This window comes from Sinomonas terricola (assembly GCF_034931225.1).
Classification (GTDB): domain Bacteria; phylum Actinomycetota; class Actinomycetes; order Actinomycetales; family Micrococcaceae; genus Sinomonas; species Sinomonas terricola.
The window spans coordinates 1-113,512 of the sequence record NZ_JAYGGQ010000013.1 but is presented as its reverse complement, the minus strand read 5'-3'; the positions used below and the strand labels follow the sequence as shown (position 1 = coordinate 113,512).

The following is a 113,512-nucleotide window of genomic DNA, read 5'->3' as shown; positions in this document are numbered from 1 at the left end:
ACTTCGGGCCCGCCGCGCCCGTCGCGTGGTGCGGGGACCTCGAGGCAATGCGCATTGTGCGGGCGCTCGACGCCGACGCGAGCGTGTGGCTTCCCTGGAACCGCCGCGACGTGCCGCCGGCGGAGCTCCTCGCCGAGTTGCAGCCCGACGTCGTCAACTCCGACTACCCCATGCTGAGCCGCGGGCTCGTCGACGCGGCCCACGCGGCCGGGCTCCGGGTCGCGTGCTGGACGGTCGACGACGAGGACGCGATGCGCTGGGTCCTCGCCCTCGGCGCCGACGCTGTGACGACGAACCGCCTGAGTGCCCTGCGCGCCGTGGTCGCGGAGGGGCCCGACGCGTGGGCCGCGGCACCCCGGCCCGCCCAGCTCGCGGGCGACGAGATTGCGGCGGCCATCGTCGTCGCCCACGAACTCGCCCACTGGGCCGTCGAGTACACGCGCGGCGCCGAGATCGGAACGGTCGGCGCGAAGGCGCATGCGGCGGACCACGTGACGGCGGTCGACCTCGCCGTCGAGCGGCACGTGCGCGACGTCATCGCGGAGCGCTTCCCCGGCCACCTCGTGGTGGGCGAGGAGCTCGGCGGCTCGGCCCAGCCCGGCGTCCCGACGTGGTACGTCGACCCCGTGGACGGCACCGCGAACCTCGCGAACGGCGTTCCGTGGACGGCGTTCTCGCTCGCCCTCGCGGTGGACCGCGAGCCGCTCGTCGCCGTCGTCGGCGACGTATGGCGCGGCCAGGTGTTCGCGGCCGTCTCGGGCTTCGGGGCCGAAGTCGACGGGCGTCGCCTCGACCTGCGGGCCGGCGCCGGGGACGTGCCCGAGGGCATCACCGGTACGGTCGTCGGCACCGAGCTCCTGGCCTACGAGCCGTGGCTCGGCCTCGACGAGTTCCTCGCCGGGCTTGGGGACCGCTTCTGCACGATGCGGATCATGGGGTCGAGCACGCTCACCCTCGCGGGCGTCGCGGCCGGCCGCGGCGCGGGGAGCGTCATCGAGCGGTTCAGCCCGATCGACCACCTCGCGGCCGTCCTCATCGTGCGCGAGGCAGGCGGCGTCCTGCTCGACGACGCGGGGCGCGAGACGCTCTGGCCGGACGGCGCGATCCTCGCCGCGCGGCCCGAGGCGGCGGCGGAGCTGTACGAGGTGTGGTCGGCGGCGCGAGGCGCCGCACAGGGCGCGGGGCAGGACACGCCGCGTGTGGGCTGAGCCCCCGCGGGACGGGAGCCTCTCGGCCGAGGTCGCGGCCTGGACGCGCCGCACGCGCTTCGAACTCGTCCGCCGCCTCCCGCTCCGCTTCCCGACGCACCACCCGCAGGGCATGGTGATCTGCGGCGGGAGGATCTTCCTCTCGACCGTCGAGCTCTTCGAGCGGCCCGCGCCGCTGCGGGGGCTCGATCCCGCACGCACCGGCGACCCGGCCGCGCGCACGCCGGGCCGCGGCCGCGGCCATGTGCTCGTCATCGAGCCGGACGGCACGCTCGTCGCGGACGTCCCCGTGGGCGAGGGCGACGCCTACCACCCCGGCGGGATCGACGCCGCCGGGGGAGCCGTGTGGGTTCCCGTCGCGGAGTACCGCGCCGAGAGCCGCAGCATCGTGTACACGCTCGATCCGACCACGCTCGCCGTCGAAGAACGCTTCGCCGTCCCCGACCACGTCTCGTGGCTCGCGGCCGATCCCGCCCACCGCGAGCTTCACGGCGCGAGCTGGGGCTCGCGGCAGTTCTTCCGTTGGGACCTGGGCCGCGGCGGGTCGGGCGACGGCGGTGAGGCGGGCGACGGCGGGCGCGAACCCGAGGCGTGGCGCAACCCGGGCGCGTTCGTTGACTTGCAGGACGCGCAGTACGACGGCGGAGGCCGCCTCATCGCGACGGGCATCGCCGAGCTGCCCGACGCGAGAGGCGAGGTTTTCGAGCTCGGCGGCATCGCCGTCGTCCGCCCGTCCGAACGCCGCATCGTGACCGAGGTGCCGGTCGCCGCATACAGCACTGCAGGACACACGATCACGCGCAACCCATTCGTGCTCACGCGCAGCGGCGGCGAGACGCTTCTGCACGTCGCCCCCGACGACGGCGACGATCCCGCCGGGACCGAGCTGCTCACGTATCGGGTCAGCTGACCCGCCCCGGCACCTGTCCCATCCCCGGCACCCGTCCTTCCCCGGCGCTCTGCGCGGGCGTCGGGGAAGGACGGGCTGCGTCAGCGGCTGAACACCCCCGAGAAGGTGTCGGTATTGCCGAACCTCGACCCGGCACCGCACGCGGTCGGCGGGAACGGCCGCTGCGGGGTCGTGTCCGTGCTCGCCGCCTCGGCGCTGTCCTCGCCCCAGTCGACGCCGCTCGATGTGTTGGCCGCCGTGCCGGACGGGGTCCGCAGGGCCGTGCGGTAGGCGTCCACGGCCTGGCAGTCGTCGCCGTTGCGCACGTCATTCCAGATGGGGTAGACGGCGCTGTTGCTCGCGACGGCGTAGTTGTAGTCGCCGATGAACTCGCTCACGAGGCTGTTCGCGCTCGACGCGCGGGCGTCCCCGCTCGCGCCGCGGTGCAGCACGGTGACCGGGCCGCTGAGGTCGCCGTTGAGGCCGACGACGACGCCCTCCATGGGCCGAGGCGCCTTCAGGTCGGTGTAGACGGCGTGGAACGCGTCGTATACCGCGTAGGCGTTCCGGCCGTCGGGGCTGATGGCCACGGCCGTAAAGTCGGGCCTGTCGCCCCGGGCCTGCACCGCCACCGGAGTCGACCAGCTGACGCCGCCGTTGCTCGACGTCTGCAGCAGCGACTCCTCATGGCCGAGGCCGTTCCGCGCGTCGCTCCAGCCGAGCAGGATCCGGTCGGTCGCCCCCTGGCCGGACGGCGCGCCGTTGGCGATGTCCACGCTCGGGAAGCTGTTGGTCCGCGCCCCGGCGAAGCCGTCGAACGTGAACCGGCCCGCGAGGGGGTCGAACACGCCCACGTCGGCCACGGCAGCGACCGGCCGCGGTGTGCTGTAGTGGCGGCCGCCGTCAGTGGAGACCGCCAGCATCTGCGCGCTCTGCGTCCCCATGGTGCCCTCGAAGAACAGGAAGACGTTGCCCTTGGAGTCGGTGCGGATCGTGGAGCCCTGGCGGCCGTTGTTGTGGGCGTTGTTATGTGAGGAACTCACCTGGACCGGCGCTGACCAGGTCGTGCCGCCGTCGTCCGAGAACGCGGCCATGATCGGCTCGGGCTCGGCGGGCGTGTGCGTGTTGTTGGCGGCCCGGAACGCGGTCCACGAGGCGTAGACGCGCCCGAAGTGGGGGCTTGAGGCGGCGTTGTCGACCCACAGGCTGCTCTTGTCGTCGAACAGCACGGGGTTGAGGCGGCCGCTGGCGATCGACGGCGAGCTCCAGGCGGCGTTGTCGCCGGCGATGGCTCCAACGACGTCGTCGGTGTGGGAGACGGCGACGGCCACGAAGTTCGTCGCGAGCGTGCCCGTCCCGGGGAAGTTCTCGGTCAGGTTCGCGTAGTAGTAGCGGCTTCCGTTGCTCCACGAGAAGCGGCCCTGGGCGTCTGGGCGCGGCCCGACGGCCAGAATCGGGTCGCCGTTGGAGACGAGGCCGGCCTCGAAGTAGTTGGGGAGCGTCCCGATCTTGCCTCCCGAGACGGCGGTGCCGCTTCGCGCGGAGAATCCCGTGTAGGTGGGTTGAGTCCACGAGGCGCCGTTGTCAGTCGAGAAGTAGACGCCGCTCAGGCCCACCCCGGGGGTGAAGGGGCAAGACCCTGAGCCGTTGGCGAGCTTCACGCAGGGCGCGAGGTCGAGTTCGTCGTTGACGCCGGCGATGAGCGTCCCCGAGATGGGGTCGCGGGCGATCGATGGCTCGTTCTGCTTGTTCTGCGGGAAGGGGATGGCGGGGCTGCCCGACGTGACGATGGCGTCGCCGGTGCCGATCGTGGGGGCCGAGCTGACGGCGGGTGCCGCGGTGAGCGCGATGGCCGACGCCGCGGCCAGCGCCAGAATGCCTCTGAACGCCGGGGAACGCCGGGAGTGGGGACGAATGGACATCGGGGGCTGCTCCTCAGGGGAACCGTGGCCGTGTCCTCGCGAGCGGACGACGGCGGGATGCCGCCAATGCCGGGCACGGCGGCTGGGTGCGGCCTCAAGCCAGCATCCCCAGCTGCACTGACGTCCGCCGCTTCGGCGTTGCGAGGCGCCGAACTGAGGCACTCCATGGCCCGCCGAGGGGTCAAGGACGGATCAAGGGTAGGCCGGTGCCTGTCCGAGCGACAACGACTCACGGTCCCGAATCGGCGGGCTCCACGACGGCAGATCCGTCACGAACCTCGCCACGGCCCGCGAACCGGTAAGTTAAGGACGTTGACATAGCAGCACGCATGCATGCTGCGGCGAACGCTGACGCACATCGTCGTCGCGGTCTGCTGACCTCCAGGGAGGCGCCACCCATGGCCACGATCATCTATACCCACACAGACGAGGCGCCCATGCTGGCGACTCACTCGTTCCTCCCGATCATCCAGGCCTACGCCTCGACGGCGGGCGTCGACGTGCAGACGCGCGACATCTCCCTCTCGGGCCGCATCATCGCCACGTTCGGCGACTACCTCACCGAGGAGCAGCGCACGTCGGACGCACTCGCCGAGCTCGGCGAGCTCGCGAAGCGTCCCGAGGCGAACATCATCAAGCTCCCGAACATCTCGGCGTCGATCCCGCAGCTCAAGGCCGCGATCGCCGAGCTCCAGTCGCAGGGCTACGACCTGCCCGACTACCCGGACAACCCGGCCTCCGACGAGGAGACGGACATCCGGTCGCGCTACGACAAGATCAAGGGCTCCGCCGTCAACCCCGTGCTGCGCGAAGGCAACTCGGACCGACGCGCGCCGCTCTCGGTCAAGAACTACGCGCGCAAGAACCCGCACTCGATGGGTGCGTGGTCCGCGGAGTCGAAGACCAACGTCGCGACCATGGCGGCCGGTGATTTCCGCCACAACGAGAAGTCCGTCGTGATCCCGAAGGACGATACCCTCGCGATCCAGCTCGTCCTCGAGGACGGCACGGTCAAGGACCTCAAGAAGGGCCTCAAGGTCCTCGCGGGCGAGGTCATCGACGGCACGTACCTGAGCGCGGCCGCGCTCGACGAGTTCCTCGCCGAGCAGGTGCGCCGCGCGAAGGAGGAGGGCGTCCTCTTCTCGGCCCACCTCAAGGCGACCATGATGAAGGTCTCGGACCCGATCATCTTCGGCCACGTCGTCAAGGCCTACTTCTCCGAGCTGTTCGCGACGTACGGCAAGCAGCTCGCCGCCGCGGGCCTCAGCCCGAACAACGGCCTCGCGTCGATCCTCAACGGCCTCGACGAGCTGCCCGAGGACGTCCGCGAGGGCGTGAAGGCGCTCGTCGCGAAGGGCCTCGCCGATGGCCCCGAGCTCGCGATGGTCAACTCGGACAAGGGCATCACGAACCTCCACGTCCCTTCGGACGTGATCGTCGACGCGTCGATGCCCGCGATGATCCGCCTCGGCGGCCACATGTGGGGCCCCGACGGCCAGGAGCATGACACGCTCGCGGTCCTCCCGGACTCCTCCTACTCGGGTGTCTACCAGGTCACCATCGACGACTGCCGCGCCAACGGCGCGTTCGACCCGACGACGATGGGCACCGTCCCGAACGTGGGTCTCATGGCCCAGGCAGCCGAGGAGTACGGCAGCCACGACAAGACGTTCGAGATCCCCGCTGCGGGCCGTGTCCAGGTTGTCGACGGCGCGGGCACCGTGCTTATCGAGCACGCCGTCGAGCAGGGCGACATCTGGCGCGCGTGCCAGACCAAGGATGTGCCGATCCGCGACTGGGTCAAGCTCGCCGTCACGCGCGCCCGTGCGTCGAAGACCCCCGCCGTCTTCTGGCTCGACGAGACCCGCGCGCACGACCGCAACCTCATCGAGAAGGTCCGCGAGTACCTCCAGGACCACGACACCGAGGGCCTCCAGATCGAGATCATGTCCCCCGAGGAGGCGACCGCGTTCTCGCTCGAGCGCATCCGCCGCGGCGAGGACACGATCTCCGTGACGGGCAACGTGCTCCGCGACTACCTCACGGACCTCTTCCCGATCCTCGAGCTCGGCACGAGCGCCAAGATGCTCTCGGTCGTCCCGCTCATCAACGGCGGCGGCCTCTTCGAGACGGGAGCGGGCGGCTCGGCGCCCAAGCACGTGCAGCAGCTCCTCGAGGAGGACTACCTCCGCTGGGACAGCCTCGGCGAATTCCTTGCGCTCGCGGTGAGCTTCGAGCACCTCGCAACGACGACGGGCAACGCCCGCGCCCAGGTCCTCGCCGACACGCTCGACCGTGCGACCGGCACGTTCCTCATCGAGAACAAGTCCCCGGGCCGCAGGCTCGGCACGATCGACAACCGAGGCAGCCACTACTACCTCGCGCGGTATTGGGCGAAGGAGCTCGCCGAGCAGACGGACGACGCCGGCCTGGCCGCCGCGTTCGCGCCCGTCGCCGAGGCGCTGGCCGCCCAGGAGGAGGCCATCGTGGGCGAGCTCGTCGGAGTCCAGGGCCACCCGGCCGACATCGGCGGGTACTACCGTCCCGACGAGGCGAAGACGTACGCCGTCATGCGCCCGTCGGCGACGCTCAACGGCATCGTCGACGGCCTGCGGGGCTAACTCCCGGCCTCCAAGCCGGCTTCACCCACCCAGCGGCGCCCCGCACCCCCCAAGAGGTGCGGGGCGCCGTCGTCTGTCACGCGCGTTTGACACGCCGTGACAAGTGCTGTCACGATTGAATTGAAGCTTCAAGTGTGCGTAGTGCACCGCTGCCGGCCGCAGCCGTCCCTGACCCCGACAGCAAGGTTCCCTCATGTCGTCCAGCATCCGACCGTTCCAGATCGACCTCGCCCGTTTCCTCCTCCGCGTCATCGTGGGCATCGTGTTCTTCGCCCACGGCTGGCAGAAGTTCTTCGCCTTCACGATCCCGGGAACGCAGGGGGCGTTCGCGAAGATGCACGTTCCGGCCGCTGAGCTGGCCGCCCCCGCGATGGCGAGCCTCGAGCTCGTGGGCGGCGCGCTCCTCGTCGTCGGGCTCCTCGCCCGCATCGCCGCAGGCCTCCTCGCGCTCGAGATGCTCGGCGCCGTCGTCCTCGTCCACGCCCGCTCGGGCCTGTTCGTGGACCAGGGCGGCATGGAGCTCGCGCTCCTCCTCGCCGCGGCCGCCGCGGCGATCGCCCTCATGGGCGCCGGGCGCTTCTCACTTGATCACGCGGTGTTCGGACGTCGTGGGGGGCGTCTCGCGGTGCTTGCCTAGGCTCCTCCTTCCTCGTCCGGCCTCGCCCGGCCGTCGTCCCCAACGTCATGCGTCGCGTCGCGGCGTGTCGCCGCGAAGCCTCGGCGTGTCGCGCCGTCGCGCGCGGCAAAGCTGGGGAGGACGGCGGGAGCGTTCGTCCAGCCCTCGGCACCCTCGGCACGCGCCGGGGGTGCCGGGCTTGGTGCGGCCCCCAGCGGCCGCACCAAGTCGCGTCGCAGCCCCTGGTTCAGGCTGCGCCCCCGGTGGGGTCACATGGGGTCGGGCCAGTCGCCGATGTTTCTCATGTCAGAGTCACCGCCTTTGCGGGCAGCCGCAGCGCGGCGATGCCGCCCTGGGCGAGCCCGATACCGATTCCGAGAAGGAGCGCGAGCGCCGCGAGGAGCAGCGCGAGCGCGAGTGGGGCTGTTGCGGCATCCGTGATGGACGCGCTCGGGCCTAGGCACGGCTGTCCGATGCCGGTTCCCTGCCCTGCTCCCGTTCCGCCGCCGGTCGAGCCGCCGGACCCAGCGCCGCCAGTCCCAGCGCCGTTGGGCGCAGTGCCGCCGGTCCCGGCGCCATTGAGTTCAGCGCCGCTGGAAAGCGTCCCGTTAGAGACCGAGCCCGTCGCGGGGTTTTCGCCGCTGCCTGAGCTGGCACCGGCAGCGCCGGATGCGGTCTCGGACGAGCCGGCACCGCCCGAGGACTCGTTGCTGGCGGGTGAACCGGCTTCGGTTCCGCCGCCGGCCTCAGCGGTTCCGACGTCGACCCCGGCTCCGGGGAGCGCACCGGCACCGGCCTCTGCCTCGGGACCCGGTGCCGCCGAGTTGAGCAGGACCGCCAGGTTCCCGTCAGGGGCGAGCCCCGAGCCCGGCAGGCCAAGGGTCAGCGCGCCCGAGGCTGGTACCGGCGCCATGACCTCGGCTGTGCCGACGGGAGCTGGAGCCGAGAGCCCAGACAGGTCCGGGAGCGCAGGCAGGCCTGGGAGCGCAGACAGGTCCGCGAGCCCTGGCAGGCCCGAGAGCCCAGACAGGTCCGGAAGCGAGACGGCCGCCAGGGCCGAGTCGCCGTTGTCCGTCGATCCCTGCACCGTGAGGATCGGCGTGGTGGGCACGGGCACCGACACGTCTGCCGATGCGGAACCGCCGTCGCTCGTCACCGCTTGTCCGGACACGAGCGGGCCGGAGCCCGTCGATGTCGGAGCCTGCAGCGAGGAGAGGTCGGGCAGGGTGACCACGGGGGCGGTGACTACGGGTACAGTCACCGCGGGCGCGGTGACCGGTGGGACCGTCACGGCCGGCGCGGGGAGCGCCGGAACCGCAGGAACAGGGAGCGACGGCGCAGTGGCGCCGCTTCCGATGCTCACCGGAACGACGAGCGTGAGGCTCGGCGCGGTGGCCGCAGATCCTGCGGAGGTCGTGGCGGATGTGGGGGCGGTGACGGTCACGATCGGGGCCGTGGTCACCGGCGGGCTATCGGCCTGTGCGGCCGCTTCGCCGAGGCCCAGAAGGCCGCCGGCGATGAGGGCGCCGAGGAGCACTCGGCGTATAAGGGTGTTCACAGTTTCGACTCCTGATGAGACGTGGTGGCGCCGTGACGGCGCGGGGACGAAGGCGTCTGCCGCTGAGGGCAGACTCGTCCCCTCTCAGTCGGGAGTGGATCCGGGATCGAACGCCGGAGAGGGCGGCACGAGGCCGCGGAGCCGCCGCGCTCGGCCGCTCACGAGCAACGGGAGGGCCACGAGCCATCCGGCCGCGAGCGTCGCGGCGCTAGGGCCGATTGAGCCCGCTCCGAAGCCTCCGGACCCGGAGGCAGGTACTTGTGGCACCACGAAGGGTTCGTCCGGGAGCTGCACCGGTGCGCCCGTCTCTGCGGCCAGCTGCGCCTCGGCGGCAACCGTGGTGGCCGCGAGCACGAACCATTGCGGTGCGACGCCGAACGCGGTGTCGGCAACCGGGATGTCAGGCGCCAACACAGGCAGGTCTACGGCCGGAGCGCTGTTGTCGGGCGCGGGTGCGGCGGGCGCCGGAGGCGTGGGGGCGGGCGGGGGGCCCAACGGGCTTGGAAGGGGCACAGGTGTCGAGACCGTTTGGCCCAGGGCTGTGCCGACCGTCGTCACGGCGCCGCCCAGGCTCGACGCCGCGTGATCGACCACGGGCGCGACCGGCGCGAGCGGACCCGTCAGGAGGGGAGCGACGGCGGGAGGAACGGATGCGACTCCCGAGGCGAGCGCCGTCGTCGTCGTCCCCACGGCGGAGGCCGCAGCCTTCTGGACGTCGGTCACCACGGCGGCTGCGGTGTCGACGGGCGCTGTGACCGTCTGGAGAACGGGCGACGGCGGTGTCCCCGGCCCAAGGCTCGAAGCCTCCGCGGCGGCGCCGCCCAGAAGCAGCCATGCGAGGCCGAGCCCTCCCGCGAGGCCGAGAAGGCGCAGGAACGTGAGGGCTCGAGCCCAAGTCGCTGGCGTCAACCGCACGTCCCACCTCCCAACTCAGGGCTGGGCTGTCACGCACGCAACGCGGCCATGGTAAGGCCGTCACATTTGCATACGCCAGATGCGGATTAGCGAAAGTTTCTGAGAGAGCCCTATCGGGACGCGCGCTCGTCGTTGGGATACCGCACGCCGAGCTGGCGCCGCACGCCGTCGAAGAGCCGCATCGTGCTGAGCGTGTGGGACCAGGGCATCGTCGGGCTCTCCAGGACGCCCTGCTGGACGCAGCGTGTCGCCTCGCGCAGCTCGTAGACGTAGCCGCGGCCCACGACGTCGAACTTCTCCGTGCGCGGCGGATCCCAGCCGCGCCGCACCACGAGGTCTCTCGGATTGTTGATGCTCCCGACCGTGGTCAGGACTCCCTCGGAGCCGGCCACGGTCGCGGCGCGGGGGCCGTGCGCGACGAGCGAGGACGTGAGCGTCGCGAGCTGGCCGCCGCCGTAGCCGAGGGCGAGGACGTTCTGCTCGTCCACTCCATCGGCATTGAGGCTGCCGAGGGCCGTGAGGGAATCGGGGAAGCCGAGCGTCCCGACGGCCCACAGGAGCGGGTACACCGTGAGGTCGAGGAGCGCCCCGCCACCCGATTCGACGGCCCAGATGCGGTTCGAGGGGTCTTTCGGCGCGGGGAAGCCGAGGTCCGCCGAGACCCACTGGACCTCGCCGATCTCTCCGGACTCGGCGATCTCGAACGCGCGCTGCATCGAGGGCAGGAACCTCGACCACACGGCCTCCATGAGGAAGACCCCACGCGCCTTCGCGAGCTCCACGAGCTCGTGCGCCTCGTGCGCGTTGACCGTGAACGCCTTCTCGACGAGGACGTGCTTCCCGGCCTCGATCACGGCCTTCGCAACCTCGTAGTGCTGGGCGTGCGGTGTCGCGACGTACACGATGTCCACGTCCGGATCCTGCGCGAGGGCCACGTAGCCGGGCACTCCGCCGTCGTCCGCGTAGTGCCGCCGGAAGCCGAACTCGCGCGCGAAGTCCGCCGCGCGCTCGACATCGCGCGAGCTCACCCCCTGGAGCGTCACGTCCTGGAGCATCGCGAGGTCCCGCACGACGGTGCGCGCGATCCCGCCGGTCGCCGCGACGCCCCACCGCACGGTCTTGCCGGTGGCCGCGAGCGGGTCCGTGTTGTCCTGGAGCGAGAGCCACGGGTGCTGGATGTGACGCGTCATACGGCCCATCCTTTCACGCGTCCGGTCCGGATTCCGGGCTTCTGGGGCTGAGCGCGCGCTCCCGTCCGCTCACGACGAACGACGGCGGCCGCCCCCTCGAGTGGGGACGGCCGCCGTGCTGCGGGTCGGGTCTGCCGACGCGACTAGGACGTGAGCTTGCTCAGCGTCGGATCGTTCGCGTAGGCGTCCTTGGCGTTCGCCTTCGTGACGATGACCGGCGGGAGGAGGAACGCGGGAACCACCTTGTTGCCGTTGTTGTAGGACTTGTCATCGTTCACGTCCGGCTTCTGGCCGGCCTGGAGCTTCTTGACCATGTCGATCGCCTTGGCCACGAGGTTGCGCGTGTCCTTGTTGATCGTCGAGTACTGCTCGCCCGCCATGATCGACTTGACCGACTCGACCTCGGAGTCCTGGCCCGTGACGACCGGGATCGGCTTGCCGGCGCTCTTGACGGACGTGAGGATGGCGCGGGCGAGGGTGTCGTTCGGCGAGAGCACGCCGTCGAGCGTCGTGCTGTTGTAGTTCGCGGCGAGGAGCGTGTCCATGCGCTTCTGGGCGTTCTCGGCCTTCCAGCCCTGCGTGACGACCTGGTCGAACGCCTTCTGGCCCGAGACGACCTTGAGCGTGCCGTCGTCGATCTTCGGCTGGAGGACGCTCATCGCGCCGTCGAAGAAGACCTTCGCGTTCGCGTCATCCGGGGAGCCCGCGAAGAGCTCGACGTTGTACGGGCCGTTCGGCTTCTTGGCCTGCATGCCCTGCAGGAGCGCCTGGCCCTGCAGGACGCCGACCTTGAAGTTGTCGTACGCGACGTAGTAGTCGACGGCGTCGGTGTTCTTGACGAGGCGGTCGTACGCGATGACGGTCGCGCCCGCGGCCTTGGCCTGGGCGAGCTGGGTGCCGAGCTGGGAGCCGTCGATCGCGCCGACGATGATGACCTTGGCGCCCTTCGTGACCATGGCGGAGATCTGGTTCTGCTGCTCGGTGACGCCGCCGTTGGCGAACTGGACGTCCGCGTTGAAGCCCGCGCTCTTGAGCCCGTCGTTGAACAGGCCCTCGGCGAGGACCCAGTTCTCGGAGGTCTTCTGGGGGAGGGCGACGCCGATGACGGAGTTCTGCGCGAACCCGGCCGCTGCGCCGCTCGACGCGCTGGACGAGCTTTCCGAGCGACCGCAGGCGGTCAGCGCCAATGCTGCGATGGCAGCGACTGCTGCTGCCTTTCCTGCCTTGCCAAACATTCGCATGGTGTTTCGCTTTCTGTGGTTTCCGGTGGGGAAATCTAATGGTGTGGGCGGGAAGGAAGAACGGCGGTCAGGCCTCCTTGGCCACGACCTCGCTCGTCTTCGTCGTCTCGTCGGGCTGGGCGGGGACGCCGCGGCCGCCGTTGCGCATGAGGAGGCCGATGATCGACTTCCGGCCCTGGGACTTGTTGTAGACGTCGAAGGCGACGGCGGCGAGGAGCACGAGGCCCTTGATGATCGCGGTGCGGTCGGCGCCGATGCCGAGGAGCTGGAGGCCGTTGTTGAGGACGGCCATGACGAGGCCACCGACGATCGAGCCGATGACGGTTCCCACGCCGCCGGTTACGGCGGCGCCGCCGATGAACACGGCCGCGATCGCGTCGAGCTCCCAGCCGGTGCCGTCGAACGGGCCCGACGCCGTCGAGCGGCCCACGAAGACCATGCCTGCGAGGGCGGCGAGGATGGCCATGTTCATCATGACGAGGAAGTTGATCTTCTTCGACTGGACGCCGGAGAGCTCGGCCGCGTGGCGATTGCCGCCCACGGCGTAGACGTGGCGGCCGATGATCGTCTTCGACGAGACGAAGCCGTACAGGAGCACAAGGACGCCGAGGATGAGGCCGGGGATCGGGAAGGACGTGCCGGGGCGGCCCGTCGCGAAGAGGTACGTCGCGTAGAGGATCGCCGCGCTGATGAGCACGAGCTTGGTCACGGTGACCCACATCTCGGGGACGTCGGCGCCGAGTGCCTTGGCCGAGGCGCGGCTGCGGAGCTCGAAGTAGACGACGGCGGCGGCGCCGATGAGCCCGATGAGGAGCGTGAGGTTGTTGTAGCCGGTGTCGGGGCCGATCTCGGGGAGGTAGCCCGCGCCGATGTACTGGAAGTCCGAGGGGACCGGCACGGTGTTGGACTGGCCGATGAACTGGTTGAGCCCGCGGAAGATGAGCATGCCGGCGAGGGTGACGATGAAGGCGGGGATGCCGATGTAGGCAACCCAGAAGCCCTGCCACACGCCGATGACCGCACCGATGACGAGGCCGAAGAGGATCCCGATCCACGTGGGCAGATGCCAGTCGCGCATCGTGATGGCGACGATGATGCCGACCGACGCGGCGATCGAGCCGACGGAGAGGTCGATGTGGCCCGCGATGATCACGAGGACCATGCCGATCGCGAGGATGAGGATGTAGGAGTTGCCGTTGAACAGGTTGATGACGTTGTCCGGCGTGAGGGTCAGCCCGCCGGTGAGGATCTGGAACAGGATGATCAGCGCGACGAGCGCGAAGATCATGCCGAACTGGCGGGTGTTCCCGCCGAAGAGCTTTTTGAGCGCGTCCATGGTCTTTCCTTGGCTCTCTTCCTGCTTCAGGCTGCGTTCTTGCGGGCTTGGGTCATGAGCTTCATAAGGCTTTCCTGCGTGGCCTCCTCCTTGTCGAGGACGCCCGTGATCGCTCCCTCGAAAATCGTGTAGATGCGGTCCGAGAGGCCGAGCAGCTCGGGCAGCTCCGAGGAGATGACGATGACTCCCTTGCCCTGGTTGGCGAGGCGCTGGATGATTCCGTAGATCTCGTACTTGGCGCCGACGTCGATGCCGCGCGTGGGCTCGTCGAGGATGAGGAGCTCGGGGTCGGTGAACATCCACTTCGCGAGGACGACCTTCTGCTGGTTGCCACCCGAGAGCTTCGCCACCCCCTCGTCGACGCTCGGGGTCTTGGTGCGGAGCGACTTCCGGTACTCCTCGGCCACCTGGTATTCGCGGTTCTCGTCGACGACGAGGCCTCGCGTGATCTTCTTGAGCGCGGCGGCGACGGTCGTCGACTTGATGTCGTCGAGCAGGTTCAGGCCCAGGGTCTTGCGGTCTTCGGTCACGTAGCCGAGGCCTGCGTCGATGGCCTGGGTGACGTTGTGCATCTTGACCTCCTTGCCGTGCATGAAGGTCCGGCCGCCGAGGAACTTCCCGTAGGAGTGGCCGAAGATCGAGCGTGCGAGTTCGGTGCGCCCGGCTCCCATGAGCCCCGCGAAGCCGACGATCTCGCCCTTGCGGACGAAGAAGTTCGACCCCTTGCACACGAGGCGGTCGGCGACCGTCGGGTGCTGCACCGTCCAGTCCTTGACCTCGAAGAGCACCTCGCCGATCGAAGGCGTGTGGTCGGGGAAGCGGGACTCGAGCGTGCGGCCCACCATGCCCTTGATGATGCGGTCCTCGTCCACGCCGTCAGCCTTGACGTCAAGCGTCTCGATCGACTTGCCGTCGCGGATGATCGTGATGGAGTCCGCGATCTGCTCGATCTCGTTGAGCTTGTGGGAAATGATGATCGACGTGATGCCGCGGCCCTTGAGCCCCAGGATGAGGTCGAGGAGGTGCTGCGAGTCGGTTTCGTTGAGCGCGGCGGTGGGCTCGTCGAGGATGAGGAGCTTGACCGACTTGTTGAGGGCCTTCGCGATCTCGACGAGCTGCTGCTTGCCGACGCCGATCTCCTTGATCGGGGTGTCCGGGTCCTCCGAGAGCCCGACGCGCGCCATGAGGTCCAGCGAACGACGCCGCGCCTCCTTCCAGTCGATGATCCCGCGCTTCGCGGGCTCGTTGCCGAGGAAGATGTTCTCCATGATCGAGAGCTCGGGGATGAGCGCGAGCTCCTGGTGGATGATCACGATGCCCGCGTGCTCGCTCGCGCGGATGTCCTTGAACTCCTGGACCTCGCTCTGGTAGACGATGTCGCCCGAGTAGGTTCCGTACGGGTAGACACCCGAGAGCACCTTCATGAGCGTGGACTTGCCCGCTCCGTTCTCGCCGCAGATCGCGTGGATCTCGCCGGCCTTGACGGTGAGATTGACGTCTGAGAGTGCTTTGACCCCCGGGAACTCTTTGGTGATGGATCGCATCTGCAGGATTGCAGGTTGGTCAGACATATGCCTTCGCCTCCTGGTCGAACCACGTTGTCCGGCCGTTCGCTGGGCGAGGCCGTCTGACAAATGAGTAAACAGTCTCGCCTAGCTTGTCGTCAAGGCTTTAACGCAATCGATACAATCGCGTCTACGCGTGATGCGAGATGTCCGCGTGCTGGAAGACGAGTGCGACGCCGCCGAGCACCTCCGCGCGGGCCCCGAGCGCGGACATCGCGACCGTCGTCGTCTGCCCGATGAGCGGCACGGCGTGCCGTCGGAGACCGCGCCGCACGGGGTCTAGCAGCAGGTCGCCGAGCTCCGCGAGCGGGCCGCCCACGACGATGACCTCGGGGTTGATGAGGTTCGCGACATTGCCGAGCGCACGGCCGACGGCGAGCCCGGCGTCATCGATCACGCGGAGCGTCGCGGGGTCGTGCGCGAGGGCTTGGTGCACGATGTCGTCGGGCGTGATCGGCTCCTGCCGCCCGCGGCTCAGGAGCTCGACCATCGTCGTCGTCGACGCGACCGTCTCGAGACATCCGCGGTTGCCGCAGCGGCACACGAGGCCGTGCTCGGCGATCGTCGCGTGCCCGATCTCGCCGGTCACGCCGACGTGCCCGTAGAACGGCTGGCCGTTGAGGATGAGGCCGGCGCCGATGCCCGAGCCGATCTTGACGAAGATGAGGTTCTCGACCGAGCCGTGCGGCCCCCACGTGACCTCGCTCAACGCGCCCAGATTGGCGTCGTTGTCGACGAACACGGGGAGGCCGAGCGTCTCCTCGAGATGGGTCAGGAGGTTGAAGCCCACCCACTCGGGCAGGATGGCCCCCTGGGCCACGGTGCCCGTCCTGTGGTCGATCGGGCCGGGGATGCCCGTGCCGACGCCGAGGATGTCCCGCCGGTCGATCCCGGCGTCCTCGAGCAGGCTGTCGAGGACGTCGACGGCGGCGGCGATCCCGACGTCCGCGCGGTGGCCGAGGGGGAGCGAGACGGTTTCCTCGGCGAGGATGTCGTAGGCGAGATTGGCGACGACGACGCGCAGGTGGCGTCGGCCGAAGTCGATGCCCACGGCCACGGCGCTGTTGCTGTTGAGCCGGACGCTGAGCGCCCTCCGGCCCGAGCTCGTCGTCGGCTCGGTGGCGACGATCGAGGCCTCTTGGAGTACCTTGACGATGTTCGAGACCGTGGCGGTCGAGAGACCGGTGGCGCGCGAGAGCTCGGCCTGGGTGGAGGGGCCGGCCATGAGCGCCTCCACGATGCGCTGCTCGTTGAGCCGCCTGAGCGCGGACTGCGAGCCCGGGTTGGTGGAGGCGCTCGCCGTCGAGCGCAGGGTGGACACCATGGGTCACAGCATGGTCCCGACCGTGCTTGCCGTCAAGAAGTGAACGCAAAAGTCCAAATTGTGGCGGAAAGACGTGGCTCGTCAGAGGCCCATTGGTCTTGGTTAGTCTTGGGCCATGGCACCAGTCATCGACTTCGGGGGCAAGCGCCCCGACATCCATCCGAGCGCCTTCGTCGCCCCGACCGCGAGCATCATCGGCGATGCGCATCTCGCCGAGCGGTCGAGCGCCTTCTACGGCGTGTCCGTGCGCGCGGACACGGCCACCATCGTCGTCGGCGCGGGCACCAACCTTCAGGACAACGTGGTGCTGCACGCCGATCCCGGCTTCCCCTGCACAGTGGGCGCGGGTGTCTCGATCGGGCACAACGCCGTCGTCCACGGGTGCACCGTCGAGGACAACGTGCTCGTCGGCATGAGCGCGACCATCATGAACGGGGCCGTCATCGGCGAGGGGTCGCTCGTGGCGGCGGGCGCCGTCGTCCTCGAAGGCACGGTCGTGCCGCCGCGCTCCCTCGTGGCCGGCGTGCCCGCGAAGGTGCGCCGCGAGCTCAGCGACGACGAGGTCCAGGGCGTGCACCGCAACGCCGCCCACTACGTGGACCTCGCGCGGGCCCACCGCAAGGCGATCGCCGCCCTCTGACGTCGGTTGCACCCGCGGCAGGTGCCCCTGACCGGGATCAGTCGAAGACGACCGTGCGGGCCCCATCGAGCAGCACCCGGTGCTCGGCGTGCCACTGGACGGCGCGGCACAGCGTCCGGCCCTCGACGTCGCGCCCCAGCCGGACGAACTGCTCCGGAGTCCGCGAATGGTCCACGCGGATGACTTCCTGCTCGATGATCGGCCCCTCGTCGAGCGCCGCCGTGACGTAGTGGGCCGTCGCGCCGATGATCTTGACGCCGCGCGCATGCGCCTGGTGGTACGGCTTCGCGCCCTTGAACGAGGGCAGGAACGAGTGGTGGATGTTGATCGCGCGGCCCTCGAGGGCGCGGCAGAGATCGTCGGAGAGGATCTGCATGTACCTCGCGAGCACGACGAGCTCGATCCCGTGCTCCTCGACAAGCGCGAGGAGCTTCGCCTCCGCCTCGGCCTTGGTCGCGGACGTGACAGGAAGGTGCACGAAGGGCACGCCGTAGAACTCGGCCATCGGCGCGAGGTCGGTGTGGTTCGAGACGATCACGGGGACCTCGATGGGGAGGGTGCCCGTGCGCTGCTGGAAGAGGAGGTCGTTGAGGGTGCGGCCGTCCTTCGAGCACATGATGAGCGTGCGGACCGGCTCGCCGTTCGTGTAGAGGCCGAGCTTCATGCCGAACGCGAGGGCCACGGGCGCGAGGGACGTCTCGAGTTCCGCCCGCGAGGCGTCCGTCTCGACCGTGACCCGCATGAAGAACGTCCCCGTCTCGGGGCTCTCGTACTGGCGAGACTCGGCGATGTTGCACCCCGCCTCGAGGAGCGCGCCCGAGACGGCGTGCACGATTCCCGGTCGGTCGGGGCAGGAGAGCGTCACGATGAAGGAGTTGCGTACCACGCCTTATAGGCTATGCGGTTTCGCGGACCTGTTCTGCCCTCTCCGGCGCGAGCGCCCGCAGCGCTGCGATCGCCGCGGCCCTCCCCGCCCTGGTCGCCCCGATGGTCGAGGCTGACGCGCCGTACCCGACGAGGAAGAGGCGCGGCTCGCGCACGACGGTCACGCCGTCGTCGGCCATGAGAACCCCGCCGCCCGGCTCGCGAAGGCGAAGCGGCGCGAGGTGGCCGAGCGACGCGCGGAAGCCGGTTGCCCACAGGATGGCGTCGAGCCGGAGCTCGGTGCCGTCGGCGAGGATCGCGCCGTCGGCCGTGATTCGCTCGAGGGGCCCCCGGGAGACGAGCACCCCGGCGTCGATTCCCGCGCGGTACTGCTCCGTGAGCGGCAGTCCCGTGGCGGCGACGACGCTGAGCGGCGGCAGGCCCGCGCGCGTGCGTTCGCCGACGCGCCGTTCGACGTCGATACCCCAATTCGCGTCGAACGGCGCCGTGCGGAACTCGGGCGGGCGGCGCGTGGACCAGAACGTTGTTGCGCCGGCGGCGTCGAGCTGGAGGAGGAACTGGAGGGCCGATGTCCCGCCGCCCACCACGAGCACGCGCTGCCCGCGGAACTTCTCGGCGCTCACGAAGTCGTGGGTGTGGAGCTGGCGCCCGCGGAAGAGCTCCTGCCCCCGGTAGTGCGGCCAGTGGGGCCGGTCCCACGTGCCGGTCGCGTTGATGACTGTTTCGGCGAGCCAAGACTGCCCATCGTCCGCGCGCACGAGGAGGGCGGCGCCGTCGTCCGCTTCGTTGTCTGCCCTGCTCACCGACGCAACCCGCGTGGGCCGCACGATGGGCAGCGCGAAGGTGCGCTCGTACTCGCCGTAGTAGCGGCCGACGACGGCGGAGCTCGGTTCGGCGGGGTCGGGTGCCTCGAGCGGGAGGCCGGGGAGGGGGTGGAGGCCGTGGGCGGCATCGAACGTGAGGGCGGCCCACCGATGGCGCCAGGCACCGCCGGGGCCGTCGTTGGCGTCGAGGACCACGAAGTCGTCCCACGGGCGCAGGCCTCTGCGCTGGAGCCAGTAGGCTGCGCTGAGCCCCGCCTGGCCGGCCCCGATCACTACCGCCTTGAGCGACTCCACGCTGCCTCCATTCCTTGACACGTCAACCACCTCGGTAACCATGAGCAACGCAAGAGTGTTCCCGCCCGCCCCGCGCTAGACTGAGTCCCGTCGCGACTGGCGTTGGGTGGGTCACCACCGGGAAGCGGCGCGTCTCTGCCGCGGTGGAAGTTACGGCTTTCGCCGGGCGTGGGGCACTGGGACACCGCGGGTCGTACGCCTGGGCCGGGGGTCGAGCATCACCGCGTCGTCATGCCCCGAAAGCAAGTTCCAGCCGGGGTGCGACGGCCGGTAGCCTGACCAGTAGCAGCCGAGCCCAACCCAGGAGATTCCCGTGACCACCACGAATCCCACCGTGTCCTCCGTCAGCAACCTCCCCCTCGCCGACGTCGATCCCGAGATCGCGGCAGTCCTCGAGCAGGAGCTGGGCCGCCAGCGCGGCACGCTCGAGATGATCGCGTCCGAGAACTTCGCGCCCCGCGCCGTCATGGAGGCGCAGGGTTCGGTCCTGACCAACAAGTACGCCGAGGGCTACCCCGGAAAGCGCTACTACGGCGGCTGCGAGTACGTGGACGTCGCCGAGAACCTCGCGATCGCCCGCGTCAAGGAGCTCTTCGGCGCCGAGTTTGCCAACGTCCAGCCGCACTCGGGCGCCCAGGCCAACGCCGCCGCCCTCTCCGCCCTCATCAACCCGGGGGACAAGATCCTGGGCCTCTCCCTCGCCCACGGCGGCCACCTCACGCACGGCATGAAGCTCAACTTCTCGGGCAAGCTGTACCAGGTCGCCGCGTACCAGGTCGAGCAGGACACGTTCCGCGTCGACATGGACAAGCTCCGCGAGCAGGCCCTTGCCGAGCGGCCCAACGTCATCATCGCGGGCTGGTCCGCGTACCCGCGCCACCTCGACTTCGCCGCGTTCCGCTCGATCGCGGACGAGGTCGGCGCGTTCCTCTGGACGGACATGGCGCACTTCGCGGGCCTCGTCGCCGCGGGCCTGCACCCGAGCCCGGTGCCGCACTCGCACGTCGTGACCTCGACCGTGCACAAGACCCTCGCGGGCCCCCGTTCGGGCGTGATCCTCGCGAAGGAGGAGTTCGGCAAGAAGCTCAACTCGAACGTCTTCCCGGGCCAGCAGGGCGGCCCGCTCATGCACGTCATCGCGGCGAAGGCCGTGGCGTTCAAGATCGCGGGCTCGGCGGAGTTCAAGGAGCGCCAGGAGCGCGTGCTCGAGGGTGCCCGCATCATCGCGGACCGCCTCAACCAAACGGACGTCGCGGATGCCGGCGTCTCGGTCCTCACGGGCGGCACCGACGTGCACCTCGTCCTCGTGGACCTCCGCAATTCGCAGCTCGACGGCCAGCAGGCCGAGGACCTCCTCCACGAGGTCGGCATCACGGTCAACCGCAACGCCGTGCCGTTCGACCCCCGCCCGCCCATGGTCACGTCCGGCCTCCGCATCGGCACGCCGGCGCTCGCGACGCGCGGCTTCGGCGCGAACGAGTTCACCGAGGTCGCGGACATCATCGCAACCGCGCTCAAGGGCGGGGCTGATCTCGAGTCGCTCCGCGCCCGCGTCGACAAGCTCGCCGCGGACTTCCCGCTCTACCCGGGCCACGAGGAGTGGTGAGCGCCCCGATGACCTCAACTGATTCCGGCCGCGCCACCATCCTCGACGGGCGCGCAGCCTCGGCCGCGATCAAGGCCGAGCTCACGGAGCGGGTCGCTGCCCTCAAGGCCAAGGGCGTCACGCCCGGCATCGCGACCGTGCTCGTGGGCGCCGACCCCGCCTCGCAGCTCTACGTCGGCATGAAGCACAAGCAGTCCGTCGCGATCGGGATGAACTCGATCCAGAAGGAGCTGCCCGCGGACGCGACGCAGGAGCAGGTCGAGGCCCTCATCGACGAGCTCAACGCGGACCCCACCTGTCACGGGTACATCGTGCAGCTCCCGCTGCCGAAGCACCTCGACACGGACGCGATCCTCGAGCGCATCGACCCGGCCAAGGACGCCGACGGCCTCCACCCGACGAACCTCGGCCGGCTTGTGCTCAACGTGAGCGGCACGATCGAGACGCCGCTTCCGTGCACTCCGCGGGGTGTCATCGAGCTCCTCGTGCGCAACGGCTACGACCTCAACGGCAAGCACGTCGTCGTCGTCGGGCGCGGCGTGACGATCGGCCGCCCGATGCCGCTCCTGCTCACGCGGCGTGAGATCAACGCGACGGTGACGATCACGCACACGGGCACGCAAGACCTCTCGGAGCACCTGCGCCGGGCAGACGTGATCGTCGCTGCGGCGGGCGTCAAGCACATCGTCAAGCCCGAGGATGTCAAGCCGGGTGCGGCGGTGCTCGACGTCGGCGTGACCCGCGAGGACGATCCGAACGGCGGCAGGTCGAAGGTCTACGGCGACGTCGATCCTCGCGTGGCTGACGTCGCGGGCTACATCTCGCCGAACCCCGGCGGCGTGGGCCCCATGACGGTGGCCCTCCTCATGACCAACGTGGTCGAGGCCGCCGAACGCGAGGCCGCGCGCGCCTGATCCCCATCGACTGTCCCCATCGGCTCACGAGGGACGAGCCTGGGGAGCCGATGGGGACATTCGTTTACTTGAGCTGCCCCCGGATCTCGCCTCCCGGCCACATGTGCGTGTGGACGTTCACGTAGTAGGCGTCCGGGTCGGCGGAGATGGCCGACAGCAAGTCGGCGCTCGCCGTGGTGCACGCGCTGACGGACCAGCTGGTTCCGGACCCGGGCGTGAGCGGGATGACGATCGGCCCGGGCACGTTGCGGGGCGCGACGTGGACGTGGGCGCCGATCGCGGGCTCGGTCAGGTCGCGAACCTGGAGCGTGTAGCAGAACTCGGTTCCGTTGATCGTGTAGGTGAAGAAGCCGGATGCCGGGCTCGTCGAGCCGGTGGTCTCCTGCTCGGAGTTGAGCGGGATCGCCGGGACACCTCCGGGGTTGGCGAGCGCGGCGGGAATGCTCGTCAACGTCAGCGCAGCGACTGCCGCCGCGACGGCCTTCCACCGGGAAATGCGCCTGCTCATGGGATCCTCCTTGCTGGGGTGTGACACAAATCACGCTACGCTCGGCGCTATCGGGCAACAATGCGCGGCGAAGCCCTCTGAGGCGCGCGGAATGCTCCCTGCGGAGTAGCCCTGGCTGCGCCGAGCGGGCGACGCCGCAGCCCGCCCAGGCGCGTAGGCTCGCCTCATGCGGGCATCGGGCGAGGATCACGCGGGACACCGCGCGACGTGGCCCGCGCCCGGACCCTGGTCCGGCGGATGGCGGCCGCGCCGCGCGCCATGGTCGCTGCGGGTAGCGGCCGCCGTCGTCCTCGCTCTCATCCAGATCGTCGGAACCCATGTCGCGGCCCTCCGCCAGCCCGAGGCGCGGCCCCTTGACGCCCTCGCCGTCATCCTCCTCGCCGCGGGCCCCGGGCTCTTGCTCCTCCTCCGCCTCTGGCCCGGCCCGGCGGCGACGGCGATCGTCGCCGTCACCCTCGGATACTTCGCGCTCGGGTACCCGTGGGGCCCGATCCTCGTCTCGCCAGTGCTCGCGCTCGTCTGGGCGACGGCGGCGCGCGCGCGCCGGTGGACGTGGACCGTGGGCGGTGCGCTCGTCGTGGCCGCCGGAGCGGTCGCGATCGCGAGCGGGGAGTGGATCCGTGCTGCAGCGGTCGCGGCGTGGACCGTCGTCGTCCTCCTCGTCGGCGAGGGCCTCCGCGTCCGGCGGGAGCGCGTGGCCGAGCGGCGCCGAGAGTGGGAGGCGCGGCGGCGCGAGGCGCGCGACCAGGAGCGGCTCGAGCTTGCGCGTGACATCCACGACGTCGTCGCGCATTCGCTCTCCCTCATCAACGTGCGGGCGAGCGTGGCGCTGCATCTCGCGGACCGCCGGCCCGAGGAGCTCCGCCCCGCGCTCGAGGCGATCAAGGAGGCGAGCCACGAGGCGCTCGGCGAGGTCCGCGAGCTGCTCGGCGTCCTCCGCCAGGACGTCCCCGTGACCCCCGGCGAGCCGCTCGAACGCATTCCGTCCCTCGTCGAGGACGCCCGCGGCTTGGGCCTCGAGGCGACGCTCGACGTACGGCTCGACCCGCCGCCGTCGCCCGCCCTCCAGCGGGTCGCCTACCGCGTGGTGCAGGAGGCGCTCACGAACGCCGTGCGGCACGCGGGCGCGCACCGCGTCTCGGTGCGGCTCGCGCGCGAGGGCGGCAGCGTCGTCGTCGACATCCACGACGACGGCGCGGGGCTGCGCGGGGCCGCGCCGGGTTCTGGGCTCCGCGGCATGCGTGAGCGAGTCGAGGCCGCCGGCGGCAGGCTCGAGCTAGCGGACGACGGCGGGCTGCACGTCCGCGCGGAGCTCCCCGAGGCACGCCAGGCCGGGGGAGGGGTCGCGTGATCCGGATCCTCATCGCCGACGATCAGGCCCTCCTCCGTGCGGGCTTCCGGGCCCTCCTCGACGCCGAGCCGGACATGGAGGTTGTGGGGGAGGCCGGAACGGGTGCCGAGGCCGTCGCGGAGGCGGCGCGGCTTGTGCCGGATGTCGTCCTCATGGACATTCGTATGCCCGGGGGAGACGGCCTCGAGGCCACGCGGACGATCCTCGCCTCGCGCCCCGAGGGCGTGCGCGTCATCATCCTGACGACGTTCGAGCTCGACGAGTACGTCACGGGCGCCATCCGGGCGGGCGCGAGCGGCTTCCTCGTGAAGGACACCGAGCCGGACGAGCTCGTCCGCGCGGTCCGATCGGTGCATGAGGGCGATGCGATGCTGTCGCCGTCGGTCACGCGGCGCCTCCTTGAGCGCCTCGCGGCCGAGCAGCGGCCATCGCACGCATCGCAGCCCACCGACGTCGGCCTCCTCACCGAGCGGGAGCGCGAGGTAGTCGCGCTCGTCGGGCATGGGCTCAACAATGCGGAGATCGCCGAGCGGCTCTTCATCACGCCGCTGACGGCCAAGACGCACGTCTCGCGGGCCATGACGAAGCTCGGCCTGCGCGACCGTGCCCAGCTCGTCGTCCTCGCGTACGAATCCGGCCTCGTCCGCCCGGGCTGGCTCGGCTGAACTCGCCTGTCCCGGTGCGCGGGGTGCTCGGCCGGGCGCGCAGGGAGTGCGCCGGGGTGTTCCCGGCAGAGTAGACGGGCTGGGTCAAGTCACTCCGGCCGGCGGACGCGCGGGCGGGCTCCGCCGCGAAGACTGGAATCACGGCTGAAGGCCAGCCGAAGAGACCCAAGGGGGCATCCCATGACTGCACTCTCCGTCGCGGCGGACACCGTCGCGTGGCCCGGAATCTGGTTCGGGCCGTGGTTCCTGCTCATCCCGCTGTTCTGGCTCCTCGTCGTCGTCCTCTTCTTCGTGTTCGCGCGCCGCCTCTGGTGGCGTCGGCCGTGGGGCGAATTCAGGGGCGCCGGCGCGGAGGGAGTGCTCCGCGAGCGGTACGCGCGGGGCGAGATCGACGAGTCCGAGTACCTTCAGCGCCTCGAGGTGCTGCGCGCCGAGCAGCGCCGCTGACCGGGCCGTCCGAGGGCCACGTCCGCGCGGACCGCGGGGCGTGGTCCTCGGTCGTGTCCAGAGCCCGGCTGCGAAACCTTCGCGACGGGATCGTTATGAAAGAGGCGTTGCAGAAAGGCGCCCACATCCCTTCCGTGCGACTGTGCTCTCGACTAGTGTGCGATGAGTGTCACATCAAGCACCAGACAGCTCTGGGGGGATCGCGGTGGCCGGGGTGCGAGCGATGCGCCGACGGGTGATCAGCGCACGCGACCTCGTCAAGACGTACGGGGACTTCAACGCCGTCGACGGCATCAGCTTCGACGTTCCGGCCGGCGAGTCATTCGGGCTGCTCGGCCCCAACGGCGCCGGGAAATCCACGACGATGCGGATGATCGGCGGCGTCACCCAGCGCACGTCGGGGCACCTCGACATCATGGGCCTCGACCCCGAGCACCAGGGCCCGGAAGTCCGCGCCCACCTCGGGGTCGTGCCCCAGCAGGACAACCTCGACGAAGAGCTCCGGGTCCGGGACAACCTCCTCGTGTACGGCCGCTACTTCGGACTTCCCCGCGCCTACCTCGAGCAGCGCGCCGACGAGCTCCTCGAGTTCGCCCAGCTCGAAGACAAGGCCAAGGCCCGCGTCGATTCGCTCTCGGGCGGCATGAAGCGGCGCCTCACGATCGCGCGCTCCCTCATCAACGAGCCCAAGATCCTCCTCCTCGACGAGCCGACCACGGGCCTCGACCCCCAGGCCCGCCACGTCCTGTGGGACCGGCTGTTCCGGCTCAAGGAACAGGGCGTCACTCTCGTCCTCACGACGCACTACATGGACGAGGCCGAACAGCTGTGCGACCGGCTCATCGTCGTGGACAAGGGCAAGATCATGGCGGAGGGCTCCCCGGCCGCGCTCATCCGCGAGCACTCGAGCCGCGAGGTGCTCGAGGTGCGCTTCGGCACGGACCGCAATGCCGCCGTCGTGCCCCGCCTGGAAGGGGTGGGGGAGCGGGTCGAGGCGCTCCCCGACCGGATTCTGGTCTACGCGGACGACGGCGAAGCGGCCCTTGAGCAGATCCGGAACCGTGGGCTGCACCCCCTGACCTCCCTCGTCCGGCGTGCGTCGCTCGAGGACGTCTTCCTCCGGCTGACGGGACGGTCGCTCATTGACTGAGGTCCGGCCCGAGCGGCTGCAGGCCCACGCCCCGGAGGTCTCGGCGGCCAAGGCGCGGCGTTGGGGCTCGTTCTACTTCATGGAGCACATGCTCCGGGGCATGCGCGCGTATCTCGTCACGATCGTGGTCACGAGCGTCGGCAACCCGCTCCTGTACCTGTTCTCGATGGGCGTCGGGCTCGCGACGATCGTGGACCGCAGCCAATCGGCGCATTTTGGGGGCATCGGGTATCTCGCCTTCGCGGCCCCGGCGCTCCTCGTCTCGAGCGCGGTCATGACGTGCGCGAACGAGATGATGTTCCCCGTCATGGACGGCTTCAAGTGGCGCCGCATCTACTACGGGCCGCACGTCACGCCCCTCGTCCCGGGCCAGCTTGCGACCGGGCACGTCATGGCCGTCAGCGTGCGCCTCCTCGTGCAGTGCACGGTGTTCTTCCTCATCATGCTCGCGTTCCGCGCCACGACGAGCCCCACGGCCTGGCTGCTCATCCCCGTGGGCGTCCTTGCGGGCATGGCGTTCGGAGCGCCCCTCATGGCCTATGCCGCGAGCATCCAGAAGGAGAATTTCCAGTTCTCCATGATCCAGCGGTTCGTCATCATGCCGCTCTTCCTGTTCTCGGGGACGTTCTATCCGCTCGAGGCCATGCCGTCTGCGATGCAGTGGATCGGATGGATCTCGCCGCTGTGGCACGGCAACCAGCTCGGGCGGCTAGTCTCGATCGGGGTGAGCGAGCCGGCGTGGCTCGTGGCCATCCACGTCGCGTACCTCGCGATTCTCGTGGTGCTGGGGATCGTCCTGGCCCGCCGCAGCTACACGAGGCGGATGGACGCATGAAGGCCCTGACCGACGACGACTACGTCCTCTCGGCGGACGAGCGCCCGCTCGGCGCGCTCTATTCGCGCAACGCGCGCTCCGTGATCGAGCGCGGCTTCCGCGTGATCCGGAGCCAGAACTGGGTCATCCTCGTCTCGGGCTTCTTCGAGCCCGTCTTCTACCTGCTGTCGATGGGCGTGGGGCTCGGGAGCCTCGTGGGCGCCGTGGACGGGCCCGGCGGGGCGCAGATCAGCTATGCGGCCTACATCGCGCCGGCGCTGCTCGCAGTTTCGGCGATGAACGGGGCGATCTATGACTCCACGTGGAACATCTTCTTCAAGATGCACTTCGGAAAGCTCTACCAGAGCATGCTCTACACGTCTCTCGGGCCCTTCGACATCGCGGTCGGCGAGATCTCGATGGCGCTCTTCCGAGGCTTCCTCTACGCGTTGGGATTCACGGGAGTCATGGGACTCATGGGCCTCATCACGACGCCGTGGGCCCTCCTGCTCATCCCGACGTCCGTCATGGTGGCCTTCGGCTTCGCGAGCTTCGGCATGGCGATCACGAGCTATATGAAGACGTTCCAGCAGATGGACATCATCACGTTCGTCATGCTGCCGATGTTCCTGTTCTCCGCCACGTTCTACCCGCTCAGCGTCTACCCCGCACCCGTCCAGTGGATCGTCGAGGCCTTCCCCCTCTGGCACGGCGTCGAGCTCATGCGCCAGATCAGCATCGGCGCGTTCAGCCCGGCCACGCTCGTGCATCTCGCGTACTACCTCGTGATGATCGCCGTCGGCCTCGCGTTCACGACGCGTCGCCTCCGCGCGCTCTTCCTCCGCTGACGGGGCCGGGGCCGCGCTGAGGCACCCGACGCGTCTGGGAGAATGGGAGCCATGCAGTCCCTCGGCTCCCAGAACCCCACCCCGGCGCGCTCGGGGATCCGCGTCGGCGCGCTTGGCCTGTCCGTGCTCGTCCTCGCGTTCCTCGTCGCCGTGATCTTCGCCGCGAACCGGAACGAGGTCATCGGCTGGATCGTGGCGGTGATCTCGCTCGGCTGGCTGCTGTTCGCCGTCTTCGTCTTCACGACGGTGCGCGGCGCGGGCCGCAAGGCGCGAGAGCGCTTCGAGGAAGCCGCGAGGCAGTTCGGCGGGCGGGCGCCGTCGATGTCCTCGGGCGGCGCGAGCGAGGCCCGCACGGTCGACGAGGCGCGTGATCTCAAGCTCGACCACTCGTTCAAGATCATCCAGGTGCAGGAGCGCGTGGTCCGCGAGAATCTCGGGAAGGATCCCGACCAGGTGGCCCGCGCCCTCGAGACGATCCAGATCACCGCAGCCAATGCGCGGGACATGCTCCGCCCCGACGGCGGGGAGCCGGTCTCGGGGACGGTCGTCGACGAAGGGTAGAGTGTCAAAGTGACCCTCGAAGCTGCCACCACAGCCGCCGCCACAGCTGGGGCGTACGCCCCCAAGAACGGGGCGCTGCGCATCGCGACCGTCAACGTCAACGGGCTGCGCGCCGCATGGCGCAAAGGGATGCCGGAATGGCTCGAGCCTCGCGACCTCGACATCCTCTGCCTCCAGGAGGTCCGTGCGCCCGACGACGTGGTGAACGAGGCCTTCGACGGCTGGTTCGTGCTCCATGCCGAGGCCGAGGCGAAGGGACGCGCAGGCGTCGCGATCGTGTCCCGCAAGGAGCCGACGGCAACCCGGATCGGCATCGGCGACGACTACTTCGCAACCGCGGGCCGCTGGGTCGAGGCGGATTTCGCGCTCGACGGCGGCAAGCAGCTCACGGTCGTGAGCGCCTACGTGCATTCGGGCGAGGTCGATACGCCCAAGCAGGTCGACAAGTACCGCTTCCTCGACGTCATGATCAAGCGCCTCCCGGAGCTCTCGCAGGAGAGCGACTACGCGCTCGTCGTGGGGGACCTCAACGTGGGCCACACGCCGTTCGACATCCGCAACTGGAAGGCGAACCAGAAGCGCGCGGGGTTCCTCCCCGAGGAGCGTGCCTACTTCGACCGCTTCTTCGGCGAGGAGATCGGGTGGAAAGACGTCCACCGCGATCTCTCCGGCCCCATGGACGGCCCGTATACCTGGTGGTCGCAGCGCGGCCGCGCGTTCGACAACGACACCGGGTGGCGCATCGACTACCAGATGGCGACGCCGTCGCTCGCCGCGGTGGCGAAGAACGCCGTCGTGGACCGGGCCACCGCGTGGGACACCCGGTTCTCGGACCACGCGCCGCTTGTGATCGACTACCAGCTTTAGACCTCGGGAAGACCCCTCGACATGACTGACTCCACTCCGGCGTCGAACGCCCCCGCGGGACGCCAGCGCCTCCTTTCGGGCATGCAGCCCTCCGGCGATTCGCTCCACCTCGGGAACTATCTGGGCGCCCTCGTCAACTGGGTCAAGCTCCAGGACCAGTACGACTGCTACTACTTCATCCCGGACCTCCACGCCATCACGGTCCCGCACGACCCCGCTGAGCTGCGGCACCGCACGCGGCTCACGGCCGCGCAGTACCTCGCGGGCGGGATCGACCTCGAGAGGTCGACGCTCTTCGTGCAGTCGCACGTCCCCGAGCACGCGCAGCTCGCGTGGGTGCTCATGTGCCTCACGGGCTTTGGCGAGGCATCCCGCATGACGCAGTTCAAGGACAAGACGGCCCGCCACGGGCAGGACGCCGCGAGCGCGGGGCTGTTCACCTACCCGATGCTCATGGCCTCGGACATCCTCCTGTACAAGCCCTACGGCGTGCCCGTGGGAGAGGACCAGCGGCAGCATCTCGAGCTCGCGCGCACGCTCGCCCACCGCTTCAACACGAGGTTCGGGGAGACGTTCGTGGTTCCCGAGCCGCTTATCCCGCCGACGTCGGCCAAGATCTACGATCTGCAGAACCCGATGTCCAAGATGTCGAAGTCCGCGGAGTCGCCGAACGGCCTCATCAACCTCCTCGACGATCCGAAGGTCACGGCCAAGCGGATCAAGTCGGCCGTGACCGACACCGAGACGGTCATCCGCTTCGACCGCGAGTCGAAGCCGGGCGTCTCGAACCTCCTCACGATCCTTTCAACGATCACGGGCCGGAGCATCGACGACCTCGTCGCGTCCTACGAAGGCAAGATGTACGGCCATCTCAAGGTCGACGTCGCCGAGACCGTGGTCGACGCGCTCGCGCCGGTCAAGGCCCGCACCGAAGAGCTCCTCGAGGATCCCGCCGAGCTCGACCGGCTCCTCGCGGTCGGCGCCGCGAAGGCGCGAGAGATCGCGTCCGAGACGCTCGCGGACGTGTACCGGAAGGTGGGCTTCCTGCCCGCCATGGCCCCGGCCGCGGCGTCCGTCTGAGGCCATGACGGAGACCAGGTCTGAGGAGCTCGGGGCTCAGGACGGTCACTCGCCCCTCGTCGGCGTCATCCTCGGCTTCCCGGATGACGTCGCCGAGGAACTGCGCGGCTGGCGGGCTTCGTTCGGCGATCCCAAGGCGCAGATGATCCCCGCCCACATCACGCTCGTGACGACCACGGCGACCGACGATTGGGATGCGGCCATCGACCACGTGCGCGGCATCGCGTCCCGCCAGGTCCCCTTCCGCGTGACGATCGCGGGGACTGGCTCGTTCCGCCCGGTCTCCGACGTCGTGTTCCTCAACGTGGCCGAGGGCTTCGACGAGTGCGTGCGCCTCCACGGCGAGCTACAGCAGGGACCGCTCGAGCGGGAGCTTCCCTTCCCGTACCACCCGCACGTGACGGTGGCCCACGACGTCGAGTCGGAACGGCTCGACGCGGCCGAGGAAGCCCTCAAGAACTACAGCACCACTTTCACCGTGGCTAGCATGGGCCTATACGAGCACGATGCCGATGGCCTCTGGCAACTACGGGAAGAGCTGGGTTTTGGCGGAATCGCGACGACGCAGGACGGATCAGGGGAACACGGCGCCTGAGCAGCCGCGGCCCACGGAGCTCGTCAAGCTCAAGGTCAGCGTGCTCCGCGAGCGGCAGGCCTGGGGCCGTGCGCGCAGGTCCGGGGGTGGCCAGCTCAAGAGCCTTCTGGCCCTGGTGAAGTGGCAGCTCGCGCGCCTCAACGCGTTCCGGCCCATGCGGGTGTGGCAGTACTACAACCTCCAGCACGGCCCGCTCATGAGCGCGGGCATCGGCTTCAACATGTTCTTCTCGATCTTGGGCCTCCTCGCGACGGGCTTCTCCATCGCCGGCCTCGTCCTCGCGGGCCAGCCCGTGCTCGTGGACCGGATCGTCCAGAGCGTCGCCCAGTCCGCACCGGGGCTCCTCAAGGTGGACGGGCAGGATGGCCTCGCCGATCCCAAGGCGCTCCTCAACCCCGAGGGCCTCGGCGTCACGGCGATCATCGCCGCTGTCGTCACGGTCTTCACATCGCTCGGCTGGATCACGAGCCTCCGGGATGGTCTGCGCGGAATCCTCGCGCTCCCTCCGCTCAGGGTCAACGCGATCGTCCAGCGCCTCCGCGACGCCGGCACGCTCGTCCTGCTCGGCATCGCGCTTGTGCTGACGTCGGCCGTGAGCATCCTCTTCACTGCCGCCCTCGGCTTCATCGCCGATCTCCTGCACCTCGACAAGGGGACGGTCGCCCCGGTCGGCTGGCTCATCGGCGTCGTCGTGCCGCTCCTGCTCAACTGGCTCACGGCGTTCATCATGTTCCGCCTCGCAGGCGGCCTGAGGCTCGCCCGGCGCGCCATGGTCGAGGGCACGTTCATCGCGGGGCTCGGCACGTCGATCCTGCAGATCTTCAGCAGTCAGCTCCTCGCGAAGGCGGGTGCCAACCCCCTTCTCGCGCCGTTCGCGATCATCATCGGGCTCCTTATCTGGTTCAACCTCATGAGCCAGGTCTATCTCGCGTCCGCGGCCTGGTCCGCGATCCGCGAGGCGGATGCCGGGGTGCAGGCCAGGCGGCGCGCCGCTTCGTTCAGGCGTGCCCGGGCCGCTCGGCGGCCTTCTCGCGCGCTGGCCGCCGCGCGGCCCCGCGCGGGTGAGTCTGCCGTGAGCCTGCGCCCCGTTTCCGTCGCGCCAACGGACGACGGCGCCCGCGCGCCCCATGCGGCCGATTCGACTGCCGTCGTGCCACCCCCGGAAGCCGGTTCCGCCGTCGACCGTGCAGGAGATGCGGGCGGCGGGGAACTCAGGCGCCCGCGAGGACGCGCACGCCGTCGCCCCTGGCCTCTTGAGCTGATCCGGGCGATCGGCCTCGGCGCCCGGGGATAGCCCGAGAGAACCTCGTCGCGGCGCGCATGGACCTTGCGCATCAGCGCGAAGGGGGCGCCGCTTTGAGCGGCGCCCCCTTCGTGGGTTTCTTGAGAGTCCGTGCAGGTCAGACTCTGCAGATCAGAACTGGCGGGCGAGGATCGCCTGCTTGACCTCCGCGATGGCCTTCGTCACCTGGATGCCGCGCGGGCACGCCTCCGAGCAGTTGAAGGTCGTGCGGCAGCGCCAAACGCCCTCCTTGTCGTTGAGGATCTCAAGGCGGAGATCCCCGGCGTCGTCGCGCGAGTCGAAGATGAAGCGGTGCGCGTTCACGATCGCCGCCGGGCCGAAGTACTGGCCGTCCGTCCAGAACACCGGGCAGGAAGACGTGCACGCGGCGCACAGGATGCACTTCGTCGTGTCGTCGAACCGCTCGCGGTCCTCGGCGGACTGGAGGCGTTCCTTCGTGGGCTCGTGCCCCTTCGTGATGAGGAAGGGCATGATCTCGCGGTAGGACTGGAAGAACGGCTCCATGTCCACGATGAGGTCCTTCTCCACCGGGAGGCCCTTGATGGGCTCGACCGTGATGGGCTTGGACGTGTCGAGGTCCTTGAGGAGCGTCTTGCACGCGAGGCGGTTGCGCCCGTTGATTCGCATGGCGTCCGAGCCGCACACGCCGTGCGCGCACGAGCGGCGGAACGAGAGCGAGCCGTCGATGTCCCACTTGGCCTTGTGGAGGGCGTCGAGGACGCGGTCCGTGCCGTACATCGTGAGCTTGAACTCGTCCCAGTGCGACTCGTCCGAGACCTCGGGGTTGTAGCGGCGAACCTTGAGGGTGATGTCGAACGTGGGGATCGTGCCCCCGCCGCCCATGCTCGCAGGCAGCTCGACCTTCGATGCGGGCTCTGCTGTTGACGCGCTCATCAGTACTTACGCTCCATCGGCTCGTAACGGGTGAAGACGACCGGCTTCGTGCCGAAGCGGATGCCCTTGATGCCCTCGGTCTCCGCGTCGGGATCGCGGTAGAGCATCGAGTGCTTCATGAAATTGACGTCGTCACGGTCCGGGAAGTCCTCGCGGTAGTGGCCTCCGCGGGACTCCTTGCGGTGGAGGGCCGCGACGGTCATGACCTCGGCGAGATCCAGGAGGAACCCTAGCTCGACGGCCTCGAGGAGATCGAGGTTGAAGCGCTTGCCCTTGTCCTGGATGCTGATGTTCTTGTACCGCTCGCGCAGCTTCTCGATGTCCGCGAGGGCCGCGGCGATCGAGTCTGCGGTGCGGAACACCTGCATGTTCGCGTCCATGGTCTCCTGGAGATCCGCGCGGATCGACGCGATCCGCTCGGTGCCCGAGGAGTTGCGGACGGCGTCGAGCAGCGCGACCGTGCCCGCGGCCGGGTCTTCGGGGAGCTCCACGAATTCGGCGGTCTTGGCGTATTCCGCTGCGGCGATGCCGGAGCGCTTGCCGAAGACGTTGATGTCGAGGAGCGAGTTCGTGCCGAGGCGGTTCGAGCCGTGCACGGAGACGCACGCGACCTCGCCCGCGGCGTAGAGCCCGGGAACGATCGTCTCGTTGTCCTGGAGGACCTCGCCCTTGATGTTCGTCGGCACCCCGCCCATCGCGTAGTGCGCGGTCGGGTAGACCGGGACAGGCTCGGTGTACGGCTCGACGCCGAGGTACGTGCGGGCGAACTCGGTGATGTCCGGGAGCTTCGCGTCGATGTGCGCGGGCTCGAGGTGGGTCAGATCGAGCAGCACGTAGTCCTTGTTCGGACCGGCGCCGCGGCCCTCGCGGACTTCGTTGGCCATCGAGCGGGCCACAATGTCACGCGGTGCCAGGTCCTTGATCGTCGGTGCGTAGCGCTCCATGAAGCGCTCGCCCTCCGAGTTGCGCAGGATCGCGCCCTCGCCACGGGCGGCCTCCGAGAGGAGGATGCCGAGGCCGGCCAGGCCGGTCGGGTGGAACTGGAAGAACTCCATGTCCTCGAGCGGGAGGCCGCGGCGGAACGCGATCCCCATGCCGTCGCCCGTGAGGGTGTGGGCGTTCGACGTCGTCTTGAAGACCTTGCCCGCGCCGCCCGTGGCGAACACGACGGCCTTCGCCTGGAAGACGTGCAGCTCGCCCGAGGCGAGGTCGTAGCTCACGACGCCGGCGACGCGCTTCTGCTGGTACGGCGTCCCGTCCTCGCGGACGGCGTCCTCCTCGACGATGAGGAGGTCGAGGACGTAGTACTCGTTGTAGAACTCGACGTTGTGCTTGACGCAGTTCTGGTAGAGCGTCTGGAGGATCATGTGGCCCGTGCGGTCCGCGGCGTAGCACGCGCGGCGGACGGGCGCCTTGCCATGGTCACGCGTGTGGCCGCCGAAACGGCGCTGGTCGATGCGCCCCTCGGGTGTGCGGTTGAACGGGAGGCCCATCTTCTCGAGGTCGAGGACCGCGTCGATGGCTTCCTTGGCCATGACCTCCGCGGCGTCCTGGTCGACGAGGTAGTCGCCGCCCTTGACGGTGTCGAAGGTGTGCCACTCCCAGTTGTCCTCCTCGACGTTCGCGAGGGCGGCGCACATTCCGCCCTGGGCCGCGCCGGTGTGGGAACGGGTGGGGTACAGCTTGGTCAGCACCGCGGTGCGCGCGCGCTGGCCGGACTCGATGGCCGCGCGCATGCCGGCGCCGCCGGCACCCACAATCACCACGTCATACTTGTGGACCTGCATACTCGATGCTTCTCTCTCTCGCGAGGCTGCGACGTCGTTCTCATGAGGGGACGGCGCCGCGCGAACTGTCGGCTACGGCTTGGGGCAGAAGTCGGCGACGGTGGGGACGCCGTTGATGACGGGGCACGGGTCGAACGTGAAGATCACGAGCGTGCCGAGGATGACGATCGCAGCCGCTGCCGCATAGAGGACGACGAGGAGCCAGAAGCGCACGCCGCTGCGCTCGGCGTAGTCGTTGACGATCGTCCGGACGCCGTTCGTGCCGTGGAGCATCGCGAGCCACAGCATCGCGAGGTCCCACCACTGCCAGAATGGGCTCGCCCACTTGCCGGCCACGAAGCCGAAGTCGATCGCGTGCACGCCGTCGCCGAGCATGAGGTTGACGAACAGGTGCCCGAAGATCAGCACGACAAGGACGATGCCCGAAAGGCGCATGAAGAGCCATGCCGCCATCTCGAACCCGCCCCTGGCGCCGCTGCCGTGGCGGGTGTACTTCGGGGCAACCCGTCCGGTGTCGGAGGTGCTGCGCGGGAAACGGAGGTCAGAAGAGGTGCTCATCGCGGTCAGCCTCCGAACACGATCGAGAGATGGCGGATGGCGAAGGCCGCGAAGACGACCGCCCAGACTCCGAGGACCGTCCAGAGCATCTGGCGCTGGTACTTCGGGCCGTTCTTCCAGAAGTCGACGGCGATGATGCGGAGGCCGTTGAAGGCGTGGAAGAGAATTGCCGCGACGAGGGCTGTCTCGCCGAGCCCCATGAGCGGGTTCTTGTATTCGCCGATCACGGCGTTGTAGGCGTCAGGGGACACACGCACCAATGAGGTGTCCAGCACATGCACCAACAAGAAGAAGAAGATCACGACACCGGTAATACGGTGCCCGACCCAGGACCACATGCCTTCACGGCCGCGGTACAGGGTGCCAGCTGGTTTCGTCGGCACTGATAAACCTCCCTGCGAGCATCGATGCGGGCGCTCACCGGGCGATGGCGAAGGCACCGATGCAGAAGGCGCCCGTCCCTGCTGGCGGGCGCTTACTCTGTCGAGCTCCAGCCTAAATCTAGGCTTCGCTCACAGCTTATTCAATTTGCCTGCCGTTCCCGCGCAGGCGAAGTGGCGATTATCACAGTCGCCACGGAGACATTGCATCTGGTCTCGGTCCGTGGTCGGCCCGCTCCATTACAGTAGGGGCGATGAGCATTGATTCCCTGCCTGTTCCCGAGGCGCGCCGCGACGACGCACTCGACCGCTTTGTCGCGGTCATTCCCGCGGGAGGGGTCGGCACGAGGCTGTGGCCGCTCTCGCGCGCGGCCGCGCCCAAGTTCCTTCACGATCTGACGGGCTCGGGGAGCACGCTCATCCGTGCGACGTATGACCGTCTCTCTCCCCTCGCGAAGGGTCGCTTCCTCGTCGTCACCGGGCAGGCGCACCGCGCGGCCGTGTGCCGCCAGATCCCGGAACTCGATTCTGCCGATCTCGTGCTTGAGAGCGAGCCCAAGGACTCCGCCGCGGCGATCGGCCTTGCGGCGGCCATCCTCCACCGCCGCAATCCCGCAACGATCATGGGCTCGTTCGCGGCGGACCAGGTCATCAGCCCCGACGACGTCTTCCAGGCGGCCGTCCTCGAGGCGATCCACACGGCCGCATCCGGCGATCGCGGCAAGATTGTGACGATCGGCATCCAGCCCACGCACCCCTCGACGGGCTTCGGCTACATCCGCGGCGGGCAAGAGCTCGACGTCGACGGCGCGCCGAGCGCGCGCGAGGTCGTCGAGTTCGTGGAGAAGCCGAGCCTCGAGGTCGCGGAAAAGTACCTTGCCTCGGGCGAGTACCTCTGGAACGCGGGCATGTTCGTCGCGCCCGTCGCGCTCATGCTCGATCATCTCGCGGCGAACCAGCCCGCGCTCCACGCAGGGCTGACCGAGATCGCCGCGGCGTGGGACACCCCGCAGCGGGACGAGGTCGCCGCGCGCGTGTGGCCGGGCCTTCCCAAGATCGCGATCGACTACGCCGTCGCCGAGCCTGCCGCGGCCGCGGGGGATGTCGCCGTCGTGCCGGGCGCCTTCCGATGGGACGACGTCGGCGACTTCGCCGCCATCGGCCGGCTCAACAGCGCGCGCGAAGGCGACGCCGTCACGGTCATGGGCGAGGGCGCCCGCGTGTTCACCGAGGATGCGAGCGGCATCGTCGTCTCGGACACGAAGCGCGTCATCGCCCTCATCGGCATCGAGGACGTCGTGATCGTCGATACCCCCGACGCCCTCCTCGTGACGACGAAGGAACACGCGCAGCGGGTCAAGGGAGCGGTTGACGCCCTCAAGGCCAGCGGCGAGACCGACGTGCTCTGAGCCCCTCGCTGCATCTTCCCGGCGCGCCGGTCCGTAACGCGACGGAACGGTGAACGTCTGGGGAAATCGCGTGGCGCTAGAGTGATCTGGTGCGCAATTACACCACCGAGGCGGATCCGACGCCGCTTGTCGGCCCCCGACTCGACACGCTTCTTCCGGAGCTCATCGCCTTCCGCCGGGACCTTCACGCGCACCCCGAATTGAGCTTCCAGGAATTCCGCACCACGGACAAGATCGTCGAGCGGCTCGAAGCCGCCGGGCTCGCGCCGAAGCGCCTTGAGGGCACCGGCGTCGTCGTGGACATCGGCGAGGGCCCCATTGCGACGGCGCTGCGCGGCGACATCGACGCGCTGCCGATCATCGAGGAGACGGGGCTCCCGTTCGCGTCCCTCAACCACGGCGTGACCCATGCGTGCGGCCACGACGTCCACACCGCATGCGCCCTCGGCGCCGCGCTCGTGCTCGCGGAGCAGCACCGCGAGGCGCCGCTCGGCGCGACCGTGCGCATCATCTTCCAGCCGGCCGAGGAGACGATGCCGGGCGGCGCCCTCTCGTGCATCGACCAGGGCGTGCTCTCGGGCGTGCCGCGCATCATGGCCCTCCACTGCGATCCCCGGATCGAGGTCGGCCGGATCGGCACGCGCATCGGCTCGATCACCTCGGCGTCGGACACCATCCGGATCGAGCTGCAGGGACGCGGCGGGCATACGTCGCGGCCGCACCTCACCGAAGACCTCGTCTTCGCCCTTTCGCAGATCGCGATCAACGTCCCGGCGGTCCTCTCGCGCCGCGTCGACGTGCGCAGTGGCGTCTCGATGGTGTGGGGGCACATCTCGGCGGGCGCGGCACCCAACGCGATTCCCGCCGTCGGCCATCTTTCGGGGACCATGCGCTGCCTCGACCGGGACGCGTGGCACAGCGCGGGCGAGCTGCTCGACGAGGTGGTCGAGCAGGTGGCCGCGCCGTATGGCGTCGACGTGCGGCTCGAGCACACGCGCGGCGTGCCGCCCGTGGTCAACTCGGAGCACGAGACGGCGCTCATCGAGGCGGCCGCCCGCGCCGAGCTCGGCGAGGACGCCGTGGTGCTCACGCCGCAGTCCATGGGAGGCGAGGACTTCGCGTGGTTCCTCGCGGAGGTCCCCGGCTCGATGTTCCGCCTCGGAACCCACGTGCCCGGGGGAGAGGAGTACGATCTCCACCGCGGCGATCTCGTCGTGGACGAGGCCGCGGTTTCCTGCGGCGTCCGCGTGCTGGCAGCAGCGGCGTTGAGGAGCATTCGGCACTGAGCGACGTGCGCGGAAACCGTACCGGCGGGTAACGAATAGCGAACAATGCCCTCACGTTCGGGCCGTGCCCTGTCTGAAAGTGATGTTTCCAACTATCGTTCTCGTGTACCGTGCGGCCTGCGGTACCGCCCGCGCCCTGTGACTGGCCGGGCGTCGCTCGCGCTTCTGTGGAGGAACACGTGACCTCACTTCGTGACCGGCTTGCTACACGCAGCCTTGCCGGCGTCGCCGCGCTCGGTGCTTCGGCACTCATCCTGAGCGCGTGCGGTGCCCCGCCCCCCTCGAGCGGATCCTCCGGCGGAACGTCGGGAGCCAACTCGAGCTATCTCGGCTGCATGGTCTCCGACTCGGGAGGCTTCGATGACAAGTCCTTCAACCAGTCGGGCTACGAGGGCCTCCAGGCAGCCGTCAAGGATCTCGGCATCCAGGAAAAGCACGTCCAGTCGAAGGCGGACACGGACTACGATCCGAACCTTCGCTCGATGGTCCAGGCGGGCTGCAAGCTCACCGTGACGGTCGGCTTCCTGCTCGGCGATGCGACGAAGAACATCGCGACGGCAAACCCCAACAGCCACTTCGCGATCATCGACTACAACGACCCGAGCTTCCCGAAGAACGTCAAGCCCATCGTGTATGACACGGCGCAGGCGGCGTTCCTCGCGGGCTACCTCGCGGCGGGCGTGTCGAAGACGGGCAAGGTCGCGACTTTCGGCGGCCTCAAGCTCCCGACCGTGACGATCTTCATGGACGGCTTCGCAGACGGCGTGAAGTATTACAACCAGAAGAAGGGCAAGAACGTCCAGGTCCTCGGCTGGGACAAGGAGAAGCAGGACGGCGTGTTCGTCGGCGACTTCAAGTCGATCGACAAGGGCAAGGTCCTCTCGCAGGGCTTCCTCCAGCAGGGCGCGGACATCATCCTGCCCGTCGCGGGCCCCGTCGGCTCGGGCGCCGGCTCGGCGATCCTCGACGCCAAGAAAGCCGGGACGGACGCGAAGCTCATCTGGGTCGACTCGGACGGGTACCTCACGGCGCCTGACTACAAGTCGGTCCTCCTGACCTCGGTCCAGAAGACCATGACCAAGGCCGTCGAGACCGTCCTTCAGGACGACTCGCAGGGCAAGTTCGATCCGAAGCCGTACATCGGCACCCTCGCGAACGGCGGTGTGGCCCTCGCGCCGTACCACGATCTCGATTCGGCCGTGCCCTCGGATCTCAAGGGCGAAGTGGACCAGCTCAAGCAGGACATCATCTCGGGCGCGGTCAAGGTCACCTCGACCTCAAGCCCGGTTTCGCAGTAGCCTCGCGGCCGGAACCCGCCTCGGGGGAACCCGAGCGTCCGCGGAGTACTCTGGCCTCTAGGCACGCAGGTGCGCGCCGTCCGTCCCTTCCGGGCGGGCGGCGTCGCCTTGTCCCGCCGTCCCTGCCCAGCAAAGGGGTTCAGCCTCACATGGAATTCGAACGATGAAACTCGAGCTGCGAGGCATCACCAAGCGCTTCGGCTCTCTCGTCGCCAACGACCACATTGACCTCATGGTCGAGGACTCCCAGGTCCATTGCCTCCTGGGGGAGAACGGCGCGGGGAAGTCGACTCTTATGAACGTTCTGTACGGGCTCTATGAGCCGAGCGAGGGCGAGATTCTTGTCGATGGCAAGCCCGTCGTCTTCCGCGGGCCGTCGGACGCGATGGCGGCGGGGATCGGCATGGTGCATCAGCACTTCATGCTCGTGCCCGTCTTCACGGTGGCGGAGAACGTCGCGCTCGGAGCCGAGTCGACGAGGGCCGCAGGATTCCTCGACCTGGACGCGACGCGCGCGAGGATCCGGGAGATCTCCGCGCGCTACGGCTTCGACGTCGATCCGGACGCACTCGTCGAGGATCTTCCCGTCGGCGTGCAGCAGCGCGTCGAGATCATCAAGGCGCTCGTCCGCAACGCGAAGATCCTCATCCTCGATGAGCCGACCGCCGTCCTCACCCCTCAGGAGACGGACGAACTCCTCGACATCATCGCCGAGCTCAAGGCCGCGGGGACGTCGATCATCTTCATCTCCCACAAGCTCCGCGAGGTCAAGGCCGTCGCGGACGTCATCACGGTCATCCGGCGCGGCAAGGTCGTGGGCGACGCCCCGCCATCGGCCGCTCCCGCGGAGCTCGCCTCGATGATGGTGGGCCGCCCCGTGAGCCTGACCCTGAACAAGGCGGCCGCCGAGCCCCAGGAGACGACGTTCTCCGTGCGCGATCTCACGGTTGCGGCGGTCAACGGGCAGAAGGTCGTGGACGGCGTGAGCTTCGACATCGCCCAGGGCGAGATCCTCGCCGTCGCGGGCGTGCAGGGCAACGGCCAGACCGAGCTCACCGAGGCGATCCTGGGCCTCCGCAGGCATACGACCACGGGCTCGGTCTCCCTCGACGGAAACGAACTGCTCGGCCGCCCGGTCAAGGACGTCCTGGGCGCGGGCGTTGGCTTCGTGCCGGAGGACCGGACGCATGACGGCCTCGTCGGGACGTTCACGGTCGCCGAGAACCTCGTGCTCGACCTGTACGACCGCGCGCCCTTCGCCCGCGGCCTCGGCATGCGCCCTTCCCGGATCGCCGCGCAGGCCGAAGAGAAGATCGCGGAGTTCGACATCCGCACACCGTCCGCTGACGCCGCGGCGGCGACGCTCTCGGGCGGCAACCAGCAGAAGGTCGTCATGGCGCGCGAGCTCTCGCGGCCGCTCCGGCTCTTCATCGCGTCCCAGCCGACGCGCGGCGTCGACGTGGGCTCGATCGAGTTCCTGCACCGCCGCATCATCGCGGAGCGCGACCACGGCACTCCCGTCATGATCGTCTCCACCGAACTCGACGAGATCATGGAGCTCGCCGACCGCATCGCGGTGCTGTACCGCGGGCGGCTCATGGGCATCGTCCCGGGCGGCACCTCGCGGGACATGCTGGGCCTCATGATGGCGGGCATGACCGCCGAAGAGGCCGCTGACCACGGGAACCCGGCTTCGGAAAGCAGCGCGGCGGACGACGACGGCGCCCCCTCCGCGGGAGCCCCCGCCGAGGCGAGTCCCCGGCACCGCGCGGTCGGAGAGCCGGCCGCCTCCGACGGCGGAACGGACGACGGCAGGCCCAGCGACGACGGCGCCGCACGCGACGGCAGGCTCAGCGACGACGGCGCCGCACGCGACGGCAGGACAGGAGAGGTCCATGGCTGAGGCCCAGCAGGTACCCGAAACCGCCCAGGCCCCGCTGCCGACCGGGCCGGCGCAGCCCCTCGAGGGGCCGCCCGCGGGCGTGAGCCTCCTGCGCCGCATCGCGACTGGGACACCGATGGTCTCGTTCCTCTCGGTCGTCCTCGCGATCGTCATCGGCGGCATCCTCATGGCGGTCACCAACCCCAAGGTCGCTGCCGCGTCCAGCTACTTCTTCGCTCGGCCCTCGGACACGATCGCCGAGATCTTCCGCCCCTACGCGGCGCTCGTCCAGGGCTCGATCTACAACTGGCAGGGCGCCGACCTTGCTGCGCAGCTCTACCCGCTCGCGGAGACGCTCACGGTCTCGACCCCGCTCATCTTCGCGGGCCTCGGCGTCGCGCTCGCGTTCCGCGCGGGGCTCTTCAACATCGGAGCCCAGGGCCAGCTCATCTTCGGGGCGCTCTTCGGCGCGTACGTGGGCTTCACGTGGCACCTGCCGATCGGCCTCCACCTGCTCCTCGTCATCGTCGCGGGCATCGTCGGCGGTGGCATCTGGGGCGGGATCGTGGGCTTCCTCAAGGCCCGCACCGGTGCCCACGAGGTCATCGTGACGATCATGTTCAACTACGTCGCGAGCTTCCTCCTCCTGTTCCTCCTCACGGTCCCCGCGTTCCAGCGCAAGGGCTCTACCAACCCGATCTCGCCGTTCCTCGATGAATCCGCGCTCTTCCCGCTTCTCCTCGGGCCGCAGTTCCGGCTCCACGCGGGCTTCATCCTCGCGGTCCTCGTGACGTGGGGAGTGTGGTGGATCCTCAACCGCTCGACGATCGGCTTCGAGTTCCGCGCGGTCGGCGCGAACCCGAATGCGGCCCGTACCGCGGGCGTCAACGTGGCCCGCGCAACCGTGCTCGTCATGGCGTTCGCGGGTGCTCTCGCCGGGCTCTCGGGCATCGCGCAGGTCTCGGGAACCGAGAAGTACCTTTCCGCGGGGGTCGCGGCGTCGATCGGCTTCGATGCCATCACCGTGGCGCTCCTCGGCCGCTCGACACCGTGGGGCACGTTCTTCGCGGGCCTGCTGTTCGGTGCATTCCGCGCGGGCGGCGTGTCGATGCAGGCCGTGACACAGACGCCGATCGACATCGTCCTCGTCATCCAGTCGCTCATCGTCCTGTTCATCGCGGCGCCGCCGCTCGTCCGGGCGGTGTTCGGCCTCAATCCCCGCAAGCCGCCGAAGCGCACGGCCGGGGCGGCGGTCAAGAGCGGAGCGTCGCTATGAGTACGACCACAGCAGTATCGGCATCCGACGAGGTCCAGGTGACCCCGGTCATCGTGAGCTGGAAGGCGCCGATCGGCCTCGGGATCCTCGCGGTGCTCGGGACCATCATGTTCGGCGTGCTCGCCGGCTCGAAGAGTGCGTCGTTCGGGCTCGTCGACACGGGCCGCGAGGCCTCGGGCGTCGCGGCGTGGCTCGCGTTCGCCGTGGCGCTCCTGGCCGCCGCGTGGTTCGCCTACGTCTGGGTGAGGGAACGCCGCTCGGGGGGCTCGCCGTCGTCGTGGGTCGTGCCCGCGCTCGTGGCGGCCGTCGTCGTCCTCGTGCTCGCGGTCCTCGGGGTGGCTGGGATCACCGTCATCACGGTGAGCGCGGTGGTCGTCGGGTGGATGGCGTCGCTCGTCCTGCTCGGCGTCGCGGCGTGGTCGGCGTGGCTCGCTCCGCGCGGACGCAAGCTCCCGACGTGGGGCGTTGCGGCGTTCGCAGTCGCGTTCGTGGTGGGCTTCCTCGTATGGATCGTGGCCGGCGGGCGTGATGCGACGCCTTATATTTCGCTCGCGGGGCTCCTCGCCGGGGCCGTCACGCTCGCGGTTCCCCTCGTGTTCGGGTCGCTCTCCGGGGTGCTGTGCGAGCGGTCCGGCATCGTGAACATCGCGATCGAGGGGCAGCTCCTCATGGGCGCGTTCAGCGCCGCCGTCGCCGCGACGATGACCGGGAGCGTCTACGCGGGCCTCATCGCGGCAGCCGTCGCCGGCGCGCTCGTCTCGCTCGTGCTCGCCGTCGTGAGCATCAAGTACCTCGTGAACCAGATCATCGTCGGCGTCGTCCTCAACGTCCTCGTGGTGGGTCTCACCAACTTCCTGTTCTCGACGCTGCTCACCGCCAACCCCGACGGGCTCAACAAGCCCCCGCACCTCGGGAGCATCGAGATCCCCGTGCTTGCGGACGTCCCGGTCATCGGGCCGATCCTGTTCCGCCAGTCGCTCGTGGGCTACCTCATGTACATCGCCGTGATCGTCGTCTATGTGGGGCTGTTCCACACGCGCTGGGGCCTCCGCGTCCGGGCGGTGGGGGAGCACCCCCAGGCCGCGGACACGCTCGGCGTCAACGTCAACCGCACGCGGTTCTGGAACACAATCCTCGGCGGCGCCGTCGCGGGCGTCGGCGGCTCGTTCTTCACGCTCGTCGCGGTGGACGCGTTCAGCAAGGAGATGTCCGCGGGCCGCGGCTACATCGCCCTTGCCGCGCTCATCTTCGGCCGCTGGAACCCGATCGGCGCGTTCCTCGCCTCGCTCCTCTTCGGCTTCGCGGACAACCTCCAGAGCGTCATCACGATCATCGGCTCGCCGGTCCCGAGCCAGTTCATGGCCATGCTCCCGTACGTCGTGACCGTGTTCGCCGTCGCCGGCCTGGTGGGCCGCTCGCGTCCGCCCGCCATGGAAGGCATCCCGTATGTCAAGGGCTGACGCCGTGCGAGGCGGAGCCGCGGACGACGTCGACTGGGAGTCGCTCGCGCGGCTCGCCGCCCAGGCGATGGGCAAGGCGTACGCGCCGTATTCTCGCTTCCCCGTCGGCGCGGCGGCGCTCCTCGACGACGGGCGCATTGTCACGGGCTGCAACGTCGAGAACGCGTCCTACGGCCTCACGCTGTGCGCCGAATGCACGCTCGTCGGCCAGATCCAGCTCACGGGAGGCGGCCGCATCCGGGCGTTTGCGTGCGTCGACGGCAACGGCGATCCGCTCATGCCGTGCGGCCGATGCCGCCAGCTGCTCTACGAATTCCGCGCGCCGGACATGCAGCTCATGACGACGCGCGGAGTCCGGAGCATGGACGAGGTGCTGCCCGACGCGTTCGGGCCGGAGAACCTCGAAACCGCCTGAAGGCGCCGCACCGACCGAAGGGACCATCATGACCGCCGCTGAATCCTTCGACGCCGTGGACGTGATCCGCGCGAAGCGCGATCGCCGCGATCTGAGCGACGCCCAGATCGACTGGGTCGTGGACGCGTACACGCGAGGCGTCGTCGCCGACGAGCAGATGGCCGCGCTGGCCATGGCGATCCTCCTCAACGGCATGACGCATCGCGAGACCGCGCGCTGGACGTCCGCCATGATCGCGTCGGGGGAGCGGCTCGACTTCTCCGGGCTCCGCCGTTCCGACGGGCGCGGGCTGCCGACGGCGGACAAGCATTCGACGGGCGGGGTCGGAGACAAGATCACGCTGCCGCTCGCGCCGCTTGTCGCCGTGTACGGGGTCGCGGTGCCGCAGCTCTCGGGGCGCGGCCTCGGCCACACGGGCGGCACGCTCGACAAGCTCGAGTCGATTCCCGGCTGGCGGGCTTCCCTCACGAACGAGGAGATGATGGCCCAGCTCGGGGACGTGGGCGCCGTCATCTGCGCCGCGGGGAGCGGCCTCGCGCCCGCGGACAAGAAGCTGTACGCGCTGCGGGACGTGACCGGAACGGTCGAGGCCATCCCGCTCATCGCGTCGTCGATCATGTCCAAGAAGATCGCCGAGGGCACCGGTTCGCTCGTCCTCGATGTCAAGGTCGGCTCGGGCGCGTTCATGAAGGACGCCGCGCAGGCCCGCGAGCTTGCCGAGACCATGGTCGCGCTGGGCAAGGACGCGGGCGTCAACACCGTTGCGCTCCTGACGAACATGGCGACCCCGCTCGGCCTCACCGCGGGCAACGCGATCGAGGTCGAGGAGTCGGTCGAGGTCCTCGCGGGCGGCGGCCCCGAGGACGTCGTGGAGCTCACGGTCCGCCTCGCCGAGGAGATGCTCGAGTGCGCGGGAGTGCACGACGCCGATCCGCGCCAAGCGCTGCGGGACGGCCGGGCGATGGACGTCTGGAGGCGCATGATCGCGGCCCAGGGCGGGGACCCCGATGCCGCGCTTCCGGTCGCGAAGGAGTCTGAGACGGTGTACGCCCCTGCGGACGGCGTGCTCGTCGAGCTCGACGCGCTCAAGGTCGGCGTCGCGGCGTGGCGCCTCGGCGCGGGGCGGGCCCGCAAGGAGGACCCCGTCCAGGCCGCGGCGGGCGTGCGCCTCCACGCCAAGCCGGGCGCGCTCGTGCGGGCCGGCGAACCGCTCATGACGCTCCTGACCGACACCCCCGAGCGCTTCGAGCGGGCCAAGGAGACCCTAGAGGGTGCCGCGGTCATCGCCCCGGCGGGGTCCCGCCCCGCGCAGCAGCTCGTGATCGATCGGATCGCGTAGGCCGCGGGGCTGGGGACTCCCAAGGGTTCGCTACCGAGGACCGGCCGGGCCCGCGCCACGTAGTTCCGTGGGCTGACGCCTGGCAGCCGATGTGCGTCTTACGGCGGATGACCGTTTGCCTAGCGGCGTGCGACACTGGATAAGGCCTACTTTTCCAAGGAGCCCGTCTTTCAAGGAGCACCGCCCGCATGCTGGAAGTCATCGACCACTGGATCCTGCATGCCGCAGGGCAATGGTGGATCTACCCGATTCTGCTCGGGTTCTTCTTCGTCGACGGCTTCGCGATGCTCGTCCCGAGCGAGACGCTCATCGTCGCGCTCGCGGCCTACTGGCGCCACAGCGGCGAACCGAATCTCTGGATCCTCGGGCTCACCGCGCTCGTGGGCGCCATGGCCGGGGACAACATGGCCTACCTCCTGGGCCGCCGCATCGGCACGGACCGCTGGAAGTGGATGCGCCGGTCCAGGGTGCAGAAGGTCTTCGGGTGGGCCCGCCACGAGCTCGACAAACGCGGCGCCGTCCTCATCTTCACGGCGCGCTACATCCCGTGGGGCCGCGTCGCGGTGAACTATGTGGCCGGTTCCACCCGGTTCCGCCACCGCACGTTCTTCTGGCTCGACGCCTTCGCGTGCCTCGCGTGGGTCGGGTACTCCGTGGGAGTCGGGCTGCTCGCAAGCTCCTTCCCGTGGCTGCACAAGAATCCGCTTCTGAGCGTCGTCGTCGCGGTCGTCTTCGCGCTCGTCCTCGGCGTCATCCTCGACCACACGATCACGGTGTTCCACCGCTGGCGTGACGCCAAGGACGCCGAACGTGCCGCCGCCCGCGCGGCCGTGGCCCACAGGTCCCACCTCAGCCAGCATCCAGAGGAAGCCGAGGCGGACGACTACGCCCCGCATCCGCGCCACGAAGGGAGCTCGGCTGGTGCGCACCGTGGCCCTTCTCTAGAGTTGGACCGTGACTGAGCCGATCGTCGACAACGCCCCCGATCTGACCTTCGACCTGCGGGCCCTGCCCAAGGTCTCCCTCCACGACCACCTCGACGGCGGGCTGCGCCCCGCCACGATCATCGAGCTCGCGGCCGAAATCGGTCATGAGCTTCCTTCGACCGACCCTGTGGCGCTCGGCGAGTGGTTCCGCGAGTCCGCGGACTCCGGATCGCTTCCGCGCTACCTCGAGACCTTCGACCACACCATCGCGGTCATGCAGACCGAGTCCGCGCTGCGCCGCATCGCCCGGGAATTCGTCGAAGACCTTGCAGACGACGGCGTCGTCTACGGCGAGGTGCGCTGGGCGCCCGAGCAGCACCTCACGAAGGGGCTGACGCTCGACCAGGCTGTCGAGGCGGTCCAGGCCGGCCTCGAAGAAGGCGTCGCGAGCGTCGAGAAGTCGGGCCGCGTCATCGCTGTCGGGCAGCTCATCACGGCCATGCGGCATGCAGACCGTGCGCAGGAGGTCGCCGAACTCGCCGTGCGCCACCGCGGCCGCGGCGCGGTCGGCTTCGACATCGCGGGCGCCGAGGACGGCTTCCCGGCGTCGCGCTTCGCGGACGCCTTCACGTACCTGGCCCGCAACAACTTCCCGGCGACCGTCCACGCCGGCGAGGCCGCGGGGCTCGAGAGCATCCAGTCGGCGCTAGTCGACGGCCGCGCGCTCCGGCTCGGCCATGGCGTCCGGATCGCCGAGGACATCACGGTCGAGGAGTCGGGCGAGACGGATGAGGACGGCGTGCCGATCCTCGACGTGACGCTCGGCGAGCTCGCGGCCTGGGTCCGCGACCGCGGCATCGCCCTCGAGATCTGCCCGTCGTCGAACCTCCAGACCGGCGCGATCTCCCAGTGGGGCGAGGACATCCTCGACCACCCGATCGACATGCTCAACGAGCTCGGCTTCAACGTCACGGTCAACACCGACAACCGGCTCATGAGCGGCGTCACGCTCACGGACGAGTTCGAGCTGCTCGTCGAGGCCTTCGACTATGACCTCGACGACCTCCTGGAGCTGACGCTCAACGCAGCGGAGGCGGCGTTCCTGCCGCTCGAGGACCGCGAGGATCTCGTCGAGTACATCAACGAGGCCTACGCGAACCTCGACGGCTAAGCCAAGCAAGGCTCGGGGAGACCAAGGGTGAGCGCCGCCGTCGACCGCCTCGTCGAGGTCGTCCGCCTTCTGCGGGAGCATTGCCTGTGGACGGCGGCGCTCACCCATGCCTCGCTCGTCGAGTACCTCGTCGAGGAGTCCTACGAGCTCGTCGAGGCCATCGAGGACGAGCACCCGGAGAGCGAGCTGAAGGGCGAGCTCGCGGACGTGCTCCTCCAAGTGGTGCTGCACTCGGAGATCGCGCGCGAGCGAGAGGCCTTCGATCTCGACGCGGTCGCCGAGGCGCTGACCGCGAAGATGGTGCGCCGCAACCGGCACGTCTTCACGGCCGACGGCGCCCTTCAGCGGAGCTTCCCCGCGACGGTCGAGGAGATCATCGCGTCGTGGGACGCCGCGAAGCGCGAGGAGAAGGCCCAGCTCGCTGCGACTGCGGAGCAGGACGACGTGCTCCCGCCGCGCGCGGGGGAGCTGGGGGACGCCGTCGAGGGCCTCCCGCGACACCTTCCCGCCCTCGCCCTCGCGGACAAGGCACTCGGGCGGGCCGAACGCCGTCGTGCGCTCGACGGCGTCCCCGTCCCCGCGGCGTCGGCGGAACCCGAATCCGCCGACGGGACCTTCGGCGGGTTCGAGACGGAGGACGACCTCGGGGAGCTCCTCCTCGGCGTCGTCCGGGCCGCGCGCGCACGGGGGCTCGACGCAGAGCGCGCCCTCCGCTCGGCCGTGAGGCGCCTCCCCGCTTAGCCGCGCGCCGGGAAGTACCGGGGCAGTCACAGTGTCGCGCCGCCTCCGCGCGCCCACTAGGCTGTGGGTGACAACGAGGTCATCCACGAGCAACATACCGTGGGCTTTCGTTCATCATGCACATAGGAGTTCATCCATGGCCCTTATCGATGCCATCCACGCCCGTGAGATCCTCGACTCGCGCGGCAACCCCACGGTCGAAGTCGAGGTCCTCCTGAGCGACGGTTCCCTCGGCCGCGCCGCTGTCCCTTCCGGCGCCTCGACTGGCGAGTTCGAGGCCGTGGAGCGCCGCGACGGCGACAAGGGCCGCTACCTCGGCAAGGGCGTCCTGCAGGCCGTCGAAGCGGTCATCGACCAGATCGCTCCGGCCCTCCAGGGCTTCGACGCCACCGACCAGCGCGCGATCGACCAGGCGATGATCGATCTCGACGGCACGCCGAACAAGGGCAACCTCGGCGCCAACGCGATCCTCGGCGTCTCGCTCGCCGTCGCCAACGCCGCGGCCGACTCGGCCAACCTCCCGCTCTACAAGTACCTCGGCGGGCCGAACGCGCACGTCCTCCCGGTGCCGCTCATGAACATCCTCAACGGTGGCTCGCATGCCGACTCCGACGTCGACATCCAGGAGTTCATGGTCGTGCCGCTCGGCGCGGACACGTTCTCCGAGGGCCTCCGCTGGGGCGTCGAGGTGTACCACTCGCTCAAGAAGGTCCTCAACGAGCGTGGCCTCGCGACCGGCCTCGGCGACGAGGGCGGCTTCGCCCCGAACCTCCCCTCGAACCGCGCCGCGCTCGAGCTCATCACGGAGGCCATCACGAAGGCCGGCTACGAGCCCGGCAAGGACGTCGCGTTGGCGCTTGATGTCGCCTCCTCGGAGTTCTACAAGGACGGCGCCTACCAGTTCGAGGGCCAGGCCCGCAGCGCCGCCGAGATGAGCGCGTACTACGGCGAGCTCGTGCGCGACTTCCCGCTCGTCTCGATCGAGGACCCGCTCGACGAGAACGACTGGGAGGGCTGGAAGATCCTCACCGACGAGCTCGGCGAGTCGGTCCAGCTCGTGGGCGACGACCTGTTCGTCACCAACCCGGCGCGCCTCCAGCAGGGCATCGACGCCAAGACGGCGAACTCGCTCCTCGTCAAGGTCAACCAGATCGGCTCGCTCACCGAGACGCTCGACGCCGTGTCCCTCGCGCAGCGCGCGGGCTACACGACGATCACGTCCCACCGCTCGGGCGAGACCGAGGACACCACGATCGCGGATATCGCCGTCGCGACCAACGCCGGCCAGATCAAGACGGGTGCCCCGGCCCGCTCGGAGCGCGTCGCGAAGTACAACCAGCTCCTCCGCATCGAGGAAGAGCTCGACGACGCCGCCCGCTACGCTGGCCGAGGCGCCTTCCCGCGCTTCAAGGGCTGACCCCTTCGGGGGGTGTCTCGCGGAGATTCACCTCGGTGGCGGCTATGGTTGAACGAGACCATAGCCGCCACTGTTGTTCGCAGCTTTACCGCAAAGGATCCCCTATGGCCACGCGACGCCCCCAGGTTCCCCGGGCTTCCCGGGGCACCGCCACGGGCATGCCCGCGCGGCCGCATGCGGTGCCCGAGCCGACGGCCCTTGCGGCGTCCTCGAAGCCGGCTCCCGCGGCGAAGCCCGCCGGCAGGGCGTCCCTCGGCGGCGCGGCCAAGGCCTCGGCGCGCCCCTCGACTACTGCGCGCCCCTCGACCGCGGCGGCGAGGGCGGCGGCACGCGATCAGGCAGACGCCGCTCCCGTCCCGGCACGGGCGTTCTCGGGGCGCATCGTCGCGCTCGTCCTCGTCCTCGTCGCCGTGACCGTCATGCTCGCGCCGACGGTGCGCGTGTTCCTGGGCCAGCGCGCCGAGATCCAGACGATCCAGGCCGATATCGCGGCGAAACAGGGCGATCAGGCGAATCTCAAGTCGCTCATCTCCCGGTGGCAGGATCCGGCGTACATCCAGCAGCAGGCGAGGGACCGCATTAACATGGTGATGCCGGGAGAGACCTCGTATTGGGTCTTCGGCGACGCCGCGTCGTCGTCCGCGTCGAATCAAGGAAGCGCGACCGGCGCCTCGCCGGGCACGGCGCCGTCGAACGTCCCGTGGACGCAGTCCCTGTGGGATTCGGTGCGCCGCGCCGCGACGGACTAGGCGACCCTGCGTCGCGTGAGAAAGGACATCGTGACCGACCACAGCCCCGAGCCGAGCCCCGCCGCGAGCGAGGCCGACAAGAGCGGCTCCCCGGCCGATCCGACCGCCTACGACCTCGAGGTCATCAGCCGGCAGCTCGGCCGGCCGGTGCGCGACGTCGTCGAGATCTCGGCGCGCTGTGTCTGCGGCAATCCGCTCGTCGCCGCGACAGCGCCGCGGCTCTCGAATGGCACGCCGTTCCCGACGACCTTCTACCTCACACACCCCGTCATCACGTCTGCGGTCTCGCGGCTCGAGGCGGGCGGCACGATGAACGAGATGAACGGGCGCCTGGCCGAAGATCCCGGGCTCGCCCAGGCCTACCGGGCCGCGCACGAGGCCTATCTCGCCGAGCGGGCCCGCATCGGCCAGCGCGCCGGGACAGGGCCGGTTCCGGAGATCGACGGCGTCTCGGCCGGCGGCATGCCTGAGCGGGTCAAATGCCTCCACGTGCTGGTCGGGCAGGCGCTCGCGATGGGGCGCGGGGTCAATCCGCTCGGCGACGAGGCGATCGAGCTGATCTCCGAGTGGTGGACCTCGGACCGGTGCTATTGCGTGGGCGCGTGGGACACGGAGACGCCCGCGCCGAGCCGCGACCTGAGCCGGCACGGCCCGCAGGGCCTTCCGTCGATGACGGGCCGGGCCGCGCCGGTGCGGAGGCGGGATCGCGCGGACGGGGCTGATGAGGAGAACAACACGGGGGAGGGCGCATGAGGGTCGCCGGGATTGACTGCGGCACGAATTCGATCAGGCTGCTTGTCGCGGACGAGGCCGGCCCGGACGCCGCGGGCGCCGAGGATTTCGGCCAGCCGCGGCTGGCCGACGTGCACCGCGAGATGCGCATCGTGCGCCTGGGGCAGGGGGTCGACGCGACCGGGATGCTGGCTCCCGAGGCGCTCGAGCGGACCTTTGCCGCCGTCGAGGACTATGCGGGGACCATCCGCGAGCTCGGCGCCGAACGCGTCCGCTTCGTCGCGACGAGCGCGACGCGGGACGCGAAGAACCGCGACGAGTTCGTCGAGGGGATCCGGGCGCGCCTCGGCGTCGAGCCCGAGGTCGTCGCTGGCGTCGAGGAAGCCGCCCTGAGCTTCGCGGGGGCGGCCAGCGTGCTCCCACTCGAGGCGGGCCGGCCGGTCGTCGTCGTCGACCTCGGGGGAGGAAGCACAGAATTCGTGCTCGGCGACGCGGACGGCGTCATCGCCGCGCGCTCGATCGACATGGGTGCCGTGAGGCTCACCGAGCGGCACCTGCGCTCGGATCCGCCGACGGCGCGGGAAATCGCCGCGGCGCAGGACGACGTCGACCGCGGCTTCGAGGAAGCCCTCGCCGAGGTGCCGCTCGACCGTGCGACGGCGGTCATCGGCGTCGCCGGCTCGATCACGACGATCACGGCGCACGCCCTCGCCCTGCCCGCGTACGAGCCCGAGCGGATCCACGGCGCCGAGCTCTCGCTCGCGAAGATCGAAGCCGCATGCTGGTCGCTCTTGGGACTGAGCCACGACGAGCGGGCTGCGCTCCCGTATATGCATCCCGGCCGGGCCGACGTCATCGGGGCAGGCGCGCTCGTGTGGCGGCGCATCCTCGAGCGGCTCGCCGAGATCACCGATGGCCGGATCGCCGCGGCGATCACGAGCGAGCACGACATCCTCGACGGCATCGCGTTGAGCACGCTCGACGTCGCCGCGGGCTGAGGCATGCCGGTCAGCGAACGCATGCTCCGCCGTGCCGCGAGGCTTCTCGCCGCCGTCGTCGCCGCGTGCGCGAGCGTGGCCCTCGCGGGCATCACGCTCCTCGCGCCAGCGGTGCCGGCGCATGCGGACAGCATCCGCGACGGCGAGTACTGGCTCTCGGAGTACGGGATCCAGAAGGCGTGGGACGTCTCGAAGGGGGCCGGGGTCACGGTCGCCGTGATCGACAGCGGGGTGAACGGGGGCATTCCGGATCTCAAGGGCGCGGTGGCGGGCGGGACGGACGCCTCGGGTGCGGGGCAGGCGGATGGCCAGGGCCCCATCGGGTCCGAGCCCGTCCATGGGACGCTCGTCGCGACGGTCCTCGCGGGGCGGGGCCACAATCCGGACGGGTCCCCGGCCGCGAGCGGGTCGGTCGGCTCGGATGGGATCGTGGGCGTCGCGCCGCAGGCGCAGCTCCTGACGGTCTCGACGTGGCTCGGCTCGCCGAATCCGGCCGGCCGCACCGACGCGGACCAGATTCCCGCCGCGGTGCGCTGGGCCGTGGACCACGGCGCCAAGGTCATCAACATGTCGCTCGGCAGTTCGTCCCCGGACTGGCCCTCGAGCTGGGACGACGCCTTCCTCTACGCCGAGCAGAAGGACGTGGTCGTCGTCGCGGCAGCAGGCAACCGCGCCGCGGGGAACATCCAGGTCGGCGCCCCCGCGACGATTCCCGGCGTGCTCACGGTGGCGGGGCTCGACCGGCAGGAGCACGCGAGCGTGGACGCCTCGTCGCAGGGTGTGAGCATTGGAGTCTCGGCCCCGGCGGAGCAGCTCCTCGGGGGGCTTCCGGACGGGAACTACGCCCAGTGGGAGGGATCGTCGGGGGCGACGCCGATCGTCGCGGGCGTCGCGGCGCTCATCCGCGCGAAGTGGCCGCAGATGAGCGCGAAGCAGGTCATCAACCGGATCGTCTCGACGGCCAAGGACGCCGGGGCGCCCGGGCACGATCCGATCTACGGCTACGGGGTCCTCGACGCCGGGGCCGCCCTCACCGCGAACGTTCCCGAGACGACGGCCAACCCCTTGGGCTCGATCGCCGACTGGATCCGGGTGCACCGCCGATCCGCCCCGGCGACCCCGGGCCCGAGCCCGACGGGTCCCGCGAAGGCACCCGCGGAGGATACGCCGCTGCCCGAGGCGAGTGTTCCCGTGCCCGCCGCGTCGGCGGACGCGAACCCGTGGCCCGCCGTCGTCGTGCTCGGGTTCGGAGGCCTCATCGCCGTGATCCTCGGGGGAGGCACGTGGCACGTCCTCAGGCTCCGTCGGGCGGCGGATGCGGGGGCGGACGGCGGCGGTGAGACGGGCGACGGCGCCGAGGGCGAACCGAGTGCCGAAAAGAGCTAGTGAAAGTTTTCACAAGTTGCTACAGTAGGAACATGCCTTCCTCCATTGAGCTTGTCGACCGCCCGCGCGTCCTGATCGCCGGCGGTGGTTACGTTGGTCTCTACGTGGCCCTCGGGCTGCAGAAGAAGATCGCCCAGGCCGGCGGTATCGTCACGGTCGTCGACCCCATGCCGTACATGACCTACCAGCCGTTCCTCCCCGAGGTCGCGGGCGGCAACATTGAGGCCCGCCACGTCGTCGTGCCGCTGCGCCGCACGCTCCCGCAGGCCGAGGTCATCCAGGGCTCGATCGTCGCCGTCGACCACGCCAAGCGCACGGCCACGGTCCAGCTTCCGGGCAACGAGGGCACCGCCGAGATCCCGTACGTCGACATCGTCGTGGCCGCCGGGGCCATCACGCGCACGTTCCCGATCCCCGGCCTCGCCGAGAAGGGCATCGGCAACAAGACGATCGAGGAGGCCATCGCCCTCCGCAACCAGGTGCTCGAGCGCATCGAGTTCGCGTCCACGGCGGCCGACCCCGCCGAGCGCGCAGCTGCGCTCACGTTCGTCGTCGTCGGCGGCGGCTTCGCCGGCATCGAGACCATCACGGAGCTCGAGGACCTCGCGCGCTCGACGGTCGCGAAGAACGGCCGCGTCAAGCAGGAAGAGGTCCGCTTCGTCCTCGTCGAGGCCATGGGCCGCATCATGCCCGAGGTCACGCCCGAGCAGGCCGAGTGGGTCGTCGAGCACCTCCGCAGCCGCGGCATCGAGGTGCTCCTCAACACGTCGCTCGCGAACGCCGAGGGCGCCCTCCAGCTCATCAACATGCCGGACAAGTCCCCGGCCCAGGAGTTCGCCGCGGACACGCTCATCTGGTGCGCCGGCGTCCAGGCCAACCCGCTCGTCCGCTCGACTGACTTCCCGCTCGAGCCGCGCGGCCGCATCCGCACGCTCCCTGACCTCCGCATCGCGGGCGACGAGGGCATCGTCGAGAACGCGTGGGCTGCTGGCGACGTCGCCGCCGTCCCGGACCTCACGGGCAAGGGGCTTCCCGACGGCACGTGCGTCCCGAACGCGCAGCACGCCCTCCGCCAGGCCAAGGTGCTCGCGAAGAACCTCTGGGCCTCCCGCTGGGACCGCCCGCTCGAGGACTACAAGCACAAGAACCTCGGCGCCGTCGCGGGCTTCGGCCCGTGGAAGGGTGTCGCGAACATCAACATCGTGGGCCACATCGGCCTGCGCGGCCCGCTCGCGTGGGTTGCGCACCGCGGCTACCACGGTCTCGCGATCCCGACCCTCGAGCGCAAGTTCCGCGTGGGCCTCGACTGGCTCTCGGCCCTCTTCGCGGGTCGCGACAACACGCCGCTCGAGAACCTCGACAACCCGCGTGCCGCTTTCGTCGCCGCGGCGAGCCCCAAGCCGCAGACCCCGGCCCCGCCGGCCGAGCCTGCCAAGGTTCCGGCTCAGTAGTCTTCCTGGACCACAGTGCCACGGCGGCCGTCTCCTCACGGAGGCGGCCGCCGTCGTCGTTTGTCGGCCTAAGGGGCCGAGCCCTCCGACGGCGGTAGGCTGGACGGGCGCCCCAGTAGCCCAATCGGCAGAGGCAGCGGACTTAAAATCCGCTCAGTCCGGGTTCGAGTCCCGGCTGGGGCACAACGCGCCTTCGGATCTTCTTGATTACTCTGATTCAAATTCGGCGAGCGATGATTGCCGCGTGCGGGCGCCGCCCGTAGTCGGTTCTCCTCTGGGTTCTGAGGACTTCAAAACCCGCGCGGGCAAGCCTTGTGGCCATTCCGTCCGTTGACCAGTAGTAGGCGGTAGTGACTGCGTGGGGGAACGCCTCGCCGTCGGGGCCGTCGAAGAAACCCAGAAGGAGAGCTCCCCCACGGGTGATGCAGCGCCCAAACTCGTCAAGGACAGCATCAAGCTCATCTGGAGGAATGTGGATGAGCGAGTACCACGAGAGGATCCCTCCAAACTCTCCGTCGGGGCTTCCTAGGTCGGCGAAGGAAGCCACCCGGAACCGTACGTCAGGGAATTGCCTTCGGGCGTGTTCGATGAACGAGGGCACGAGATCGAGGCCTTCGACCTCCATGCCTTGATCGTGGAGGAAAGCTGCCCAGTGCCCAGGACCGCAGCCCGCATCGATGATTGGCCCACGCGCGGACTTCGCCCAAACGGCGACAAGCTCCTTATCCTGCTGAGGATTCTTATCCACCGCCCCGAACAGATCGACGTATTCCGCCGCACGCCTGCCATACGCGTCCCGAACCTCTGTCTCAGTCATCGGCTCCGAGCCCATGCCAAGGCAGCGATGGCGTAGCCCTGCAGGGCGAACGCAGACCAACACATGAGCATGCGCGGTTGCAGCAGCATGGAAACCTCCTCCTTCTCCGCCACGATCAGCGGCTTGGATCGATAATCGTCATTCCCGCGACACCGGCGGTGTCGAATTGCGGCAGGAGGCGCGCTGCCTCGTGGAGCCCGATGACCCGCTCGATGAGCTTCTGCGGGGCGAGGTCCCCTGACTCGATGAGCCCGAGCATGCCTGGGTAGTCGGCGGCGGCCATGCCATGGCTACCGAGCACGTCGAGCTCCCACGCGATGACTCGATCCATCGGCACGCGGGGGCGGCCCTCGACGGGGGGCAGGAGCCCGATCTGGACGTGGCGCCCTCGGCGCCGCAGGCTCAGGATCGAGTCTGCGCTCGTCTCCTCGCTCCCGACCGCGTCGACGGCCACGTGGCTGCCGCCGCCCGTGAGCTCGTGCACTCGCGCGGGGATATCGGAGCCGTCGGCCACGAGAACGTGGTCGGCGCCGAGCGAGGACGCCACCTCGAGGGCGGCAGCGTTCCGGTCGACGGCGATGACCTTGCCGTCGAGGGCCTTCGCGATCATGACGGCGCTCAGGCCCACGCCGCCCGCGCCGACGATCGTGACCCACTCTCCGGCACGCAGGCGGGCTCGTCCGGTGATCGCGCGATACGCCGTCGCGAAGCGGCAGCCAAGGCTTGCCGCCGCCTCGAAGCTCACGCCCTCAGGGATGGCCACGAGGTTCGTGTCCGCCGCATGGATCACGACAAGCTCCGCGAAGGACCCCCAGTGCGTGAAGCCGGGCTGCTGCTGCTCGGGGCAAACCTGCGCGTTGCCCGAGGCGCACCACTCGCACGCTCCGCAGCCCTCGACGAAGGGTGCGGTCACGCGGTCGCCGACCGACCACTTCGTGACGCCCCGACCGACCTCGGCCACAATGCCTGCGAACTCGTGCCCGGGAACGTGCGGGAGCGCGATGTCGTCGTGACCCGCCCACGCGTGCCAGTCGCTGCGGCACAGCCCGGTGGCGACGACGGTGATCACGACGCCGCCGTCCGGCACCTTGGGCTCGTCGACGTTGCGGACCTCGACGGGGCCCGCGATCCTGTCCATGACTAGTGCGCGCACTGGCGCCCTTCAGCAACTCCGCGGGGCGCCCGCGCGTCGTCCGTGCTCACGGCGCTCAGAACCGCGGCAGCGCGAGCAGGTTGTCCGACCAGTCGCCGTGCGTGCGCAGGAAGGATGGGCCTCCGCCGGCCGGACCACATGGACGATTGCGGCCGTCTGGCCGTCGCTCACATACGCGGTATTGCCCTGCGAGATCCACTCGACCAATTCTGCTTTCGTTGCGGCCCCGGTTTTTCCCGTGCCGTCTTCCACCCAGTACAGGCCCGTGATGTATTCGTGGGCCGGAACGGGCCCTTCCAAGCAGATATGGGTGATTCGCACGGGCACGGGAGGGCCTTCCTTCGCTGTTGAGGGCTCCGGTCCATCCGAGCCTAGGACGGGCCTACGGGGAAGGAAAGGCGGCACAACGTGTCACAAAGCCGTTACAAGGCTGTGACCTCCACCACTTCTGTGTCATTAAACGTTCGATTAGCCTGACATTGTGATCAGGATCACCTGATCCATCGCATCTGGGGCGCTCCGCCCTTCGATGGAGGAGAAATCGAATGATTCGACGTCATGCAATTCCCCGAGCCGCCAAGCTCACCGTCCTTGGCGTCGGGGTGGCCTTGCTCGCAACAGCGTGTGGGGGCACGTCGGGGACACCGTCGGGCAGCAGTTCCAGTGCAGCGCCGGGTGCCATCGCGTGCCCGTCGCCGAGTGCCGGGGCCGGTGGGGGAGCGACCGCTGGTGCCACGAGCGTTGCTCCGGGATCCGTCCCGAAGGCCACGACCGTTTCGCCAACGCCGCTCAAGATCGGCTCCATTCTGCCGCAGACCGGCGCTCTGGCCTTCCTCGGCCCGCCCGAAATCGCCGGTGTCAACCTGGCCGTCAAGCAGATCAACGACGCCGGCGGAGTCTTGGGCCATCCCATTGAGGTGATCCACCGCGACTCCGGTGACACGACCACGGATATCGCGACCCAGTCCGTCACGAACCTCCTCGGGCAGGGCGTGAGCGCGATTGTCGGCGCGGCCTCCTCTGGCGTGTCCAAGACCGTCATCAACCAGATCACGGGTGCGGGAGTGGTCCAGTTCTCGCCGGCCAACACCTCGCCCGACTTCAGCACGTGGCCTGCCCACGGGCTGTACTGGCGCACGGCACCGTCCGACGTCCTGCAGGGCCGGGTCCTCGGCAACTACATGGCTTCGTGTGGCGCCCAGACGCTCGGGATGATCGTGCTCAATGACGCCTACGGCACGGGCCTTCGCGACAACGTCAAGAAGGCCTTCGAATCGGCTGGCGGCAAGGTCGTCGACGAGGAGCTCTTCAACGAGGGCGACTCGCAGTTCAGCAGCCAGGTGGACAAGGTCGTGGCTGCCAAGCCGGACGCCATCGCCGTGATCTCGTTCGACCAGGCGAAGCAGATCATCCCGCTGCTCACGGCAAAGGGAGTCAAGCCGCCGCAGATGTTCTTCGTGGACGGCAACACGTCCGACTACAGCAAGGACCTCAACCCCGGGACGCTCTCGGGCGCCCGCGGCACGATCCCCGGCACGTTTGCCAAGGATGACTTCAAGGCCCAGCTGAAGACGATCGATCCGAGCCTCAAGGACTACAGCTACGCCGGCGAGTCCTGGGACGCGGTCAACCTCATCGCGCTCGCGGCCGAAGCCTCCAAGAGCACGAAGGGGACCGACATCGCAGGGCAGTTCGTGGCGATCACGCACGGCAGCAACCAGTGCAGTGACTTCGCGACCTGCGTGACGTTGGTCCGCCAGGGCAAGGACATCCACTACATGGGCAAGTCCGGGCCGGTCTCGTTCGCCAAGAACGGCGACCCCCAGGAGGCCTACATCGGCATCTACAAGTTCGATGACAAGAATGTGCCGCAGCCTGTGAGCGAGGAATACGGCAAGCTCTCCTGAGCCCGCCGCCGCTCGACGGCAAAGAGAAGCCCCGGCCCCCTCACGAGGGGACCGGGGCTTTTTGCGAGGGTCAGCGCCCCGCGCTGTCGTTGCTTTCCGCGAGCGTACCGAGGTAGAGCTGGATCACCTTGGGGTCGTGAAGCAGCTCGCGGCCCGTGCCGTGGTAGGCATCACGCCCCTGGTCGAGGACGTAGCCGCGGTCGCAGATCTGGAGGCAGCGGCGCGCGTTCTGCTCGACCATGATGACCGAGACGCCGGCTCGGTTGATCTCGTGCACCCGCAGGAATGTCTCGTCCTGCTTGACGGGGGAGAGGCCAGCCGAGGGCTCGTCGAGGAGGAGGACGGCGGGGTCCATCATGAGCGCCCGCCCCATCGCGACCATCTGCCGCTCGCCGCCCGAGAGGGAACCGGCGCGCTGCGCACGGCGCTTCCCCAGCTCGGGGAAGAGGTCGGTCACGAACTCCCATCGCTCCTTGAACGCCTTGGGCCGCTGGAAGAGGCCCATCTGCATGTTCTCCTCGATCGTGAGGGCCGTGAACACGTTGTTGGTCTGCGGGACGAAGCCGATGCCGCGGCTCACGAGCTTGTTCGCCTTGAGGCCCGTGAGGTCTTGGCCGTGGACGACGACGGAGCCCGAGTGAACCTTGACGAGCCCGAACATGGCCTTGAGGAGCGTCGACTTGCCGGCGCCGTTGGGGCCGATGATGCCGATGAGCTCCCCCTTGCGGGCCTCGATGCTGCATCCGTTGAGGATGTTCACGCCGGGCAGGTAGCCCGCGACGATCTTGGTGACGGTCACGACGGCCTCGCCGTCCGCCGTCGTCGTGCTCGCGGCGCTGGGGGGCGCGGTCTGCTCGCTCATGTCTCAGTCCTCCTTCGCATCGCGGCTCACGCCGGGCACGGCGTCGGGCGGCGAATCGGTGGCCCGGCGGCCCGAGCGCCGCTCGCGCCCGCCTCCCTCGCCGTCGTCGTCCGGCGGCTCCACCGTGAGCACCTCGCTGTCTTCCGAGAGCACGGATTGCTCGGAGAGGATGCCCGCGTCCTCGGTGCCAACCACGGATTCGACGTCCGCCGCAAGCACCTCCTCGAGCTCCTGCACGCCACCGGCTGCGCCGAGATCGACGTCGTGGTGCGCGCCCAGGTACGCGTCGATGACGGCTTGGTCCTTCATGACCTCGGCGGGCGGCCCCTCGGCGACGACCCGGCCCTCGGCCATGACCACGACCCAGTCGGCGATGTGCCGCACCATCTGCATGTCGTGCTCGACGAACAGCACGGTCATTCCTTCGGCCTTGAGGTTCTTGATGTGGTCGAGGAGGCTCTGGGTGAGGGCGGGGTTGACGCCGGCCATGGGCTCGTCGAGCATGACGAGCTTGGGGCTGACCATGAGGGCACGGGCCATCTCGAGCAGCTTGCGCTGGCCTCCCGAGAGCGACGCCGCGTAGTCGTCACGCTTCGTGTCGAGCTTGAACTTCGCGAGCAGCACCTCGGCCTGGGACGTGATGTCCTTCTCCCGCTTGCCCCAGATCCCGCGGAACAGCGCGTTCCGGAGCTTCTCGCCGGGCTGCTCGGACGCGCCGAGCCGCATGTTCTCAAGGACCGTGAGCTTGCCCATGACCTTCGTGAGCTGGAACGTGCGGACCATCCCGAGGCGCGCCACCTTGTAGGAGGACATGCCCTCGAGGTTGGTCCCCTCGAACTGCCACGTTCCCGAGTTCGGGGTGTCGAAGCCCGTGAGGAGGTTGAAGAGGGTCGTCTTGCCGGCGCCGTTGGGGCCGATGAGGGCGGTGATCTTGTGCCGGGGGATCTCGAGGTGTTCGACGTCGACGGCGTTGATGCCGCCGAAGCGGCGGCTCACGTTGTCCGCGACGACGATCGGGTCGCGCTTCGCGCAGCCCGGGCCCGCGGACCCCTCGGCGATGGGCCTCGCGTCGGTCATGTAGTCGACGGCGTCGGCCGTCAGCTGGGGTTCGCTCATGAGAACGCGAGCTCCTTCTTGTTGCCGAACACGCCTTGCGGCCGGAAGATCATGAGCAGCATGAGCGCGACGCCCACGAGGATGTAGCGCAGCTGCCCGGCCTGCGACGGGTTGAGCCACGGGAGTGCGCCGATCCCGATGAGCCCGAAGAGGAGGTTCTGGGTGAGCGAGAGGACGACCCAGAACAGCATCGCGCCGATCACGGGGCCGAGAACGGTGGACATGCCTCCGAGGAGCAGGCACGTCCACAGGAAGAACGTGAGCTCCGTGCCGTAGTTCGCGGGCTGCACGACGTCGCGCGGCAGCGTGAAGACGAGTCCCGAGAGGGCGCCGAATGCCCCGCCGATCACGAGCGCCTGCATCTTGTACGCGTAGACGTTCTTGCCGAGCGAGCGGACTGCGAGCTCGTCCTCGCGGATTCCCTTGAGCACGCGGCCCCACGGGCTGCGCATGAGGAGCCACACGGCGATGCCGAAGATGAGGACGAGCCCCCAGCCGAACACCCGGTAGAAGAAGTCGGGGCTGCTGTACCCGAGATAGGTCCCGGCAGGGAACGGATTGAGCTTGAGGAAGTCCTGGCGGAAGCCCGCGAGGCCGTTGGCGGAGCCCGTGACGTCCGTGAGGCTGTTTGTGGTGACGACGTAGCGGATGATCTCCGCCGCCGCGATCGTGACGATGGCGAGGTAGTCGGCGCGCAGCCTCAACGTCGGGATCCCGAGCAGGAGCGCGAACGCGGACGCCGCGACGATGGCGATGAGCAGCCCGACCCACCACGGCACCCCGAAGTGGATCGTGGACATCGCGAATGCGTACGAGCCGACGGCCATGAAGCCTGCCTGGCCGAAGTTGAGGAGGCCCGAGTAGCCGAAGTGCACGGCGAGGCCGAGCGCGGCAAGCGCGTAGGCCGCCGTCGTCGGGCTCACCATCTCGCCGATGGCCTCGCTGAAGATCTCTCCGAAATCCATGGTTCCTCCTAGCCCACTCGCTCGCGGCGGCCCAGGATGCCCTGCGGCCGGAAGAGGAGCACGAGGATCATGATGACCAGCGCCCCGACGTACTTGAGATCGGAGGTCAGACCGAACACGGTTGTGAGCTCCACGAAAATCCCGACGACGATGGATCCGACGAGCGCGCCGAACACCGTGCCGAGGCCGCCGAGCGTGACGCCGGCGAAGATCATGAGCAGGATCTGCTGGCCCATGTTGAACGTCACCCCGGGCCGGTAGTAGGCCCACAGGATGCCGCCGAGGGCTGCGAGCAGGCCGCCCGTGACCCACACGATCCGGATGACGCGGTCGACGTCGATGCCGCTCGCCGCCGCGAGGGCCGGATTGTCCGCGACCGCGCGCGTCGCCTTCCCGAGCCGTGTCCTGAGGAGCACGATCCCGATGAGGGCGATGACGACGGCCGAGATGAGCAGCGACATGAGGTTGTTCGGCGAGACGGACACGATGCCGAGGTCGATGTCCTCGGTCTGCGCGCCCGGGAGCTGCTGTGTCGCGCCGCCGAAGAAGAACAGGATGACGTACCGCGCGGCGAGCGCGAGGCCGATGCTCACGATCATCATTGGCACAAGGCCGGTCCCTCGGCGTCGCAGAGGCTTCCACAGGAACGCGTCCTGGACGTACCCGAACACGGCGCCCGAGAGGAGCCCCGCGATGAGCGCGAGCCAGTACGGTACGCCGTTCGCGCTCAGGGAGAAGGCGATGACGGCGCCGAGCGTCACCATCTCCCCGTGGGCGAAGTTCGTGAGGCCCGTCGTGCCGAAGATGAGCGAGAGGCCGACCGCGGAGAGCGCGAGCAGGAGCCCGAAGCTGAGCCCCGCGACAAGCCGGTTCGCGAGCGTCGCGAAGAAGCTCACCTGGTGGACAGTGATGCCGGCACCGAACGCGAAGATCGTGCTGAGGTTGGAGGTCTGGTTGAACGTGACGGTGCGGGGATTCTCCTGGCCGTCCGCGAGCTTGACGCCCGAGGGGAGTGTCGACTCGTCGAGCGTGACCTGATAGCTGCCTTGGGTCGGCACCGAGATGCTCCACGCGCCGCTCGACGACGATGTGGTGCTTCCCTCGAAACCGTTGCCCTTCGCGGTGATCTTCACGCCAGAGAGCGGCTGTCCCGAGTTGCGCAGGAAGCCCGAGATGGTATTCGGGAACTGCTGCTGCGAGCTGCTGCTCGGGGAGGGCGACGGCGACGTCGTCGCCTCTGCCGCGGGGGCGAGCGCGAGGAACAGCGCCACGATGACGCCGATGAAGGCTCCCGTGGCGGAGAGTGCCCTCACGAGCCGCGGGGGGTAGGCGGCTGGAGCTGGACTATTCACGATGTGGACCTCCGTGGATCCGGGGTCTTGCTGGCCGAGGCCAGCAGTGCGGTCGGGACCTCAGGCAGGACGCTTGGTGCGAATGTGACGCATCTCACCTGCTGAAACGCCATGTTACTCGGCGGAAGCCCGTCACAAGATGGATAGCGCCACTGTCGAGGTTGTGATCGTGTAACGACTCGCTCACGGACCCCCGGGAGCACCCATTCCAGGCGGCCTCCGAACGCCGGGGCCTCTACGGGCTCGGCTAGAGGTAGAGGCCGAGCTCGCTCTCGGGGCTCTCGGGCTCGGCGACGGCGTGGACGTCGCGCTCGCGGAGCAGGATGTAATCCTTCGAGGAGACCTCGACCTCGGCACGATCCTCGGGGTCGAACAGCACGCGGTCGCCCACCGCGACCTGGCGCACGTTGGGGCCCGCTGCGACGACGTGTGCCCACGAGAGACGCCGGCCCAGGGTGGCCGTCGCAGGAATCACGATTCCCGACGCCGAGCGGCGCTCGGCCGAGTCCTTGTCGAGCTCGACGAGGATCCGGTCGTGGAGCATCCGCAGGGGAAGGCGCGCGCCGGCAGCGCCTGCCGATGGCATGGACGCGGCCTGGTCGGGGGAGTCGGGGAGGGGCACGAGCCCAGTCTAGTGGCCGGGGAGGAGGCGACGCCGGGAACTCCCGGCCCGGCGCCGTCGTGCTCTTGGTAGCGTTTCTCATGGGAAGCGCTGCCTGCATCGCACGCTTCCTGCACCGCACCGCACCCGATGAGTACCGCGCAGCTGCACCTGGCAACTACAGCGCAGCAGCGCCCGATGAATACAGGAGTCATCCACATGGCTTTCGGTGGCAACCCCGTCTTCCGGGGCAAGACTTTCAAGAGCGCCGTCGCGACGGTGCCGCCCGTCCCGCAGGCGCCGTATGGCACAGCGCCGTATGGCACACCGCCGTATGGCACAGCGCCGCATGGCACAGCGCCGCATGGCACAGCGCCGCATGGCACGGGGCCTTACGGTCATCAGGCCGTAACGCCCGAGCAGCTCGACGAGCTGTACCGCTCCCCGGCAGCTGGGCCAGCCCAGACGGGGCGCGTGACGTACGACGACGTCATCGTCAAGACGCTCGCGTGCCTCGGCGCCGTCATCGTCGGCGCGGCGGTGACGCTCGCCGTTCCCGTGCCAGCCGCCGTCGTCCTCATGATGGTCGGCGCGCTCGGCGGGTTCGTGCTCGCGCTCGTCAACACGTTCAAGCGCGAGCCTGTCCCCGCGCTCATCCTCGCGTATGCAGCGCTCGAGGGCCTGTTCCTCGGCGGGCTCACGCGCCTCCTCGACGCGTTCTCGCCGGGCATCGGGCTCCAGGCCGTGCTCGGCACGTTCGCTGTCGCGGGCGTGACGCTGCTCCTCTACAAGAGCGGCCGCGTGCGCGCGACGCCCGGGCTCATGAAGTTCTTCCTCGTCGCCGTCCTCGGGTACCTCGCGTTCAGCGTGGTCAATCTCTTCGTCATGATCTTCAACCCGGGGCTCGGCGCGTGGGGCCTGCGCAGCAGCGTGCACGTGTTCGGGATCCCGCTCGGCGTCATCGTGGGCCTCGTCGCCGTCGTGCTCGCGGCGATCTCGCTCGTCTTCGACTTCGACAGCGTCGAGAAGGCCGTCCGCGCCGGGGCTCCGCGCCGTGTCGCGTGGACCGCGGCCTTCGGCCTCACGGTCACCCTAGTCTGGCTCTACACCGAGATCCTGCGGATCCTCGCGATCTTCAACAGCAACGACTGAGCGATGAACCCGAGTGGCCCGGGCAGGGAATCCTGCCCGGGCCACTCGCGTCTGGCGGGTTCCCTACACGAGACGCCGCGCGCCGTCGGCCGGGGACACCGTGAACAGGCGGGGCGAGCGGAAGCCGCGCTCGGCGAATGCGGCCATGACGGCGCTGCGAGCCCGGGCCTCGTCGTCGGCCGGGACGAGCGCGATGGCGGAGCCGCCGAAGCCGCCTCCCGTCATGCGCGCCCCGATGGCGCCCGCGGCCCGCGCCGCCTCGACGGCTGTATCGAGCTCGGGGCACGAGATCTCGAAGTCGTCGCGCATCGACGCGTGGCTTGCGTCGAGGAGCGGGCCGATGGCGGCGGGGCCCGACGCGCGGAGGGCCGCCACGGTGTCGAGGACCCGCTCGTCCTCCGTGACGACGTGCCGCACGCGGCGGAACGTGACATCGTCCATGAGCCCGCGGGCCTCGTCGAGGTCCCCGGTCGAGACGTCCCGCAGGGCCTTGACCCCGAGGACCTCCGCGCCGAGCTCGCACGCCGCGCGGCGGCTCGCGTAGCCGCCGTCGGCGTGGGAATGCGCCACGCGGGTGTCGACGACGAGCGTGACGAGCCCGGCCGCCGGTGCGTCGAACGGCACGAGTTCGGCGCTCTGGTCGCGGCAGTCGAGGAAGATCGCGTGGCCCGCCCTGCCGCGCAAGGACGCAGACTGGTCGAGGATGCCGGTCGGGGCCCCGACGAACGCGTTCTCTGCCCGCTGGGTCGCGAGGACGAGGTCCGACGTCGGGAGGCCCGCGCCCGTGAGCTCGTTGAGGGCCGTCGCGACCGCGCATTCGATTGCGTGGGAGGACGAGAGGCCTGAGCCGAGCGGCACGGTCGAGTCGAGGGCGAGGTCGAAGCCCGGAACGTCGATCCCCCGCTCCTGGAGGGCCCACACGACTCCCGCCGGGTACACGCTCCAGCCAGCGGCGCTCTCGCGGTCGAGCCCCGCGATGTCGAGCTCCGTCACGCCGGCGGTCCCGGCGGTCGAGAAGAGCCGGATGACTCCGTCCGCGCGGACCCTCAGCGCGACGCGCGCGGCGAGGTCGATGGCGAACGGCAGGACGAAGCCCTCGTTGTAGTCGGTGTGCTCGCCGATGAGGTTGACACGTCCCGGTCCCGCCCACACGCCGTCGGGCTCGCCCCCGAACGTCTCGCGGAAGGCTCCGATCGCGCGCTCGGCCGGCCCCGCGCTCATCGCGCGACCCCAGACACCGAGGCGACGGCCTCGCGCAGGCGCGCGGCGACGTCCTCCGCGCGCGTGTCGTTGATGAACGCCCCCATCGCGGCCTCGGAGCCGGCCAGGAACTTGAGCTTGTCCTCGGCACGGCGCGGCGACGTGAGCTGGAGATGGAACCGGGAGGCGGGCCTCAGCGCGGGGTCGAGCGGGGCCTGGTTCCACGCGGCGATGTAGGGCGTCGGGGTGTCGTAGAGCGCGTCGACGCCCGCGAGGAGCCGCAGGTAGACGTCCGCGAGCTCGTCCTTCTCTTCGCCGGTCAGCCCCGCGAAGTCCGCGACGTCACGATGGGGCACGAGGTGGGCCTCGATGGGCCAGCGGGCCGCGAACGGCACGAAGGCGCTGAAGTGCTGCCCCTCGAGGACCATGCGGCTCCCGTCGGAGCGCTCGCTGTCGAGGAGGGAGCCCAGAAGCGTCTGCGTGCCGTCGGTCGCCTCGAAATGACGCTGCGCGGCGGCCGCGAGCTGGGCGCCGCGAGGCGTGAGGTAGGGGTAGGCGTAGATCTGCCCGTGCGGGTGATGCAGCGTCACACCGATCTGGGCGCCACGGTTCTCGAACGGGAACACCTGGCGGATCCCTTCGAGCGCGCTGAGCTCGGCCGTGCGGTGGGCCCACGCCTCGACGACCGTGCGGGCGCGCGTGTACGGCAGTTCCCCGAAGGAACCGGTGTGCTCGGACGTGAACGAGACGACCTCGCAGCGGCCCGCCGCCGGGACGCTCTCGCCCCACGCGAGCGAGCTCGGAAGGTCCGCCAGGACGGGACCGAGCGAGGGGAAGCGGTTCTCGAACACGACGACGTCGTAGTCGGCGTCCGGGATTTCGGAGGAGTTCGACGGCGTCGTGGGGCAGAGGGGGCACGCGTCCGCGGGCGGGAGGTGGGTGCGGGCCTGGCGGTGCGCGGCGACCGCGACCCAGTCGCCGCTCAGGGCGTCGAAGCGGAGCTCGCCGGGCTCGGCGCGCGGCGGGAGGTCGCGGCCGTCCGGGGCCGGCACGCGCGGGCCCGCCCCCGGATCGTCGAAGTAGATGAGGTCTCGGCCGTCCGCGAGCGTGCTGCGCGTGATGGTCGGGGAGAAATCGGCGAGGGCGGTCATTCGTGGCTCCCGGTCGTGGAGGTGTCGGCAAGGATGACGTGCGGGATCCGGTCGTCGAGCTCTCGCCGCGCGGAGGACGAGAGGCCCGAATCGGAGATCAGGGTGTCGGCGCGCTCGATCGGGGCGATCTGCGCGAGGCTCAGGAGTCCGTATTTCGAGCTGTCGGCGAGGACCACGAGACGCGCTGCGGCCTCGGCGGCCGCACGGTTGGTCTCGGCCTCGAGCAGGTTCGGCGTCGTGTAGCCGCCGCGGGGATGCAGCCCGTGGACGCCCATGAAGCACAGCTCGACGTGGAGCTGGGCGAGCGAGGCCGTCGCAAGCGGCCCCACGAGCGCTTCGGAGGGCGTTCGCTCGCCGCCCGTGAGGATCGTCCGGACGGAGTGACCGAGGGCCTCGGCGACCTTGATCGAGTTCGTGGCCACTGTGAGGTCCGGGACCGTCGGCAGGAGCTTCGCGAAGGCGAACGTCGTCGTGCCGGCGGTGACGAAGAGCGTGGACCCCGGGCGAACGAGCTTGACGGCCTCGCGGGCGATCGCCGACTTCGCGTCCGTGTAGTGGCCGAACTTGACGTCGAATCCGGGCTCGGAGAACGCGAAATCCACGACGCGGGCCGCGCCGCCGTGGACGCGGCGCGCGAGGCCTTGGCTTTCGAGCTGTTCGATGTCCCGGCGGATCGTCATCTCGGAGACCGCAAGCGATGTCGCGAGCTCGGCGACGCGCACGGCCTCCCTCTTGTCGAGCTCCGCCAGGATGCGCGCATGGCGCTCGGCAGCAAGCACGGCCCTTCCCCCTGTTCTCGAGAAACAACTCACATCAACAAAACTTTTCTAACAAAACATAACATTCCGGATGCGTGGGGGGAAGGGGTCCAGTGGAGCTTTTGCGAGGGGCCTGTGCGGCGCTAACGTGGGGCTCCATGAGCGCCCCGAGCACCGCCCTCACGAACCGTTCCGCCGCAACCGGCCGCCAGTTCCGCATCGCGCGGGGCGGCAGCGGCGCCGTCGTCGCCGAGCTCGCGGCCACGCTCCGCTCGTTCGAGATGGGCGCCGTGCTGCTCACCGAGACCTTCGGCGACGGCGACATCCCGCCCGGCGCGACCGGCATTACGCTCGCGCCGTGGGCCAACCGCATCGAGGCCGGGCGCTGGACCCTCGACGGCAAGGTCCAGCAGCTCGACATCACGGAGCCTTCGCGCGGCAACGCGAGCCACGGCCTCCTGCGGAACACGGGCTACACCGTGCTCGACGCAGCCGACGATCGCGTCTCCCTCGAGGCGGTCGTCTTCCCGCAGCACGGCTACCCGTTCCTCGTGCGGCACCGCGTCGACTATGCGATCGACGACGACGGCGGACTCCGCGTGCGCCAGACCCTCGCCAACGACTCCTCCCGCCCCGCGCCGTTCGTCCTGGGCGCACACCCCTATCTCCGCCTCGGCGACGTCCCGACAGGCGATCTGACCCTCACGGTGCACGCCTCGACGCGGCTCGTGGCCGACGAGCGGCTCATCCCGCGCGAGACGGCGCCCGCAGAGGGGGAATGGGACCTCTCCGCCGGCCGCACGGTCGCGGACCTCGCTATCGACGCCGCGTACACGGACCTCGCGTTCGGGCCCGCTTTTCCATCCGACGCTGGCTCGTCCGGTGAGCGTGCGCGTGCCCGCGCGACGCTCACGGCGCCGGACGGGCGGTCCGTGTGGCTCTGGCAGGACGAACGCTGCCGCTACACCCATGTCTTTGTCACCCGGACGTTCCCCGGCCGCGAGGTGGCCGTCGCGCTCGAACCCCAGACCGGGCCCGCCGATGCGTTCAACAGCGGGATCGACCTCGGCTGGATCGATCCGGGCAAGGAAGCATCGATGGAATGGGGCATCGGCGCGTCGCTCTGACCCCGCCTGGGGGCCCGCCGCTTCGCGTGTCGGAGGCATCTGACAGGATGGGTCCATGGACGCCTCCGACGCACCACGGACCGCCGCCGATCCACTCACCCGCCCCGAGCTCACCCACTCCGCCCCCGACCGCCCAGCCCCCGACCGCCCAGCCCCCGACCGCCACGTCGAACCTCGTGGGCCCCGCGCGCATCGGCGGGTCACCGACGCCGACCTGCCCTTTGCCCTGCGCATCGCGTCGGCGTGGGCGTGGCGCCTCGCGATCGTCCTCGTCGTCGCGACCGCCCTCGTGTGGGGTCTCGCGCGGCTGAGCTTCCTCGTTGTGCCAGTGCTCGTCGCGGCCCTCCTCGCGGGCCTCCTGCGGCCCGTCGTCGCCGCGCTTGTACGCGCCCGTGTTCCGCGCGGGCTCGCCGTCGCGATCACCGAGCTCGGCTTCATCGCGCTCGTCGCAGGCCTGCTCACGCTCGTCGGGCGGCAGATCTCCGAGGGCTTCGCCCAGCTCTGGGACGAGGCCATCGCGGGGCTCGGAGAGGTGCAGAGGTGGCTCGCCGAGGGGCCCCTCCAGCTCACCGCGAGCCAGCTCGACACCTACGTCCGCGACGCCCAGAACGTCCTGCAGAACAACCAGGGCAGCCTCGTCAACGGTGTCCTGAGCGTCGGGAGCTCGGCGGGCCACATCGTCACCGGCGCCCTGATCACGCTCTTCGTGCTCGTCTTCTTCCTGCTCGAGGGCGAAAGGATCTGGAAGTTCCTCGTGGGTCTCCTCCCACGCTCGGCGCGGCGCGCCGCGGACGGGGCCGGTCGCGCGGGCTGGACGTCGCTCGTGAGCTACGTGCGCGTCCAGGTGCTCGTGGCGGCCGTCGACGCCGTCGGCATCGGAGTGGGCGCGGCCGTCCTCGGAGTGCCCCTCGCCCTCCCGCTAGGGATCCTTGTCTTCGTCTCCTCGTTCATCCCGGTCGTCGGCGCCCTCGTGAGCGGCGCCGTCGCCGTCCTGCTCGCCCTCGTGGCGAACGGCCTCGTCAACGCCGTCATCATGCTCATCGTCGTGGTGGCCGTCCAACAGCTCGAGAGCCACGTCCTGCAGCCGCTCGTCATGGGCCGCGCCGTCTCGCTCCACCCCGTCGCCGTCATCCTCGCCGTGGCCGCCGGATCCTTCCTTGCCGGAATCCCGGGCGCACTCTTCGCGGTGCCCACGCTCGCCGTCGCAAATTCGGCCGTGCGCTACATCTCCGCGCGGGCGTGGGAGACTGATAGTGCGCCCGTGGTTTCCGCCGAGACTCTTCCAGCGGACCCGGGCGCAGCAGATTCCTCCGAGACCCCCTAGGAGCGCGACCCGTGAATGCCCTCTCGACCCTCGCTGTAACGCTGGACGATGTCCTTGCCGCACAGGAGCTGCTCGAGGGCATTATTGCGAAGACGCCGATCGAGACCTCGAGAGCGCTCGGCCAGCTGGTTGGCGGAGAGGTCTTCTTCAAGTGCGAGAACCTGCAGCGCGCCGGATCGTTCAAGGTGCGCGGCGCGTACGTGCGGATGGCGCGCCTGAGCCGCGAGGAGCAGGCCCTCGGAGTCGTGGCCGCATCGGCCGGCAACCACGCGCAGGGCGTCGCGGTGGCCGCGAAGCGCCTCGGCATCCGCGCGCGCATCTACATGCCCCTCGGCGTCGCGCTCCCCAAGCTCCAGGCCACACGCAGCCACGGCGCCGAGGTGATCCTGCACGGCCACAACGTCGATGAGGCGCTTGCCGAGGCGAAGCGCTACGCCGAGGAAACGGGCGCGGTCTTCGTGCACCCGTTCGACAACGTCGACGTCGTCGCGGGGCAGGGCACGATCGGCCTCGAGATCCTCGAGCAGATCCCCGACGTCGACACGATCCTCATGGGCGTGGGCGGCGGAGGGCTCCTCGCGGGCGTCGCGGTCGCGGTCAAGGCGAAGGCGGCGGAGCTCGGCCGCGAGATCCGGGTCATCGGCGTGCAGGCGGAGAACGCCGCCGCGTACCCGCCGTCGCTCGCTGCGGACGCGCTCGTGCCCCTCAAGAAGGTGTCCACGATGGCGGACGGCATCGCCGTCGGTCTCCCGGGGCAGCTTCCGTTCAGCATCATCCGCGAGCTCGTCGACGACGTCGTGACGGTGAGCGAGGATTCGCTCGCGCGGGCCCTCGTCTTCCTTCTCGAGCGTGCGAAGCTCGTCGTCGAACCGGCCGGTGCGGTCGGCGTGGCCGCCCTCATGGACGGCAAGCTCGCCGAGCTCGGCATCGATGCGAAGAAGACGGCCGTGATCCTCTCGGGCGGCAACATCGACCCCATGCTCATGCTCAAGGTCATCCAGCGGGGCCTCGCGGCCGCCGGGCGCTTCTTCACGGTCCGGATGATGCTCGACGACCGCCCCGGCTCGCTCGCGACCATCTCCCGCATCATCGCCGAGAATGACGCGAACGTCACGGGCGTCGACCACACGCGCGTCGGCGGCTCGATCGCAATGGGGGATGTCGCGATCACGATCGACATGGAGACCAAGGGCCACGAGCACTGCGAGCAGGTGCTCCGGGCCCTGCGCGCCGAGGGCTTCCAGCCGATCGTCATCCACGTCTAAGGCGCATGGGCTTCCGTGAGCAGCTCGCGGGGCGGGCACGTGCCGGTCTCGCGATCATGGCGGTCGTCACGGCGATCCTGTATGCGATCGAAGCCGTCAACATCGCGACCGCGGGGCTGCTCACGCTCGAGTTCGGGATCCGGCCCCGCGATCCGTCGAGCCTCCCGGACATCCTCACGGCGCCCCTCGTGCATGACGCGTCTAGCTGGAGCCACCTCGCCGCGAACACGCTGCCGCTCGTCGTGTTCGGCTACCTCTCGTTCCTCGCGGGGGTGCGCCAGTTCGTGACGGCCGTCGCGTTCTCGTGGATCGCCTCGGGGGCCGGCGTGTGGCTGTTCGGGGGCGCCCTGTACGGGCCGCCCACGGTCACAGTCGGCGCCTCGGGCGTGATCTTCGGCCTCTTCGGATTCCTGCTCGTGCGCGGCTTCTTCAACCGGAGCTGGGGCCAGGTGATCCTCGCCGTCGTGCTGTTCCTCGCGTACGGCTCGGTGCTGCTCGGGGCACTCCCCTCGGTGGGACGGGGGATCTCGTGGCAAGCGCACCTGTTCGGACTCGTCGGAGGGGTGCTGGCCGCCGTCGTCCTCCGCGCCCGAGCCCGTTCGGCGCGCTGACCCAAGGTCGGGCGGTATCTGGCCACGCGTTGGGTCTTCAGGACGCGTGGCCACCTCTGCAGCACGCGTGGCCACCTCTGCAGCACGCGTGGCCACCTCTGCAGCACGCGTGGCCCCAGACGCCGACGGCGCCGCCCCCCGAGCGGGGAGTGGCGCCGTCGTCAGGGGCTAGGGCCCGTCAGCCTGCGTAGGGGGTCGCCGAGATGATCTCGACCTGGATCTCCTTGCCGTTCGGCGCGGTGTAGGAAAGCTTGTCCCCCTGCTTGTGCCCGATGATCGCGGCCCCGAGCGGCGACTTCTCGCTGAACACGTCGAGGTCCGAATCGCCCGCAATCTCGCGCGATCCGAGAAGGAAGTGTTCCTCGTCGCCGGCGATCTTGGCCACGACGAGCATGCCGGGTTCGACGACGCCGTCATCGGCAGGCTTCTCGCCCACGTGGGCGTTGCGCAGGAGCTCGGTGAGCTGGCGGATGCGGGCCTCGATCTTGCCCTGCTCCTCCTTGGCCGCGTGGTAGCCGCCGTTCTCCTTGAGGTCGCCTTCCTGCCGGGCGGCCTCGATCTTCTCGACGATCTCGTGACGGCCGGCACCTGAAAGGTGGTCCAGCTCTGCCTTCAGGCGGTCGTACGCCTCTTGCGTGAGCCAGGCGCCGCCATGGTGGGTGGTGGTCATCTCGTCTCCTCAGTCATTCCGTGCCGGATGAGGCACGGCCTTCAAGCAAAGACCCCGCCGGGGTGCTGCGTTCCGGGCGCCGACCCGGTCCGCCTGCTGCCACCGACGGGGCATTGGGTATTAGTCCATTGTAGTGAGCATGACAGGCGAACCCAAGTTGCGTGAGGCGCGTGTCACAACCGCCGCCTCGCGAGTGATTGCCGGCGGCCGTCAGGTCCCGGCGATCCAGCACGTTTCGACACTCACGGAAACCGCCTGGCTCTCGGTCCGCAGGGCGACGTGAACGTTCGTCGTCGTCATGCCCGAGCCGCTCGTGGGTCCGAACTCTAGCTGCTTCCAGCCGACCACGGCGTAGGCGTCGTTGAGGGCGTGGACTGCGCAATACGCCGTCTGGTCCGCCTCCTTCGTGACCTGGAACTCCTCGGTTGCGTGCCACGCGTCCGGGGTCGTGAAGCTGACGTCCTTGAACGTCACGGTCTGGGCGTTTCCGCTCCACGCGAACAGCGCGACCCCCGCGATGACCACGGCGAGCACCCCGGCGACGAGGATCGCCGCAGCGCGGCGGCCCAGACGGCGGCGCCGGGCGCCGTAGCGCTCTGCATAGTGCGCGGCGTGATGCGCATCGGCTGCTCCGGGGTTGTGGGTCACCCGTCTATTCTAGGAGTCGTGTCCGAGAACGCACTTCGCCTCCTGGCGGTCCACGCCCACCCCGACGACGAGTCGAGCAAGGGGGCGCCCATGATGGCCAAATACCTTGCCGAGGGGCATGAGGTCATGGTCGTGAGCTGCACGGACGGCTCGCGCGGCGACATCCAGAACCCGGCCCTCCTGGGCCAGCCTCACGCCTCGCGCGATATGGCGGGCGCGCGGCGGCTCGAGATGGCCGAGGCCCAGCAGATCATCGGCGTGCAGCACCGCTGGCTCGGCTTCACCGATTCGGGCCTGCCCGAGGGCGATCCGCTCCCGCCCCTCCCATGGGGCGCCTTCGCGACACTTCCGCTGCATCAGGCCGCGGCCCCGCTCGTGCGGCTCGTCCGCGAATTCCGGCCGCACGTCATCGTCTCCTACGACGAGAACGGCGGGTACCCGCACCCGGACCACATCATGGCCCATCGCGTCGCAGTCGAGGCCTTCCGCGCCGCGGGGCTCCCCGACGAATACCCCGATGCGGGCGAGCCCTGGGCCCCCGCGAAGCTCTACTACGATGTCCCGTTCAACGTCAGCAAGTACGAGGCGTTCCACCGTGCGCTCCTCGAGGCCGGGCTCGAATCGCCGTATGCGAGCTGGGTCGCCTCGGCGACCGAGGACGACGGCGAAGGCCACCACCCGTGGGCGGCGCGCCACCCAGTCACGAGCCAGGTGGAGTGCGCCGAGTACTTCGACGTGCGCGACCGCGCCCTCGCGGCGCACGCCTCCCAGGTCGATCCGAACGGCTGGTTCTTCGTCGTGTCACTCGCGATGCGCCAGCGGCTGTGGCCGTGGGAGGACTATTCGCTCATCTCCTCGAGCGTCGGCTTCCCGCCGCAGGGGGAGATCGAGATGGACCTGTTCGCCGGGCTGCGGTAGCCCGTCCGCGTTCGCCCGCGGTCGGGGTCCCTCGCGGTCGGCCCGCCGACGGTCCGGGACCGTCTGCGGGCTAGGATAGATGGGTGCATTCCCTCCTCCTTGCCTTCATGGCGTCCGGCGCCATGACCCCCGATCCGACTCCTGCCGGGACTCTCAAGCCCGGCCTCACGGAGGATCAGGTTTCCCCGGGCCTGTGGGGCTTCCTGGCGACGGCCTTCGTCGTTGTCCTGAGCGTCTTCATCATCGTCGACATGGTGCGGCGCCTTCGCCGCGTCCGCTACCGCTCCCAGGTCGAGGAGGAGCGCGAGCGGCGCGAGGCCGAAGCGCACGGTGCGGGGGAGCCCGCGGCCGGCGACGTCGAGCACGACGGCGGGGAGCAGGACGGCGGTGACACGCCGTCGTCCGACGGCCACGAGGGCCGCGCCGCGAACGGCGCGGGCAACGGCGCCGCGGGCTGACGCCCCACTTCAGGTCTGGGGTGCTGGGGGCACGCGGAGGCTCCCATACCGCTCCATGCGGTGCCAGCGCAGGTGGACGCCCGCGAAGGCCGTCACGACCGACTGGATCACCACGAGGTACATGAGCTGCCGGTAGACGAACTGCTGGAGCGGAAGCGTCCAGAGCGGCCGCAGCGACTCCCGGTCGAGCCGGAACGCGTAGGCGGCCATGAGCAGCTGCACGGCCAGGAACACGAGCCACAGGGCGGCGATCCGGAGGGGATCGAGGAAGATGAGGCCGTAGACCGCGAAGACGTCGACGACCGGTGCGAACAGCGGGAGCAGTACCTGGAGGACGAGGAGATAGCCGAGCCCGCGGCGGCCGAGCTTGCCGGCCTGCCCCCCTTGGACGACGGCGCCGCGATGCTTCCACATGGCCTGGAGCGTCCCGTAGCACCACCGGTACCGCTGCTTCCAGAGCGCGCCGAGCGTCGCGGGCGCCTCGGTCCAGGCCCGCGCGTCGTCCTTGTAGACCACGCGCCAGCCGTCGCGGCACAGCGCCATCGTGAGGTCGGTGTCCTCGGCGAGCGTGTCGTCGCTCACGCCGCCGATCCGCACGAGCGCGTCGCGGCGGAACGCCCCGATGGCGCCGGGGACGGTCGGCATGCATTCGGCGACGTCGAACAGGCGACGGTCCAGGTTGAAGCCCACGACGTACTCGATGTGCTGCCACGCGCCGAGGATCCCGCTGCGGTTCGCGACCTTCGTGTTGCCTGACACGGCCCCGACTCGGGGATCCGCGAACGGCTCGATGAGCGCCCGCACGGTGTCCGGCTCGAAGACCGTGTCCCCGTCGACCATCACCACGATGTCGTGCGAGGCCGCCTGAAGGCCCGCGTTGAGCGCCGATGGCTTGCCGCCGTTCTCCTTGCGGATCAGCCGGACGCTCGGGAGGCCGAGGGACTCGACGATCTCCGAGGTCGCGTCCGTCGAGCCATCGTCGACGACGATGACCTCGACGGGGTGGGTCGACGCCGCGATCGACCGGACCGCCGCCTCGATGCCTGCCGCCTCGTTGTAGGCGGGCACGATGACGGTCACGGGCTCGATGATGCCGTGGCGCAGGGGTGCGTTGATCCGCCGTCGTCCGCGCGCCGCGCCCATCGCGCGCTGGGCCGCACGCCGGTGCCGGGCCGCGAAGCCCACGACGAGCACCGCGCGGACGACCGTGACGACGCCGCTCGCGACGAGCGCCCACGAGATCGCCGCGATCACGGCGTCGCTCAGCTGGACGCCCCACACGAATGCCGTTCCGCTCACGCGCTCGGCTGGGTTCGCCGCGCGCATGCTCGAGATGCCCACGGCATCGCCGACCGTCGTCACGCGGTAGCCCTGGTCTGAGAGCTTGCCGAGGAGCGAATCGAGGGCGGCGACGGTCTGCGAGCGGTCGCCGCCGCCGTCGTGCAGGAGGAGGACCTGCCCCTGGCCGTTCGACGGCGTGAGGTTGCGTTCGATGGCCGAGGTGCCCGGGCGCTGCCAGTCCTCGCCGTCCAGGGTAGTCAGGACGGTGAGGTAGCCCTGGTCTGCCGCCGCCTGGATGGCCGCCCAGGTCCCGTCGGTGACGGCGTCGTTCTCGGAGCTGTACGGCGGGCGGAGCAGCGTGGCAGCGTGGCCCGTGATGCCCGTGATGACATCCTGGGCCCCCGCGATCTCAAGCTGGCGGCGCCACGGGGGCGCCGTGCCGAGATCGACGTGGGTGAGCGTGTGCACGCCGAGCTCGTGGCCCTCGGCTGCCATGCGCTGCACGAGTCCGGAGTTCTCGATGGCCGCCGAGCCCACGACAAAGAAGGTTGCGTGGACGTGGTGCTTGGCGAGCACGTCGAGGATCTGGGGGGTCCACTCGGGATCGGGGCCGTCGTCGAACGTGAGCGCGAGCGTCCTGTCGGGTGGCCGCACTGCGCGGACGGCGTCGCCGCGCGCGTCGACGATCGGGCCGCCTTGGGATACACCGGGCGGGACGCTTCCGGCCTGGCCCCCAGTCGGTGCGGCATCGTCCCCGATGCCCGCGAGGTGGTGCAGGTAGCCCTGGATGGTGAGCGCCATGGCGAGGCCCAGCAGGAGGACCGCGAGGACGACCCAATGTGCTCGGACCCGGGGCGGTCGGGCCTTGCTCACGGGTGCGCGGGCGGAGTCGGCTTGGTGGACTGGCCCGGTGCCGTGCCGCTCTTGCCGGGCGCCGTCGTCGTTGCGGGAGCCGGAGCCACGGGCTGGGCGGGCGCGACGGGCTGCGCGGGGATGCCGGCGGGCGTCGCGGGGGCCGTGTGGGCGGCAAGGATCGGCGAGATCTCGCCGACCGCGCCTTGGCTTGCGGCCGGTTCCGGGGCGGGACCGGTCCACGGCGGTGCTGCAGCACTTTGGCGGGCGGCCGCCGTTGCGGGCTGGGGCAGGTACGGCGCAGCGATGTTCGGGCCGCCGAGAAGGGCAATGGCGAGGAGCCCCACGTAACCGACTACGAGCCCGAGGAAGATCCCTCCCGCGATACGGACTCGGCGGAGCCTGCGCCCCGAGGAGTCAACGAAGACCGGCCCTTGCTCTGGTGCCGGAGAGGACTGCTGGGGTGCGCCGAGGAGATCTGCCATCGGGCACACAGTGTAACGGAAAGATCTCGGTAGAAGCTGGGGGTGCAGACTCGGTACATGACCAATCGCCTCGCCGGCCAAGCCTCGGCCTACCTCCGCCAGCACGCGGACAACCCTGTCCACTGGCAGCCGTACGGCGACGACGCGTTCGCCGAGGCCGCGCGGCGGGACGTCCCGGTCTTCATCTCCATCGGCTACGCCGCGTGCCACTGGTGCCACGTCATGGCGCACGAGTCGTTCGAGGACCCGATCACGGCGGAGCTCCTCAACGCGCGCTTCGTGAGTGTCAAGGTGGACCGCGAGGAGCGGCCGGACGTCGATTCCGTCTACATGGCTGCGTGCCAGGCCATGACCGGCCAGGGCGGCTGGCCGCTCAGCATCTTCGCGCTCCCCGACGGCCGCGCGTTCTACGCGGGGACGTACTTTCCGCCAGACCCGCAGCCCGGGAGGCCGAGCTTCCGGCAGATCCTCGAGGCCGTGTGGGAAGCGTGGACCGAGCGCCGCGACGGTGTTGAGCGGCAGGCTGCTGCGCTCGCCGAGGGGCTCGGCGGGGTGTTCTCGTCGCAGCTCCTCGATGTCGCGGCGCCTGCAGAGTCAGTCGACGCGGGCTTCCTCGCCGGTGCCGTCACCGAGCTCGTCCGCGCCGAGGACCCCGAACACGGCGGCTTCGGGCGCGCGCCCAAGTTCCCGCCGTCGCCCGTTCTCGAGTTCCTCGTGCGGCACTCGGCGGCGGCAGAGCATGGGAGCGCCGCCGTCGCCCGTGGCCTCGCAGGCCGCACGCTCGCGGCCATGTGCCGTTCGGCCCTGTTCGACACGCTCGGCGGGGGCTTCGCCCGCTACTCGGTGACCGCCGACTGGTCGCTCCCGCACTACGAGAAGATGCTGTACGACAACGCCCAACTCCTCCGGGTCCTCGCCCATTGGGTGCGCCTCGGCGGCTCGCCCGAGTTCCCGGCCGAGGAGGCCCGGGCGGCCGCTGGCCTCACGGCCGATTGGCTCGTTCGCGAGCTGGGGCTCCCCGAGGGCGGCTTCGCGTCCTCGCTCGACGCCGACTCCGTGCGGGACGGAGTCAGCGTCGAGGGCGGGTTCTACGTGTGGACGCGCACCGAGTTCCTCGCTGCGGCCGGAGACCGCACTGAGGGCGCACGCCTCGCCGGGATCTTCGGGCTGCCGGGCGTGCGCGACGGGTCCGAGGCCGTGCCGCTGCACGCGGGCCGCGCTCTCGATCCGGACGAGCGGGCCGCGTGGGAGGGGCTCCGGCCAGGCCTGCTCGCCGAGCGGTCCCGGCGCACGCCGCCGGCCCGCGACGACAAGGTGGTCGCCGGCTGGAACGGGCTCGCCGTGGCGGCCCTCGCGGACGCGGCCTGGGCTCTCGGCCGGCCCGAACTGCTCGACGATGCGCGCCGAACGGCCGAGCTCCTCCAAGCCGTCCACTGGGACGGCGAGCTGCTGAGGCGCGTCTCGCACGCGGGCTCCGCGGCCGGGATCGAGGGACTCCTTGCCGACTACGCGGCCTGCGCCGAGGGCGCCTTCGCCCTCTATGCGGCCACGGGCGAGGAGCGCTGGTATGCGTGGGCCGAGGGCCTTCTCGCCGCGGCGACACGGCGCTTCATCGATGACGGCCTCCTCTCGGACGCGCCCTTGGAAGGCGGCGCGGGCGGGCCCGGGGTGCGCTCTGCGCTCGCGGGGGCGCGCTCCCTCGAACCGCACGATGCCGAGGCGCCGAGCGGGGCGTCGCTCCTCGCGGGCGCCCTGCTCACCCACGCGGCCTACAGCGGCTCGGGCGAGCATCGCGTCCTCGCGGGCTCGATGCTCGCGGGGCTCCCGCGTCTCGCCGCCCAGGGCCCGCGCGCCGTCGGCTGGCTCCTTGCCGTCGCGGAGGCCTCGCTCGCTGGGCCGATCGAGGTCGCCGTCGTGGGCTCGCCGGGGGAGGGCCGCCGTCGTCTCCATGGCGAGGCGCTCGCTTCGACGAGCCCCGGCGTCGTCGTTGCGGTCGGCGAGGCCGCGCAGGGGGAGGCCCGGGTGCCGCTGCTTGCCGATCGCCCGGCGGCAGACGACGGCGCGCCTCTCGCCTACGTGTGCCGGGACTTTGCGTGCAGGCTCCCCGTCACGACTCCGGAGGCGCTCCGAGGGCAGCTCGCGTCGCTGAATTCCTAGGTGCGGGATTCGGAACGCCACAATTCGCGAGCGAATGCGACGTCCTGAGGGCGGGAAGCGTGGCGAGTTGTGGCGTTGGGCACCGGATTGGCCGACTGACGGTCACACGGGCGTGCCGAGGACCGCGAGCATGATGGCGGTAAAGTGCGCCGTGAAGCCCGCGACCGTGAACGCGTGGAAGAACTCGTGGAAGCCGAAATGGCGCCAGCTGAAGTTGGGGCGGCGGATCCCGTAGAACACCGCTCCCGCGATATAGAACGCGCCGCCCAAACAGATGAGGATGGCGGCGGGGACGCTCGCGGCGAAGAAATCCGGAAGGAAGAGGAACGCCGCGCAGCCGAGGGCAACGTAGATGGGGACGTAGAGCCAGCGCGGGGCTCGCACCCACAGGGCGCGGAACAGGACACCGAGCAGTGATCCGCCCCAGACGAGCGCGAGCAGGAGGATTCCCTTCTCGCGCGGGAGGAGCACCCACGAGAGGGGGGTGTAGGTTCCCGCGATGACAAGCATGATGTTCGCGTGGTCGATGCGCTTGAGCACGGCCTTCACGCGCGGCGACCAATTGCCCCGGTGGTAGACGGCGGAAACCGAGAAGAGCGTGAGTCCCGTGAGTGCGTAGACGGCGCACGCGATTTTGCGGTCCGCGCTCGGCGCGAGCGCAATGAGGACGACGCCCGCGGCGAGTGCGATCGGCGTCGAGGCAGCGTGGATCCAGCCCCGCCACGAAGGTTTGAGGGCCAGGAGCTCGGTGCGCGAGGGCACGGTCTGCTGCATGACCCGAGTCTAACTTACGGTGCGGTAAGTTACTATCCGGTAGCATCTGGGCTCCTGCGGTAGCCTTAGTGCGGCACAGGTGAGGGCCCACACGGGCCCCGACAGCAAGCGCGGGAGGAGTCCATGGAACTGCCTGGTTTCCTCTACGGGTACTACGAGCGCCGCCTGCAGCGGGAGCTCAAGCCGGACAGCATTCCGCGGCATATCGGGGTCATGGTCGACGGCAACCGCCGCTGGGCCCGCCAGTTCAACGCCCCGTCGAGCCAGGGGCACCGGGCTGGTGCCGACAAGATCCACGAGTTCCTCGGCTGGTGCCGCGAGCTCGGCATCCGCGTCGTGACGCTCTACATGCTCTCGACGGACAACATGAACCGCTCGAGCGATGAGCTCGCCGAGCTCACCGACATCATCGCCGAGACACTCGACCGGCTCGACGACGACCCCACGGTTTCGGTCCACGCGATGGGCGCCCCCGAGCTGCTGCCCGCGCATCTCGCGGACCGCCTCGCGCGCCTCACGGCAAAGCCGAGTCCCTCCGAGCCCCTCCACGTCAACGTTGCCGTGGGCTATGGGGGGCGGCGCGAGATCGTCGACGCGGTGCGAGAGTTGTTGCGGGACGCCCTCTCGCGTGGGGAAGACATCGGCGAGCTCGCGGAGCGGCTCGACGTCGACGACATCTCGCGGTTCCTCTACACGGCCGGGCAGCCGGATCCCGACCTCGTGATCCGCACGTCGGGGGAGCAGCGGCTCTCGGGCTTCCTCATGTGGCAGAGCGCGTACAGCGAGTTCTACTTCTGCGAGGCCCTGTGGCCGGCGTTCCGCCGCGTCGACTTCCTCCGGGCCCTGCGCGACTACGCGGGGCGGCAGCGGCGCTTCGGCTCGTGACCTCAGTCACGAATTACATTCCTGTGATTTACCCGACACTCCCTTAGACGTAACCTGCTCGCAATCGACCGCGGCGTAGATTGACGCCATCGGGAGGCACCCGCCACCCGACGCGGGGAGGCCGAATATGGGCGTTGCGTTGCAGCAGCTCCAGGAGGCCGGTCCCGGCCTCGCGGCCGAGCCGGCAGGAACTGGAGATGCCGGGGAGACCCGGGGGCTGGAGTCGACGTGACGACCACTGGAGTACTGGCCGAAGAGCCCACCGCCGCCGAAGAGGGCCGCCGCACCTACGTGCTGGACACCTCCGTTCTGCTCTCCGACCCGAGGGCGATCCTGCGGTTTGCGGAACACGAAGTTGTGATCCCGGTCGTCGTGATCACCGAGCTCGAGGCCAAACGCCACGATCCCGAACTCGGCTACTTCGCCCGCAAGGCCCTGCGGCTCCTCGACGACCTCCGCGTCGAGCACGGCAGCCTCGGCACGCCGATCCCTCTCGGCAGCCAAGGAGGCTCGCTCGTCGTCGAGCTCAATCACATCTCCGCCGAGGTGCTCCCCGCGGGCTTCCGCAGCGGCGATAACGACGCGCGGATCCTCGCCGTCGCGAAGAACCTCGCCAACGAGGGCCGTTCCGTCACGGTCGTGTCGAAGGACCTCCCGATGCGCGTGAAGGCCTCGGCAATGGACTTGGCCGCCGACGAGTACCGCAACGAGCAGATCGTCGATTCGGGCTGGACCGGAGTTGCGGAGATCGAGGCGGGCGAAGAGGAGGTTTCGACGCTGTATGGCCACGAGCCCGTCTTCGTGCCCGAGGCCGCAGAGATGCCCGTCAACACGGGCCTCGTGATCATCTCGCCCCGCGGCTCCGCGCTGGGCCGGGTTGGCGCGGACAAGCAGGTGCGCCTCGTGCGCGGCGATCGTGAGATCTTCGGCCTCCATGGCCGCTCGGCCGAGCAGCGGCTCGCGATCGACCTGCTCATGGATCCGACTGTCGGCATCGTCTCGCTCGGCGGCAAGGCTGGCACGGGCAAGTCGGCGCTCGCTCTCTGCGCGGGCCTCGAGGCCGTCATGGAGCGCCGCGAGCACAAGAAGGTCGTCGTGTTCCGGCCGCTGTACGCGGTGGGCGGCCAGGAGCTCGGCTACCTCCCCGGGACCGAGGCGGAGAAGATGAACCCGTGGGGCCAGGCGGTCTTCGACACGCTCGGCGCGGTGACGAGCACGGACGTGATCGACGAGGTCATGGACCGCGGCATGCTCGAGGTGATGCCCCTCACGCACATCCGCGGGCGCTCGCTGCATGACTCGTTCGTGATCGTGGACGAGGCCCAGTCCCTCGAGAAGAACGTGCTGCTCACCGTCATGAGCCGCATGGGCCAGAACTCGAAGATCGTCCTCACCCACGACGTCGCCCAGCGCGACAACCTCCGCGTGGGGCGCCACGACGGCATCGCCGCCGTCGTCGAGACGCTCAAGGGCCACCCGCTGTTCGGCCACGTCACGCTCACGCGCTCCGAGCGCTCGCCGATCGCGGCCCTCGTGACCGAGCTGCTCGAGCGGGCCGAGGTCTAGGCGCCGCCACCCGCGGTCGTCTCGCGGCCGCCGTCGTCCTGGGCCCCAGCGTTCGCCAGACCCAGGAAGGCGGCGGCCGCTTTGTGCCCCTCGACCGTGAGCTCCCAGTTCGGGCGTTTGAAGTCCTCCCGGGCGAGGCGGAAATTGAGACCGCGATCGACGACGCCGGGTCGGGCCAGCACTCGGGTCTCTCCGTTGGGGACGTACCCGAGGGAGCGGCTCACTCGCTTCGACGGCTCGTTCCAGTCGTAGGCACTCGTCTCGGCAACCTCGGCACCGAGGTGGTCGAAGGCCCAGAGAAGCACGGCGGCGCGCATCTGGGCACCGAGGCCGCGGCCGCGAGCGCTGTGGCGGAGCCATGAGCCGGTTGCCACGGTTCGCAGCAGCGGAAAGTCCTTGGCCCCGATGTCCTGGCAACCCAGGAACTCGCCATCATGCGACCAGATGCCGAACATGATGGTCCAAGCCTCGGGGTGCGCCCGGAGCCGAGACTCCCAGATCCAGCGCGCGCTGTTCTCGGCAAGCTGAGGGGACTCGTCCCAGGCATTGGCGAGCGCTGAGTGGCCAGCAGGCGCGAGGGCCGGGTCCGTGAGACCGCCGCGCGCGGCCTCGATGTAGTGAGGGATGTCGTCGTCGCGCAGGGGCCGGAGTTCGAGGGCAGGGGTGAGCAGCCGAAGGCCGAGCACCGGCCATATGTCGTCGAGAGACATCATGGCGCCACGCTAGTGCACACTCCGCGCACCGCGTCGTACAGATTCGGGTCTGGCGTTGTGGTGTCGGAGGCCGCGCGGTCGGATAGGGTCCAAGGGTGATCGTCCGATTGCCCGAGCTGTGGAGCGCGAATCCAATCGCGTTCTGGCTCGTCGTCGCGTGCCTCGCGTATTTCGTGTGGATGGCCTCACGGCTTGTCGTCATCGACATCCGGAGCCATCTCCTGCCCAATCGCATCGTGCTGCCGAGCTATTGGACTGCCGTGCCGCTCGCCGTCGCTGCGCTCATCGGAAGCGGCGGCCTCGATGTGCCTGGTCTCGTCCGCGTGCTCGGCGGCGGCATCGTGCTGTGGGTCGTGTATTTCGTGCTGCGCATCGTCTATCCCGCGGGCATGGGATTCGGAGACGTCAAGCTCGCGGGGGTGCTCGGCCTGTATCTCGGCTACCTGAGCTGGGAGCACGTGTTCTGGGGGACCGCCGCGGCGTTCCTCCTAGGCGGGCTCTTCGGCCTCGGCCTCATTCTGCTGCGCCGCGGAACCGGCAAGACCGCAATTCCGTTCGGCCCCTTCATGCTCGTCGGCGCCGGGCTCGTGCTGCTCCTCCCGGCAGCCTGAGCTCGCCTCACCGTTCAACCGTCAGCTCCCGTGGGTGTCGCCCACGAAGTGCGCCCGCCGCGCCGGATCAACGGCCCACTCGATCGCGCGGCGATGCAGCGGCGGGAGCTCGGGCAGCTCGTCGGGGGAGAACCATGAGACCTCGAGATTCTCGTCGTCGTTCACTCGGGCCTCGCCGCTCACATACGTGCACGCCATGACGACGTCGAGGTACTGCGCGTGGTCGCCGTTGGGGTACACGACCGGCGACGTCGTCCCGACGCCCGCGACATGCGTCACCTCGACCCGCACACCGGTCTCCTCGAGCACTTCGCGAACGGCCGTCGTCGCCGGCTCCTCGCCCGGTTCGACGATGCCCGCCGGGACAGTCCACCGCCCGTTGTCGGCGCGGCGCACGAGGAGCAGCCGCCCGCCGTCGTCCGTCACCACCGCCTTGACACCGGGGAGCCACAGCGGGTGGACGCCGATCATGTCGCGCAGGGTGAGGATGAAATCAGGGGTGGGCACGGCCCTAGGTTACCCGCAGGAGGTGACGGTGGACGGACGACGGCGGCCGCCCCCTCCGCGCGGGAGTGGGCGGCCGCCGTGGTCGCCGGGACGTGGACTAGGCCTTCGGGCCCGTCATCGTGGTGACGTCGAGCGCCCGGTCGAGCTGCTCGAGCGTGAGCTCGCCCCGCTCGACGTAGCCGAGCGCGAGCGTGGCCTCGCGGATCGTGAGGCCCTCCTTGACGGCCTTCTTGGCAATGGCCGCGGCGTTCTCGTAGCCGATGAACTTGTTGAGCGGCGTCACGATCGACGGCGAAGCCTCCGCGAGGAAGCGGGCCCGCTCGACATTCGCGGTGATGCCGTCCACCATCTTGTCCGCGACGACGCGCGCCGTGTTCGAGAGCAGTCGGATCGACTCAAGCAGGTTCGCGGCCATGACCGGGATGCCCACGTTGAGCTCGAACGCGCCGTTCGTCGAGGAGAGTGCGATCGTCGTGTCGTTCCCGATGACCTGGGCGGCGACCATGATCGCGGCCTCGCAGATCACGGGGTTGACCTTGCCCGGCATGATCGACGAGCCCGGCTGGAGGTCGGGGATCGCGATCTCGCCGAGGCCCGTGTTCGGGCCGGAGCCCATCCAGCGGAGATCGTTGCAGATCTTCATGAGCGAGTAGGCGATCGTGCGGAGCTGCCCGGACGCCTCGATGAGGCCGTCGCGGTTCGCCTGCGCCTCGAAGTGGTTGCGCGCCTCCGTGATGGGCAGGGCGGTGTCCTGCGCGAGGAACGAGATGACTCGCTGGGGGAAGCCCGCGGGTGTGTTGATGCCCGTGCCGACGGCCGTGCCGCCGAGCGGGACCTCCGCGACGCGCGGGAGCGAGGCCTCGATGCGCTCGATGCCGTAGCGGATCTGGGCCTCGTAGCCCGAGAACTCCTGGCCGAGCATCACGGGGGTCGCGTCCATGAGGTGCGTGCGGCCGGACTTGACGACATCCTTGAACTCCTCCGCCTTGCGGCTCAGCGCGGAGGCGAGGTGCGTGAGCGCCGGCACGAGGTCGTTGAGCAGGGCGTTCGTTGCAGCCACGTGGACCGAGGTCGGGAAGACGTCGTTCGAGGACTGGGACGCGTTGACGTGGTCGTTGGGGTGGACGACCTTGTCGATGCCCTTGTCCTTGAGCGCCCGGCTCGCGAGCTCGGCAAGGACCTCGTTCATGTTCATGTTCGAGGACGTGCCCGAGCCCGTCTGGAAGACGTCGATCGGGAAGTGCTCGTCGAACTCCCCGTCGGCGACACGGTCCGCGGCGTCGGCAATCGCGTCGGCGAGATCCCCGTCGATCACGCCGAGCTCTTCGTTGGCGCGGGCTGCAGCCTTCTTGACGCGCGCGAGGGCCTCGATGTGCTTGCGCTCGAGCGTCTTCCCCGAGATCGGGAAGTTCTCGACGGCGCGTTGCGTCTGGGCGCGGTACAGGGCGTTGGCCGGAACCCGGACCTCGCCCATCGTGTCGTGTTCGATTCGGTAGTCGGCAGAATCCTGCACGGCGGAGTCAGTCATGGCACCCAGATTAGACCCCTCGTGCGGCCGCTTCGAACCGGGATGCGCTAGACGTTGCCGATGCCGGACACGAGCTCAGCCCTGCCCTCGCCGAGCCGATAGCACACACCGAGGACGGCGGTGCGGCCCTCGTCGACGGCGCGCGCGATCACCTGGGACGTTTCGATGAGCCGCTTGCCGGTCTGCTTGACGTGCTCCACGACCGTGTCATTGACGCCCGTGACGCCGTTGCGCTGCGACGCGATGACGGACGGCATGATGCGCTCGACGAGGTCGCGCACGAAGCCCTCGGGCATCGCCCCGGTCGAGTACGCCTTGACGCTCGCGGTCACGGCCCCGCAGTTGTCGTGCCCGAGGATCACGATGAGGGGGACGTCGAGCGGATCGATCGCGTACTCGAGGGAGCCCAGCACGGCCGCATCGATGACCTGCCCGGCCGAGCGCACGACGAACGCGTCGCCAAGGCCCAGGTCGAAGATGATCTCGGCTGCGAGGCGCGAGTCCGAGCAGCCGAAGATGACGCAGAACGGATTCTGGGAGCCGACGAGTTCGTCGCGCCGCGCAGAATCCTGATTGGGATGGACGGACGTTCCGGAGACAAAGCGCTCGTTTCCTTCGCGCAGCGTTCGCCACGCCTCTGCGGGGCTCATGGATGCAGGCACGACTCCCACTGTAGACCACCCGTTCTACCCCTCGGGTGCTCTGGCGTCAGATGACGCCTCGGGATGCCCGGATGACGACGGCGCGGCGTCGCCTAGCGCGCGGGCGCGGCGACGGCCGCGGCGACGACGTCGAACTCGGCAAAGCCGGCCGAGCCGCTCACGATCACGGTCGTCTGGCCGATGGTGCCAACGTAGCTTTTCTCAACGCCCGGCTTGTCATAGAGGGTCCACTCGACTCCGCCCGCCGTGCGCGTGCCGGTCTTGGGCGCCTGCTTGACCTGCTGGGCGATCCAGGTCGGATTCGCGGACGCGGTCTGGACGATCGAGACGAACTGCTGCTGCGGGGTGACCCATCCGACGTCCCAGTGCGCGACGCCGTCTGACGCGCCGCCTTCCCACCGCGCGTAGTTCGCGGTGTAGCCCGCGGGCAGCTCGGGGGCGGCGGGGGAGAAGCCTGCGACGCCCTTCGCGTCCGCGGCGACGGCGGAGACGTCCACCGTAGGCCGCTGGACGGGGCTCTGCGGGTTCGCGCTCAGGAGGACGACGGGGAGCAGGACGAGCAGCGAGACGGCCAACGCCATGATCATGCCGATGACGGACGCGTTCGCCCGCTTGGCCGCCGCGGGCGTGAGGACCGGCTTGACGGGGGATGCGGGGGTCTCTTCGTGGGTGCTGCTCACCGTTCCATTGTCCCGCACGCCGTGGCCCGGCGGGGACGCGCGGGGTTGGCCCCCACGCGGAGCGGGTGGGCGCACAGCCAGGAGGACGACGGCGCGCAGTCACATTTGCGCGCATGTGACCGCGGTCATCGCAGTCCTCGGGCGCAGCCCGCAGACTATGATCAAAACAAATCCGACTCGAAGAAGAGGTCACTGTGTCCCCTGAGCCGAACGTCAGCCAGTACTCGACCCTTTCCAGCGCTCTCACCCTCGGAGCCGATGAGCCGGATCGCAACCTCGCTCTCGAACTCGTCCGCGTCACCGAGGCCGCCGCCATCGCCGGCGGCCACTGGGTGGGCTTCGGCGACAAGAACAAGGCCGACGGCGCCGCGGTCGACGCGATGCGCTCCTTCCTCCACACGGTCCACTTCAACGGCGTCGTGGTGATCGGCGAGGGCGAGAAGGACGAGGCCCCCATGCTCTACAACGGCGAGCGGGTGGGAGACGGCACGGGGCCCGAGGTCGACGTCGCCGTCGACCCGATCGACGGTACGCGCCTCACCGCGCTCGGCATCAACAACGCCCTCGCGGTCCTCGCCGTCGCGGAGCGCGGCACGATGTTCGACCCGTCCGCGGTGTTCTACATGGAGAAGCTTGTGACGGGCCCCGAGGCCGCCGATCTCGTGGACCTCCGCCTCCCGGTCAAGCAGAACCTCCACCTCATCGCGAAGGCCAAGGGCGTCAAGGTCAACCAGATCAACGTGTGCATCCTCGACCGCGACCGGCACAAGCCGCTCGTCGAGGAGATCCGCGCGGCCGGCGCCCGCACGAAGTTCATCCTGGACGGCGACGTCGCGGGTGCGATCGCGGCAGCCCGCTCGGGCACGGGCGTCGATGCGCTCATGGGCATCGGCGGCACGCCGGAGGGCATCGTCGCGGCGTGCGCGATCAAGTCCCTCGGCGGGGTCATCCAGGGCCGTCTGTGGCCCACGAGCGACGAGGAGAAGCAGAAGGCCGTCGACGCCGGGCACGACCTCGACCGCGTCCTCACGACCAACGACCTCGTGAAGAGCGACAACTGCTACTTCGCCGCGACCGGCATTACCGACGGCGACCTGCTCCGCGGAGTCCGCTACTCGAAGGACCGGGTCAAGACGCAGTCGATCGTCATGCGCTCGAAGTCAGGCACGGTGCGCTTCGTCGATGCCGAGCACCACGCGAGCAAGTGGGAGAGCTGGGCCCGCCAAGCCTGATCTCGGCCCGGGCCCTGGCAGGCGCCGTCCGGAACGCCGCTAGACTGGCGTGCGGCCACAGCGAAGCTACACCCGCCCAGGAGGACCATGACCGCCGAGAGCCAGCTGCCCCGCCGCGACCTGACGGTCCGCGCGTGCACTGACCGAGCCGAATGGGACGCCCTCGTCAACTCGCGGGGCGGCCACCCGCTCCAGCTGTGGGGCTGGGGAGAGGTCAAGGCCGCGCATCATTGGCGCACCGAGCGGCTCGTCGTGGGCGACGGCGCGGAGGTCCTGGGTGGGGCCCAGGTCCTCTATCGGGCCCTCCCGTGGCCGCTCAGGTCGCTCGCGTACCTCTCGCGCGGCCCCGTGTGCGCGCCGGAGGACGCGGGGGCGGTGCTCGACGCCGTCGCCCGCCACGTGCGGTCGACGCGCGGTTCGGTCGCGCTCGTCGCCGAGCCCGATTGGGACGCGGGCACCGACGGTGCGCAATCCGCTGGGGAGCAGGGGCTCGCGGCGGCGGGCTTCGCGCGTACCGAGAACACCATTCTCATTCCGCGCACGCTCATCCTCGACCTGACCCAGGACGACGACGCGCTCATGGCCGCGATGTCCCGCACGACGCGTGCGAACGTCCGCAAGAACCTCAAGGGCGGCCTCGCATTCCGCAAGGTTGCGACGGAGGCGGAGCTCGAGCAGGTCCTCGCGATCTACCGCGAGACGGCGAGGCGCGCGGGGTTCGGCATCCACGAGGACCGCTACTATCGCGACATCTGGCGGCTCCTCGGCGACGATTCGCCGGTCGTCGCGGCGTTCGACGGCGATGAGGTCGTCGCGTTCGTGTGGATCGCCAAGAGCGCGGGGACGGCGTTCGAGCTCTACGGCGGCGTGAACGCCGCGGGGCAGAAGGCCCGCGCGAACTACGGCGTCAAATGGGCCGCGTTCACCGCCATGCGGGCCGACGGCTGCACCCGGTACGACCTCAATGGCCTGCTCAACGACGGCATCTCCGACTTCAAGAAGCAGTTCGCCCAGCACGAGAACTTGCTTGCGGGAACGTGGGAGCTCCCGCTCTCGCCTCTGTACCCCATGTATTCGACCGGGATGCCCATCGCACGCCGGACCCTCCAGAAGGGGCGCGCAGCAGCGAAGGCCGCCGTCGTCGGCGCGAAGCGGGCTGCAGGGCGCGCGCGGGCGTTCGCGCGCCGCTAGCCCAGCTCGGCCTGGAACGGCACCGAGGCGGCCTCAGCCGATCCCGGCGCCGAGCCCCGTCGTGACGGCGAACGCGAGCACTCCGCCGTCGCCCGCGTGGGCGAGTGCAGGCGCCTCGGGAGCCGGGACGAACGCCGCGTCGCCGCGGGAGAGCGCGAGATCGCCCTTCGGGGTGTCGAGCGTGAGCGAGCCGTCCACGACGAGGACGACGGCGGCCCCCGCCTGCGCGACGGGCACCGGCTCGGGCCGGGTCCCCGGCGCCCCCGCGGGAACGTAGATGCGCTGAAGCTGGAACTCCCCGAACGGGGGCCGGTAGAGCTCCTGGCCGAGCTCCGATTCCGTGGGCGCGAGAAGAGGGACCGGGAGGGCCTCGAAGGCCACGGTCGCGAGCAGCTCCGAGACGTCGACGTGCTTTGGCGTGAGCCCGCCGCGCAGCACATTGTCCGAGGAGGCCATGACCTCGATCCCGAGGCCCGAGAGGTAGGCGTGCACGTTGCCCGCGCCAAGCGCGAGGGCCTCGCCCGGGGCGAGCGAGACGCGGTTGAGCAGGAGCGAGATGAGCACGCCGGGGTCATCCTCGTATTCGCGGGCGAGGTCGGCGACGGTGCGGAGCCCGGCGTCGTCCATGTCGGCCGCCGCGACCGCGCGGTCCACGGCCGCTGCCGCCGCCCGCACGGCGTCGCGGACTTGCTCGCCGCCTGCGATGAGGCGCGCGAACGCCGTCTGCAGAGCGTCGCCCTCATCGGGGCCGCGGAGGATCTCGGCCACCTGTTCGGTGACCTCGGCGGCCTCCTGCCCCGCTAGCAGCGCGGTAAGCGCCTCGAAGCGTGCCGCTGCCTCGGCGGGCGCCCGGAAGCCGCACAGCGCCTCGAAGGGGGTCAGCGCGAAGATCATCTCGGGCTTGTGGTTGTCGTCCTTGTAGTTGCGGTGCGGTGCCGCGCGGTCGATGCCGGCGGCCTCCTCGGCCGCAAACCCCGCCTGAGCCTGTTCGAGGGTCGGATGAACCTGGAGGGACAGGGGGCGGTCCGCGGCGAGGACCTTGAGCAGGAACGGCAGCCTGGGCCCGAACGCGGCGACGCTTTCGGCGCCGAGCAGGCCCTCGGGGTCCCTCGCGATGACATCGTCGAGGCCTGGCGCGCCGTCGCCCGGCGCGGTGAGGACGCGCGACGGCGAGTCCGGGTGGGCCCCGATCCACAGTTCGGCCTCGGGCCCGCCGGAGGGGGTTCGGCCAAGGAGCTCCGCGATCGCGGTCGAGGAGCCCCATGCGTACGGGCGCAGCGAGTTCAGAAGGAGGTGCATGCTGGTGCTCCGGGTTCGTGTCGAGGCGGATGCGGGAAACGACGGGGGAGCCGTCACATCGGGGTGCATTGGCCGTTGTTGGCCATGATCGCGTTGAGGATGTCGTTCTGGCCTGTCTTGAAGAGGTAGTCGAGGCGCTTAGCATCGACTCGCACGCCGTCTGGGCCCATGGTGTTGTACTGGTTGGCTGGGACAGTCGCTGCGCGGGCGGCCATCGCAGCCGCGGGTGCCACGGCCACGGGCGCCGCGAACGAGGCGGCGCCGCCCGTGCGCGAGGATGCGCCGGCCGCCTTGGGCGACGGCGATGCCGGGGCCGTGAGTACGCTCTTGACCTTCGCCTGGATCTGGTCGAAGTCGGGGTAGGTCGGGAAGTTGGCCGGGAAGTCCGGCGGCCCGATGACGAGCCGGCTCACGGGCTGGCCCTTGCCCTTGATGGCAAGGTCCACGAAGCTGCCGAGCTGGGAGGCCGAGATGTTCGACTCGACGACTTTCGTGCCGGCGTTCGCGATGGACTCGAACTTCGTGAGGACGGTCGCGGGGTTGAGCTGGTTGATCATCGCCTGCTGGATGCACTGCTGGCGGGCAATGCGATCGTAGTCGCTCGCGAATTCGCGCGAGCGCCCGTACCAGAGCGCGTGGAAGCCGTCGAGCGTCTGGGGCCCCGGCGCGATCCAGCCGACTGGCTGAGCATGGTCTCCCGCGTCGTCGAGCGCGGCGCCGCTCATCGGCACCCAGCCGCCCGCATTGACCTTGATGCCGCCGAGCGCGTCGACGAGCTGCGCGAAGCCGTCCATGTCCACGACCACATAGGCCTGGACCGTGATCCCGAGGGTGCCGGAGACGGCCTCCATCGTGGCCTGGGCGCCGGGGTCCGCGACGCCGGGATAGAGCTTCGCGTACTTCTCGGTGACCTCGGTGTTGATCGCGTTGATGAGGCAGTCGTTGCCGCAGTTGTAGCCGTCGGGGTACACGGTGCGCATGGGGGAGCCCTCGGCGAAGCGGGCGTTCTGGAAGTTGCGGGGCACCGAGATGAGGGCGGTCTGTCCGGTCGAGGCATCGACGCTCAGTACCGAGAGGCTGTCCGGCCGCCGCCCCGTGCGATCCGCGCCGGCATCCCCGCCCATGACGAGGAAGTTGTACCGCCCGTCCACGGGCGCGATCGCGGGGCCGCCGGCGAAGATGGCCCCGATCGCCCCGCGGCTCACGTTCACGAGATACGCGGCATACGCGAGGCTCCCGCTCGTGGCCACGAGGCACAGCGCGAGCGCGGCGACGGCGAGAGGGCGGGTGCGGCGCGGGAGGAGCGGGATGCGGAGCAGCCGGAGGGTGTCGAGCCACACGAGGGCCCACCCGAGCGCGAGCATGAGGAGAACGCCGATGAGCACGGCGGACGCGACGGGGTCCGTCACGAGGTTCAGGAGCAGGCTGCGGTTGATGAACCCGACGACGAGCGTCAGGAGGAGGACGAGCCACACGGCGAATGTCACGGTGAGTGCACGGCGCGCGAACACGCGGCTTCCCGCGACAAGCTGCGCGCTGCCCGGGGCGACGAGGGTCAGGGCGAGGAGGGAGAAGGCCCGCTTGCTGCGGATGCCCGGGGGCGCCTGCTCGGGGTGCCTGAGCGGCTGGGTCAGCCGGCTCCTGGGGGAGGGATTCCCGTGCTCTGTCTCGTAGCCGTGGATCACCATGCGGGCCCCCTTACCCGGGTTCCCCCGGAGTTGCTGCCTCCCGGCCGAAGACCTCGGCCACCTTCTGCCGGAGGGACGCGCCCTTGCGCGACGCCGTCTCGTTGAGCTCGTCGGCGAAGCGCGAGAGCTGGCCCGCGAGGCGCTCGGCGAGCTCATCGGTGCCCGAGGCCAGGAGGCGGACCGCGAGGAGCCCCGCGTTCCGCGCGCCGCCGATCGAGACCGTCGCGACCGGCACGCCAGCGGGCATCTGGACGATCGAGAGGAGCGAGTCCATGCCGTCGAGGGTCTTGAGCGGAACGGGCACGCCGATCACGGGGAGCGTCGTGACGGACGCGAGCATCCCGGGAAGATGCGCGGCACCGCCCGCGCCTGCGATGACGACCCGGAGCCCCCGCTCGCGCGCGGACGCGCCGTAGGCGACCATCTCGTGCGGCATGCGGTGCGCCGAGACGACGTCAGCCTCGAACGGGACCCCGAACTCGTCGAGCGCCTCGGCGGCGGCCTCCATGACGTTCCAGTCGGAATCGGAGCCCATCACGAGGCCGACGAGCGGGCGGGCCTCGGCGGGGTGTGGGGCGGTGCTCATGCGCTCTCCTTTGCGGCATCGGCGTTGTCGGGGGCGTCGGCGCCATCGCGGATGACCGCGGCGACGCGGGAGGCCCGGGCCCTGAGGTCCCCGGGATCCGAGCCGGGGCCGCCGACGAGGTTCACGTGCCCGATTTTCCTCCCCGGGCGGACCGACTTGCCGTAGGTGTGGACCTTCGCGGCGTCCTCCGCCGCGAGTGCGGCAGGGTACGAGCCGTAGAGATCGCCGTTCGCGCCGCCGAGGATATTCTTCATGACGGCCCAGTCGCCGAGCACGCGAGTGCTGCCGAGCGGGAGGTCGAGGACGGCGCGGAGGTGCTGCTCGAATTGGCTCGTGACGCAGCCGTCCTGGGTCCAATGCCCCGTGTTGTGCGGCCGCATCGCGAGCTCGTTGACGAGGAATCCCTGCCCGCGGCCCGGGGTCTCGAAGAGCTCGGCGGCCATGACGCCCGTGACGCCGAGGTCTGTCGCGATCGCGAGGGCCGCGGCCTGCGCTGCCTCCGCGACGGCCGGGTCGAGGCCCGGCGCCGGGGCGATGACCTCGTCGCACACGCCGTCGACCTGGATCGTGTGGACGACTGGCCAGGCGCGGGAGGCCCCGCTCGGGGTGCGCGCGATGAGCACGGAGAGCTCGCGCGCGAACGTGACCATCTCCTCGGCGAGGAGCGGAGTCATGGTGCCGAACCAGTCGATCGAGGCCGCGGCGTCCGCGGACGAGCCGAGGACGCGTACGCCCTTGCCGTCATAGCCGCCGCGGGGGGTCTTGAGGACGATCGGCCATCCGATCTCGTCCCCGAACGCGACGAGGTCCTCGACGTGGTGGACTGCCGCCCACCGCGGGTTGGGGAGCCCGAGGCGCTCGACGGCGGAGCGCATCTTGAGCTTGTCCTGGGCGTGCACGAGCGCGGCCGGCCCGGGCTGGACGTTGACCCCCTCGGCCATGAGCGCGAGGAGGTGCTCGGTCGGCACGTGCTCGTGGTCGAACGTCAGCACGTCGACGCCCTGCGCGAACTCGCGCAGATCCTCGAGGCTGCGGTAGTCGCCGACGGGGGCCTCTGGGACGGCTGGCACGGCTGAGACGTCCTCGGCTTCCGCGAGGACGCGGAGCTCGAGCCCGAGGGCGGTTGCGGGAGGGGCCATCATGCGCGCCAGCTGGCCGCCTCCGACGACGCCGATCACAGGGAAACTCACCCGCCAAGCCTACCGAACTGGGCCCCGCGACCTGTGAATCCGCACCGCCGCGCCCTGGGCGATGCGGGTCAAGGATAGAATGGTGGTTCGGGCGTCCTCGCCTGAGCTGCCCTTCGCGGGCTTGCCAGGCACCTATCAGGAACCGGTAGGAGGATGCCACGAGGGCCGGCGACTTTCCGCGAGGCCGATGCGTAGAACCAGTCCCGGAGGAACATGATCAACGCCATTTCGGAGCGCTTGCGCGGCCTTGTCTCGCTTTTCTGGCGGGAGGTGGCGAAGTTCGGGCTCGTCGGCGGCGTCGCCTTCGTCGTCGACTCGGCCGTGTTCGTGGGGCTCCTCAACGGGCCCCTCCACAGCAGCGAGGTCTGGGCCAAGTCGATCGCGACGGTCGTGGCGAGCATCTTCTCGTGGGTCGCGAACCGCTACTGGACGTTCCGGCACCGGAAGCAGGCCAACGTGGTCCGCGAAGCCATCCTGTTCGCGATCATGAACGGTGTGGGCCTGCTCATCGCGGCGGGCTGCGTCGCGTTCACGAAGTACATCCTGCTCATGACGGACAAGGTCTCGATCTTTGTTGCGGGCAGCATCGTGGGCCTCGTGCTCGGCACGATCTTCCGCTTCTTCGCGTACCGGTTCTGGGTCTTCAACGTGGAGCTCGACGCCGAACCCGGCTACGAGGGCGACCACGAGATCTTCGAGCCGCACCCCACGGCGGCGGTCGCGGCCGCCAAGCCCGGAGGCCCGGGCGAGCAGTCCGAGGGCTAGCCTTCAGCCTTCCGTGATCCGTTCCGCCTCGCGCAGGCGCGGCGTGTCGGGGACCTCGGCGTGACGGAGGACGGCGGAGCCGTCCGCTGCCCAGACTCCGAGCAGAGCTGCGAGGACGTCGCGCAGCGGGCGGGAGGCGTCGACGAGCACGCGGGCCCCCGGCGTCGCGGGCGTCGCGAACCGCCCGAGCAGCTCCGCCTGCGTGAACTGCTCCCCATCGAGGCGAGCCGCGCCGTCGTCCGCCGACGGGGGATCGAACGGATCGAAGGAATCGGCGAACTGGCGGACGAGCGCCGCGTAGTCGAGCTCGCCGGGCGCGAGCTGCCCCGGGTACGAGAGGTCGAGCGCACCGAGGGCGACGGCCACGCGCGCCGTCCCGGACCCAGCCGAGAGGTCCACGGCGGGATCGGCGGAGGAGCCGGACGTGAAGACGACGTCGGCATCCTCGTCGACGAGCACGCCGCCCGCCTGCCATCCCGCGAGGGCAATCACGGCGCTCTTCCAGTGCGCGGGCACGTCGATGCGGAACGGGGTGCCGGGCTCGGCGTCGAGCTCTTCGACCAGGAAGTTGGAGGTCTTCGCGGCCCAATTGTCAAGGACTCGGCCCGAGAGCTCGACGCGTTCTCCGCCGGGGCCGTACCACGTGAGCCTTGGGGCGGACGAGTTGCCGCCGCGCAGACGGTGGAGCAGGGCGGAGACAGTGGCGGGGGCCGTCGATTCCATGAATCCATTCTGGCGCGTCGGGGGGCGGGACGGGCCTCCCGCGCGCCCGGGCGTGGCGAACACCGTACTCTCGAATTCGGGTGGATACAATTCCCCGCCTGCACTTGACCGCCGTGTAGTTACACGGGTGTAATTAGAACCGGACAGCAACTGCGACGGCGATTGGGGGCCGCGCCGGGAGAGCCCTCCGGCAGCGGGAGCCAGACTGGCAGGCCGGCGCAGACGACCACCGAGGAGGAGCACCGTGGGACAGACGGAGCGTTTCCAGAACGACGCAGCATCCGAAGAGCAGGCTATGAGCGCCTATCAGTCGCGGGGCATTCCGGCCGACTGGTTCGTGGACCCTGCCGACCCCGACGCCGAGGAGCGCTACCGCGAGATGTCCGCGGCCGCACTCGATGACGCGGCGACGGCCTTCCTGGCCGAGCACGCGGCCTCCGACGAGGCGGCGGAACCGGACGACGAGGACGACGACGAGACCGACGCCGAGGTCGTCTCGCTCCTCGACCGCAAGCCCGCCGCGCGCCCGGCCGATCCCGTGTGGGTCGCCCTCCTGCGCCCGTCGGCGCCGGTCGAGGGCGAACTCGCGTGGCAGGCAGACGCCCTGTGCGCCCAGACCGACCCCGAGGCCTTCTTCCCCGAGAAGGGCGGATCGACGCGGGACGCGAAGAAGGTGTGCGGCTCGTGCACGGTCCGCTCAGAGTGCCTCGAGTACGCGCTCGAGAACGACGAGCGCTTCGGCATCTGGGGCGGCCTCTCGGAGCGCGAGCGCCGGCGGCTGCGCAAGCGGGCGGTTTGATCCTGGACAGCGTGCACGTCACCGCAGTCGTCGTCGCGCACGACGGCGCAGCCTACCTCCCGCGGACTCTCGCCGCGGTGGGCGCGCAGCGTCGGCGGCCTGAGGTGATCGTCGGCGCCGACGCCCGCTCGCGCGACGGCTCCGGCGAGATCCTTCGCGAAGCGATGGGCGACGGCGCCGTAGTCGCCGCGCGCGAATCTTTCGGCGCCGCCGTCGCTGCGGCTCTGGCCGCCGTTCCGCGCCCGGCAGGATCCGACCCCGCGAACGAGTGGCTGTGGCTCCTCCGCGACGACGCTGCGCCCGAGCCGGACGCGCTCGCCGAACTGCTGCTCGCCGTAGAGCGTGCCCCGGCCGTCGCGGTCGCGGGGTGCAAGCAAGTGGCGTGGGACGATCCGCGGAGGCTCGTCGACGTCGGGCTCTACGCGAGCCGCTGGGCCGAGCGGCTGTCCCTCATCGACGACGACGAGCAGGACCAGGGCCAATACGACGACCGGAGCGACATGTTCGCCGTCAGCGCGGCGGGCATGCTCGTGCGACGCGACGTGTGGGACGCGCTGCGCGGCTTCGACCCCGCGCTCCCGGCCACGGGAGACGACGTCGACTTCTGCTGGAGGGCGCGCCTCGCGGGGCACCGCGTCGTCGTCGTGCCCTCTGCCCGCATGCGCTCGGCCGCCGAGCGCGAGGACCACACGCCGAGCCCCTTCGCGCAGCGCCGCGCAGAGGTGTACACGCGGCTCAAGCACACCTCGCCGTGGGCCCTCCCGTTCCACTTCGTGGCCGCCATCCTTGGCGGGCTCTGGAGCCTCGCGTCGGGCCTCATCACGAAGGAGCCCGCGGACGGTGCTGCCCGCCTCGGCGGCTCGCTTGCCGCCCTCGTCGGGATCGGCGCGCTCGCCCGCGGCCGTGGGAGGGCCGCGAGGACGCGTGCCGTGGTCCGGGGAACCGTGAAGGGGGTCCGGGCGTCCCGCGAGGACATCTGGTCATACCGCCGGGCCCACCTTGAGGCCGACTACGCGGATCCCGAGCGCATCATCGGCGACGGCACGGGCAGCGATGACAACCGTTCCGAGCCGACGGGCGATTCGGACCACGACTTCGCGTCCCTCGCGGTCTCGGCCAAGGGCTGGGCCGGAACCGGCGCCGTCGTCGTGACGGGACTCGCTCTCGCAGGCTCAATCCTCGCGCTGCTCCCGCTGCTCGGCGCCGAGGCCGTCGCGGGCGGCGCCCTCCTGCCCGTCGCGACGGGGCTCGGGACGGTCTGGCAGCACGCTGTCTCGTGGTGGGTCGCGCTCGGCTCGGGGCAGCCGGGCCACGCGGATCCATTCGACTTGGTCCTGTGGCTCCTCGGGATCCTCGGCCTCGGCGACGCGAATCACCCTGTCGCCTGGACCCTCATCCTCGCCCCGGCGCTCGCGGCGCTCGGCGCGTGGGCTTTCGCGACCGCCCTCACAGCCCATCGCTGGCCACGGATCGTCGCGGCGTTCGTGTGGGCGGCCGCGCCGTCCCTCCAGGAGGCCGTCGCGCAGGGGCGGCTCGGCGCCGTCGTCGCCCACGTCCTCGTGCCGTGGGCCGCGCTCGGCATGCTGCGCGCCGTCGGCGGTGCCCGCATCCGGGGAACGTCGGGGCCCTCCCACACACCGTTCCCGGGCTCGGGCGGCGTGCCGTCCTGGACCGCGGCGGCCGCGGGCGGCCTCGCCCTCGCGGGGGCGACGGCGGGCTCGCCGAGCCTTCTGCCGCTCGCGGCCGTCGTGGTGCTCGGGGCGAGCGTCGCCCTGCGCGGGCGCGCGCGTTCGCTCTGGTTCGCGCTGCTCCCGTCGGTCGCCCTCTTCCTTCCGCTGTGGTTCTCTTCGCAGGACAATCCCCGCGCCTGGCTCGCCGATCCCGGTGTGCCGCTGGCCTCCACGACGGCCGCTCCGTGGCAGCTCGTGCTCGGCCAGCCCACGGCGTTCGACGCGGCCTCGGGGATCCGCGGATTCGGCTGGCTGCCCGCGGGCGTCCCGTGGGCGCTCGTCCTCGCGCTCGTCCTGGGGGTTCCGCTCGTGGTCGCGGCCGCGGCAGCAATCGTGGGCCTCCAGGGGCGGCGCGGCGCGTCGGCCCGGGTCGCGGGACTGCTCGCCGTCGTCGCGCTCTCCCTTGCATGGTTCCTCGGCCGGGTTCCGACCTCCGTCTCGGGGGACAGCCTTGTGGCGCCGTTCGCGGGCCCGGCCGTCGGGGTCGGCGTACTCGCCCTCCTCGCTGCCGCGGTGCTCGGTGCCGACGCCGTCTTCGAGCGGCGCGACGCCCGCGCCCACGCGGTTCCCGCACGGACCGGTGGGCGATCCGCGGCCGCGGTCGGCGCCGTGATCGTCCTCGCCCTCGCGATCTTCATCGCGGGACCGGCGGCGAACCTCGCCCGGTGGGCAGCCGCGGGCCTCACGCCCGCGGCTGCGCCGGCTGGCAGCCTCGGAAGCCCTCTCTCCGTGGCGCCGAGCCGCGCGCGAACGCTTCCCGCGACGGCGAGCGACCTCGGCCTCGGAACCCAGCAGACCAAGACCCTCGTCCTGCGGAGCACGCCTCAAGGCGGCTACACGGCCGCGCTCATGCGCGGCTCGGGAACGACCCTCGACGCGCTCTCCGCCGTCGCCTCGTCACGCCGGGTCATCGGAAGCCTCGGTGCCGAGCGGATCGCCACGGACGATCCCGCCGAGGCCGCCGTACGCCGCGTCGTCGCGATCGTCTCGAGCTCGTCGGGAGTGGATCCCCGTGCGGATCTCGACGCCCTCGGCGTCGGCTTCGTCGTGCTCCAGCAGCGCGACAGCGGGGACGCCGTGACCGCGGGGCAGATGGACGCCGTCCCGGGCCTCGTCGCCGTCGGCCAGACCGACGTCGGGTGGCTGTGGCGCGTGACCCCCCGCAGCCAGGAGGCCGCGAAGCAGCTCGAGATCGCCCACCGGGCGAGCATTGTCGACTCGAAGGGCGCTGTGCTCGGCTACGTCGATTCGGGCGTCGAGAGCGTGGACGCGAGCCTTTCCGCCGGGCCCGAAGGGCGCCTTCTCGTGCTCGCGGAGCGCAGCGACCCGCACTGGTCCGCGTGGGTGGACGGCCGCAGGCTCACGGCGACGACGCAGGGGTGGTCGCAGGCCTTCACGCTCCCGGCCTCGGGCGGCAGGCTTGAGGTCCGGTACGAGCAGCCGGCTGCGTTGCCGCTCGGAATCCTCGCAGCCCTCGTGATCGTCATTGCGGTGCTCACGGCCGTCCCGACCCGCGTGCGCCCCGACGCGGGCCGGCGTCCCGCTCGCGGCCGCGGATCAGCCGACCGGCGCCGGGCGAAGGCCCGAGCCGCCGAGCGTCGCCAGCCGGCCGCAGTGCGGGAGCCACGCGAGGCCCCAGTGCCGGACGGTCCACGAGGATCCCGCAACCCTGCCGAGCCCGATGCCCATGAGCCCGAGGCCCGAGCAGCGCACACCAACCCCGCGGAGCCCGGCGCCCGGGCTGGCGACGCCGACCCCTCAAGGAGCACCGATGACGCCCGCGTCTAAGCCAACCTCGACGACGCGGCTCGTGCGCCGCGCGCTCGGCGTGGCGGCCGGCGTCGTCGTGCTCGCCGCAGGCACGGGTCTCGCCGTCGCGGGCGGGACCGTGCCGCAGTCGCCGGCCCTCGCACCGGGGACGCCTCCGGCCGTCGACGTTCCCGTCGGCCAGACCATCGGGGTCTGCCCCGGTCCCGCGGAGCTGCTCCGCGGGACTCCGGTTCAGGGCGACCCCCAGTTCAGCCCGGCGAGCAAGTCGGCGTCGAGCCAGCTCACCGCGGCCGTGATCGGCGAGCCCTCCGGGGCGATGCCGTCGAGCACGATCGCGGGCATCGACGGCTCCGTCCAGCAGAAGGTCTCGGACGGCAAGGACGCCTCCGCCGCGCCGCCCGCGGCCCCGCCCGCCGCCGTGGCATCCCGCGCGTCGACCGCTCCCTCCCTGCTCGCGGCCTCCGCGCTCGAGGGGCGCCCGTCCTCCGCGGCTGCGCTCCTGCGCTACAGCGCGGACGACGGCGACCTTCGCGGCATCGCCGCGGCCTCGTGCGCCGCGCCGGCGAACGATCTGTGGCTCGGCGGGGCCAGCACACTCGTCGGGCGCACGTCGGTTCTGTACCTCTCGAATCCGACCACCACGCCGTCGACCGTGAACCTCGACTTCTTCGGCGACCAGCCGCTCGGCCAGCCGCCTGCGGGCAGCCGCGGCATCCAGATCCCGCCGGGGAGCACGAAGTCCTTCGTCCTCGGCGGCTTCGTCCCGGGGCAGCGGAACGTCTCGGTGCACGTGCGCAGCTCCGGCGGGCCTGTGGCCGCCGTCATCCAGCAGAGCGCGCTGCGCGGGCTCACGCCGGGCGGCGTCGACTTCCTGACTCCCGTGGGCGGCCCCTCGAACCGGCAGGTCACGACGGGAATCGAGCTCCAGGACCCGGCCGCCGCCCGGGATCTCGCGTCACACCGCGGATTCGACGACGCGACGGCGGCCCTCCAGGTCACGGTCCCGGGGGCGAACGACGCCGTCGTGCAGGTGCGGGTCTTTGGCCCGGACGGACCCGTGACGCTGCCCTCAGGTGCCGTGTTCACGGCCAAGGCGGGGACCGTCACGGAGATCCCGCTCGCGGGGGTGCCCGCGGGCAAGTACTCGGTCGCGGCGTCCTCCGACGTCTCGTTCACGGCGAGCGTCCGCATGGTCAAGGGCACGAGCGACAAGGATCCGCTCGACTTCGCGGTCTCCGGCGCGCAGGCGCGCCTCGGCGACGGCCACGTTGTTCCCGTGGGCGACGCCGGCTCCCGCACCCTCGTGTTCTCGGCGCCCGACGGGCGTGCGAAGGTCACCGCGGTGCCGGTCACAGCCGACGGCAAGCTCCACGCGCCCGTCTCCCTTGACCTCGCGGGCAGCACGACAGCGACCCTCGAGGTGCCCGACACGGTCGACGGCGCGAAGCCCGTCGCGTACTCGATTTCGGCCTCCGGGGATCCGGCGTACGGCTCGATTCTTCTCGGGGGCGACGGTACCGGCATCTCGGTCGCGTCGATCCTCCCGGCGGCCGGCGGGCGCCAGTCGCTCCCCGTGACGCTCGGGTACTGAACTCGGGGATGCGGCCTGGTCAGCGGTAGCCGCGGTAGTACGGGTCGAGAGTCTCGGGGGCGACGTTGAGGAGCGCCGCGGTGTACTCGACGACGACGTCGTGCACGAGGTCCTGTGCCTCGGCCACCGTGGGCGCTTCGGTCTCGACGACCCGACGGTAGATGGTGATGCGTGCGGGGCGACCCTTCGCCGCGCGCGAGACGCTGCCCTGCGGCGGGCGCCCGCCCTCGCGGAGGAGCTTCTCGAGCCCCGGAGGGATCTCCTCGATGACGTACTCGACGTTGTCGAGTTCGCTGCCACGCAGCTCCTGGAGCCTGTCAGCGGAGTCGAGCACCCAGTCTTCGAACCGCTCCCCGCGCGTGCGGCTTCCGGGAAGGATCGAGGGCATGATTTCTCCGCGCAGCCCGCGTCCGTGCCGGTTGCGGCGGCGCTCGCGGAAGCCGCGGCGGCGCCCGGCTCCCGGCTCGCCGGCCGGGGGAGCCAAGCGGATGCTCAGCCCGGGTGCGTCCGAACTGGCCGCGCCGAACCCAGAAGACCCGGAGTCTGGATTGCCGAAGCCCGGGCCCGGGGTGGAACGATCCTGCATATATCGACTGTAGTCCGGGCCTCGGCCGCGCGCTAACCGAGTCCTCGGCGCCGAAGCCGAGTCGTTGCCTTCACGCCCGCGCGCCGCGGAGTAGGGTACTGGCTGTGCGTGAAGTCCGCCTCTGTTCCCGTTCGGCCTGCCGCGAGTCCGCGGTGGCCACGCTGACCTACGTCTACGCGGACTCGACCGCCGTGCTCGGCCCGCTCGCGACCTACCCCGAGCCGCACACCTACGACCTGTGTGCGAAGCATGCCGGCAGCCTCACGGTTCCCCGCGGCTGGGAGGTCCTGCGGCTCGCGCTCCCGGCCCGCCAGCCGAGCTCCGACGACCTCTTGGCCCTCGCCGAGGCGGTGCGCAGCGGGGGAGCGGACGACGACGTCGCGCCCGCCGAGGCGTCCCAGCGCACGCCGCGCGAATCCCAGCCGCTCCTCTCGCCTCCCGCTGGCGTCGACGTCGCGTCCGGCCGGCATCTGCGCATCCTGCCCGACCAGCTCTGACATTGCATCGACTGCTCCGTAAGTGTCGTTATGAGGCCTCATAACGACACTTACGGAGCAGTCGATGCTGGGCGGGACGGTAATCTGGGATCCATGCCGTCTTTCAGCTCGCCGCTGCTCAGCCCTGAGATCCTTGCCGTGCTCCGGTGCCCCATCACCGGAACTGCGCTCGTGCAGGAAGGGGAGGAGCTTGTCGCAAGCGCCGCGGGGCCCGACGGGGTCGTTCCGCGCTATCCGATCGACGACGGCATCCCCGTGCTGCTCCCGCCGGCCCTCACCCAGGAGTCCCCCAAGTGACCTTTGACTACCGCGTTGCCGATATCTCGCTCCACGAGGCCGGCCGCCACCAGATCCGCCTGGCCGAGCACGAGATGCCCGGCCTCATGGCGCTGCGCGAGGAGTTCGGCGAGTCCCAGCCGCTCGAAGGCGCCCGCATCGCGGGTTCGCTCCACATGACCGTGCAGACCGCCGTCCTCATCGAGACGCTCGTGGCGCTCGGTGCCGAGGTCCGCTGGGCCTCGTGCAACATCTTCTCGACGCAGGACGAAGCCGCTGCGGCCGTCGTCGTCGGGACCGGGACCGCGGAAGACCCGCAGGGCGTGCCCGTCTTCGCGTGGAAGGGCGAGACGCTCGAGGAGTACTGGTGGACGGCCGAGCAGATCCTCACGTGGCCTGGCGCTGACACGAACCCCGAGCTCGGCCCCAACATGATCCTCGACGACGGCGGCGACGCGACGCTGCTCGTGCACAAGGGCGTCGAGTTCGAGGCTGCGGGCGCGGTTCCGCAGGCGACCGACGAGGATCCCGAGGAGTACCGCATCATCCTCGACGTCCTCCGCGCGGGGCAGTCGCAGGATCCGCAGAAGTGGACGCGCATCGCGAAGGGGATCCGCGGTGTCTCGGAGGAGACGACGACGGGCGTCCACCGCCTCTACCAGCTTGCCGAGCAGGGCAAGCTCCTCTTCCCGGCGATCAACGTCAACGACTCGGTCACGAAGAGCAAGTTCGACAACAAGTACGGCATCCGCCACTCCCTCCCGGACGGCATCAACCGGGCGACGGACGTGCTCATCGGCGGCAAGGTCGCCGTCGTCTGCGGCTACGGCGACGTCGGCAAGGGCGCCGCGGAGGCGCTCCGCGGCCAGGGCGCGCGCGTCGTCGTGACCGAGATCGACCCGATCTGCGCTCTCCAGGCCGCGATGGACGGCTACCAGGTGGTGCGGCTTGAGAGCGTCGTGCACGAGGGCGACCTCTTCATCACGACGACGGGCGGCAAGGACATCATCCGGGCCGAGCACATGGCCGCGATGAAGGACAAGGCGATCGTGGGCAATGTGGGCCACTTCGACAACGAGATCGACATGGCTGGCCTCGCGAAGATCCCGGGCATCCGCAAGGTTGAGATCAAGCCGCAGGTGCACGAGTGGGTCTTCCCGGCGACGGAGGCGCACGACGGTCAGGACAGCCGCGGCGAGCACTCGATCATCGTGCTCTCGGAGGGTCGCCTCCTCAACCTCGGCAACGCGACCGGCCACCCCTCGTTCGTCATGAGCAACTCGTTCGCGAACCAGACGATCGCGCAGATCGAGCTGTGGACGAAGCGGGATCAGCCGGAGGCGGAGCGCAGCTACGAGAAGGAAGTCTACGTCCTCCCGAAGATCCTCGATGAGAAGGTCGCGCGCCTCCACCTGGATGCCCTCGGCGTCGAGCTCACGGAGCTCACGAAGGACCAGGCGGACTATCTCGACGTCGACGTGGCCGGGCCCTATAAGGCAGATCACTACCGCTACTGATTTAGCATAGAAAGCATGCAAAACATGGGGGACGTGCCCGGGACTCGCAAGCGCTCGCGTGTCGGCAAGATCGTCGCGCTCGTGGCTGTGCTCGCGGTCGCGGGGCTCGGGGGCACGTTCGCCGCCGTCGGCCCGCTGCAGGCCGCGCCGATCGGCTCCGAGGCGACGACGGCGGTGCGCAGCCAGCCGGGCACGGCCTTCCCCGTCGTCAAGCCGGCGACGACCGTGACGACGCCGGTTGCGGGCGCGAAAGAGGTCAACCCGGCCGCGCCCGTGACCGTCACAGTGACGAACGGGACGCTCGACAACGCGAGCCTCCGCTCATCGTCGGGGCAGAACGTCGACGGCACCCTCAATCCTGAGAAGACCGTGTGGACCTCGAGCGGCCAGCTCGCCTTCAACTCGACGTACACGCTCAGCTACACGTCGCTCGACTCGGCGGGGCGTACGTCGACGGCCACGTCGACGTTCGCGACCGTCGCGACGGCGAACGAGGCCGATGCGGCGATGTACCCACTCGACGGCATGAGCGTCGGCGTCGCCCAGCCGATCCAGCTCACGTTCAGCGAGCCCGTGAAGAACAAGAAGGCCGTCGAGAAAGCCATCACGGTCACATCGACGTCGGGCCAGGCGGGCGCGTTCCACTGGTTCAGCGACACGATGGTCCGCTACCGACCCGAGAGCTTCTGGGCCGCGAACAGCACGATCACCGTCAAGATGGACCTCTTCGGGGTGGACCTCGGCAACGGCCAGATCGGCAACTTCTCGAAGACCAACACAGTGCACATCGGGGACAAGCGCACGGCCGTCGCGGACGCGCAGGCGCACACGTTCACGGCGTACATCAACGACCAGCCGGTCCACACGTGGCCTGCGACCCTCGGCGATACACGTTTCCCCTCGGCGCGCGGCTACCTCGTGCTCATGGAGAAGCAGCGCAAGGCGCACTTCGTCGCGGCGTCGATCGGCCTCAAGCCCGGCGACCCGGCCAACTACGGCGAGCTCGACGTCGAATACGCGACTCGCCTCACCCCGAGCGGCGAGTTCATCCACCAGGCCACGGACACGGCCATGCCGTACCTCGGCCAGATCAACGTCTCGCATGGCTGCATCGGCCTCGGGCCGGACGGCGCCTCGTGGGTCTTCAACAACATGACGGCGGGCGACGTCGTTCAGATCATCAACACCCAGGGCGATTTCGCCAACTTCGACGACGGCTTCGGGGACTGGAACATCCCGTGGGCCCAGTACGCGAATAGCTGAGCGCACGAGGGAACTGGGGCCGCCGGTCCGCATGCGGGGCAGGCGAGATCCCCGCGAGATCAGCCGGAATACCGATAACGCTTCGGCTACAGGACTGCGTCCTGCCCGCTCTGGGCGTGCGCAAGCGGTTACCGTGGGACACAGGACAGACCCGATCGGGCTCGTCATGTGCGGGCCCCTCAGCAGCGTGAGTGGATGATGGACGTGACTGAAGACAGGCATGAGCTGCGGCCGGAGGTGAACCTGGACGATTCCCAGGACACCGACGAGCCCGCCTTCGACTGGATGAGGACCGCAGCAGCCTCGACGTCGGCTCCGGCCGCTCATCGGGCCGAGCCCTCGCCGGCCGGGACCACGGCCGAGGCCAGTTCCGCGCCCGCCGGGCACGAAGCCGAGGCCCCCGGGGATCCGACTCTCGAAGCCACAGCCCCCGAGCGGTCGGGGACGGCGCATCTTGAGCCGTCGCCCACGAGCGCCCTGCAGGTCCGCCCGCCGGAGGACCAGGTGGCGCGCCGCGCAGCCCAGCGCGACGCCGCGGCGAGCGCGCGGCCGGTGGCGCCGCGCGTCCTTCAGGTGCTCATGGCGATCTTCCTGCCGTTCCTGCTCCTCATCGCGGCGGTGCGGGTCATCGCGACGCCCGCGTTCCTGTGGCTCGAGTACTTCCGCCCCGGCTTCCCGGGGGACGGGTACGGGTTCTCCGCGGACGATCGCCTCACGTACGGCTCGTACGCCGTCGACTACCTCTCCAACTTCGCGGGCCGCCGCTACCTTGGCGACCTCGTGCTGCCTTCGGGCAGCGCCCTCTTCACCGATGCCGAGGTCAGCCACATGGCTGACGTCAAGCTCGTGATCCTCTCGACGTACGGCGCGGGGGTTCTGCTCCTCGCGTTCTTCGTTGTCGCGTACCTCGTGCTGCGCAAGCGCCGGGGCGCCTTCGGCCGCGGCCTCTTCGCGGGTGCGATTGTGACGTTCCTGCTCGTCGTGGGGCTCGCTGTCCTCGCGTTCCTCGGCTGGCAGCAGTTCTTCACCGACTTCCACCGGATCTTCTTCTCGCAGGGGAACTGGAGCTTCCAGCTCTCCGACACCCTGATCCGGCTCTTCCCATCCCAGTTCTGGATGGACTCGGCCATCGCGATCGGCGTGCTCGTCCTCGTGGTGAGCTCGCTCATGATCATCTTCGCGTGGCCCATGAAGCGGCGTTCCGCGGAGGCGGAGGGCGCCGCGGCTCGTGAGTAGACGCTCGCGAGTGGACGATGGGAGGCCCGCTCAGGAACCGAGCGCGCCGTCGTCGACGATCGATTCAATGCCGACGATCGGGACCCCGATGCCGCGGAAGAAGTGCGCGAGGTCCGGATCCAGCGTCCCGCCGCTGTACGCCGCCGTCTCGAGCGACGCCCCGATCATGCTCTCGCGGAGGCGCCGGTAGGCGAGGCGTTCCCACATCGCGTGGGCGAGCCGCAGCCGCCCTCGCGGGCCCCCGCCGGGCGAGGCGCCGCCGTCGTCCGCCTCCGAATGCGCCCGCGCGATGGCCGCTGCACGCGCGAATCGCCCGCGGCGCCGCGGGCCACCGGAGCGGGCCGCGCCCTCGAAGAGCTCCTCGAAAAGCCGCGGCGAGCCGAGCACGAACGTCGGATCGGCGGCCGGGAGGGCCGCGTCGCCCGGGACTGCGAGCGACGCGCCCGCGGCGAGGCACGCGACCCCGGCAGCGGACGCGTGGGGGTGCGAGAGCGGGAGTGCGACGACGGCGCGCGGCTCTGCGGTGCGTGCCGCGAGGACCGAGACGAGGGGCGCCGCGAGGCGCGCGAGGGCGCCGTGCGTCACGGTCATCTGGGGCGAGGCGAGCGGGGGCGGGTCGCCGGCCCAGGACTCTGGCCGGGCGAGGATGACGGCGGGGGAATCCCGGTGTACGGCGGCCCGATGCCGCTCGAGCTCGGCGTCGCTCACTCCCTGCCCCGGCCCGGCGAGGCTCGTGAGCGTCCCGCCGTCGCCCTCGACCGCGAGGAGCGTCACGGGGATGAGGCGGTCGCCGAGCACTGCCGAGGCGCCGAGCATCGCGGAGAGCGAGCCCGCGAGCTCGCGGGCGGCGAAGACCCGGGTCGCGCCGGACTCCGCGAGGATCGCCTCGACGTGCGCCGGGGCCTCCGACGCGTCGATCGGCACGGTCACACCGCCCGCATACCAGACGGCTGTGCCCGCGAGGTGCGCCTCGAACGTTGCGGGGGAGAGGACGGCGACGCGTTCGCCGGGTCCGAGCCCCGCCGCGACGAGCCCGCGCGCGAGCCAGCGGACCTGGGCGAGGAACTCCGCAGCGGTCACCCTCCGCGGGCCGCCGTCCCCGTGCACGGAGAACAGGGCCCGGCCCGGTGCCGCCTCGGCGCGCGCGAGGAGGAGATCGACGGCGCCCACGGCGTCCGAGGGCGTGCTCACGCGGCCCATCCTGCCCGGATCACACCCAGCTCGGCATCCACATGTGGAGGCGCCACTCGCCGTACGGGATGGTCTGCGCCGTCCAGATCGGCATGAAGTACGCCGAGACGACGAGGACGAGCACGAGGTAGACCCCGATCCCGAGGAGCCCGGCCTGCCGGCGCCACGGCGGGTCCGCGGGGCGTCCGAGCACGAGGCCGAGCACGTACGCGAGCACGAGGATGAGGAACGGCTCGAACGAGACCTCGTAGAACGCGAACATCGTGCGCTCGGGGTACATGAACCACGGGAGGTAGCCCGCCGCGACCCCGCACAGTGCCGCGCCGATGCGCCAGTCGCGCCGGCCGGCCCACATGAGCACCCCGACGGCCAAGGCTGCCGTCGCGGCCCACCAGATGAGCGGGTTGCCGACCGAGAGGATTGCGGAGCTGCAATGGCCCGCCGTGCAGCCGTCGCTCGGCTCGACGTAGTAGAACGACGTCGGCCGCCCCTGCACGAGCCAGCTCCACGGGCTCGACGCGTACGGGTGGGATGCGCTCAGGCCCGTGTGGAACGAGTACGCCTCGAGGTGGTAGTGCGCGAGCGAGCGGAGCGAGGCGGGAATCCACGACCACAGCGGATCGGGATGCGTCTCGGCCCAATGCCGGAAGTAGCCGTCCGCGGAGAGGAACCAGCCCGTCCACGTCGAGAGGTAGACGAGTCCGCCGACGACGACGATGCTCACCGCGGCGAGCGGGGCGTCGCGGACGACGGCGGCGGGCAGCCACGCGCGGATCCCCGCCCGGCGGCGCGCCGACGCGTCCCACAGCACCGTCATGAGCCCGAACGCCGCGACGAACGCGAGGGCCGACCATTTGACGCCGACCGCGAGGCCGAGGCACACGCCCGCGGCGATCCGCCACCATCGCACGCCGAGCCACGGTCCCGCCGCGAGCGCCGTCGCGGGGAGGCGGCCATCCGGGCGGGCGAGCCGCCCGAGCCGAGCCGCGAGCCGCCGTCGTCCGTCGTCGCGGTCCTTGAGCAGCGCGCAGAAGGCGGCGAGGAGCCAGAAGGAGAGGAAGATGTCCAGGATGCCGATGCGGGACATCGTGAGGTGATGGCCGTCGACGGCGAGCAGAAGGCCGGCAGTGCCTGCGAGGACGGCCGAGCGGAAGAGCTTGTAGGCGGCCCACGCGAGGAGGGCCACAGAAAGCGTTCCGACGAGGGCTGCCGAGAAGCGCCAGCCGAACGAGCTCGACGGCCCGAAGAGCCACATGCCGAACGCGATCATCCATTTGCCGACGGGCGGGTGCACGACGTACTCGGGCGTCGACTGGAGGCCGCTGAAATCGCCGACGAGGAACTTCTCGTTCGCGCTGTCCCCCCAGTTCCGCTCGTAGCCGGACTGGAGGTACGAGTAGGCGTCCTTGACGTAATAGGTCTCGTCGAAGATGAGCGAGTGCGGGCGCTGCAGGTCGGTGAACCGGAGGATCCCCGCGATGAGCGCCGAAGCGAGGGGGATGGCCCAGTAGAGGGTGCGTTCGACGCGCGGCCAGTCGCGCCAACGGTCGAGGGGCCCGAGGAGGCGCGCGCGCAGCTCGCGGACCGTCTCCGCTGCGGGGACCGGGGCGGCGATCCACCGTCTGCGGGCATTCCAGCCGAGCTGCGGTTCGCGGGTGTCCGTGGCTGCGCTCATCCCGGCCCATGCTACCGGCGTAGGCTGGGCTGGTGCGTGAAACAGAGGCCGGATCCGGGCGAGTGGTGCTGGCGGCGACCCCCATCGGCAACCTCGGCGACGCGAGCCGGCGACTCGTCGAGCTGCTCGGGGAGGCGGACGTCATCGCGGCCGAGGACACGCGGCGCCTGCACCGCCTCGTCCAGGGCCTCGGTGTTCAGCCCGTCGGACGTGTCGTGAGCTACCACGAGCACAACGAGGCGTCGAAGACGGCCGAGCTCCTCGACGACGTTCGTGCCGGCGGCACCGTGCTGCTTGTGACCGACGCGGGCATGCCGAGCGTCTCGGACCCGGGGTATCGCCTCGTCGAGGCTGCCGTCGCGGAAGGCCTCACGGTGACCGCGGTGCCCGGGCCGTCCGCTGTCCTCACGGCTCTCGCGCTCTCGGGCCTGCCCACCGACCGCTTCTGCTTCGAAGGCTTCCTTCCCCGCAAGGCCGGGGAGCGGGCTGCACGGGTCGCCGAGCTCGCGGGGGAACGGCGCACGATGGTCTTCTTCGAGGCGCCGCACCGGCTCGCCGCGATGCTCACCGCGCTCGCCGAGGGGTTCGGCGCGGATCGGCGCGTCGCAGTGTGCCGCGAGCTCACAAAGACGTACGAGGAGGTGCTCCGGGCCGGGGCTGGTGAGCTCGCGGCGTGGGCGGCGGACCACGACGTGCGGGGCGAGATCGCCGTCGTCGTCGAGGGTGCGGGGGAATCGGCCCCCGCGAACACCGAGGATCTCATCGAGGCCGTGAACGAGCTCGTGGCCGGCGGCGTTCGCCTCAAGGACGCTGTTGCCGCCGTCGCGGGGGACGTGGGCGCGAGTAAGCGGGAGCTGTACGCCGCGGTCCTCGCCGCCCGCTGAGCATAGGCGGAAAGCCCGGAATCTCGCGGTTTCCTCTTGTGCAGCTGAACAGTGAACTCGCACGGGCATGGTGCAGGCGTGCGTAGACACCCGCGGGCGGGAGAGCCTAGCGTGGAAGAGAACCCAGGGACCCGGTGCTGAGTCCCGCATGGCGAAAGGAACCGACATGTCTGACATCACGTCTGTCACCCCCGACCGCGAAGCAGAGCTGCTTGCCCGCGTTCCTACCGGCCTGCTCATCAACGGCGAGTGGCGCGACGCCACGGGCGGCAAGACCTTCGCCGTGGAGGATCCCGCGACAGGCAAGACCCTCCTCGAACTCGCCGATGCGACGAGCGAGGACGCCCTCGCCGCGCTCGACGCCGCCGACGCCGCCCAGGCCGCGTGGGCCCGGACCGCTCCGCGCGAGCGCGCCGAGATCCTCCGCCGGGCGTTCGAGCTCGTGACCGAGCGGGCCGACGACTTCGCGCTGCTCATGACCCTCGAGATGGGCAAGCCGCTCGCCGAATCCCGGGCCGAGGTCACGTACGGTGCGGAGTTCCTGCGCTGGTTCTCGGAGGAGGCCGTGCGCGACTACGGCCGCTACGTCACGACCCCCGAGGGCAAGAACAAGATCCTCGTCCAGCGCAAGCCGCTCGGCCCGTGCCTCCTCATCACGCCGTGGAACTTCCCGCTCGCGATGGCGACCCGCAAGGTGGGCCCCGCGCTTGCGGCCGGCTGCACGGTGATCATCAAGCCGGCCAAGTTCACGCCGCTCACGACCCAGCTCTTCGTGGCCGTCCTCCAGGAGGCCGGGGTGCCGGCCGGCGTTGTGAACGTCGTGTCCTCGTCGTCGGCCTCGGGCATCTCCGCACCGCTCCTTAAGGACCAGCGCCTGCGGAAGATCTCGTTCACGGGCTCGACCCCGGTGGGCCGCCGCCTCCTCGCCGACGCGGCCCAGAACGTCCTCCGCACGTCGATGGAGCTTGGCGGGAACGCGCCGTTCATCGTCTTCGAGGACGCGGACCTGGACAAGGCCGTCGAGGGCGCCATGGCGGCCAAGATGCGCAACATGGGCGAGGCGTGCACGGCCGCGAACCGCTTCCTCGTTCAGGAATCGGTCGCCGAGGAATTTACCGCGAAGTTCGCCTCGGCGATGGCCGGCCTCAAGCTCGGGCGTGGCACCGAGGCGGACTCGAAGGTCGGCCCGCTCATCGACGGCGGCGCGCGCAAGGACGTCCACGCGCTCGTGACCGAGGCGGTCTCCGCAGGGGCCCGCGTGGCGACGGGCGGCGCACCGGTCGACGGCGACGGCTACTTCTACGCCCCGACCGTCCTCGCGGGTGTCCCGAACGACGCCGAGATCCTCAAGAACGAGATCTTCGGCCCGGTCGCCCCCATCACGACGTTCAAGACCGAGGAGGACGCCATCCGGCTCGCGAACGCGACCGAGTACGGCCTCGCTTCGTACCTGTACACCCGCGACTACGCGCGCATGTTCCGCGTGGCCGAGCAGATCGAGTACGGCATGGTCGGGTTCAACGCGGGCGTCATCTCGAACGCGGCCGCGCCGTTCGGCGGAGTCAAGCAGTCCGGCCTCGGCCGCGAGGGCGGCGCCGAGGGGATCGGGGAGTACACGACGACGCAGTACATCGGCATCGCGGACCCGTACGCAGGCTAGGAATCCGCTGGCGGGCCACAGCGGACGGAGAAACAGCACGGCATCGCGGACCCGTACGCAGGCTAGGAATCCGCTGGCGGGCCACAGCGGACGGAGAAACAGCACGGCATCGCGG

103 protein-coding genes and 1 tRNA gene (1 of these 104 cut by a window edge) are annotated in these 113,512 nt (G+C 70.1%); 61 read left to right on the top strand and 43 right to left on the bottom strand.

All coding sequences use genetic code 11. From position 1 onward, the window contains the following. Nucleotides 1–1,208, top strand: partial view of an inositol monophosphatase family protein gene (locus SPF06_RS16265; RefSeq protein ID WP_323280175.1) — the 3' portion only. It extends 433 nt beyond the left edge of the window; only the last 1,208 of its 1,641 coding nucleotides appear in the window; its start codon lies beyond the left edge, outside the window; its stop codon occupies nucleotides 1,206–1,208. After that, on the top strand, nucleotides 1,198–2,118 hold the full coding sequence (locus SPF06_RS16260) for a DUF6454 family protein (RefSeq protein ID WP_323280174.1): 921 nt from the start codon (nucleotides 1,198–1,200) through the stop codon (nucleotides 2,116–2,118). Before SPF06_RS16265 ends, SPF06_RS16260 begins: the two co-directional genes overlap by 11 nt. Nucleotides 2,119–2,198: 80 nt before the next feature. Here SPF06_RS16260 and SPF06_RS16255 read toward each other — a convergent pair whose 3' ends face one another. Then, nucleotides 2,199–4,019, bottom strand: a complete 1,821-nt coding sequence (locus tag SPF06_RS16255; RefSeq protein WP_323280173.1) for a sialidase family protein — start codon at nucleotides 4,017–4,019, stop codon at nucleotides 2,199–2,201. 398 nt (nucleotides 4,020–4,417) lie between these two features. On the opposite strand from SPF06_RS16255, the gene SPF06_RS16250 reads away from it, so the two are divergent. Both SPF06_RS16250 and SPF06_RS16245 read left to right on the top strand, forming a co-directional pair. Continuing rightward, complete coding sequence (locus SPF06_RS16250) at nucleotides 4,418–6,640, top strand: NADP-dependent isocitrate dehydrogenase (RefSeq protein WP_323280172.1); 2,223 nt, start codon at nucleotides 4,418–4,420, stop codon at nucleotides 6,638–6,640. A 193-nt stretch (nucleotides 6,641–6,833) separates the two neighbouring features. Then, a complete protein-coding gene (locus tag SPF06_RS16245; protein WP_323280171.1) occupies nucleotides 6,834–7,277 on the top strand; it encodes a DoxX family protein in 444 nt (147 codons plus the stop codon). Between the two features lie 280 nt (nucleotides 7,278–7,557). Here the strand turns inward: SPF06_RS16245 and SPF06_RS16240 are convergent, their stop codons facing one another. The 7 genes from SPF06_RS16240 to SPF06_RS16210 all read right to left on the bottom strand — a co-directional run bounded on the left by SPF06_RS16240 (nucleotide 7,558) and on the right by SPF06_RS16210 (nucleotide 16,385). Beyond that, nucleotides 7,558–8,814: a hypothetical protein gene (locus tag SPF06_RS16240; protein ID WP_323280170.1), complete on the bottom strand. Its 1,257-nt coding sequence runs from the start codon at nucleotides 8,812–8,814 to the stop codon at nucleotides 7,558–7,560. A gap of 84 nt (nucleotides 8,815–8,898) precedes the next feature. Continuing rightward, nucleotides 8,899–9,723 carry a hypothetical protein gene (locus SPF06_RS16235; RefSeq protein ID WP_323280169.1) on the bottom strand — a complete coding sequence of 275 codons (825 nt, stop codon included), beginning with the start codon at nucleotides 9,721–9,723 and terminating at the stop codon, nucleotides 8,899–8,901. Nucleotides 9,724–9,839: 116 nt separating this feature from the next. Continuing rightward, nucleotides 9,840–10,919 carry a Gfo/Idh/MocA family protein gene (locus SPF06_RS16230; protein ID WP_323280168.1) on the bottom strand — a complete coding sequence of 360 codons (1,080 nt, stop codon included), beginning with the start codon at nucleotides 10,917–10,919 and terminating at the stop codon, nucleotides 9,840–9,842. A gap of 143 nt (nucleotides 10,920–11,062) precedes the next feature. Continuing rightward, nucleotides 11,063–12,160: a sugar-binding protein gene (locus SPF06_RS16225; RefSeq protein ID WP_323280167.1), complete on the bottom strand. Its 1,098-nt coding sequence runs from the start codon at nucleotides 12,158–12,160 to the stop codon at nucleotides 11,063–11,065. 67 nt (nucleotides 12,161–12,227) lie between these two features. Beyond that, nucleotides 12,228–13,496, bottom strand: a complete 1,269-nt coding sequence (mmsB, locus tag SPF06_RS16220; protein ID WP_323280166.1) for a multiple monosaccharide ABC transporter permease — start codon at nucleotides 13,494–13,496, stop codon at nucleotides 12,228–12,230. 26 nt (nucleotides 13,497–13,522) lie between these two features. Next, complete coding sequence (mmsA, locus tag SPF06_RS16215; RefSeq protein ID WP_323280165.1) at nucleotides 13,523–15,067, bottom strand: multiple monosaccharide ABC transporter ATP-binding protein; 1,545 nt, start codon at nucleotides 15,065–15,067, stop codon at nucleotides 13,523–13,525. Between the two features lie 124 nt (nucleotides 15,068–15,191). Continuing rightward, on the bottom strand, nucleotides 15,192–16,385 hold the full coding sequence (locus tag SPF06_RS16210; protein ID WP_323280164.1) for an ROK family transcriptional regulator: 1,194 nt from the start codon (nucleotides 16,383–16,385) through the stop codon (nucleotides 15,192–15,194). A 115-nt stretch (nucleotides 16,386–16,500) separates the two neighbouring features. Here SPF06_RS16210 and SPF06_RS16205 point away from each other — a divergent pair, with 115 nt between their 5' ends. Further along, complete coding sequence (locus SPF06_RS16205) at nucleotides 16,501–17,025, top strand: gamma carbonic anhydrase family protein (RefSeq protein ID WP_323280163.1); 525 nt, start codon at nucleotides 16,501–16,503, stop codon at nucleotides 17,023–17,025. A gap of 37 nt (nucleotides 17,026–17,062) precedes the next feature. Here the strand turns inward: SPF06_RS16205 and purU are convergent, their stop codons facing one another. Beyond that, a complete protein-coding gene (gene purU / locus SPF06_RS16200; RefSeq protein ID WP_323280162.1) occupies nucleotides 17,063–17,911 on the bottom strand; it encodes a formyltetrahydrofolate deformylase in 849 nt (282 codons plus the stop codon). Nucleotides 17,912–17,921: 10 nt separating this feature from the next. After that, complete coding sequence (locus tag SPF06_RS16195) at nucleotides 17,922–19,028, bottom strand: FAD-dependent oxidoreductase (protein WP_323280161.1); 1,107 nt, start codon at nucleotides 19,026–19,028, stop codon at nucleotides 17,922–17,924. Between the two features lie 313 nt (nucleotides 19,029–19,341). On the opposite strand from SPF06_RS16195, the gene glyA reads away from it, so the two are divergent. Together glyA and SPF06_RS16185 are read left to right on the top strand one after the other, a co-directional pair. Continuing rightward, entirely contained in the window at nucleotides 19,342–20,634 is a 1,293-nt protein-coding gene (glyA, locus tag SPF06_RS16190; RefSeq protein WP_323280160.1) for a serine hydroxymethyltransferase, read from the top strand. Nucleotides 20,635–20,642: 8 nt separating this feature from the next. Beyond that, complete coding sequence (locus SPF06_RS16185; RefSeq protein ID WP_323280159.1) at nucleotides 20,643–21,548, top strand: bifunctional methylenetetrahydrofolate dehydrogenase/methenyltetrahydrofolate cyclohydrolase; 906 nt, start codon at nucleotides 20,643–20,645, stop codon at nucleotides 21,546–21,548. Between the two features lie 64 nt (nucleotides 21,549–21,612). Here the strand turns inward: SPF06_RS16185 and SPF06_RS16180 are convergent, their stop codons facing one another. After that, nucleotides 21,613–22,056: a CHRD domain-containing protein gene (locus SPF06_RS16180; protein ID WP_323280158.1), complete on the bottom strand. Its 444-nt coding sequence runs from the start codon at nucleotides 22,054–22,056 to the stop codon at nucleotides 21,613–21,615. Between the two features lie 166 nt (nucleotides 22,057–22,222). On the opposite strand from SPF06_RS16180, the gene SPF06_RS16175 reads away from it, so the two are divergent. The 11 genes from SPF06_RS16175 to SPF06_RS16125 all read left to right on the top strand — a co-directional run bounded on the left by SPF06_RS16175 (nucleotide 22,223) and on the right by SPF06_RS16125 (nucleotide 31,728). After that, nucleotides 22,223–23,407 carry a sensor histidine kinase gene (locus SPF06_RS16175; protein ID WP_323280157.1) on the top strand — a complete coding sequence of 395 codons (1,185 nt, stop codon included), beginning with the start codon at nucleotides 22,223–22,225 and terminating at the stop codon, nucleotides 23,405–23,407. After that, entirely contained in the window at nucleotides 23,404–24,072 is a 669-nt protein-coding gene (locus SPF06_RS16170; protein WP_323280156.1) for a response regulator transcription factor, read from the top strand. The genes SPF06_RS16175 and SPF06_RS16170 overlap by 4 nt, the downstream gene beginning before the upstream one ends. 180 nt (nucleotides 24,073–24,252) lie before the next feature. Then, entirely contained in the window at nucleotides 24,253–24,519 is a 267-nt protein-coding gene (locus SPF06_RS16165) for an SHOCT domain-containing protein (protein WP_323280155.1), read from the top strand. A 223-nt stretch (nucleotides 24,520–24,742) separates the two neighbouring features. After that, nucleotides 24,743–25,669, top strand: a complete 927-nt coding sequence (locus tag SPF06_RS16160) for an ABC transporter ATP-binding protein (protein WP_323280154.1) — start codon at nucleotides 24,743–24,745, stop codon at nucleotides 25,667–25,669. Further along, nucleotides 25,662–26,504 carry an ABC transporter permease gene (locus tag SPF06_RS16155; protein WP_323280153.1) on the top strand — a complete coding sequence of 281 codons (843 nt, stop codon included), beginning with the start codon at nucleotides 25,662–25,664 and terminating at the stop codon, nucleotides 26,502–26,504. Before SPF06_RS16160 ends, SPF06_RS16155 begins: the two co-directional genes overlap by 8 nt. Next, entirely contained in the window at nucleotides 26,501–27,331 is an 831-nt protein-coding gene (locus SPF06_RS16150) for an ABC transporter permease (protein ID WP_323280152.1), read from the top strand. The genes SPF06_RS16155 and SPF06_RS16150 overlap by 4 nt, the downstream gene beginning before the upstream one ends. 51 nt (nucleotides 27,332–27,382) lie before the next feature. Next, entirely contained in the window at nucleotides 27,383–27,892 is a 510-nt protein-coding gene (locus SPF06_RS16145; protein ID WP_323280151.1) for a hypothetical protein, read from the top strand. Between the two features lie 9 nt (nucleotides 27,893–27,901). Further along, a complete protein-coding gene (locus SPF06_RS16140; RefSeq protein ID WP_428985783.1) occupies nucleotides 27,902–28,759 on the top strand; it encodes an exodeoxyribonuclease III in 858 nt (285 codons plus the stop codon). Nucleotides 28,760–28,780: 21 nt separating this feature from the next. After that, nucleotides 28,781–29,839, top strand: a complete 1,059-nt coding sequence (gene trpS / locus SPF06_RS16135; RefSeq protein ID WP_323280150.1) for a tryptophan--tRNA ligase — start codon at nucleotides 28,781–28,783, stop codon at nucleotides 29,837–29,839. Between the two features lie 4 nt (nucleotides 29,840–29,843). Continuing rightward, nucleotides 29,844–30,434 (top strand): 2'-5' RNA ligase family protein, encoded by a 591-nt coding sequence (locus tag SPF06_RS16130; protein WP_323280149.1) that lies wholly within the window; start codon nucleotides 29,844–29,846, stop codon nucleotides 30,432–30,434. Next, nucleotides 30,346–31,728: a YihY/virulence factor BrkB family protein gene (locus tag SPF06_RS16125; protein WP_323280148.1), complete on the top strand. Its 1,383-nt coding sequence runs from the start codon at nucleotides 30,346–30,348 to the stop codon at nucleotides 31,726–31,728. Before SPF06_RS16130 ends, SPF06_RS16125 begins: the two co-directional genes overlap by 89 nt. 120 nt (nucleotides 31,729–31,848) lie before the next feature. Here SPF06_RS16125 and SPF06_RS16120 read toward each other — a convergent pair whose 3' ends face one another. The 4 genes from SPF06_RS16120 to sdhC form a co-directional block, all read right to left on the bottom strand. Beyond that, on the bottom strand, nucleotides 31,849–32,631 hold the full coding sequence (locus tag SPF06_RS16120; protein WP_323280147.1) for a succinate dehydrogenase iron-sulfur subunit: 783 nt from the start codon (nucleotides 32,629–32,631) through the stop codon (nucleotides 31,849–31,851). Beyond that, the gene (sdhA, locus tag SPF06_RS16115; RefSeq protein WP_323280146.1) at nucleotides 32,631–34,418 is read right to left on the bottom strand and encodes a succinate dehydrogenase flavoprotein subunit; all 1,788 of its coding nucleotides are present in this window, start codon (nucleotides 34,416–34,418) and stop codon (nucleotides 32,631–32,633) included. The genes SPF06_RS16120 and sdhA overlap by 1 nt, the downstream gene beginning before the upstream one ends. 72 nt (nucleotides 34,419–34,490) lie before the next feature. Then, nucleotides 34,491–34,976, bottom strand: a complete 486-nt coding sequence (locus tag SPF06_RS16110; protein ID WP_323280145.1) for a succinate dehydrogenase hydrophobic membrane anchor subunit — start codon at nucleotides 34,974–34,976, stop codon at nucleotides 34,491–34,493. Nucleotides 34,977–34,981: 5 nt separating this feature from the next. Further along, a complete protein-coding gene (gene sdhC, locus SPF06_RS16105) occupies nucleotides 34,982–35,359 on the bottom strand; it encodes a succinate dehydrogenase, cytochrome b556 subunit (protein WP_323280144.1) in 378 nt (125 codons plus the stop codon). 251 nt (nucleotides 35,360–35,610) lie between these two features. Here sdhC and SPF06_RS16100 point away from each other — a divergent pair, with 251 nt between their 5' ends. The 18 genes from SPF06_RS16100 to SPF06_RS16015 all read left to right on the top strand — a co-directional run bounded on the left by SPF06_RS16100 (nucleotide 35,611) and on the right by SPF06_RS16015 (nucleotide 55,475). After that, nucleotides 35,611–36,765: a mannose-1-phosphate guanylyltransferase gene (locus SPF06_RS16100; protein WP_323280143.1), complete on the top strand. Its 1,155-nt coding sequence runs from the start codon at nucleotides 35,611–35,613 to the stop codon at nucleotides 36,763–36,765. An 89-nt stretch (nucleotides 36,766–36,854) separates the two neighbouring features. Then, entirely contained in the window at nucleotides 36,855–38,051 is a 1,197-nt protein-coding gene (locus tag SPF06_RS16095; RefSeq protein ID WP_323280142.1) for an amidohydrolase, read from the top strand. A 179-nt stretch (nucleotides 38,052–38,230) separates the two neighbouring features. Beyond that, on the top strand, nucleotides 38,231–39,349 hold the full coding sequence (locus tag SPF06_RS16090; protein WP_323280141.1) for a BMP family lipoprotein: 1,119 nt from the start codon (nucleotides 38,231–38,233) through the stop codon (nucleotides 39,347–39,349). Nucleotides 39,350–39,512: 163 nt separating this feature from the next. Continuing rightward, nucleotides 39,513–41,252, top strand: coding sequence for an ABC transporter ATP-binding protein (locus tag SPF06_RS16085; RefSeq protein ID WP_323280140.1), 1,740 nt, complete (start codon nucleotides 39,513–39,515; stop codon nucleotides 41,250–41,252). After that, nucleotides 41,245–42,507, top strand: a complete 1,263-nt coding sequence (locus SPF06_RS16080; protein WP_323280139.1) for an ABC transporter permease — start codon at nucleotides 41,245–41,247, stop codon at nucleotides 42,505–42,507. The genes SPF06_RS16085 and SPF06_RS16080 overlap by 8 nt, the downstream gene beginning before the upstream one ends. Further along, nucleotides 42,504–43,967 carry an ABC transporter permease gene (locus tag SPF06_RS16075; protein ID WP_323280138.1) on the top strand — a complete coding sequence of 488 codons (1,464 nt, stop codon included), beginning with the start codon at nucleotides 42,504–42,506 and terminating at the stop codon, nucleotides 43,965–43,967. The genes SPF06_RS16080 and SPF06_RS16075 overlap by 4 nt, the downstream gene beginning before the upstream one ends. After that, nucleotides 43,954–44,382, top strand: a complete 429-nt coding sequence (locus tag SPF06_RS16070) for a cytidine deaminase (protein ID WP_323280137.1) — start codon at nucleotides 43,954–43,956, stop codon at nucleotides 44,380–44,382. The genes SPF06_RS16075 and SPF06_RS16070 overlap by 14 nt, the downstream gene beginning before the upstream one ends. A gap of 28 nt (nucleotides 44,383–44,410) precedes the next feature. Next, on the top strand, nucleotides 44,411–45,721 hold the full coding sequence (locus tag SPF06_RS16065; RefSeq protein WP_323280136.1) for a thymidine phosphorylase: 1,311 nt from the start codon (nucleotides 44,411–44,413) through the stop codon (nucleotides 45,719–45,721). 191 nt (nucleotides 45,722–45,912) lie between these two features. After that, a complete protein-coding gene (locus tag SPF06_RS16060; RefSeq protein ID WP_323280237.1) occupies nucleotides 45,913–46,683 on the top strand; it encodes a DedA family protein in 771 nt (256 codons plus the stop codon). Then, nucleotides 46,676–47,818 carry an adenosine deaminase gene (locus SPF06_RS16055; protein WP_323280135.1) on the top strand — a complete coding sequence of 381 codons (1,143 nt, stop codon included), beginning with the start codon at nucleotides 46,676–46,678 and terminating at the stop codon, nucleotides 47,816–47,818. Before SPF06_RS16060 ends, SPF06_RS16055 begins: the two co-directional genes overlap by 8 nt. A gap of 27 nt (nucleotides 47,819–47,845) precedes the next feature. Further along, nucleotides 47,846–48,559, top strand: a complete 714-nt coding sequence (locus SPF06_RS16050; RefSeq protein ID WP_323280134.1) for a MazG nucleotide pyrophosphohydrolase domain-containing protein — start codon at nucleotides 47,846–47,848, stop codon at nucleotides 48,557–48,559. Between the two features lie 136 nt (nucleotides 48,560–48,695). Then, the gene (gene eno / locus SPF06_RS16045; protein ID WP_323280133.1) at nucleotides 48,696–49,976 is read left to right on the top strand and encodes a phosphopyruvate hydratase; all 1,281 of its coding nucleotides are present in this window, start codon (nucleotides 48,696–48,698) and stop codon (nucleotides 49,974–49,976) included. A 104-nt stretch (nucleotides 49,977–50,080) separates the two neighbouring features. Beyond that, nucleotides 50,081–50,725 (top strand): FtsB family cell division protein, encoded by a 645-nt coding sequence (locus tag SPF06_RS16040; RefSeq protein ID WP_323280132.1) that lies wholly within the window; start codon nucleotides 50,081–50,083, stop codon nucleotides 50,723–50,725. A 123-nt stretch (nucleotides 50,726–50,848) separates the two neighbouring features. Then, nucleotides 50,849–51,478, top strand: a complete 630-nt coding sequence (locus tag SPF06_RS16035) for a DUF501 domain-containing protein (protein WP_323280236.1) — start codon at nucleotides 50,849–50,851, stop codon at nucleotides 51,476–51,478. Beyond that, nucleotides 51,475–52,455 (top strand): Ppx/GppA phosphatase family protein, encoded by a 981-nt coding sequence (locus tag SPF06_RS16030; protein WP_323280131.1) that lies wholly within the window; start codon nucleotides 51,475–51,477, stop codon nucleotides 52,453–52,455. Before SPF06_RS16035 ends, SPF06_RS16030 begins: the two co-directional genes overlap by 4 nt. A gap of 3 nt (nucleotides 52,456–52,458) precedes the next feature. Next, complete coding sequence (locus tag SPF06_RS16025) at nucleotides 52,459–53,841, top strand: S8 family serine peptidase (RefSeq protein WP_428985782.1); 1,383 nt, start codon at nucleotides 52,459–52,461, stop codon at nucleotides 53,839–53,841. A gap of 32 nt (nucleotides 53,842–53,873) precedes the next feature. Next, on the top strand, nucleotides 53,874–55,292 hold the full coding sequence (locus SPF06_RS16020) for an NAD(P)/FAD-dependent oxidoreductase (RefSeq protein WP_323280130.1): 1,419 nt from the start codon (nucleotides 53,874–53,876) through the stop codon (nucleotides 55,290–55,292). Between the two features lie 109 nt (nucleotides 55,293–55,401). Next, nucleotides 55,402–55,475 (top strand) — tRNA-Leu (locus SPF06_RS16015). Between the two features lie 34 nt (nucleotides 55,476–55,509). On the opposite strand, the gene SPF06_RS16010 is transcribed toward SPF06_RS16015, so the two are convergent. Then, the gene (locus tag SPF06_RS16010) at nucleotides 55,510–56,109 is read right to left on the bottom strand and encodes a class I SAM-dependent methyltransferase (RefSeq protein WP_323280129.1); all 600 of its coding nucleotides are present in this window, start codon (nucleotides 56,107–56,109) and stop codon (nucleotides 55,510–55,512) included. Nucleotides 56,110–56,224: 115 nt separating this feature from the next. Then, nucleotides 56,225–57,262: a zinc-dependent alcohol dehydrogenase family protein gene (locus SPF06_RS16005; protein WP_323280128.1), complete on the bottom strand. Its 1,038-nt coding sequence runs from the start codon at nucleotides 57,260–57,262 to the stop codon at nucleotides 56,225–56,227. 545 nt (nucleotides 57,263–57,807) lie between these two features. Between SPF06_RS16005 and SPF06_RS16000 the strand changes: the two genes are divergently transcribed. Next, a complete protein-coding gene (locus SPF06_RS16000; RefSeq protein ID WP_323280127.1) occupies nucleotides 57,808–59,169 on the top strand; it encodes an ABC transporter substrate-binding protein in 1,362 nt (453 codons plus the stop codon). 70 nt (nucleotides 59,170–59,239) lie between these two features. On the opposite strand, the gene SPF06_RS15995 is transcribed toward SPF06_RS16000, so the two are convergent. The 5 genes from SPF06_RS15995 to SPF06_RS15975 all read right to left on the bottom strand — a co-directional run bounded on the left by SPF06_RS15995 (nucleotide 59,240) and on the right by SPF06_RS15975 (nucleotide 64,050). After that, nucleotides 59,240–60,031 (bottom strand): ABC transporter ATP-binding protein, encoded by a 792-nt coding sequence (locus SPF06_RS15995; protein WP_323280126.1) that lies wholly within the window; start codon nucleotides 60,029–60,031, stop codon nucleotides 59,240–59,242. A 3-nt stretch (nucleotides 60,032–60,034) separates the two neighbouring features. Next, nucleotides 60,035–61,147 (bottom strand): ABC transporter ATP-binding protein, encoded by a 1,113-nt coding sequence (locus SPF06_RS15990; RefSeq protein ID WP_323280125.1) that lies wholly within the window; start codon nucleotides 61,145–61,147, stop codon nucleotides 60,035–60,037. Beyond that, nucleotides 61,144–62,112 carry a branched-chain amino acid ABC transporter permease gene (locus SPF06_RS15985; RefSeq protein WP_323280124.1) on the bottom strand — a complete coding sequence of 323 codons (969 nt, stop codon included), beginning with the start codon at nucleotides 62,110–62,112 and terminating at the stop codon, nucleotides 61,144–61,146. The genes SPF06_RS15990 and SPF06_RS15985 overlap by 4 nt, the downstream gene beginning before the upstream one ends. 8 nt (nucleotides 62,113–62,120) lie before the next feature. Next, nucleotides 62,121–63,425 carry a branched-chain amino acid ABC transporter permease gene (locus SPF06_RS15980; RefSeq protein ID WP_428985781.1) on the bottom strand — a complete coding sequence of 435 codons (1,305 nt, stop codon included), beginning with the start codon at nucleotides 63,423–63,425 and terminating at the stop codon, nucleotides 62,121–62,123. A gap of 286 nt (nucleotides 63,426–63,711) precedes the next feature. Further along, complete coding sequence (locus SPF06_RS15975) at nucleotides 63,712–64,050, bottom strand: GroES family chaperonin (RefSeq protein ID WP_323280233.1); 339 nt, start codon at nucleotides 64,048–64,050, stop codon at nucleotides 63,712–63,714. A gap of 234 nt (nucleotides 64,051–64,284) precedes the next feature. On the opposite strand from SPF06_RS15975, the gene SPF06_RS15970 reads away from it, so the two are divergent. Further along, nucleotides 64,285–65,217 carry a Bax inhibitor-1/YccA family protein gene (locus tag SPF06_RS15970; protein ID WP_323280123.1) on the top strand — a complete coding sequence of 311 codons (933 nt, stop codon included), beginning with the start codon at nucleotides 64,285–64,287 and terminating at the stop codon, nucleotides 65,215–65,217. Nucleotides 65,218–65,280: 63 nt separating this feature from the next. Here SPF06_RS15970 and galK read toward each other — a convergent pair whose 3' ends face one another. The 3 genes from galK to SPF06_RS15955 are packed head-to-tail and all read right to left on the bottom strand — an operon-like array spanning nucleotide 65,281 to nucleotide 68,347. Further along, nucleotides 65,281–66,438 (bottom strand): galactokinase, encoded by a 1,158-nt coding sequence (galK, locus tag SPF06_RS15965; protein ID WP_323280122.1) that lies wholly within the window; start codon nucleotides 66,436–66,438, stop codon nucleotides 65,281–65,283. Then, complete coding sequence (gene galT / locus SPF06_RS15960; protein WP_323280121.1) at nucleotides 66,435–67,568, bottom strand: galactose-1-phosphate uridylyltransferase; 1,134 nt, start codon at nucleotides 67,566–67,568, stop codon at nucleotides 66,435–66,437. Before galT ends, galK begins: the two co-directional genes overlap by 4 nt. Next, nucleotides 67,565–68,347 (bottom strand): DeoR/GlpR family DNA-binding transcription regulator, encoded by a 783-nt coding sequence (locus SPF06_RS15955; protein ID WP_323280120.1) that lies wholly within the window; start codon nucleotides 68,345–68,347, stop codon nucleotides 67,565–67,567. Before SPF06_RS15955 ends, galT begins: the two co-directional genes overlap by 4 nt. A 137-nt stretch (nucleotides 68,348–68,484) precedes the next feature. Here SPF06_RS15955 and SPF06_RS15950 point away from each other — a divergent pair, with 137 nt between their 5' ends. From SPF06_RS15950 to SPF06_RS15935, 4 genes are read left to right on the top strand one after another with little or no spacing between them, the layout of a single operon-like run. Next, a complete protein-coding gene (locus tag SPF06_RS15950) occupies nucleotides 68,485–69,453 on the top strand; it encodes an aldose 1-epimerase family protein (RefSeq protein ID WP_323280119.1) in 969 nt (322 codons plus the stop codon). Nucleotides 69,454–69,508: 55 nt separating this feature from the next. Further along, nucleotides 69,509–70,777, top strand: coding sequence for an AI-2E family transporter (locus SPF06_RS15945; RefSeq protein ID WP_323280118.1), 1,269 nt, complete (start codon nucleotides 69,509–69,511; stop codon nucleotides 70,775–70,777). Between the two features lie 11 nt (nucleotides 70,778–70,788). After that, entirely contained in the window at nucleotides 70,789–72,042 is a 1,254-nt protein-coding gene (gene ilvA / locus SPF06_RS15940; RefSeq protein ID WP_323280117.1) for a threonine ammonia-lyase, read from the top strand. Nucleotides 72,043–72,047: 5 nt separating this feature from the next. Then, nucleotides 72,048–72,653, top strand: coding sequence for a rhomboid family intramembrane serine protease (locus SPF06_RS15935; RefSeq protein WP_323280116.1), 606 nt, complete (start codon nucleotides 72,048–72,050; stop codon nucleotides 72,651–72,653). A 178-nt stretch (nucleotides 72,654–72,831) separates the two neighbouring features. On the opposite strand, the gene greA is transcribed toward SPF06_RS15935, so the two are convergent. Together greA and SPF06_RS15925 are read right to left on the bottom strand one after the other, a co-directional pair. Continuing rightward, complete coding sequence (greA, locus tag SPF06_RS15930; RefSeq protein WP_323280115.1) at nucleotides 72,832–73,323, bottom strand: transcription elongation factor GreA; 492 nt, start codon at nucleotides 73,321–73,323, stop codon at nucleotides 72,832–72,834. Between the two features lie 210 nt (nucleotides 73,324–73,533). Continuing rightward, on the bottom strand, nucleotides 73,534–73,971 hold the full coding sequence (locus tag SPF06_RS15925) for a DUF4307 domain-containing protein (protein ID WP_323280114.1): 438 nt from the start codon (nucleotides 73,969–73,971) through the stop codon (nucleotides 73,534–73,536). On the opposite strand from SPF06_RS15925, the gene mca reads away from it, so the two are divergent. Beyond that, complete coding sequence (gene mca, locus SPF06_RS15920; RefSeq protein ID WP_323280232.1) at nucleotides 73,939–74,889, top strand: mycothiol conjugate amidase Mca; 951 nt, start codon at nucleotides 73,939–73,941, stop codon at nucleotides 74,887–74,889. The genes SPF06_RS15925 and mca overlap by 33 nt on opposite strands. 83 nt (nucleotides 74,890–74,972) lie before the next feature. Continuing rightward, nucleotides 74,973–75,347 (top strand): hypothetical protein, encoded by a 375-nt coding sequence (locus SPF06_RS15915; RefSeq protein WP_323280113.1) that lies wholly within the window; start codon nucleotides 74,973–74,975, stop codon nucleotides 75,345–75,347. 9 nt (nucleotides 75,348–75,356) lie between these two features. Here SPF06_RS15915 and SPF06_RS15910 read toward each other — a convergent pair whose 3' ends face one another. Both SPF06_RS15910 and SPF06_RS15905 read right to left on the bottom strand, forming a co-directional pair. Further along, nucleotides 75,357–77,501, bottom strand: coding sequence for a bifunctional polysaccharide deacetylase/glycosyltransferase family 2 protein (locus tag SPF06_RS15910; RefSeq protein ID WP_323280112.1), 2,145 nt, complete (start codon nucleotides 77,499–77,501; stop codon nucleotides 75,357–75,359). Then, entirely contained in the window at nucleotides 77,498–77,965 is a 468-nt protein-coding gene (locus tag SPF06_RS15905) for a hypothetical protein (protein ID WP_323280111.1), read from the bottom strand. The genes SPF06_RS15910 and SPF06_RS15905 overlap by 4 nt, the downstream gene beginning before the upstream one ends. Nucleotides 77,966–78,022: 57 nt before the next feature. Here SPF06_RS15905 and SPF06_RS15900 point away from each other — a divergent pair, with 57 nt between their 5' ends. Next, on the top strand, nucleotides 78,023–80,122 hold the full coding sequence (locus SPF06_RS15900) for a thioredoxin domain-containing protein (protein WP_323280110.1): 2,100 nt from the start codon (nucleotides 78,023–78,025) through the stop codon (nucleotides 80,120–80,122). A 102-nt stretch (nucleotides 80,123–80,224) separates the two neighbouring features. Here SPF06_RS15900 and trhA read toward each other — a convergent pair whose 3' ends face one another. Next, nucleotides 80,225–80,896, bottom strand: coding sequence for a PAQR family membrane homeostasis protein TrhA (gene trhA, locus SPF06_RS15895; protein WP_323280109.1), 672 nt, complete (start codon nucleotides 80,894–80,896; stop codon nucleotides 80,225–80,227). Nucleotides 80,897–81,019: 123 nt separating this feature from the next. On the opposite strand from trhA, the gene SPF06_RS15890 reads away from it, so the two are divergent. Together SPF06_RS15890 and phoH2 are read left to right on the top strand one after the other, a co-directional pair. Next, nucleotides 81,020–81,781: an isoprenyl transferase gene (locus SPF06_RS15890; protein ID WP_323280108.1), complete on the top strand. Its 762-nt coding sequence runs from the start codon at nucleotides 81,020–81,022 to the stop codon at nucleotides 81,779–81,781. A 228-nt stretch (nucleotides 81,782–82,009) separates the two neighbouring features. After that, a complete protein-coding gene (phoH2, locus tag SPF06_RS15885; RefSeq protein WP_323280107.1) occupies nucleotides 82,010–83,347 on the top strand; it encodes an RNA 5'-3' helicase PhoH2 in 1,338 nt (445 codons plus the stop codon). Here the strand turns inward: phoH2 and SPF06_RS15880 are convergent. After that, nucleotides 83,344–84,060, bottom strand: a complete 717-nt coding sequence (locus SPF06_RS15880; protein WP_323280106.1) for a GNAT family N-acetyltransferase — start codon at nucleotides 84,058–84,060, stop codon at nucleotides 83,344–83,346. The two genes, phoH2 and SPF06_RS15880, sit on opposite strands and share 4 nt — an antisense overlap. Before the next feature lie 95 nt (nucleotides 84,061–84,155). Here SPF06_RS15880 and SPF06_RS15875 point away from each other — a divergent pair, with 95 nt between their 5' ends. Then, nucleotides 84,156–84,671, top strand: a complete 516-nt coding sequence (locus SPF06_RS15875; protein WP_323280105.1) for an A24 family peptidase — start codon at nucleotides 84,156–84,158, stop codon at nucleotides 84,669–84,671. A 21-nt stretch (nucleotides 84,672–84,692) separates the two neighbouring features. On the opposite strand, the gene SPF06_RS15870 is transcribed toward SPF06_RS15875, so the two are convergent. From SPF06_RS15870 to SPF06_RS15855, 4 genes are all read right to left on the bottom strand, one after another. After that, nucleotides 84,693–85,178 (bottom strand): NUDIX hydrolase, encoded by a 486-nt coding sequence (locus tag SPF06_RS15870; protein ID WP_323280104.1) that lies wholly within the window; start codon nucleotides 85,176–85,178, stop codon nucleotides 84,693–84,695. Between the two features lie 97 nt (nucleotides 85,179–85,275). Next, complete coding sequence (locus tag SPF06_RS15865; RefSeq protein ID WP_428985780.1) at nucleotides 85,276–86,706, bottom strand: class II fumarate hydratase; 1,431 nt, start codon at nucleotides 86,704–86,706, stop codon at nucleotides 85,276–85,278. 47 nt (nucleotides 86,707–86,753) lie between these two features. Next, nucleotides 86,754–87,356 (bottom strand): carbonic anhydrase, encoded by a 603-nt coding sequence (locus SPF06_RS15860; protein WP_428985785.1) that lies wholly within the window; start codon nucleotides 87,354–87,356, stop codon nucleotides 86,754–86,756. Between the two features lie 104 nt (nucleotides 87,357–87,460). Beyond that, a complete protein-coding gene (locus tag SPF06_RS15855) occupies nucleotides 87,461–88,048 on the bottom strand; it encodes a DUF4245 domain-containing protein (RefSeq protein WP_323280102.1) in 588 nt (195 codons plus the stop codon). Nucleotides 88,049–88,242: 194 nt separating this feature from the next. Between SPF06_RS15855 and glpX the strand changes: the two genes are divergently transcribed. Then, on the top strand, nucleotides 88,243–89,280 hold the full coding sequence (gene glpX / locus SPF06_RS15850) for a class II fructose-bisphosphatase (protein WP_323280101.1): 1,038 nt from the start codon (nucleotides 88,243–88,245) through the stop codon (nucleotides 89,278–89,280). Nucleotides 89,281–89,367: 87 nt separating this feature from the next. Then, nucleotides 89,368–90,471, top strand: a complete 1,104-nt coding sequence (locus tag SPF06_RS15845) for a lipid II:glycine glycyltransferase FemX (protein ID WP_323280100.1) — start codon at nucleotides 89,368–89,370, stop codon at nucleotides 90,469–90,471. Nucleotides 90,472–90,504: 33 nt separating this feature from the next. Here the strand turns inward: SPF06_RS15845 and manA are convergent, their stop codons facing one another. The 4 genes from manA to SPF06_RS15825 are packed head-to-tail and all read right to left on the bottom strand — an operon-like array spanning nucleotide 90,505 to nucleotide 95,234. Further along, a complete protein-coding gene (manA, locus tag SPF06_RS15840; RefSeq protein ID WP_323280099.1) occupies nucleotides 90,505–91,770 on the bottom strand; it encodes a mannose-6-phosphate isomerase, class I in 1,266 nt (421 codons plus the stop codon). A 53-nt stretch (nucleotides 91,771–91,823) separates the two neighbouring features. Continuing rightward, nucleotides 91,824–93,458 carry an LCP family protein gene (locus SPF06_RS15835; RefSeq protein ID WP_323280098.1) on the bottom strand — a complete coding sequence of 545 codons (1,635 nt, stop codon included), beginning with the start codon at nucleotides 93,456–93,458 and terminating at the stop codon, nucleotides 91,824–91,826. 10 nt (nucleotides 93,459–93,468) lie between these two features. Next, nucleotides 93,469–94,044: a 5-(carboxyamino)imidazole ribonucleotide mutase gene (gene purE / locus SPF06_RS15830; protein ID WP_323280097.1), complete on the bottom strand. Its 576-nt coding sequence runs from the start codon at nucleotides 94,042–94,044 to the stop codon at nucleotides 93,469–93,471. After that, the gene (locus SPF06_RS15825; protein ID WP_323280096.1) at nucleotides 94,041–95,234 is read right to left on the bottom strand and encodes a 5-(carboxyamino)imidazole ribonucleotide synthase; all 1,194 of its coding nucleotides are present in this window, start codon (nucleotides 95,232–95,234) and stop codon (nucleotides 94,041–94,043) included. Before SPF06_RS15825 ends, purE begins: the two co-directional genes overlap by 4 nt. 213 nt (nucleotides 95,235–95,447) lie before the next feature. Between SPF06_RS15825 and SPF06_RS15820 the strand changes: the two genes are divergently transcribed. Continuing rightward, nucleotides 95,448–95,999 carry a GtrA family protein gene (locus SPF06_RS15820; RefSeq protein WP_323280095.1) on the top strand — a complete coding sequence of 184 codons (552 nt, stop codon included), beginning with the start codon at nucleotides 95,448–95,450 and terminating at the stop codon, nucleotides 95,997–95,999. A 3-nt stretch (nucleotides 96,000–96,002) separates the two neighbouring features. On the opposite strand, the gene SPF06_RS15815 is transcribed toward SPF06_RS15820, so the two are convergent. Next, nucleotides 96,003–96,722: a TIGR03089 family protein gene (locus SPF06_RS15815; protein WP_323280094.1), complete on the bottom strand. Its 720-nt coding sequence runs from the start codon at nucleotides 96,720–96,722 to the stop codon at nucleotides 96,003–96,005. A gap of 244 nt (nucleotides 96,723–96,966) precedes the next feature. Between SPF06_RS15815 and SPF06_RS15810 the strand changes: the two genes are divergently transcribed. Genes SPF06_RS15810 through SPF06_RS15800 form a run of 3 tightly spaced genes read left to right on the top strand, consistent with a single transcriptional unit; the run spans nucleotide 96,967 to nucleotide 102,612 of the window. Next, nucleotides 96,967–97,521 carry a WhiB family transcriptional regulator gene (locus SPF06_RS15810; RefSeq protein WP_323280093.1) on the top strand — a complete coding sequence of 185 codons (555 nt, stop codon included), beginning with the start codon at nucleotides 96,967–96,969 and terminating at the stop codon, nucleotides 97,519–97,521. Between the two features lie 11 nt (nucleotides 97,522–97,532). Next, nucleotides 97,533–101,039 carry a glycosyltransferase family 2 protein gene (locus SPF06_RS15805; RefSeq protein ID WP_323280092.1) on the top strand — a complete coding sequence of 1,169 codons (3,507 nt, stop codon included), beginning with the start codon at nucleotides 97,533–97,535 and terminating at the stop codon, nucleotides 101,037–101,039. Then, entirely contained in the window at nucleotides 101,023–102,612 is a 1,590-nt protein-coding gene (locus SPF06_RS15800; protein ID WP_323280091.1) for a DUF5719 family protein, read from the top strand. The genes SPF06_RS15805 and SPF06_RS15800 overlap by 17 nt, the downstream gene beginning before the upstream one ends. 19 nt (nucleotides 102,613–102,631) lie before the next feature. Here SPF06_RS15800 and SPF06_RS15795 read toward each other — a convergent pair whose 3' ends face one another. After that, complete coding sequence (locus SPF06_RS15795) at nucleotides 102,632–103,198, bottom strand: metallopeptidase family protein (protein ID WP_323280090.1); 567 nt, start codon at nucleotides 103,196–103,198, stop codon at nucleotides 102,632–102,634. Nucleotides 103,199–103,302: 104 nt separating this feature from the next. On the opposite strand from SPF06_RS15795, the gene SPF06_RS15790 reads away from it, so the two are divergent. The 5 genes from SPF06_RS15790 to SPF06_RS15770 all read left to right on the top strand — a co-directional run bounded on the left by SPF06_RS15790 (nucleotide 103,303) and on the right by SPF06_RS15770 (nucleotide 107,987). Next, entirely contained in the window at nucleotides 103,303–103,695 is a 393-nt protein-coding gene (locus SPF06_RS15790) for a DUF3499 domain-containing protein (RefSeq protein WP_323280089.1), read from the top strand. Between the two features lie 93 nt (nucleotides 103,696–103,788). After that, complete coding sequence (locus SPF06_RS15785) at nucleotides 103,789–103,992, top strand: Trm112 family protein (protein ID WP_323280088.1); 204 nt, start codon at nucleotides 103,789–103,791, stop codon at nucleotides 103,990–103,992. Beyond that, nucleotides 103,989–105,488, top strand: coding sequence for an adenosylhomocysteinase (gene ahcY, locus SPF06_RS15780; protein WP_323280087.1), 1,500 nt, complete (start codon nucleotides 103,989–103,991; stop codon nucleotides 105,486–105,488). Before SPF06_RS15785 ends, ahcY begins: the two co-directional genes overlap by 4 nt. Nucleotides 105,489–105,503: 15 nt before the next feature. Beyond that, nucleotides 105,504–106,751 carry a L,D-transpeptidase gene (locus SPF06_RS15775; protein WP_323280086.1) on the top strand — a complete coding sequence of 416 codons (1,248 nt, stop codon included), beginning with the start codon at nucleotides 105,504–105,506 and terminating at the stop codon, nucleotides 106,749–106,751. Between the two features lie 198 nt (nucleotides 106,752–106,949). Further along, nucleotides 106,950–107,987, top strand: coding sequence for a TIGR01906 family membrane protein (locus SPF06_RS15770; RefSeq protein ID WP_428985784.1), 1,038 nt, complete (start codon nucleotides 106,950–106,952; stop codon nucleotides 107,985–107,987). 30 nt (nucleotides 107,988–108,017) lie between these two features. Here the strand turns inward: SPF06_RS15770 and SPF06_RS15765 are convergent, their stop codons facing one another. Both SPF06_RS15765 and SPF06_RS15760 read right to left on the bottom strand, forming a co-directional pair. Further along, the gene (locus SPF06_RS15765) at nucleotides 108,018–109,178 is read right to left on the bottom strand and encodes an AMP-binding protein (protein ID WP_323280084.1); all 1,161 of its coding nucleotides are present in this window, start codon (nucleotides 109,176–109,178) and stop codon (nucleotides 108,018–108,020) included. Nucleotides 109,179–109,197: 19 nt separating this feature from the next. Beyond that, on the bottom strand, nucleotides 109,198–110,853 hold the full coding sequence (locus tag SPF06_RS15760) for a dolichyl-phosphate-mannose--protein mannosyltransferase (RefSeq protein ID WP_323280083.1): 1,656 nt from the start codon (nucleotides 110,851–110,853) through the stop codon (nucleotides 109,198–109,200). A 32-nt stretch (nucleotides 110,854–110,885) separates the two neighbouring features. Between SPF06_RS15760 and rsmI the strand changes: the two genes are divergently transcribed. Together rsmI and SPF06_RS15750 are read left to right on the top strand one after the other, a co-directional pair. Then, nucleotides 110,886–111,737 (top strand): 16S rRNA (cytidine(1402)-2'-O)-methyltransferase, encoded by an 852-nt coding sequence (gene rsmI / locus SPF06_RS15755; RefSeq protein ID WP_323280082.1) that lies wholly within the window; start codon nucleotides 110,886–110,888, stop codon nucleotides 111,735–111,737. Between the two features lie 166 nt (nucleotides 111,738–111,903). Beyond that, on the top strand, nucleotides 111,904–113,397 hold the full coding sequence (locus tag SPF06_RS15750) for an NAD-dependent succinate-semialdehyde dehydrogenase (protein ID WP_323280081.1): 1,494 nt from the start codon (nucleotides 111,904–111,906) through the stop codon (nucleotides 113,395–113,397). Nucleotides 113,398–113,512: the final 115 nt, after the last annotated feature.

Excerpts from the sequence above, each read along its gene's own strand:
- SPF06_RS16160 (WP_323280154.1), top strand. The coding sequence starts at position 24,743 with ATGCGCCGACGGGTGATCAGCGCACGCGACCTCGTCAAGACGTACGGG.
- SPF06_RS16100 (WP_323280143.1), top strand. The coding sequence starts at position 35,611 with ATGAGCATTGATTCCCTGCCTGTTCCCGAGGCGCGCCGCGACGACGCA.
- SPF06_RS16205 (WP_323280163.1), top strand. The coding sequence starts at position 16,501 with ATGGCACCAGTCATCGACTTCGGGGGCAAGCGCCCCGACATCCATCCG.
- SPF06_RS16165 (WP_323280155.1), top strand. The coding sequence starts at position 24,253 with ATGACTGCACTCTCCGTCGCGGCGGACACCGTCGCGTGGCCCGGAATC.
- eno (WP_323280133.1), top strand. The coding sequence starts at position 48,696 with ATGGCCCTTATCGATGCCATCCACGCCCGTGAGATCCTCGACTCGCGC.
- SPF06_RS16085 (WP_323280140.1), top strand. The coding sequence starts at position 39,513 with ATGAAACTCGAGCTGCGAGGCATCACCAAGCGCTTCGGCTCTCTCGTC.
- SPF06_RS15845 (WP_323280100.1), top strand. The coding sequence starts at position 89,368 with ATGACCGCCGAGAGCCAGCTGCCCCGCCGCGACCTGACGGTCCGCGCG.
- SPF06_RS16075 (WP_323280138.1), top strand. The coding sequence starts at position 42,504 with ATGAGTACGACCACAGCAGTATCGGCATCCGACGAGGTCCAGGTGACC.
- SPF06_RS16255 (WP_323280173.1), bottom strand. The coding sequence starts at position 4,019 with ATGTCCATTCGTCCCCACTCCCGGCGTTCCCCGGCGTTCAGAGGCATT.
- SPF06_RS16125 (WP_323280148.1), top strand. The coding sequence starts at position 30,346 with ATGCCGATGGCCTCTGGCAACTACGGGAAGAGCTGGGTTTTGGCGGAA.
- sdhA (WP_323280146.1), bottom strand. The coding sequence starts at position 34,418 with ATGCAGGTCCACAAGTATGACGTGGTGATTGTGGGTGCCGGCGGCGCC.
- SPF06_RS15770 (WP_428985784.1), top strand. The coding sequence starts at position 106,950 with ATGGACGTGACTGAAGACAGGCATGAGCTGCGGCCGGAGGTGAACCTG.
- SPF06_RS15865 (WP_428985780.1), bottom strand. The coding sequence starts at position 86,706 with ATGACTGACTCCGCCGTGCAGGATTCTGCCGACTACCGAATCGAACAC.
- SPF06_RS16225 (WP_323280167.1), bottom strand. The coding sequence starts at position 12,160 with ATGCGAATGTTTGGCAAGGCAGGAAAGGCAGCAGCAGTCGCTGCCATC.
- manA (WP_323280099.1), bottom strand. The coding sequence starts at position 91,770 with ATGCACCTCCTTCTGAACTCGCTGCGCCCGTACGCATGGGGCTCCTCG.
- SPF06_RS15935 (WP_323280116.1), top strand. The coding sequence starts at position 72,048 with ATGGGCTTCCGTGAGCAGCTCGCGGGGCGGGCACGTGCCGGTCTCGCG.
- SPF06_RS15820 (WP_323280095.1), top strand. The coding sequence starts at position 95,448 with ATGATCAACGCCATTTCGGAGCGCTTGCGCGGCCTTGTCTCGCTTTTC.
- SPF06_RS16030 (WP_323280131.1), top strand. The coding sequence starts at position 51,475 with ATGAGGGTCGCCGGGATTGACTGCGGCACGAATTCGATCAGGCTGCTT.
- SPF06_RS16080 (WP_323280139.1), top strand. The coding sequence starts at position 41,245 with ATGGCTGAGGCCCAGCAGGTACCCGAAACCGCCCAGGCCCCGCTGCCG.
- SPF06_RS16150 (WP_323280152.1), top strand. The coding sequence starts at position 26,501 with ATGAAGGCCCTGACCGACGACGACTACGTCCTCTCGGCGGACGAGCGC.
- SPF06_RS15945 (WP_323280118.1), top strand. The coding sequence starts at position 69,509 with ATGGACGCCTCCGACGCACCACGGACCGCCGCCGATCCACTCACCCGC.
- SPF06_RS15995 (WP_323280126.1), bottom strand. The coding sequence starts at position 60,031 with ATGAGCGAGCAGACCGCGCCCCCCAGCGCCGCGAGCACGACGACGGCG.
- SPF06_RS16230 (WP_323280168.1), bottom strand. The coding sequence starts at position 10,919 with ATGACGCGTCACATCCAGCACCCGTGGCTCTCGCTCCAGGACAACACG.
- SPF06_RS15905 (WP_323280111.1), bottom strand. The coding sequence starts at position 77,965 with ATGGCAGATCTCCTCGGCGCACCCCAGCAGTCCTCTCCGGCACCAGAG.
- SPF06_RS15760 (WP_323280083.1), bottom strand. The coding sequence starts at position 110,853 with ATGAGCGCAGCCACGGACACCCGCGAACCGCAGCTCGGCTGGAATGCC.
- SPF06_RS15860 (WP_428985785.1), bottom strand. The coding sequence starts at position 87,356 with ATGAGCCCCGCAGAGGCGTGGCGAACGCTGCGCGAAGGAAACGAGCGC.
- SPF06_RS15750 (WP_323280081.1), top strand. The coding sequence starts at position 111,904 with ATGTCTGACATCACGTCTGTCACCCCCGACCGCGAAGCAGAGCTGCTT.
- SPF06_RS15835 (WP_323280098.1), bottom strand. The coding sequence starts at position 93,458 with ATGGTGATCCACGGCTACGAGACAGAGCACGGGAATCCCTCCCCCAGG.
- SPF06_RS15800 (WP_323280091.1), top strand. The coding sequence starts at position 101,023 with ATGACGCCCGCGTCTAAGCCAACCTCGACGACGCGGCTCGTGCGCCGC.
- mmsB (WP_323280166.1), bottom strand. The coding sequence starts at position 13,496 with ATGGACGCGCTCAAAAAGCTCTTCGGCGGGAACACCCGCCAGTTCGGC.
- galT (WP_323280121.1), bottom strand. The coding sequence starts at position 67,568 with ATGACCGCCCTCGCCGATTTCTCCCCGACCATCACGCGCAGCACGCTC.
- greA (WP_323280115.1), bottom strand. The coding sequence starts at position 73,323 with ATGACCACCACCCACCATGGCGGCGCCTGGCTCACGCAAGAGGCGTAC.
- trpS (WP_323280150.1), top strand. The coding sequence starts at position 28,781 with ATGACTGACTCCACTCCGGCGTCGAACGCCCCCGCGGGACGCCAGCGC.
- SPF06_RS15775 (WP_323280086.1), top strand. The coding sequence starts at position 105,504 with ATGCAAAACATGGGGGACGTGCCCGGGACTCGCAAGCGCTCGCGTGTC.
- SPF06_RS16130 (WP_323280149.1), top strand. The coding sequence starts at position 29,844 with ATGACGGAGACCAGGTCTGAGGAGCTCGGGGCTCAGGACGGTCACTCG.
- SPF06_RS15950 (WP_323280119.1), top strand. The coding sequence starts at position 68,485 with ATGAGCGCCCCGAGCACCGCCCTCACGAACCGTTCCGCCGCAACCGGC.
- SPF06_RS16010 (WP_323280129.1), bottom strand. The coding sequence starts at position 56,109 with ATGACTGAGACAGAGGTTCGGGACGCGTATGGCAGGCGTGCGGCGGAA.
- SPF06_RS15880 (WP_323280106.1), bottom strand. The coding sequence starts at position 84,060 with ATGATGTCTCTCGACGACATATGGCCGGTGCTCGGCCTTCGGCTGCTC.
- SPF06_RS15970 (WP_323280123.1), top strand. The coding sequence starts at position 64,285 with ATGGCTTTCGGTGGCAACCCCGTCTTCCGGGGCAAGACTTTCAAGAGC.
- SPF06_RS15985 (WP_323280124.1), bottom strand. The coding sequence starts at position 62,112 with ATGGATTTCGGAGAGATCTTCAGCGAGGCCATCGGCGAGATGGTGAGC.
- galK (WP_323280122.1), bottom strand. The coding sequence starts at position 66,438 with ATGAGCGCGGGGCCGGCCGAGCGCGCGATCGGAGCCTTCCGCGAGACG.
- SPF06_RS15990 (WP_323280125.1), bottom strand. The coding sequence starts at position 61,147 with ATGAGCGAACCCCAGCTGACGGCCGACGCCGTCGACTACATGACCGAC.
- SPF06_RS15795 (WP_323280090.1), bottom strand. The coding sequence starts at position 103,198 with ATGCAGGATCGTTCCACCCCGGGCCCGGGCTTCGGCAATCCAGACTCC.
- SPF06_RS16070 (WP_323280137.1), top strand. The coding sequence starts at position 43,954 with ATGTCAAGGGCTGACGCCGTGCGAGGCGGAGCCGCGGACGACGTCGAC.
- SPF06_RS16120 (WP_323280147.1), bottom strand. The coding sequence starts at position 32,631 with ATGAGCGCGTCAACAGCAGAGCCCGCATCGAAGGTCGAGCTGCCTGCG.
- SPF06_RS16180 (WP_323280158.1), bottom strand. The coding sequence starts at position 22,056 with ATGAGCAGGCGCATTTCCCGGTGGAAGGCCGTCGCGGCGGCAGTCGCT.
- SPF06_RS16210 (WP_323280164.1), bottom strand. The coding sequence starts at position 16,385 with ATGGTGTCCACCCTGCGCTCGACGGCGAGCGCCTCCACCAACCCGGGC.
- SPF06_RS16000 (WP_323280127.1), top strand. The coding sequence starts at position 57,808 with ATGATTCGACGTCATGCAATTCCCCGAGCCGCCAAGCTCACCGTCCTT.
- SPF06_RS16025 (WP_428985782.1), top strand. The coding sequence starts at position 52,459 with ATGCCGGTCAGCGAACGCATGCTCCGCCGTGCCGCGAGGCTTCTCGCC.
- SPF06_RS15900 (WP_323280110.1), top strand. The coding sequence starts at position 78,023 with ATGACCAATCGCCTCGCCGGCCAAGCCTCGGCCTACCTCCGCCAGCAC.
- SPF06_RS16185 (WP_323280159.1), top strand. The coding sequence starts at position 20,643 with ATGACCTCAACTGATTCCGGCCGCGCCACCATCCTCGACGGGCGCGCA.
- SPF06_RS16175 (WP_323280157.1), top strand. The coding sequence starts at position 22,223 with ATGCGGGCATCGGGCGAGGATCACGCGGGACACCGCGCGACGTGGCCC.
- trhA (WP_323280109.1), bottom strand. The coding sequence starts at position 80,896 with ATGCAGCAGACCGTGCCCTCGCGCACCGAGCTCCTGGCCCTCAAACCT.
- SPF06_RS15785 (WP_323280088.1), top strand. The coding sequence starts at position 103,789 with ATGCCGTCTTTCAGCTCGCCGCTGCTCAGCCCTGAGATCCTTGCCGTG.
- SPF06_RS16245 (WP_323280171.1), top strand. The coding sequence starts at position 6,834 with ATGTCGTCCAGCATCCGACCGTTCCAGATCGACCTCGCCCGTTTCCTC.
- SPF06_RS16040 (WP_323280132.1), top strand. The coding sequence starts at position 50,081 with ATGGCCACGCGACGCCCCCAGGTTCCCCGGGCTTCCCGGGGCACCGCC.
- SPF06_RS16250 (WP_323280172.1), top strand. The coding sequence starts at position 4,418 with ATGGCCACGATCATCTATACCCACACAGACGAGGCGCCCATGCTGGCG.
- SPF06_RS16145 (WP_323280151.1), top strand. The coding sequence starts at position 27,383 with ATGCAGTCCCTCGGCTCCCAGAACCCCACCCCGGCGCGCTCGGGGATC.
- SPF06_RS16020 (WP_323280130.1), top strand. The coding sequence starts at position 53,874 with ATGCCTTCCTCCATTGAGCTTGTCGACCGCCCGCGCGTCCTGATCGCC.
- SPF06_RS15815 (WP_323280094.1), bottom strand. The coding sequence starts at position 96,722 with ATGGAATCGACGGCCCCCGCCACTGTCTCCGCCCTGCTCCACCGTCTG.
- mca (WP_323280232.1), top strand. The coding sequence starts at position 73,939 with ATGCGCATCGGCTGCTCCGGGGTTGTGGGTCACCCGTCTATTCTAGGA.
- SPF06_RS15975 (WP_323280233.1), bottom strand. The coding sequence starts at position 64,050 with ATGCCATCGGCAGGCGCTGCCGGCGCGCGCCTTCCCCTGCGGATGCTC.
- SPF06_RS15890 (WP_323280108.1), top strand. The coding sequence starts at position 81,020 with ATGGAACTGCCTGGTTTCCTCTACGGGTACTACGAGCGCCGCCTGCAG.
- purE (WP_323280097.1), bottom strand. The coding sequence starts at position 94,044 with ATGAGCACCGCCCCACACCCCGCCGAGGCCCGCCCGCTCGTCGGCCTC.
- SPF06_RS16110 (WP_323280145.1), bottom strand. The coding sequence starts at position 34,976 with ATGAGCACCTCTTCTGACCTCCGTTTCCCGCGCAGCACCTCCGACACC.
- SPF06_RS16065 (WP_323280136.1), top strand. The coding sequence starts at position 44,411 with ATGACCGCCGCTGAATCCTTCGACGCCGTGGACGTGATCCGCGCGAAG.
- mmsA (WP_323280165.1), bottom strand. The coding sequence starts at position 15,067 with ATGTCTGACCAACCTGCAATCCTGCAGATGCGATCCATCACCAAAGAG.